The following is an 82,811-nucleotide window of genomic DNA, read 5'->3' as shown; positions in this document are numbered from 1 at the left end:
GTGGCCGCACGCTGCCCGTCCACCTCCACCCGCACATCGCGCACGCCCGCCGTCGATTCCATCACCCCACCCCTCCCTTCGAAGCGTTGAACCTGCTTCAAAGATACCGGTGGGTTTCGCGGCCTCTCCTGCGGCTCCAGGACGCACGAACGCGAGGTCGGAGGCTTCGGCAGAAGGCCGCAGCCGTGTAGCGCGTTCCCGGAGGCCTCTGAACGCGCGGAGCGCGACGTGCGCGGTGCATCCTGGACCCGAGCCCCCGCGACACGCCCGAAGCCGTCCATGGCAGAATGGGACGGTCGCGGGGCTTGCTGCAGTCCCCGACGGGGGTTCGGGCTGCCGCTTCAGGCTTGCGCCTCTCCCGCAGGCGCTCTCCTCAGGACACCGGTGTCTCCTTCTTCTCCGGCGGCCGCGTCCACGGGGTCCACTCCTCCCCGAGCACGTAGCGCTGCATCCAGCGGATCTCCTCCACGTCGCGCGTGCGCTGATGACGCGGCTCACGAAATCCGTGCGGCTCGCGCGGGAACTTGATGTAGCGCACCGGTGCCTTGCCCACGTCGCGGATGCCCACGAAGAACATCATGCTCTGCTGCTCGGTGTCGGTCGTGTCCTCCTCGCCGTGCAGCAGGATCGTGGGCGTGCTCACGTTGGCCACGTGCGTGAGCGCCGACTGACCGCGCCACCCGTCCGGATTCTCCCAGGGTGTGCCGCCGATGTGCCACAGGCGCACATCGTGATTGAAGCCGGGTCCGTACTCCGACGTCCAGTCGTAGACACCGGCCCCGATGGACGCGGCTTTGAAGCGGTCCGTCTGCGTGATGGTCCACCCGCCCAGGATCCCGCCGTAGCTCCAGCCGCGGAGCGCCAGATGCTCGGGATCGGCGATGCCGCGCTCGATCATGGCGTCGACGCCCGTCTGCAGGTCCTGGTAGTCGCCCTTTCCGATGCCGTCTCCCTGCTGCACGGTGTTGCCTTCGCGGAGCGCATCCGTGTAGCCGCTGGACCCCCGCACGTTCGGAGACAGCGACGCATAGCCCAGTCCGCCGTAGATGTGGTAACGCGCGGACCAGGCGTTGGGGAACACGCCGGCCGGGCCTCCGTGGATGTTCAGCATCAGCGGCACCCGCTCTCCGTCCGAACGCCCGGCGGGCAGGTGCAGCAATCCCTCGATCTCGGTGCCGTCGGTGGAGCGCCAGCGCACGACCTCCATGTCGGCGAGCTGCAGATTCGCGATCTGGGGATTCGCGTGCGTGATGCGTACGGGCTCGCTCCGTCCCTGCACGGTGCCGACCCATAGATCGGGCGGAGTGCGGTAGTCGCTGTAGCTGGCCAGCCAGCGGGTGCGGTCCTTCGACCAGGATCCGGCGCGCAGCGTCCCGGTCCGGTCGGTGAGCTTCGTGAGGGAGCCGCTGTCGACATCCAGGCGATACAGGTTCGTGGCCACACCCTGCTGGCCGCTGAACAGCAGCGCCCGACCGTCGGGCGTCCAGACGACGTTGCTCGGAGAGCCTTCGAATCCGCCCGACACCAGGCGATGCGTGCCGGCGTCCACGTCCATCACCCAGAGCTTCGTGTTGCGGTTCATCCACTCCCGGTCGTCGGCCGCGGTGAACAGCAGCCGGCGGGAATCGGGAGCCCACTCCAACCCCCCCTCGGGCGCCTGGTTGGTGGTGACCTGCCGCACGGTGCCGCTGGCCACGTCCAGGACGTGGATCTCGCTCAGGTGGTCGTCGTTCTCACGATTGGAGCGGCGGGCGGTGTAGGCCACGCGCCGCCCGTCGGGGGAGACGTCGAAACTTCCGATGAGGATGGAGTCCTGCGTGAGCGCCCGCTCCGACTTCGCCGCCACGTCGAACACCCAGAGGTTGCGCCAGTTGGAGCGTGTCTTGCCGTTGGCGCCTTCGTCCACCCAGATGGCGTCGGCCCCGTTCTCGACCTCCTTCTCGACGCTGTCGGGCACGGCGTCTTCCGCGGTGAAGAAGAGCTGTGTGCCGTCGTCGCTCCACTGGTATGTGCGCACGGACGTGTCGTGCTCCGTGAGCTGGACGGCCTCGCCCCCCGTCGTGCGCATGGAGAAGACCTGCTGCTTCTTGTCCACCGTGCGCTTGAACGAGAAGAAGCGACCGTCCGGCGAGAACTGGAAGTCGCTTCCGCCCTCCTCTCCCAGCCAACGGAAGGCCTCGCCCCCGGCCGCGGGAGCCATGTGGTAGGTCTTCTCGTACGTGTTCTCGCCCCAGTCCAGGCGCTGCTCCGAGAAGAACACCCGCTGCCCGTCGGGGGAGAGCAGGGCGTCGCCCACCTGGACCATGTCGAGCTCGTCGTCGACGGTCATGGGGCGAAGGGTCTGGGCGTCGAGGCGGCCCGTCGCGAGCGGAAGGAGGGCAGCGAGGGCGAGGAATCGGAGCACGTGGGCCTCCATTCGATCCGGGCGAGTCCAGGTCTGGCATGGCCGACGACCCCCTCGACGGGGGAACGCGGCAATTCTCGACGGTAGGGTCCGCGCAGGCTCGGGTCCGGTCAAGGGGCCGTCGCTGCGTCGGCGGCCGCCGCGGCCGGGCGTGGAATCCCCCGTCCGGAGGGTGTGGACACCCGAACCGCTCGCGCCCCCCGGCGAGGGGAGTCGGCCTCCCCCCGCCCCGACCGCCACGGTCGCGGGCGTGGACGTATCTATAACATGCACTTGTGCATATATATCGATATTGATATCATTGACTCCATGAACAAGAACGAGCTGGTCCGTTCCGCCGATCCGGCCGTCCTCCGACGGGCCGCCGAGATCATCCGGATGCTGGGGCATCCGGAGCGGCTGAAGATCGTGGAGGTGCTGGAGCGTGGGGAGACCACGGTGACCGAGATCCAGGAGGCCGTGGGCCTGCCGCAGGCCTCGGTCTCCCAGCATCTGGCCCGCCTGCGGGGCTGCGACGTGGTCGCGTCCCGCCGTGACGGCGTCCACGTCCACTACCGGATCATCGAGCCCAAGGTCTCCCACATCCTGAACTGCATCCGGACGTGCGACCTGTGAAGGCCGAGCCCACCGACCTCCCCCGGATCCCCAACCCATGAGCCTTCCGCTTCTCCTGTTGGTGACCGCGCTGGCCCCGCCCGCGGACACCGTCCCCCTGAGCCTCGAGGACGCGCTGGCGCGGGCCCGGACGGCCAATGCCGCGGTCCAGGCCGCGGAGGCCGGCAGCGCCGCGGCCGACGCGCGCGTCTGGCAGGCCACCCGGGCCTTCCTGCCCTCCACGCGGGTGGAGCTCCAGGGCCTGCGCACCACCGACCCGGTGGGCGTCTTCGGCCTGAAGCTCCGCCAGGAGCGCTTCGCCATGGAGGACCTGGCCCTGGACGCCCTGAACCGTCCCGAGGCCATCGGCGGGTTCTCCACCACCCTGGGGGTGGAGATGCCGCTCCTGGCCCCCGAGGGCTGGTTCGGCTTCTCCGCCGCCCGCTCCGCCGCCGTGGCCGAAGAGGCGGGGGCGCGCCGGATGGCGGGCGCCGTCCGCCTGCAGGTCAGCCAGGCCTACTGGAACGCCCAGTGGGCGGCCCGCTCCGTGGCGGCGCTGGACACCGCCCTCGCGGCCGCGCGCGCCCACACGGCCCAGGCCGAGGCGATGGAGCGGCAGGGACTCGTCACCGGGCTCGACGCCCGCATGGCCCGCATCGCGTCCCGCGAAGTGGAGATCCGCCTGGAGCAGGCACGCGTCGAACGCGACATCGCCAGGAGCCAGCTCGCCACCCTGCTCGGGATGGCGCCGGACGCGGATCTGACCCTCACGGACGCGCTCACCACCTCCGTCGGCGCCACCTGCGTGCAGGAGGACTGCGACCTGGCCGGCCGGGGCGACCTCGAGGCCCTCACCGCCGGACGCGACGCCGCGGCCGCCCAGGCCCGGAGCGCCTGGTGGGCCCAGCTGCCCCAGGTCATGGGCTTCGCCGCCGTGGTCCACCACGGACAGGACACGCCCTGGGGCACGGGCTCGGGGGACTGGACCGTGGGGCTGGGCATGCGCTGGGCGCTCTTCCCCGGCCTCTCCGGCATCGGTGCGGTCCGCGAGGCGGGCGCCCAACGGAGGGCCGTCGACGCGCAGCTCGAAGGCGCGCGCCTGCAGGCGGAGGCCGAGGTCCGGGCCGCGCGTCAGCGCGTGCAACTCGCCACCCGCGCGCTCGAGTTGGCCACCGCGGCCGAGGCGGAGGCCCGCACTGCGCTCGAGCAGGCGCGCCTGCGCTACCGCACCGGCATCTCGCCCGTCACGGAGCTTCTGGACGTGCAGGCCACCGCCACCCAGACCGCCCTCTCCCTCTGGACCGCGCGCCGGGATCTGCTCGTCGCGCGGGCCGCCCTGGACTTCGCCTACGGAGCACACGACCGATGAGACGCTTCGCCCTTCTTCCCGCCCTGGCCCTGGCCCTGACCGCGTGCGGGTCCGACGAGCCCGCGCCCGCCCGGGCGGCCACCGCCGACGTCGCCGGCACCCCGATCGAGCAGGAGACCCTGCCGTCCTGGATCGTCGCGACCGGGGAGGCCCGCCCGACCGCGCGCGCCGAGCTGGCGACCCGCGTGATGGCCCGGGTCACGGCGGTGGACGCCGAGCTGGGCGCCCGCGTGAGCGCGGGTCAGCCCCTCCTCCGCCTGGGCCTGGAGGACATCGCGGCCGCCCGCCAGCGGGCCGCCGCCGCGGTGCGGCTGGCGGAGGCCGCCGAAGCCGAGGCGCGCCGGCACGACGCGCGTATGGACACCTTGCTCGCCCAGGACGCCGTGGCGCGCGTCCAGCGCGATCAGGCCGCCCTGGGCCTGACCAAGGCCGAGGCCGATCTGGCCATGGCGCGCTCCGCCCAGGCCGAGGTCGAGGCGCAGGCGGCCTACGCGGAGATCCGCGCGCCGTTCGCGGGTGTGGTGGTGGCCCGTTCGGTCGATCCGGGCGACCTGGCCGCGCCCGGGATGCCGCTGCTGGTGGTCGAGCGGGCCGGGGCCCGCGAGGCCGTGCTGCACGTGCCGGTCGATGCCGCTGCCGGGCTGGCCGTGGGGGACACCATCCCCGTCGAGTCGGGCGCGCGCAGCGCCGAGGCGGTCATCACGGCGGTCTCGGGCGGCGCCGATCCCATGACGCGCACGGTGGAGATGAAGGCCGCGCTGCCGGCGGACTGGCCGACCGGTACCGCGCTGACCGCGCGCGTTCCCACGGGCACGCGCAGCGGGCTGGCCGTGCCCGAGAGCGCCATCGTGCGTCGCGGGCAGCTCACCGGCGTGCAGGTCGTCGAGGACGGGCGCGCCGTGCTCCGCTGGGTGCGCCTGGGCCGGACCTTCCCCGACGGGCGCCATGAGGTGCTGTCCGGCCTGGAGCCCGGAGAGAGGATCGTCCGATGAAGACCGGGCCGTCCGGAGGAATCGCACAGAAGTTCCTCCACTCGAAGCTGACCCCGCTCCTGATCGGTGCGTCCATGGCCGCCGGCCTGGGCGGCCTCCTCACCACCCCGCGGGAGGAGGAGCCGCAGATCCGGGTACCCATGATCGACGTGGCGGTGGGGCTCCCGGGCGCGAATCCGCGCGAGGTGGAGCGGCGCATCGTCGAGCCGCTCGAGCGGGCGCTGTGGGAGGTGCCCGGCGTGGAGTACCTGTACTCCGCCTCGCAGAGCGATGGCGCGTTGGTGACCGCCCGCTTCGAGGTCGGCACGGAGCCGGAGCTCGCGCTCACGCGGCTCTACGGCAAGCTGATGGCCAACGCGGCGTCGGCGCCGCCCGGTGCCACGCCCCCGCTGGTGACGCTGCACGGGATCAACGAGGTCCCGATCCTGACGATCACGCTCTCGTCTGCGGCCGACCACACCGGAGGCTACCTGCTCCGGCAACAGGCCGCGGAGCTGGCCGCCGAAATCAAGCGCATCCCGGACGTGGCGGAGAGCTGGGTCGTGGGCGGCGCGCCGCGGGAGGTGCGCGTGACGCTCGATCCCGCCGCGCTGGCCGCGCGCGGACTGTCGGCCGGGGTGGTCATCCACGCCCTGGGCACTTCCAACGTGGACCTGCCTGCGGGTACGCTGGTGTCGGACAACCGCACGGTACCCGTGCGGGTGGGCCACCTGCTGCGTCGTCCGGATCAGGTGAAGGACCTGGTGGTGGGCATGCAGCAAGGCCGGGCCGTGCGGCTCGGAGACGTGGCCACCATCGAGGACGGCCCGGCCCTGCCGGATCAGTACGTGGCGCACCTGGAAGGCGCGGACGCGGACTTCGAGCCCGCCGTGACCATCGCCATCGCCAAGCGGGAAGGGAAGAACGCGGCCGACATCGCCCACCGCGTGCTGGAGCGGGTGGCGGAGCTCGAGGGCGTGGTGCTCTCCGAGGACGTGCGGGTCACCGTCACGCGGGACTACGGCGAGACCGCCACGGAGAAGTCCCGCGAGCTGCTGCTCCACATCCTGATCGCCACGTTGGGAGTGGCCGTCCTGGTGTGGCTGGCGCTCGGCTGGCGGGAGGCCGTGGTGGTGCTGGTGGCCGTGCCCGTCACGCTGGCGCTCACCCTGCTCGTCTACCGGCTCTACGGCTACACGCTCAACCGCATCACGCTGTTCGCGCTCGTCTTCGCGATCGGGATCCTGGTGGACGATGCCATCGTGGTGGTGGAGAACATCGCTCGCCATCTGGGGATGGGCCGCCGCCACGCGGACGAGGCCGCCGTGATCGCCGTGGACGAGGTGGGCAATCCCACCATCCTGGCCACGCTCACCGTCATTGCGGCCATCCTGCCCATGGCGTTCGTGTCCGGTCTGATGGGGCCCTACATGCGGCCCATCCCGGTGGGCGCTTCGGTCGCCATGATCTTCTCGCTGGTGGTGGCGTTCGCCATCACGCCCTATCTGGCCGTCCGCCTGCTCAGGAACCACGCGCCTGCCCACCCGACGGGGGGAGCCGGGGAAGAGGAGGAACCGCGGCCCACCGGCCGGATCGCCGATGCGTACCGCTCCATGCTCGAGCGCTGGATCGCAGATCGCCGCAAGCGCTGGACGGCCTATGCGGTGATGGTGGCCCTGCTCCTGGTGTCGGTGCTGCTGGTCCCGCTCAAGCTGGTGAAGGTCAAGATGCTCCCCTTCGACAACAAGAGCGAATTCCAGCTCATCGTGGACATGCCGGAGGGCACGACGTTGGAGCGCACCAACGAGGTGGCGCAGGCGCTCGCGCTGGCGGTCGCGACCGACGAGGACGTGCACGACGTGCAGACCTACGCCGGCGTGGCCGCGCCGTTCAACTTCAATGGCCTCGTGCGCCACTACTTCCTGCGGCGTGGTCCCACGGTGGCCGACGTGCAGGTGAATCTGGCGGACCGGCACGAGCGTGACGCCCAGAGCCACGCCATCGCGCTCCGGCTGCGGCCGGTCGTGGACTCCGTGGCGCGCGCCTATGGCGCCTCGGTCAAGCTGGCCGAGATCCCGCCGGGCCCGCCCGTGCTGGCCACCCTGACGGCCGAGGTCTACGGGCCCGACTACGACGAGCAGATCCGGCGGGCGGCGCGCGTGAAGGAGATCTTCGAGCGCACCGACGGCGTGGTGGACGTGGACTGGACGGTCGAGGCGCCGCACGTGCAGGTGCGCGCCGCCATCGACCAGGCAGAAGCGCTGCGGGCTGGCATCACGCCCGAGGATCTGGCGCGTACGTTGGCCGCGGCCGGCGGTGGCGCGGTGGGCGGGTTGCTCCATGACGAACACGCCGCGGAGCCGGTGCCGCTCCGCATCCAGTTGGCGGACGCGGACCGGAGCGGCGTCGGTGACCTGGCCGCGCTGCCCATCGCCACACCGGGTGGGGCGCGGCGGTTGGGTTCCCTGGCCGCATTCGACAGCATGCCCGCACCCGTCACCCGGCACCGCAAGAACCTGCGGCCGGTCGTGTACGTCACGGCCGACGTGGCTGGCGCCATGGAGAGCCCCGCGTACGCCATGCTGGCCATGCGCCACGAGCTGGGCGACGAGGCGGAAGGCATCCCGGTCTACTACGCCGCCTCTCCCACGCTGACGGAGGAGTCCTTCCTGGTGTGGGACGGCGAGTGGAAGATCACAGTGGACGTGTTCCGCGATCTCGGGATCGCCTTCGCGGCCGTGCTGGTGCTGATCTACGTGCTGGTGGTGGCCTGGTTCCAGAGCTTCCTGGTGCCGTTGGTCATCATGGCGCCGATCCCGCTCACGCTGATCGGGATCCTGCCCGCGCATGCGCTCAGCGGCGCGTTCTTCACGGCCACGTCGATGATCGGGATGATCGCGCTGGCGGGCATCATCGTGCGCAACTCGATCCTGCTGGTGGACTTCGTGCGGCTGGAGCTCGAGCGCGGGCGACCCCTGGCCGAAGCGGTCGTGGCCTCCGGGCTCATCCGGGCCCGACCCATCGTGCTCACCGCGCTGGCGGTCGTGATCGGGGGGATCGTGATGGTCACCGATCCGATCTTCCAGGGTCTCGGCATCGCGCTCATCAGCGGTGCGCTCGTGGCGACCCTCCTCACCCTGGTCGCGATCCCCCTCCTCTACTACGAGATGATGCGATGAAGATGCTGCTGATCTTCGTGGACGCGGATCATGCCCCCGACGTGGCCGCGCTGCTGGAGACATCGGGGGTGATGGGCTGGAGCGAGATCCCGCAGGTGCTGGGGAAGGGGTCGACCGGACGGAAGATGGGGACGCGGGCCTTTCCCGGATCGTCCACCCTCTTCTTCGCCGCCGTGCCGGTGGAGGAGGCCGTGCGCCTCACGGCGGAGGTCCGGCGCCTTATGGAGCAGCGCGGTCCCGAGGAGGGGATCCGCGTCTACGCGTTGGACACCGTGGAGGTCCTATGAAGATGCACTATCTGATCCGCCGCATCGCGGGGATCTTCGTCCTCGGATCGCTGGCTCTGGGCTGGTGGGTGCACCCGGCCTGGTTCCTCTTCACCGCGTTCGTGGGTTTCAACCTGATCCAGTCCAGCTTCACGCATTTCTGCCCGATGGAATGGATGCTGGCCAAGGCCAAGGTGGCGGACCCCGTGTAGGGTGGCGGCTCGTGCGGGCGCCTCGTGCCCCGGGAGGGCAGGCCGTCCTCCCGGGCGGGACACTCCCGCACGACCCCCGCGCGGGGGTGTCAGGCGCCGAACGTGTCGCAGGTGTTCGGGTCGCCGCTCTGCAGGCCCCGACGCAGCCACTCGAGGCGCTGCTCGGAGGTACCGTGGGTGAACGACTCCGGCACGACCCGACCCTGCGTCTGACGCTGGATGCGGTCGTCGCCGATCGCGGCCGCGGCGCGTAGCCCCTCCTGCGCATCGCCCGGCTCCAGGCGGCCCTGTGCGGCCGCGGAGGCGCCCCAGACACCCGCGAGGCAATCGGCCTGCAACTCGAGCCGCACCGAAAGCTGGTTGGCCTGGTTCGGACGCGCCTGCTGCAAGCGGGAGACCTCGGTGGAGATGCCGAGCACGTTCTGGACGTGATGACCGATCTCGTGCGCGAGCACGTACGCTTGCGCGAAATCGCCGGGAGCGCCGAAGCGCTGGGCCAGCTCGTCGAAGAACGAGAGGTCGAGGTAGACCTTCTCATCGCGCGGACAGTAGAACGGACCCATCGCGGACTGCCCCAGGCCGCATGCGGACGGCGTGGCGTCACGAAACAGCACGAGGGTGGTCTCGCGGTAATCGGCGCCCATCCGTGGCAGCCGCGTGTTCCAGACCGCTTGCATGTCGTCCAGCAGGAAGGACACGTAGTCGACGGTCTCTTCTTCGGCGGCCGTCGTTTCCAACGGGCCTTCCGTGACCTGCGGGCGATTGTTGGTGGCGGAGACCACCGGTCCGAGCACCTGGAGCACTTCCGGTCCGAAGAAGACGCTGAGCACCAGGAGCAACAGGGTGCCCCCGATGCCCACCCCTGCCCGTCCGACCCGCTGCCCCCGCCGATCCTCCAGATTGCGGCTGCGGCCGCGCTTCTCCCACTGGACCACGGTCCCTCCGGCTGCGGATGTCCTCAGGCGTGCGGGGGTCGCTGCGCGTGGGTCGCCGCCCCGAGCCCGGCCGCCCGGCCGGTACTCCACGCCCACTGGAAGTTGTGTCCCCCGATAGGCCCGAATGCGTCGAGGAGTTCCCCGCACAGGAACAGCCCGGGGCACAGGCGGCTCTCGAGCGTGTGCGGATCCATCTCCGACAGCGCCACGCCACCGCCGGTCACCTCCGCCTTCTTGTAGCCTTCGTCGCCCGTCCAGGGCAGGAGCGTGTCGCACAGCGCTTCCACGAGCGCGGTCCGCTCCCCGCGGCGGAGCTGGGCCAGCGTGCGGTCCGCGGGGATGCCCGCCTGTGCGAGCAGCTGCTCCACCAGCCGGTCGGGGAGGTGGCGTCCCACCGCCCGCGCCACGGTGCCCGGCCCACTCTGGAGCTCGGCGGTCCAGGCGTCTCGGTCCAACCGGGTCCAGGCCACCCGGATCCGCGCGGAATCGGGCTCCGCCAACCCGAGTCGGGCCCGGGTGGCCAGGTGCGAGGCGTCCAGGACCGCGGGACCACTCCACCCACGATGCGTGAACAGGAAGCCTCCCGTCGTGGTGACGCGGGGGCGGGCGGCCGGAGCCCGCAGGGTGACCTCGAGCGAGATCCCCGCCAGATGCGCATGCGGAGGCGGATCCGCCGTGAGCGGCGTGAGCGCCGGATACGTCGGATGGACGGTATGCCCGAGCCGGTCCGCCAGCTTCAGGCCGAAGCCGTCGCTCCCGGTGGCGGGGACGGACAGGCCCCCGGTGGCCAGCACCACGGCGCAGGCGATGAGGGGTGGCGCGCCCTCCAGGTGGACCGTCCATCCGTTCCCGGTCGGGACCGCGTCGGTGACCGCCGCGCCGAACCACGGGCGGACTCCAGCGGCGCGGGCGGCGTCGAGGAGTGCGTCGCGAACGTCGCGGGCCTTGCCGCTCCGCGGGAAGAGCTTGGCGGACTCGGCTTCCAGGGACAGGGGAAGGCCCAGGTCGGACTCGAAGAAGGCGCGCTGCTCGGCGAGGGGCCAGGCGCCGAGCAGTCGGCGCAGCAGGCGCGCGGACGAATCGGTCACGAACGCGCCCGGCCGCTCCACCGCCGGCAGCACGTTGCAGCGACCTCCGCCGCTGATGAGGATCTTGCGCCCGCCATCCGACGTGCGCTCGAGCAACACCACCGACGCGCCGGCGCGCGCCGCGTGCAGCGCCGCCATGAGGCCGGCGGCGCCGGCGCCGATGACGGCGACGGGGAGCGGAACAGGGGACTCCGTCATGCCCGTGTCCGCCGGACCTGGACCTTCGGGACAGGCCGGCGGGGGCTGGGCTCAGGCCGCGGCCGCATCACATCAGCTCATCCTTCGGCTCGGAGCGCCTCGTTCGGCTGGATGGCCAGTACCCGTCGCATGGGAACGTAGCAGGAAGACGCCCCCACGACCGCCACCGCGCCCACCGCGAGCCCCAGCGCCAAGGCCACGGCGCCGACGGTGGCGTGGCGGCTCCCGCTGGCCAGGCCCAACTCGTAGAACACCCGTGCCGCCAACGGCAGCCCCAACAGGGCCCCGATCCCGATCTGCAGCAGCGAGCGACGGAGCACCGTGTAGACCAGGCGGGGGCGGGTCGCCCCCAACGCGGCGCGGACACCGATCTCGCGGGTCCGCTCGGAGACCGAGAAGGACATCATGGCGTAGATGCCGGAGATCACCAGCACCAGCAGCACGGCCACCAGCAGCGCCAGCCCGGCGGCGACTCCGAGGATCAGGTACCAGTCGCCCTGGTTGATCCGTCCCAGCGGTCTCGGAGCTCCGGCGATTGCGGTGGGCGCCACCTGCTCCACGATCTCCCGCACGCGAGGGACCAGGGTCTCGGGCGAGACCCGGGCATGGATGCCGATCTGGAAAGGATTCAAGTCCCCCGGCGCGGTTGGGAGATACAGCGCCTCTCCGCTCGCCGGGTTCACCATGTTGATGCCGAGGTGGCCGACCACGCCGACGATCTGATACCAGGGACCCTCTCCTTCATTCGCTCCGGTCAGGAAGCGGATGCGCTGACCGATCGGGTCGCGTCCCGCGAGCAGTCGCTCCACGAAGGGCGCGTTCACGATCACGGCCGTGGCCCCGTCCTCGACGTCCCCCAGAGCGAAGTCACGACCCATGAGGATGGGTGTCTCCAGGGCGGAGAAGAAGCCCGGGTCGATGCGCACGGCGCTGACGTACCACCCCGGCATGCTGCCGGGGCGGGTCACACCGTCGATCTCGACGGGCCGGGAACGGGCGTCCATGCGCGGCAATGCGTCGGCCACGGCCACGCTACGCACGCCGGGTTCGTTCTGCAGGCGCTCGACCAGCGCCCGCTGAACGGCCGCCATCTCCTCCCGGAAGCGCTGCCGCTCCACGGCCTCTCCGCCCCTCGGCGAGGCGTCCGGCATCCGCACGTCCACGGCCAGGTACTCATCGGCGGGAATGCCCGCGGCCTGTGCTGCCCGGGCGGCATCGGTCATCCGATCCACCGTCGACAGCGCGAGGGACACGACCACGACGGAGACCGCCACGTCGGCCACGACCAGCGCTCCGATCGCGCCGCCGAAGCGGATACCGGAACGGCCCGCGTTCGCCTTGCGGATCGTGTCGCTGACGTCGCGCCCCGTGATGCGCAGCGCCGGCAGCACGCCCGCGAGGGTCGCGCTGAGGACAGCCAGGACCAGGGCGCTGAGGAGCCCGCCGCCCGTGACGTCCAGGGACAACCAGTAGGGAAGGGACTCGACGCCCGCCCAACCCGCGAAATCCAACCGTCCGAGCGCGGTGTCGAGCAAGAAGACGCCCATACCGGCGGCGAGGACAGCGAGCACCAGCGTTTCAACGAAGAGCTGCGAAACGATGCGGGCCCGACCGGCCCCCAGCGCGCCCCGGATGGCAAGCTCCCGGAAGCGTGTGGCCGTACGCGCGAAGATCAGCATCGCGACGTTGCCGCACGCCACGAGCAGCAGGGTCAACGCCAGGGTCTGGAAGAACAGGTACTCGGGCAGGCTTCGCAGGCCTCCGCGGGGGAAGGAGAGGTAGGAGAACGCGAAGGGGACCACCTCCGGTTGTAGACGGACGCGTAGGGAGGAGTCCTCCTCGACGGGGGCGCGTCCGGCCGCACTGAGCTCCGTCTGCGCCTCCTCGACCGAGACGCCGTCGGTGAGACGGCCGAAGACGCGCAGGCCCTGGAGCCGCGCTGCCGAGGCCAGCGGGGCCTCGCGGAGCGGCAACCAGATCTGGTCGGCCCACGGAAACAGGAAGCCGGCCGGCATGACCCCGACCACCGTATGCGGCGCACCGCCGATGCGGATCGTCCTTCCCACGAGCGTGGGATCGGCACCGAAGCGTGCCGTCCACAGCCCATGCCCGAGGACCACGACGTCGGGAGCGTCCGCCGCCTGATCCGAGGGAAGCAGGGTGCGGCCCAGCAGGGCGGGCCGACCGAGGATGTCGAACGTGGACGCGGTGACGTGAGCCCCCCGGACCGGCGGGGCGCGGCCATCGTCGGCGTCGACGTTGAACGTGGAGCTCTGGAAGGCGCCCAGCCGAGCGAAGGACGAAAGCTCCCGCGACCAGTATTCGAAGTCGTCGAGCCGGGGTGTGGCGACGCTGCTGGTCAGGGGCTGCCACAGGCGCAGCGCCCAGACGCGGCGCCCCGGGTCTTCCGGCAGCGGTGCGTCGAACACGCCCGACAGGTGCATCGGCGCGAGCCCCACGGGGATCCCCACGGCCAGCGCGAAGACCGCGACGACGGTGAGCCAGGGATGCTTGCGCACCATGCGTAGCGCCACCTTCAGGTCGAGCGACGAGAAGCGGACACCGTCGAAGAGGCCCAGACCCCGCGCCGTTCGTGCGTCGTCGCGGTGCGTCTCGATGTGCCCGAACTCCAGATGGGCGCGCCGGGCCGCAGCGCGCGGATCCAGGCCCTCCCGGATCAGGGCCTCCGTGCGGAGCTCGATGTGATGGCGGAACTCCTCGAGCATCTCTGCTTCCATCTCCGAGCGGTGACGCAGTCCTCTCCACAGCGAGCGCACGCGCGCCACGAGGCGGCGGATCCCCGAGGAGCCAGGTCGTGGATCCATGCTCAGGTCTCCAGGGGCGTGGCGGTCAGCGCCAACGCGATGGCGTCGGCCAGGCGGTTCCAGCTCGCCTTCTCCTCCCCGAAGCGCTTCCGTCCTGCACCGGTCAGCCGGTAGAACTTGGCGCGCCGATTGTTCTCGGACGTTCCCCACTCGCTCTCGATCAGGCCCTGGTGTTCGAGCCGGTAGAGGGCGGGGTAGAGGGCTCCCTGCTTGATCTCCAGGGCGCCTCCGGAGATCTGCTCGATGCGGAGCAGGACCCCGTAGCCATGCACGTGCCCGAGGGAGATGGCCTTGAGGATCAACAGATCCAGGGTCCCGGGAAGGGGGTCGGCGCGGTCGGTCATCGGCTCTCCTAGATGAATTAGGAGAAGCTAGGCCGCTCTCCTGGACTGTCAAGGAGATCCGCCCGGGGCGCGACCGCGTACGCCGGGCGTCGCCGAGCCCCAGGGCGTCGGGTGATCCCCCGACGCTGTTCCAGTACCTTCCGCTCCGCGGCCCATGCCACGGTCCACGTTCCTCCGCCGCCCGCTGGAAGGAGACCTGCGTGTCGTTCAAGATCGCCACCTGGAACATCAACTCCATCAAGGTCCGCCTCGATCGCGTGCTCGACTGGCTGGAGCGGGAGCGCCCGGACGCGCTCTGCCTCCAGGAGACCAAGATCCCCGACGACGCCTTCCCCTTCGAGGCGATCGAGGCGGTGGGGTACCACGCGGTGGTGCACGGGCAGAAGGCCTACAACGGCGTGGCCATCCTGGCGCGGTCCGCGCCCGAGGCGGTGGAGCGGGGCCTCCCCGGCGACGGCCCCGAGGAGGAAGCGCGGCTCATCTCGGCCCTGGTGGACGGCGTGCGGGTGATCAGCGCGTACTTCCCGAACGGCCAGATGGTGGGCACCGAGCGGTACGCGGCCAAGCTGCGGTGGATGGACCGCCTCCTGGACCACCTGCGGGCCACCGCGAGCCTCGAGGCCCCACTGGCCCTGGTCGGTGACTTCAACGTGGCTCCGACCGACCTCGATGTCGCGTTTCCGGAACGCTGGGGAGCGAGCGTGCTCTGCCACGCGGACGCCCGCGCTGCACTCGCGCGCTTCGAAGGATGGGGGCTGGTGGACGTGGTGGCTGCCCGGCGTCCGCAAGACAACTGGTTCACGTGGTGGGACTACCAGCGCCTGGCGTTCCCCAAGAACGACGGGCTGCGGATCGACCACGTGTTCGCCACACCGCCGCTGGCCGGCCAGGTGCTGGAGACGCGCGTGGACCGGGAGGCGCGCAAGAAGCTCCACTTCGAGTCGAAACCGTCGGATCACACGCCGGTGGTGGTGACGTTCTCACGCTGACGGATCTTTCCGCGCGGGACCCGTAGTCCTCCTTCCGACAGACGAGCAGCTGCCACTCCGCCACCTTTTCCTGGCGTCGGTCGCGCATTCGGCCGGCCGACGGAACCCTGGAGGTGAGGAGGGCACCATGTCGTCCAGACCTGCCTTCTCGCGCTGGGGCCGCTTCGCCGTTCTCGTCGTCCTCGGGGGGATCGGGGCCTGCTCCGACTCCACCGGGCCGTTGGTCGAGAACGTGTCGGATTTCCGCATCGATCTGCCGGTGGCCACCCTGGCCGCGGGCACCTCGCTACCTGTGGCGGCCCAGGCGGTCTACACATCGGGGCGCATCGAAGCCCTGAACGCGAGTTGGTCCACGTCCGACGCCCTGTGTGCGGAGGTCGTGGAAGGAAAGCTGGTCGCGCGTCACTCCGGTACCGTCATCCTGACGGCCACCAGCGGTCGGCGCACGGCGACCCGCAAGGTCGTGATCACACCCTGGGGGCGTGAGATCGGCCCCGAAGGCGGTCAGCTCAGCTCGATGGACGAGCAGATCCGCCTGGTCGTACCCGCCGCGGCGCTGTCCGAACGGACGTTCGTCTCGGCCGAGTGGTCGTTCGCCTCCGAGTACGGCACCGACGGCATCGTGGCCGGCTCGGCGCATACGGTGCGCTTCGGTGACGTCGTGCTCGGCCACCCGGTCCGGGTGCGGCTACGCTATGAGCCGAACGCGCTGGGCCCGGATGCCCGTCCGGTCTTCCTCCGGCTCCACCGTTGGACCGGGGCAGGATGGGAGGCCGTGCCCGGGCTCGGCGACCCCATGGGGGCGTACGTCGAAGGCGATGTCGACGGGTCGGGCGTCTATGCCGTCCGGGAGATCGCGCCGTGGGTGGACCGGATCGATCCCGATGTCGCTCTGACGCAGCTTCGGGTCGGGGAGACCACCACCATCGGTGTTTCGGTCTACGACGTGACCGGAAGCGGGCTCGAGCGACCGATGACGTTCACCTCTTCGGACGAGAACGTTCTGGCGGTGGACGCCGACGGGGTCGTGACCGCCAGGGGCCCCGGCACCGCCACGGTGACCATCGACGTGGACGGCGTGCAGGCCCAGGTAGCACTCGAGGTTGTCCCCTCGGTCTGGGCCGTGAGCCTGACGCCGAACAGCCTGACGCTGCTTCCCGGACAGGTCGCCACGATCGCGGCGGCCGTGAAGGATGGCGCAGGCAAGCCCAACACGATGGACGTCACCTGGTTCACCGAGAACGCGGCTGTGGCCGTCGTCAGCGAGCGTGGCGTGGTCACTGCGGTTGCGCCCGGCTCGACCCGCATCGGCGTCGTGGCCGACGGCGTGCGGGGGTGGGCGCAGGTGGTCGTGACGCCGGCAGCGCCGGTGCCCGTCGCGTCCGTGACGGTCACGGCCTCCGCGACGACCGTCGTGAAGGGCACCCTGGTGCGGGTGAGCGCCCTGGCCTACGACGCGTCCGGAAAGGCGCTGCCCGACCGTACCATCACGTGGGCGACGTCGCACCACGACATCGGAGTCCCGATGGACACGGTCGGTTCGGCCGTGGACTTCAAGGCCGGGTTCGTGGGCACCTTCCGCGCGATCGCGACGAGCGGTGGGGTGAGTGGATCTGTGGAGATCACCGTCGTGGCGGCGCCACCTCCTGCGAACGATGGCGTGCTGTCCGTCACGCCCACGGCCTGGACGGCCCATCCGGGTGACGAGCTCACGCTGATCGCCGAGGTGCAGGATCACAGCGGGAATCCGGTCCCGGGTCGCACGTTCACCTTCGTGAGCAGCGACCCCACCGTCGCATCGGTGGATGGCTCCGGGGTCGTTCGCGCGCATTCCGCCGGCGAGGCGGACATCACGGTGACCAGCGGCGCCCTCAGCGCCGTGGTGAAGGTCGTCGTGGCCAAGCCGGGTGGCGGAGGGGGAGGCGAGCCCGAGGAGGGCTACGGAAACAACCTCTCCTGGCCCGTGATCTTCGCCGAGGGATACGGCGTCACCGGGTTGCCGGTCGCCCAGGATCCGGGCGTTCGACCCACGCTGATGGAAAGCATCCCCGTGCCCTCCAACGACGCGTTCTTCTGGTCCGGGAACACGCCGGACGTGGAGGTCGGTGGGGTCCAGTACTTCCAGCAGCAGAACGCCAACACCTGGCGGGCGCAGTGGTTCGACGGCAGCGCCCTGGGTCGGCAGTCCGCGGAGGTGGATTGGGGAGACAACCTGACCCACCACACGTGGAACACGCACTCGATCGTGCGGATCGAACACACGCTCAGCGCGTGGACGGCAGCCCCGGCGACAGGGTTCAACATGACCCTGCTCTCGGGGTCGGGACCGTCCGAGATGCACGGAACCGATGGCTCGACGGGTGGGTTCCTGCCGACCATCTACTCGGTCAGCCCGCGCTTGAAGATCGAGAAGCTGGACAACACCACCCTCGAACCGCGCTTCACGGCCTTCGAGGGGACGATCGCCGAGGGCCTGGGCAACGACGGCCCGGGGTACTACAGCGCGGAGGTCAACGTGGCCGGGAAGGTCATCTACGGCTACAACTTCTTCCTGCGTGACGTGCCCATCCCGGCCAACGAGCATCGCTACGGCTGGTGGCGCATCACCTTCAGCCTGGACGACTTCGCCCTCGTCGGCGGGGTGTCCGTCCCGCGCAACGTCTCGCTGGACGCCTGCGGCGAAGCCGCCGATCCGGAGCTGGAGTACGTTCCGGTGCTCGACCCGTCCGGTCGCTTCACCTGGCTCGACATCTGGGTCGACCAGGCCGGAGGTGGTGGCGGTGGTGGCGGTGGTGGCGGTGGAGGAGGGGGTGGTGGAGGAGGTGGTGGGGGTGGGAACTGCGGAGGAGGGGGCGGCGGGCACACGTGACGCCGCGTGACCCGGCGGGGAGGGCCTGGCCCTCCCCGCTTCTTCGTTCCTGCCCTCAGGACCCGTTCCTGCCCTCAGGACCCGTTCCTGCCCTCAGGACCCGTTCCTGCCCTCAGGACCCGTTCCTGCCTCAGGACGCGGGTGCCGGCTCCAGCACCACCGCGATCTGCGTGCCCTGCGGGTGGACCGCGATCCGGGAGATGCGGCTCCCCAATGCGGACAGGTCCGCGATCTGCGCCCACGACCCCTGCGGGTCGCCGGGATCCCGCGCGTACAGCCTGCTTCCCTGTCCCATCAGCAGGACGCCGTCCGGAGTCCAGGCGTGGTCCTCGCTGCCTTCGAGGGCGGGCACGATCGGATGCGTCTCTCCCGTGTCGACGTCGACGCCGCGGATCCATGCGACACTGTCGGGCACCGCGGTGTAGCTCACGGTCCGTTGTCCGGGCACCCTCTGCAGGGAGCGTCCGATGCGCTGGTCCACGACACGGGTGCTCCCGGTCGTCGGGTCTGCGAGCACCAGGGTGACGGGATCGCCCAGCACGAAGAGCGCGACGTGGCGCTCGTCCACCCAGGCGTGATAGCCGACCGGAGCGATGTCGGGGAAGACCACCTGCTCGTCCGCGACGGCCGTCCGCCACAAGCGCTGTGTGGAGTCGGGCTCCACGCGGACCACGACCACACCCCGGCCGTCCGGCGGCACCAGGGCCGAGTACTCGCTCTGATCCGGCGTGGACGCCACGGGTTGGCGTGCACCCGTCGTCAGGTCGAGGCGCAGCACGTCCGTGCGCCCGTTCGCCTCTCCCTGTGTGTAGAGCAGGAAGCGTCCGTCGGGCGTGAAGGCGGGTTGGTTGTCGTATCCGGGGCGGTCGGTCGCGTTGCGGGCATTGGAGAGCGTGAGGGCCGTACCGCTCCCGCTCAGATCCGCCAGCACGATGTCGGGAGCGGGGGGTGCGGTCGCGGTGCTCGCGGTGTCGGGCTGCGCCGGTCCGTCCGTCGCGGGCGGCGGTGCGTCGGGCGCGCACGCCCCGACGGCGCACAGCAGGAGCACACAGGCCCTGCGAGGCTGTCGAGCGGAGATCTGCACGGTGGCTCCGGGTCGGGGGAGGAACGCCGCCAAGCTGTCCGTCGGGCGCGCGTGGGACAAGGGTCAGCCGCCAGCTCGCCCGAGCGGCTCCGGGTTCCACTCCCGCTCCCGTACCCAGCGCTCCATCCACCGGATCTCCTCGACCATCTGTCTCCGGATGTGCAGCGGCTCGCGGAAGCCATGTGACTCGCGCGGAACGCGGAGGTAGCGCACGGGCGCGTTGCCCAGCACCCGTAACGACGAATAGAGCATCATGCTCTGGGGCTCCGACGTGGTGTGGTCGGCCAGACCATGGAAGAGCAGCAGCGGCGTGGTGATCCGGTCGGCCTGTGGCAACGTGGACTGGTCGTCCCAGGCGGCGGGGTCGCTCCAGGGGGTCCCGCCGATGTACCAGCGCGTGACGTCCCAGTGGTAGCCCATCCCGAACTCGGCCCGCCAATCGTACACGCCCGCTCCGAGCGCGGCGGCACGGAAACGGTCGGTGCGCGTCAACGCGTATGCGCCCAGGATGGCCCCGTAGCTCCATCCTCGTACGCCGATGCGCTCGGGGTCGACGACGCCTCGGCGCACCAGCATGTCCAACCCGGTCATCAGGTCGTCGTAGTCTCCCATGCCGATGCCGTCCCCGCGGTAGAACGTGTTGGCTTCGCGGATCGTGTCGCCGTATCCGGCGCTTCCGCGGACATTCGGCGCGAAGACCGCATAGCCCAGGCCGGCGTAGATGTGGGGCTGGGGCGTCCAGGTGTCGTCCCAGAATCCGGGCGGGCCCCCATGGATCTGCAGCACGAGCGGCAGCGGGCCGACCGATCCCCGGGGCGTGAACAGAAGCCCCTCGATCTCCAGCCCGTCCGCGCTGGGCCAGCGGACGATCTCCATGTCGGCGCGGGCCACCTCCCGCTCCAGCCAGGGATCGAGGTCCGTGATCCGGACGGGCTCGACGCGGGGGAGCGGCGACGCGAGGACGTCCGGTGCCGTGGCGTGATCGGCGAACGTGTAGGCCATCATGCGCTGATCGGCGGACAGGGCGGTGACGTCCAGATCTCCCGTCGCGTCGGTCAACGCGCGCACGCCCCCGGTCGCGGTGTCGAGCTCCCACAGGTTCGTGTTCGTACGCACGAGCGCCGTGAAGCGGATGCGCTGCCCGTCCGGATGCCACCAGTAGCGAGCGATCCGGCCGGGAAAGGCCTCCGAAAGCAGCCGCACCTGCCGGTCCGCCAGGTCGAGCGCGAAGAGCTTGTCCTCCTTGTGCGTCCACGAGATGGAGTCGTCGGCTGCCCAGGTGACCCCGCGCCCGTCCGGCGTCCACTGCACCCGGTCCTCGACGGCGGCGTTGTCCGTGAGCCGCTCCAGCCGCCCGTCCTGCACGTGGAGCAACCAGATCTCGTTCTGGTCGATGTCGTTGCGGTTGGACGATGCGCGCGCGACCAGCAGCACCCGATCCCCGGTGGGCGAGACCTCGTACTCGAAGACGTGCATGGCGAGACGTGTCAGCCGTCGCGTGGAGCCGTCGCGCGGGTCGAGCAACCAGAGGTTCTTCCAGACGCCGGCGAGATCCGAGTTCGGCCCCTCGTCCACGAACCAGGCGTCGTCTCCGGCCTCCACCGCGGGTGCGGTGCTGTCGGGCGCGAGGAAGACGATCCAGCGGCCGTCGCCCGACCATTCGTGGGATTCGATCGAGGTCGGATGGCGGGTCAGGACCCGTGCCTCGCCTCCGGCGAGAGGTAGCGCGTGCACCTGCGCGCGACCGTCGACCTCGCGCAGGAAGGAAAGGGATCCACCGGTGGGTGCGAAGAGGACGTCCGAGGGCTCAGGATCCCCGAGGAAACGCCGGGGAGTCCCGCCCGTGGCCGGCGCCGACCACCAGGAGGTGTGCCAGCGGTTGGTGTCCCAGTCGATCGTACGCTGCGACCAGACCACCCGGCGACCGTCCGGCGAGATCAGCGGCTCGCCCACCTGGGTGAGCCGCAACGCATCGGTGGGGGTCAGCGGGCGTGACTGCGCCCGGAGCGGCGCGGCGGACAACACCACCGCCGTCAGGGCGAGCGAGCAGATCTTCACGAGGCCTCCGGGTCTGCGGACGTCGCAGTATCCGGAGCGGATGGCCGGGACGCCAGCCTCGCGGTGCCCTCAGGCGTCGACGTGCTGACCGCGCAGCGCCTCCAGGAAGCGGTTGGCCCAGGCGTGCACGTCGTTGCGGCGCAGCACCTGCATCATGGCCTCATGGCGACGCCGCCGTTCCGCCTGGGGCATTTCGATCACCTGGTGCAGGGCGTCCGCGACGCCGTCGAGGTCGTACGGGTTCACGAGCACGGCTCCGTCGAGCTCGCAGGCGGCGCCGGCCAGCGTGGAGAGCACCAGCACACCCGGGTCTTCCGGGTCCTGGGCCGCTACGTACTCCTTCGCGACGAGGTTCATGCCGTCCCGGATGGGCGTCACCAGTCCCACCTTGGCGCTCCGCATGATGCCGAGCAGGCGGGCGCGCTCCACGCCCTGATTCAGGTAGTGGATGGGCACCCAGTCCATCTGCGCGTACGTCCCGTTGATGTTGCCGGCCAGTTGCTCGAGCGTCTCGCGGATCTCCGCGTAGGCGCGGACCCCCTGTCGCGTAGGTGGGGCGATCTGCATGAGGACCAACTGGCCCACGTGCTCCGGGTACCGCTCCAGGAGTCGTTCGAACGACTGGAAGCGCTCGGGTAGCCCCTTGCTGTAGTCGAGGCGGTCCACACCCAGGACGAGCGCGCGGCCACCGAAGGACGCCATCGTCTTCTCGGGTCGGGGTGTCACCGACTCGACGGCACGGGTCGCGCAGTCGTCCACGTCGATCCCGATAGGATAGACGTCGGCGCAGGGAGAGGCGCGGAGCCGCGAGGGCTCGCGGCGGTCCGCTTCCTCGATCGTGCCGAGGTCCGCCGCGTCCAGGCAGTTGCGGAACGAGTGCAGGTCCGGCTCCGTCTGGAACCCGATCACATCGTACGCGCAGAGCCCGCGCAGCATCTCGCGATGCGTCGGAAGCGCACGCAGGACGTCATAGTCCGGGAACGGCGTGTGCAGGAAGAAGCCGATGGGCTGGCGTGCACCCAGTCGTCGCAGCTCCGAGGCGAGCGGGATCAGATGGAAATCATGGACCCAGATGATGTCGTCGGGCTGCAGGCGAGGCAGGAGGGTGCGCGCGAAGCGGGCGTTGACCCGCAGGTAGATCTCGAACTCGCGCCGGTCGTACTTCAGGAAGCCAAGCAGGTAGTGGAACAGCGGCCAGAGCGCGTTGTTGCAGAACCCGTTGTAGTACCCGTCGATCTCCTCCTGGGAGAGATCGAGCGTGACGTAGCGGATGCCCTCGTGCACGAGGACCTCGGGGCTCTCGTCCGCAGCGCCCTCGTCTCCGCTCCACCCGAACCACAGCCCGCCCGTGCCGGCCAGCGCGGCGTGGACACCGACGGCGAGTCCGCCCGCCACCTCCCCGGTTCTCGGATCGGGGACGCGGTTGGAGACCACCACCACCCGGCTCATATCGCGTCCTCCCAGGGCCGACTCAACAACATGGCCGAATTGATGATGCCCACCATGCTGTAGGTCTGGGGGAAGTTGCCCCACAGCTCGTGGGTGATGGGGTCGATGTCCTCCGACAGCAGGCCCAATCGGTTGCGACGGGCCAACAGGTGCTCGAAGAGCTCGCGGGCCTCGTCCCGGCGGCCGGTCGCCACGAGGGCGCCGATGAACCAGAACGTGCAGACGGTGAAGGCGGTCTCCGGGGCGCCGAAGTCGTCGTCCGCCGAGTAGCGGAAGAGGTAGTCCCCGCGCCGAAGGTCCTTCTCGATGGCCTGGACGGTGCCGCGGAAACGGGGGTCGTCGGGGGAGAGGAAGCGCAGGTCGCTGAGCAGCAGGAGGCTCGCGTCGAGGCTGTCGCCGCCGAACGACTCCGCGAAGGCGCCGAGCCCGGGGTTCCAGGCTTCGCGCGCGATCTCGGCATGCAGCCGGTCCGCGTGGCTCCGCCAGCGCGCTGCGGGGTCGTCGAGCCCGAGGACGCGGGCGATCCGCGCCAGGCGGTCACACGCGGCCCAGCACATGACCGCGGAGAACGTGTGCACCCGCGCACGGCCCCGGTACTCCCAGGGTCCCGCGTCCGGTTGGTCGTAGCGCAGCAGGGCCTGCTCGCCCAACGGCTCCAGCGCGCGAAATGCATCGATCCCTCCCGAATGCACCAGGCGCTGATCGAAGAACGACTGCATCGACGCCAACACGACCGAGCCGTAGACGTCGTTCTGGACCTGCTCATGCGCCTGATTCCCCACACGCACGGGCCCCATCCCCCGGTACCCGGGGAGCGTGTCGACGTGGATCTCCTCGAGTCGCGCGGAGCCCGTGATGCCGTAGACCGGCTGTAGGTGGTTATCCCCCGATCGGGCTGCGAGGTCCATCAGGAAGCGGAGGTACGACTCCATGGTCTTCGTGGCGCCGAGACGGTTCATGGCCTGCACGACGAAGTAGGCATCCCGCAACCAGCAGTACCGGTAGTCCCACGTACGCACGGTGCCTGGCGCCTCCGGGATGGAGGTGGTCATGGCGGCCACGACGGCGCCCGTGTCCTCGAACGTGCAGAGCTTGAGGGTGATGGCGGCACGGATCACCGCATCCTGCCACTCCAGCGGGATGGTCAGGCCCCGCGTCCACCGTTGCCAGTATTCGGTGGTGAGTTCGAGGAAGCGTCGCCCGAGGTCTCCCGGGGCTTCCGTCACCGGCTCATCGGGACCGAGCACGAGCGTCACGGGCTGATCCAGCACGAAGGCCCGCTCTTCCAGCAGCGCGGAGGTGGACCCGTCCGTGGTGACGCGCAGCACCTGCTCGGGGAGCAGGAAGCGGATGTGGTTGCTGCCTTGCGTGGTGTCCGGTCGGACGGCGCCGTACCGTCCCACCGGGCGCAACCGCAGCCGGATGCGGGGACGGCCCGTGAGCGGACGGAGCTGTCGGATCAGCATTGCCGGTCGGAAGGTACGGCCGTAGAGCGGGAATCGGGGCGCGAAGTCCACGATCTCGACCTGTGCTCCCTGATCGTCGGTCAGGACCGTCTCGAGGATCGGTGTGTTCAGACGATACCGCTGGGTGCTCGACACGGCGCCGCTGAGCTCGACGTCGAAGAAGCCCGCGGCCGGGTCCTCCTCCTCCTGCAGCAGCGAGCAGAAGACGGGATCGCCGTCCAGACGCGGGAGGCAGGTCCAGACCATGCGCGCACGGTCGTCGATCAGGGACGCGATCTGACAATTGCCGATGGCGGCGAGCTGCAGGTTGGGCATCGGGGGACCGGGTTGTGGTTCAGCGGCGAGCGGCGAGCGCTTCGGAGAGGTGACGCAGCCACGCGTGCACGGCCGTCACGTCGGGCAGGTGGTGGTGGGCCACCCCGGGATCGCCGGAGCCCACGTGGATGGAGAGGCCGTCCCGTTCGTTCACGGCCGAGAACCCGGCCTGATCGGTCAGGTCATCCCCGAGGAAGACGGGAGTGCGTCCGGCGAAGCCCTCCGTGTCGAGCAGGGCGCGGATGCCATCGCCCTTGTCGGCGGGGCCTGCCCGAAGCTCCGCGACCATCTTGCCGGGCTGGACCGTCGCGGGTGGGCCCAACGCCGCTTGTGCAGCCTCGATCTCGGCGTGGGCCCGCGCTTCGGCGTCCGGCGCCTGGCGGTAGTGCAGGGCGAGGGCGGCGCCCTTGTCCTCGAGCAGCACGCCGTCCTCGTCGGTGGCGAAGCGCCGCAGGCGTTCCCGGATCTCCTCCCAGCCCGCCGGGAGGGGTGGGTCCTCCCGATGTCCATCCGCGTGTCGGCGTTCGAGCCCGTGCAACCCCACCGCGGGAAGGCGTAGCGGTCGGACGATGCGGTCCAGGTCGTCGATCCCCCGCCCGCTGACGAGCGCCAGCGCGCCGTCGAGTCGGCCGCGCAGGTCCCGCAGCAGGGGCAGCAGGCCGTCGCGGACGACGACCTCGTCCGGCCGGGGCGCCAGCTCCACCAGGGTGCCGTCCACGTCGAGGAAGAGGGCCCAGCGCTCCTGGGCGGGGGGGACGGCGGGTGGGCGGGACAGGGTCATGACGGGTGCGGGATCCTCCGGTCGAGGGGCGGACGCGGTCGGGCTCAGCCCGAGCCGGACACGTCCGGATAGGTCTCCTGGAGCGGGTACGCGCGGGTGCTCATCTCCTGTGCACACCACGCGGACAGGCGGGAGCGTACATCCGGCGGCACGTCTTTGTGCCGATCCGACGTGCCGCGCACGAACAGTTGGGCATCGACGGCGAGGATGTGCGGCGGGTGCATCTCGAACGTGTCCTGATGTTCCTGCATGTATGCAAAGCCGCTCTTGCGCACCACGGCGGCGCGCTCCTCGGCGTCGAGTGGCCGGAGGCCCAGGAAGGCCGCCACCCGGTCGACGATCGCACCGGGATCGGCCTTCATCTCCTCGAAGTGGACGAAGAGCACATTGGGGTGCTGCTGGGCCTGATCCCACCACCCGGCCACGTGGTCCGTCCAGGTGCCCCACCACATCCACTCGGGAGAGCGGAACCAGGCCTCGGAGACGTCCAGGGGCGGGGCCAGGGCACCCGCGTTGGTGGCGATGAAGTCGACACAGCTCGCGAAGCAGGAGACGGGATGGCGGGCGACGTAGATGTACTTCGCCTCCGGGCTCCAGGGGCACGCGGTCGCCGGCAGATGGGTCTTGATGATGCGGGACGGACGCTCATCCCCCACCCGGGGGGCCTCCCGGACACCCACGCTCTTGCGAGCCTCGATCCAGGGCGAGATCGCGTAGAGCGTGGTGCCCCGCTCCACCAGGTCGCCGTGGCCTCTCATCACGGTCTCGTAGACGACCTGCTGCATCCAGGTGGTCCCGCACTTCATCTGCGTGACCACGAAGACGTCCTCGGCGGAGGGCACGTAGCGCCGGGCGTCGGCGAAGCTCTCCGGATTGCACGTCCCGCGGGGGCCGGCCAGCCCGTCCTGCTGGAAGCTGGCCTTCTCGAAGGTGAAGCGGTTGAAGCGGCCGATCAGGCGCAGGATGGGCCGGAGCAGCCGGGCCTGGGTCCGCAGGCGGGCCTTGAACGCCGCCCGCTCACCCGGAGGCCGGCCATAGTACCCGAGCCCGACCGTCTGCTGGTCCTCCCAGGTCAGGACCACCGAGAGGTGGACCACCTGGACCACGAGGAAGACCACCAGCAGCACCACGACCAGCAGGATCCAGCCCATCGTCCTTGCGTTCCGGTTGGGGTCCACCGCGAAGCGGCCGCAATCTGGTGTGGCAGGAGGCGTGCCGGAAGCCGGGCCGGTGCTCTTGCCTACGAGAACGGGGGTGCGGCCGTGTGGCCGCACCCCCGGAACTCCCTCCCGCCTCGAGCGTCAGCTCGGCACGTTGACGTTCGGGTTCCCCTCGTACTCCTCGAGCGGCATGGGGTAGCAGGTCGCGGTGCCGTAGTCGCCCCACTGCTCATTGGGGTGCTGACCCTGGGGGAACATGTTGTCCCCTTCCCGCAGCCAGCGCCGCAGGTCACCGAGACGGTGCCCGCTCAGGAACAGGTCCCGACCACGCTGGTCGCGCAGCTCCATCATCAGCTCGTCGCCGGACAGGGTGACGGGCGCCTGGTTGCCCACGGCCCGCCTCTCGTTCACGAAGTCCAGCGTCTCCTGCGACGGCCCCAGCGCTTCGTAGTAGTTGTGACGAGCCTCCAGGCCGGACGCGAACGTGATGTCCGTGCCCTGCAGGAAGTCCGGCGGGGTGCCGCCGTTCGCGAAGGTCTCTCCGTTGTACTCGGAGAACATGAGCCCCTGCTTGGGCGTGTAGAGCTGCGTGAGCCGGTTGTGGCCCAGCCGCCAATCCGGCAGGTGCTGCACGCGCGGGTCGGTCAGGAAAGGCTCCAGATCCTGCTCGCCGAAGTTGTCGGGACCCCCCGCCAGGAAGTGCGGGTGCATCCCCAACGAGTGGTTGGCGCCCGTCACACGGGCCTCGAGGATGTTGTAGGTCCGGGGGTCGGTGTCGCTGTACTCCACCCACCTCCGGAACTCCTCGGGCACCTGCTGCGCGATGGCCAGGACCTCGGCATCGTTGCCCAGGTTCAGGTGCGCCCTGCTCAGCCCCACCCGCGCCAGGTTCGCGATCTCGTCGTCCCCGGCGGTCTGAGCGATGCTGAGCGCCTCGTCCAGCCGGTCCACGGCGAACTGATAGAGCTGCAGCGGCTCATAGATCTCCGAGCCGACGTTCACCGTGGCTTCGCACATCGCATCGGCCAGCAGGATGTAGGAATATCCCGCGTAGGCCAACGCCGTGGCCATGCGCTCATCCGCCGACGGCGTGGCCAGCAGGGTGCGGAAGCGGCCGGCCACACTGTCGGCCTGCGCCCGGGCCCGGCTCAGATCGGAGAACATCAGGTCGGCATCCCCTTCGTCGAAGCGCACCACGCGCTGACTCAGACGAGCCGTCTGCTCCCAATTGATGCCGGTGATCTGCTGGTCGGTGAACATGCTGCCCCGCCAGATGAACGGGTCGGAGTATGCGGCCTGGAAGTCGCCGATCACCCCGTTGAGCAACACGTTGACCAGCGTGGAATCCTGCAGCAGCTCCTCGTTGAGCTCGGCGGGGTTGTTCACCTCCAACAGCTCGTCCACGGAGCAGGCCGATCCCAGGAGCGCTGCACCCGCGATCGCGATCGCGGTCAGGCCCCTCCGGTGTGCCTTGGTTGTCATGGTCTTCATGGTCTCCTCGTCAGAACGAGACGCGCGCGCTGAGCGCGAACGTCCGCAGCATCGGGATCGACGCGTAGTCGGTGCGGTTGAACTCGGCGAGCGAGTTGAAGTTGACCTCGGGGTCGGGCGAGCCCAGTCCCTCCTGGTCGAACTCGTACTTGGTCCACATCCACAGATTCCGGGCGGACAGCGTGATCGCCGCCGTCCCGAGGCCGACCCGGCTCACGAGGTCGCCCGGCAGCTGGTAGCTGGCCGAGATCTCCCGCAGCTTGATGAAGTCCGCCTCCTGGATCCAGGTCTTGGTCTGGAGGCTCTTCGCGACCGCGACGTCCACCGGATCGGAGTTGGGGTCGTTGACCAGGAGCGTGTTCTGGTCGATGCGGCTCCGGACCGAACAGATGGCGCACCACTGGTAGTGGCCGCCCTTGTAGTCCAGGTTCGCGAACAGCCGCACGTTGTCGAACAGCGTGAACGTGTTCGTCAACGCGATCTCGCGCGTGGGCAGGGCCGGACCGACGTACTCCTTGTCGGATGCGACCGTCACGTCGCCGCTTCCGTCGAGCACCGGCTGCCCCGACGCGTCACGGACCACATCCGTGCTCCAGAAGCCACCCAGGGGATAGCCCTCGATGTGGCGCTGCACCGTGGCGAACGACCCGAACTCGATCTGATCGATCGGCGCGTCGCCGAAGGTGACCAGCTCGTTGCTGTTGCTGGAGTACGCCACCGTGGCGTCCCACTGCACGCTGCGCGTGTAGAGCGGCGTGGCCGTGAGAAGCACTTCGAACCCGCTGTTGGCGATCTCACCCACGTTGGTCAGGTGGACGCCGCTGAACCCGGACGACGGCGGATCGGGCACCTCGATGAGGGCGTCGCGCGTCTTCTGGTTGTAGTACGTGAAGTCCAGGCCCATCCGGCCGTCCAGGAACGAGGCCTCGAAGCCCATCTCCAGCTCGGAGCCGGTCTCGGCCTTCAGATCCGGATTGCCGTAGGAGGACGGCCGCAGGAGGTTCACGACCGCGTCACCGAGCGTGGTCACGCCGGCGTCGAACGTACGGTCTGCCGTGAACGGCGCAGGCGGGCTGCCCGCCTGACCCCAGGCTCCGCGCAGCTTGAGCTGATCGATCCAGTCGACCTCGAAGAAGTCCTCGTCGGAGATGACGTAGGACAGCTGGGCCTTGGGATAGACCACCAGCGAGAAGTCCTTCCCGAACGCGGAGTTGTCGTCCACGCGCACGGCGGCGGTGGCGAACAGCCGGTTCTTGAACCCGACCTGCTCCTGCACATAGAACCCGAGCGACGTCTGCTGCTCCAGGTCCTGCTGCGCGCGGGTGTTGGCCGCCGAACCCACCAGGTTGATCTGGCTCGCGACCAGGCCCTCACCGACCGTGGTGTAGGACTCGAACTTCCGCGCGTTGAGCTGCATCCCCGCGCTGAAGGCGGAGCTGTAGTTCTCGCTCAGGTCGGTGTTGACGGTCCCGGAGTAGTCGACGGTCCAGGTGTGCACGTCCGGCAGGAAGATGTCGATGGTGCCGGTCGCGGCCGTGGCGCCCCAGGGGGCCAACCCGGTGTTGTCGATCGGGAAGAACTCGGTGACCTCACGGTCGTTCCGGTCCATGCCCACCACGAGCCGGTTCGAGAACCAGGAGGTGGGCTCGTAGTTGATGGTGGCGCCCAGCGTGAAGCGCTCGCCGCGGGTCTGCAGATCGTAGTCGTTGGCCAATTCGGGCCCGAATCCGCGGAAGCCCTGCTCCCAAGGATCACTGGTGGCGCCGGCGCGGCCGCGATACGCGTTGCGCAACACCGAGTTGGACGAGTTGTTCGACAGCGGCTGCTTGATGTGCTGCCGAACGTAGCCGACGTTGACGTTGAAGTTCAGCTTCTCGGTCGGCGTGAAGCCGAAGTTGGCGCGGCCGCCGGTGCGCCGGGCGAAGTTGTTCAGGAAGACGCCCTGCTCGTCGCCCTTCTCGGCGGAGATGAAGTAGTTGAACAGCTCCCCACCGCCGCGCGCCGACAGGTTGAAGGCGTACTGGCCGGGGCCGTTGGGATCGCTCGACCCTTCGTTGCCCCGCACCGCGTTCGGATGCCGGGTCATGGGATCGTCCTGCAGGACCGTCCCGGGAGACACACCCTGGCAGCCCGGGAACCGGACCGCGTCGTTCACGTTGGACTGGGTGCACTGCCAGTAGGTGATGGGCCGCTCCAGCGTCCAGTCCGACGTGCCCAGATCCATGCTGGCGGTCCACTGGATGCCGGTGCCCGGGCGCCCCTTCTTGGTGATGATCTGGATCACGCCCGACGCGGCTTCGGCGCCGTACAACGTGGCCGCCGCGGGGCCCTTGATCACCTCGATGGAGGCGATGTCGTTCGGGTTCAGGAAGTCGAGCGCGTTGGTGCAGTGCACCACGGAGCCGCACTGCCCGTCCTGGTTGCCGCTCTCGATGCGCACGCCATCCACGTAGATGACGGGCTCGAAGCGACCGGCCAGCGAGCCGGATCCGCGCAGGCGGATCTGCGACCCGTCTCCGGCGCCACCCCCGTTGGACACCAGGCTCAGTCCCGGTGTGCGCGCCTGCAGGAGCTCCTGCACGCTGACGACCGGTACCGCCTCGGTGACCTCGGCGGCCTCGAACTTCTGGATGGAGTTGCCGATGGATCGGCGCTGGGTCTGGCCGGCCGTGCCGGTGACCACGATCTCGTCGAGCTCCAGCGCCTGCTGGCCCATGGAGAAGTCGACGGAGGCCGTCTGGCCCGCCGCGACCGTCACCTGCTGCTCGACGACGCCGTACCCGATGAGCTCGACCCGCACGACCTGCGAGCCGGTGGGGACGTTCAGGATGAGATACTGGCCGCTGCTGTTGGCCAGCCCGCCGCGGCCGGTACCGACCACGAGGACCTGGGCTCCGGGCAGCGGGCGCATGGTCACCGCGTCGGTGATCTGCCCTCGGATGTTGCCAGTGGCCTGTTGCGCGTCCAGCGACGCAGCACCCAGACCGACCGTGGCTGCCAGGGCCAGAGCCCCGAACAGCGTTCGGACGCCGGTGGCGTTCATGGCGTCTCCTCTTTGTTCCGCAAGGGACGTGGAGAGGCGGAGCCACGACGGACCGGATCTGAACGCAACTGCTGCACGGGACCGGTCCGAGGCGTTCTGGCCGGGAGCCCTTGGCGCTCAGGAGGTTTCCGCAAGGAGTGGCAACCGCCTGGGTCGTAGGCAATCTGACCCGGATCTACCGACAATACAAGGAAGGAGCGTGAATCGAACGGACGTCCGATCGGTTCACGCGGCCCTTTGGGCGGCCGTCCGATCGGTTCACACGCCCCTGTCGGCGGCCCTCGACTGTCCCCGCGGGGGTTCGCCCAGGCGTTCCCGGGGCGTCCCCAACACCCCCTCCGCCGCGTGTGCGAGACCCAGCAGCCGCACGTCGTCGCCGCCGGCGGCGATCCACTGGAGCCCCACCGGCAACCCCTGCGCATCCAGGCCCGCCGGCTGGGAGACGGCACACAGACCCAGCCAGCTGGCGGGCGTCGTGGCCCGGAGCGAGGCGCGGTTGACGGGCACGTACGCGTCGAGCGTCTGCACGCGGTCCACGGGGGGTGCGGTGAACGGGACCGACGGGACGGCCACCGCGTCCACCTCCGCCATCCACACCCGGGCGCGCTGGGCCGCAGCCACGCGCGCCGTCCGGATCCGCTCGATCGCCTCCGCCGTCACGTCACGGCCGGGCGCCACGCGCGCGCCCACGATCGGATGGAGCAGGGGCCACCAGTCCGCGAGCCGATCGTCCAGGAACGCTGCACACTCGGCGGCGACCAGCCCCGATTCGAGGTAGGCGCGGCTCGCGTCGTCGAACGGCGCGCCGTCGAGGTCGACCAGTCGGGCGCCCGCCGCCTCGAGCTCGCGAAGCGCACCCCGCACCACCGCCACCACCCCCGCCTCCGCCTCCTCCCAGACCGTGGAGGACGGCACACCGATCCGGAGCCCCCGCACCGAGGTGCCGGCGAGGGCCCGCTCGAGCGCGAGCGGGCCCTCGCACTCCGGATCGACGGCGCCGAACAGGTGGATCTGGTCCGCGACCGAGCGGGTGAGCGCGCCCACCGTGTCGAGCGTGGCCGAGAGGGGAACCACCCCGTCCGTGGACCAGCGGCCCTGGGTGAGCTTCTGGCCGACCACGCCCGTGAGCGCAGCCGGAATGCGGATGGAGCCCCCGGTATCGGTGCCCAGGGCGATCACGGCCGAGCCCTCCGCCAGGCTCACGCCCGCGCCCGAGGAGGATCCACCCGGCAGCCGGTGAACGTCGGCGTCCCACGGATTGGCCGGTGTGCCGGCCACCGGGTTCAGCCCCGCTCCCCCGAACGCCAGCTCCACCGTGTGCGTCTTGCCGATGACCACCGCCCCGTGCGCCCGCAGCGTGGAGATCAGGAAGCCCTCGCGCTCCCATTCGACCGGGAGCCGGCGGGCGGTCCCCGCGAAGGTGGGCAGGCCGTCCACCCCGTAGAGGTCCTTGGCGGACACCGGCATGCCGTCGAAGAACCCCGGCTGTCCGCGGGTCCGGCGGGCCTCCACCGCGCGAGCCTGGGCACGGGCGTGCTCGGGGTCGAACGTGCGGTAGGCGCCGAAGCGGGCGTCCCGGTCGAGGTGGCGCTCGATCGCCTCCTCCACCAGGGCGGTAGGGCGCACGGCACCGGTCTCCACGGCCCGGGCGATGTCGGCGAGGGGACGCTCCAGGAGGCTCACGGTGTCCCCGACTCCAGCACCATCGCGACCGCGGACGCCGGACAGGCCCCGGTGAGCTCGGCCGAACCCGCCAGCGCCGCAGGCAGGTCGGAGCGCGGCAGGGCACGGAAGCCGCGAGCGGCGAACCAGGCCTCGGCGGTGGTGGTCAGCAGATGGATGGCGCCGATCCCCTCCCCCCGCGCCCGGGCGATGACCTGCGCGCACAGCGCCCCTGCGACGCCCCGGCCGCGCCAGCGGGGCGCCACCACCACCGAGCGGAGCAGCCCCACGTCGTCGTGGCGTTCGAGTCCCGCGGCGCCGACGACGGCCCCCTGGTCGTCACGAGCCACCAGCAGCCTGGCCCAGGCGTCGTCCAGCCCGTCCAGGGGGAGCGCGGCTGCCTTCAGCAGCGCCTCCACCGCGGACCGATCGGTGGGAGATGCCGGCCCCACCATCGGTCGGGCCTGCTCCGGGGGGCGGGGCGCAGCGGTCATCGGGTCCTCGGGAACCGGGTGGATCGGGCAGTCCGGAGACGAGGGTACGCCGTGGCCGTGGGGCTCTGTCAAGGCGCAGGAGCAAGCCCGGCGCGGACTTGTGCGGGCCGGTGCCGATCCGACACAATTGCCAGGCCCCCCGCGCCCGTTCGCGCCCCGCCTTCCGACTCCGCCGAGACCATGAAGAGCTACTTCGACGACGCCGTCACCGTAGACGAGAGCACCGTCACCGTCCACGACGCCGCCGCGCTGGCGGGGCCAGCCATGGACGCCCTGGTCCGGGATGCGGTCTTCGGTGAGGAGGGGGAGCGGGCGGACGCGCGCTGGCTGCTCTGGGAGCTGGGCCAGGCCGTGGGCGTGCGGCCCGCCTCCATCCACGACCTCTACCTGGCCCGGGGCCGGGGCGAGGTGGGCGGCTTCACCGTGCCGGCCATCAACGTGCGCGGCGCCACCTACGAGACCGCCCGTTCCATCTTCCGCACGGCCAAGCGCATGGAGGCGGGCGCCTTCATCCTGGAGATCGCCCGCTCCGAGATCGCCTACACGGCGCAGAGACCTCAGGAGTACGTCAGCGTGCTGCTCGCTGCCGCGCTGCGCGAGGGGTTCCGGGGACCGGTCTTCATCCAGGGTGATCACTTCCAGGTCAACGCCAAGAAGTACGCGCAGGACGCCACCGCCGAGGTGGACGCCGTCAAGCAGCTGATCCACGAGGCCCTCGATGCCGGCTTCTACAACATCGACGTGGACACCTCCACGCTGGTGGACCTGGACCAGTCGACGTTGGACGACCAGCAACGCCTCAACTACGAGATCTGTGCGGAGCTGACCCGCACGATCCGCGAGCTCGAGCCCGACGGCGTGACCGTCTCGATCGGTGGGGAGATCGGCGAGGTCGGCAGCCAGAACAGCACGGTTCCGGAGCTGCGCGCCTTCATGGACGGCTACAACCGCGTGCTGGCCGACCAGCTTCCGGGGGCGGCGGGGCTGTCGAAGATCTCCGTGCAGTCGGGGACGACCCACGGGGGTGTGGTGCTCGCGGACGGCTCCATCGCGGACGTGAAGCTGGACCTGAACACCCTTGAGGAGCTCTCGCGCGTGGCGCGCGACGAGTACGGCCTGTCGGGCGCGGTGCAGCATGGGGCCTCCACGCTCCCGGACGACGCCTTCCACAACTTCCCGCGCACCGAGACCGCCGAGATCCACCTGGCGACGAACTTCCAGAACATGCTCTACGACCACCTCCCGGCGGACCTGCGGGAGCGCATCTACGGCTGGGTACGCGACAACCTGGCCTCGGAGCGGGGCGCCAAGGACTCCGACGAGCAGTTCCTCTACAAGAGCCGCAAGAAGGCGCTCGGCCCCTTCAAGGCGGACATCTGGGACCTGCCGGCGGACGTGCTGGACGCGTTGGGCAAGGCGTACGACGACAAGTTCACGTTCCTGTTCACCCAGCTGGCGATCGGCGGGACCCGGGCCGCGGTGCGGAGCACGGTCAAGCCGCTGCAGATCCATCGCCCGCGGCCGGGCACGCCAGGGCACGTGACGGTGAGCGCCGCTCCCGACGACGCCGACCTGAGCGACTGACCTGTCGCGGGGAGGCCCCCGCGCACCGTTCCGCCGAGCCGCTTGCGTGGGCTCGCCGGGCTGCCCAAGCTCGGCGGGCCCTTCCTCGTCTCCCGTACACCGGCGCCCATGGCCACCCCCGACTCCACAGCTCCGGCCCCCGGCGCGGCCCGGGCGCGCTTCCGGCGGACGCTGGTGCGCGTGCTCGCGGTCCAGGTGGTGACGCTGGCGCTGCTCTGGCTGCTCCAGACCGCCTACGGGAGCTGATCCATGCATCCTCTGAATTGGGTGATCGTGGTCGGCTACGTCGGCTACGTCATGTGGGACGGCATCCGCCGCGCCAAGGGCACACGCGAGATCGAAGGCTACTTCCTCGCGAACCGCAGCCTACCGTGGTGGGCCGTGGGTCTGTCGGTCATGGCCACGCAGCTGTCCGCAGTGACGATGATCGGCACCACGGGGCAGGGGGCCACCGACGGTCTGCGCTTCGTGCAGTTCTACTTCGGGCTGCCCCTGGCGATGGTCATCCTGGGGGTGACCCTCGTCCCGTTCCTGCACGGCTCCAAGGTCTTCACGGCGTACGAGTACCTGGAGCGCCGCTTCGACGCGAAGACGCGCTCGTTGACCAGCTTCCTCTTCCTGATCTCGCGCGGCCTCTCCTGCGGGACCATCATCGCGGCGCCGGCCGTGGTCTTCTCGGCGGTGTTCGGCTGGAGCCTGTCCTGGTCGGTGCTGGTGATCGGCGTACCCACCGTGATCTACACCGTGCTGGGCGGCGTGCAGGCCGTGACCTGGGCGGACGTCAAGCAGATGGTCCTGATCGTCGTGGCGCTGGTGTCCGTGATCGTCGTCCTGGTGCTCAACATGCCCGTGAGCCCCGACGACGCCCTGCGCATCGCCGGAGCCACGGGACGTCTGCAGACCTTCGACTTCACGTTCGACGTCAACGAGACGTACACGTTCTGGTCCGGTGTGCTCGGCGGCACGTTCCTCATGCTGTCGTACTTCGGCACCGATCAGAGCCAGGTGCAGCGCTACCTGACGGCCCGCTCCGTGGACGAAGCGCGCTCCTCGCTGCTGATGAGCGCGTACTGGAAGATCCCGCTGCAGGCCCTGGTGTTGTTGGTGGGCGTCGGCGTCTTCCTCTTCTATCTCTTCACGACGCCGCCCCTGCTGTTCAATCCGGCACACGAGGAGGCCGTGCGCGCGGAGGCCGGGGCGGAGTACGCCACGCTCGAGGCGCGCTTCGAGACCGCATTCACGGAGCGGGAGGCGGCGGCCCGGCAGGTGGCGGACGCGCGCTCCGCCGGGGACGGCACCACGGAGTCCTCCGCCATGCAGGCCTTCCTGGCCCATGAGGCCGAAGTGGGCGTGGTCCGTGCGGAGGCGCTCGCGCTGGCGGAGGAGGTCACCGGGGAGTCCTCCCGCGACGTCAACTACATCATCCCCGCGTTCGTGCTGCACGAGCTTCCGATCGGGCTCACCGGCCTCTTCATCGCCGGCGTGATGGCGGCGGCCATGTCCTCCGTGGCCGCCGAGCTCAACTCGTTGTCCACGGCGTCGGTCATCGACTTCTACCGCCGCTGGGTGAAACCCGAAGGCAGTGACGAGCATTTCCTCAACGTCTCCAAGATCGCGACGGCGTTCTGGGGTGCGTTCGCCTGCTTCGTGGCCACGTATGCGGCCACGTTGGGCTCGCTCATCGAGGTGGTGAACCGGTTCGGGTCCTTCTTCTACGGGTCCATCCTCGGCGTCTTCCTGCTCGCCATGATCCCGCGGGCGCGGGCCGTGGGGGCGTTCGTGGGCCTGCTGTCCGGAATGACCGCGGTGGGGTTGGTGAGCTTCCTGGCGCCGTCGGTCTCGTTCCTGTGGCACAACGTGATCGGGGCGCTCACCGTCGTGGCCGTCGGGTGGGTCCTGAGCCTGGGCGGGAGCGGCCGCCCCCTCACGCCCGCCTGACCGGACCGTCCGCCGAGGGGTCTACCATGCTGTTCGCGCTCGCAGCGGGCACCGCCCCCGCCTTCTTCGGCGAGATCGCCGTGCTCGTCGTGGCGGGCGCGCTCATCGCCTACGTCTTCCAGCGGTTCGGCCTGGTGCCCATCGTGGGCTTCCTGGTCACGGGGGTCGTGATCGGTCCCCACGGTCTCGGGCTGGTCCGCGATCCGGCCCTCGTCGATGCCGGCGCCGAGATCGGTGTGGTGCTCCTGCTCTTCACGGTCGGGATCGAGTTCAGCCTCGCCAAGCTGGCCCGCATCAAGACCCTGATCTTCGGCGGCGGCGGCCTGCAGGTGGCCCTGGCCACGCTGGTCACCGCCGGCGCCTGTCTCGCGTTCGGCGTGCCGGGCCGGGCCGCCGTCTACACGGGTCTGCTGGTCTCGCTGTCCTCGACGGTTCTCGTGCTCAAGCTCCTGGCCGACGCGGCCGAGACCGACACCGACCGCGGGCAGGTCTCGCTCGGTCTGCTGATCTTCCAGGACCTCGCCATCATCGCCATGGTGCTCGCTGTCCCGGCCCTGGGCGGGCAGACCGCCGGCGCGGGCGGTGTGCTCGGCGCCTTCGCCAAGGCCGGCGTCATGGTGGCGGTGGCGCTCCTGCTGGCGCGGCGCCTCATGCCCCCGGTCCTGGAGCGCGTGGCGCGCACGTGCTCACCCGAGCTGTTCCTCCTCACGGTCGTGGCCATCTGCTTCGGCACGGCCTGGCTGGCCAGCGCGTTGGGGGTGAGCCTGTCGCTCGGCGCCTTCCTCGCGGGCCTCATCGTGAGCGAGAGCGACTTCAGCGAGCACGCGATGACGGAGATCCTCCCGCTGCAGATGCTGTTCAACGCGACGTTCTTCGTGTCGGTGGGCATGTTGCTGGACCTCCGCTTCCTGCTGGCGAACGCGCCGCTGGTGCTGGCCATCGTGGCGGCGATCGTGGTGGTGAAGGTGGGAACCACTGCCGCGGCGGTGGCGGCGTTGCGCTTTCCCGCCGCGCTCGCCGCGAGCGTCGGGTTCCTGCTGGCCCAGGTCGGCGAGTTCTCGTTCGTCCTCGAGCGCACCGGCCGCGCGGCCGGGCTGTCACCCTTCGGCCTCGGGGAGGATGGCTCCCAGGGATTCATCACGGCGACGGTGTTGCTGATGCTGGGCACCCCCGTCCTGAATTCGGCCGGGCGGCGGCTGGCCGCCCGGTGGGGGGCCCGCGCCCGGGCCCGGGAAGGCGCGCGGCTCGCCGCGACGGAGGGCGGCGGCCACGGCCCCGACCTCACCCATCACGTGGTCGTGGCCGGGTACGGTCCGGCGGGCCACCGGCTGGTGCGCGTGCTGCAGGGGTCCGGGATCCCGTTCCTCATCGTGACGCTGGATCCCGTCGCGGCCAACGATGCGGAGGCGCATGGGCTGCCGGTGCTGCGCGGAGATCCCAGCCGGCGGCGGACGCTGGAGCTCGCCGGCGTGCCGCGCGCGAAGATGATGGTGGTCCCCGACGACGATCCGGGCGCCGCGCACCGGATCCTGGCGGTGGCCCGCGAGCTGGGACCGACCATGCGGGTCCTGGTGCGGACGCGCTTCACGGCCGAGGCGGACGGGCTGGCGCACGCGGGCGCGGACCGGGTGGTGGCGGAGGAGATGGAGAGCATCGTGCGCCTCTTCCACGACATCCTCGAGACGTACCAGGTGGCGCCGGGAGAGATGCGGGCGCACGAGGAGGCGGTCCGCAACGGCAACTATCACGTCCTCCGCGATCCCTCGGCGCAGGGGGACGGGATGGGGCCGTGCCGCCTCGACGCCGACTGCTTCGAGTTGCGGACCGTGCGGGTCCGCCCCGACACGCCCGTGGTGGGCCGGACGCTGCGCGAGCTGGAGGCGGTGCCCTTCGAGGTCCGCTCGGTGCGACGCGGGGGCCGGACGCTCGCGCTCGACGCGGAGCCGCGCATCGCCGCTGGCGACGAGCTGGAGATCCAGGGGAGCGCGGGTGCGCTCCTCGAGGCCGCGCAGTGGTTCCGCGGAGCCGCAGACGGGGCGGGCGCCGTCGCGACGCGCACAGAGGCACCCGCCCCGGGTCGTTCGGAGCGTTTCCAGCCTCGGGCGGACGCGCGCTGCACGCACCTGGACGCCATCGAGCCGGTCGAGCGCCGCAGCGCCGGGTGCGAGGCGTGTGAGCGGATCGGCGCACGCTGGGTCCACCTGCGCATGTGCCTGACCTGCGGTCACGTGGGCTGTTGCGACTCCTCGCAGCACAAGCACGCCACGGCACACCACGAAGCCACCGGCCACCCGCTCATGCGTTCCCTGGAGCCGGGAGAGACCTGGGGCTGGTGCTTCGTCGACGGCGAGCTCCTCTGACGGCGCTCGCCCCTCGGCCTCAGTCGGGGCGCCGCGCCCACTGCGCCAGCCGCGCCCGGAAGGTGTCGAGATCCGGGGCGTGGGTGGTGCCCGTCGGCAGCATGGTGGTCCCGCCCGCCGCTCCGCCTCCCACCACCAGCTCGGTGCCCTCCGGCAGGGCGCCGCGCAGGGCGAGCAGATAGGGCATCGACGTCGCGTCGGCGCGGACGAGGCTGACCGCGACGACGCGAGCGCCGACGCGAACAGCCGCGTCGGCGAGGTCGGGCGCCGGCAGATCGGGACCGAGATAGACGACCTGCCAACCCTCCTGCGCCGCGGTGGCGCCGACGATCATGGCGCCGATCTCGTGGCGCTCGCCGGTCGGGGTGGCCACGACGATGGTCGGCCCCCTCCCGTCCGACGGCTGCGCCGCGTCGATCATCCAGGAGAGGATGCGGCGCAGCGTGGCGCTGGCCAGGTGCTCGTGTGCGGGGCCGAGTGTGCCCGCCGCCCAGGCCTCCCCGATGCGGACGCTCAGCGGATGGAAGACCTGCTCCGCGACGCCCTGTAGACCCCGGGCCAGCGCGGCCCGGCGCAGCACGCGCTCCAACCGGGCACCGTCCAGGCCCTCCACCGCCGCGAAGGCCCGTTCGACCGTCTCCTGGGCCGTCCGCGGAGGCGTGGGCGCCTGGACCTGGGCCCCCGGGATCGGCGGCAGGACGTCACCGGCCACCAGCACCTCCAGGGCCTCGTCCGTCAGGCCGGCAATCTGGTGGATCGCCCGCCCCGCCTCGGTCGCGCGCCGGAGGAGCTCCAGGCGGCGCACCTGGGCGTCCGTGTACATCCTCTGTCCAGCTTCGGTCCGCTCCGGAACCACGGCGGCGTACCGTCGCTCCCAGGCCCGCAGCGCGGCCGGGGAGAGGCCGGCCCGGAGGGCGGCGACGCGGATGGGATGGCGGTTCATGGGCATCGGGGGCGGGGGGCAGGATGCCTCAATGTAGACCTGGACACCCCGTTGACAAGACTTGGACATAGATTGTACAATCCATGTACAACAGTTGTTCAACATCCGATGCTCTTCCGTCCATTCCTCCGGCACCACGGAGAACCATCCATGAAGAAGACGATCTCGTTGCTCACACTGGCGATCGCGTTCGCCGGGGCCGACGCCGTCGCCGTCGACGCCCAGTCCAGGGACATCGTCGAGACGGCGGTCGCGGCCGGCTCGTTCACGACGCTGGCGACCGCGCTGGAGGCCGCCGGTCTGGTGGAGACGCTGAAGGGGGAAGGGCCGTTCACGGTCTTCGCCCCGACGGACGAAGCGTTCGCCGCGCTTCCGGCGGGCACGCTCGAGGCGCTGCTCGCGGACAAGGAGAAGCTGACGGCCATCCTGACCTACCACGTGGTGCCCGGGAAGGTGACCGCGGCGGACGTGGTGAAGCTCGATGAGGCCACCACCGTCAACGGTCAGGAGGCGGACATCACCGTCTCCGGTGGCAAGGTCATGATCGACGAGGCGAACGTCGTCACGACCGACATCATGGCCAGCAACGGCGTGATCCACGTCATCGACAAGGTCATCCTCCCCTCCTCGTAGGCCGGGTGTGACGCTCGGGCCGAGGCGCGCGCGCCTCGCCCGCCGACGCGGTGGCCGGGTGCTCCGGCCACCGCGTTCGCGCATGGGCTTGACCCCGACCGCTCCGCTCCGCAGCGTGGCCGGCGTCCGACTCCCCCGGAGAGCCCATGTCGAAGATCCGCGCGCTCGTCGTCTTTCTGCTCGTCCTCCTCCCCCTCCTGCGGCCGTCCGCGCTGGACGCCCAGGCCTTCCCGGTGGACGCGTTCGACCGCTACGTGCGCGAAGCCGTGCGCGCCTGGGAGGTGCCGGGCCTGGCGGTCGCGGTCGTCCGGGGCGATTCGCTGCTCTTCGCGCGCGGCTATGGCACGCTGGTCGTAGGCGCGGAGGATCCCGTCGATGCCCACACACGCTTCGCGATCGGCTCGACCACCAAGGCGATGACGGCCGCCGCCATCGCGATGCTCGTCGAGGAGGGACGGGTCGACTGGCAGGACCCGGTGATCGACCACCTTCCCTGGTTCCGTCTGCGCGATCCGTGGGTGACGCGCGAGCTCCGGGTCATCGACCTCCTGACCCACAATGCGGGGCTCGGGAACACCGACTTCCTCTGGTACGAGCAGGACGTCGGGACGCGCGAGATCCTGGAGCGGATGCGCCTGGTCGAGCCGGCGTACTCGATGCGTGCGGGGTTCGTCTACCAGAACCTGATGTACGCCGCGGCCGGCGAGCTGGTCGAGGCGGCGAGCGGGCTGCCCTGGGCGACCTTCGTGCAGCGGCGCATCCTGGACCCGCTCCGCATGGACGATACCCGGACGACGCTCGCGGCGGTGGAGGGCGAAGCCAACGTCGCCCGCCCGCACTTCCGTATGGACGGCTCCGTGCAGCAGATCGACAACGCCAGCGTCGACCCCGTGGCCGCGGCGGGTTCCATCTGGTCCAGCGTGGAGGACATGTCGCGGTGGCTGCGCTTCCTGCTCGCCGACGGTCGCACGCCACACGGGCAGGCGCTGCTCCGCCCCGAAACCGTGGCGTGGCTCTTCACCCCGCATGCGCTGGTGGAGCCGGAGGACTTCTATCCGACCCAGCGCCTGACGAAGCCCCACTGGACGACCTACGGGCTCGGTTGGTTCCAGGCCGACTACGAGGGCCGCAAGGTCGACTTCCACACGGGGAGCATCGACGGCATGGTGGCCATCGCGGGTCTCCTGCGCGACGAGGGCGTAGGTGTGTACGTGCTCGCGAACCGCGATCACGCCGAGCTTCGACATGCGCTCATGTACCGCGTGTTCGATCTGTTCGATGCCGATCCGCCCCGCGACTGGAGTGCGGAGCTGCTGACGCTCTATGACGGGTTGGAGCGCGAAGGCGAGGCGGCCGCCGCCCGGGCGCGGGCCGAGCGCGCCGAGGGGACGGTGCCCAGCCTTCCCCTGTCCGCCTACGCGGGCACCTACGCCGACCCGTTGTACGGGCGGGTGGAGGTGCGGAGCGTGGGCGAAGGGCTCGCGGTGCGCTACGGAGGTCTCGAAGGTCCGCTCCAGCACTGGGAGCGGGACTCGTTCGAAGCGGTCTGGGCCACGCGGTGGCGTGGGACCACGCGCGTGACCTTCCGCGTGCGCGGCGACGAGGCGGTGGCGCTGGAGGTCGGTGGGTACTCCTTGCCGCGGGTGCCCTGACGCCCACCGCCCACCCCGCGAGCGGCCCGGCTGATTGATCCTCCGCGGGCGGAGGATTCCTCCGTCGGCCCGGCAGATCGTTCCGCACCGAGGGCCGACCCGCCTCGTGGGACGGGCCTTCCGCTGGACCGGACGTCCGTCCGGCCCGGGTCCGCTCCTTGCGCTCCGGTCTCCGGGATCGGCTGCCGATACTCCCGGAGGGGACGGCAGATCGGTCGTGAGCCGAGAAGGAGCGCGATGTGAAGGTCGAACAGGCGCAGTGGACGCCAACGCAGGGGTGGTCGGGCGACCTCGGCCCGGAGGGAGCCGACCTGGTCCTCGTGTTCGGAGCCCGTGAGCCGCTCGAGGCCGGGGCCGTGCTGGAGGAGCTGGCGGCGCGCCAACCGGGGACGCCCCTGGTGGGATGCTCCACCGCCGGCGAGATCCTCGATGTCGCCGTGACCGACGGCACCGTCATCGCTTCGGCGGTCCGGTTCGAGTCCTCGCACGTCCGCACGGCGTCCGCGCGGATCGGCGAGGCGCCCGACGCAGAGGCATTGGGCCGCCGCCTCGCGACCGCGTTACCCCCCGAAGGCATCCGGTCGGTGATGGTGCTGTCGGAAGGGATCTCGGTGAACGGCAGCGATCTGGCCCGGGGCCTCCGGGCCGTGCTTCCTCCCGGGACGCTGGTGACCGGCGGCCTCTCCGGCGACGCCGCGTACTTCCAGCGCACCGTGGTGGTGGACGGAACGAACGCCCGGGATGGAACGGTGGTCGTGGTGGGCTTCTACGGTGATCGCCTGCGCGTGGGCCACGGGTGCCTGAGCGGCTGGGATCCCTTCGGCCCGGAGCGCCTCGTCACGCGCGCGGAGGGCAACGTGCTCCACGAGCTCGACGGCCGCAGCGCGCTCGCGCTCTACAAGAAGTACCTGGGGGAGCACGCCAGGGAGCTGCCGTCGAGCGCGCTGATGTTCCCGCTGAGCATCCGCACGGAGGGTCGCGAGGGATCCCTCGTGCGCACGATCCTGGCGGTGGACGAAGAGCGGCAGACCATGACCTTCGCGGGAGACATCCCCGAGGGGTCGTGGGCCCGCCTGATGAAGGCCAACTTCGAGCGTCTCATCGACGGCGCGGAAGGAGCAGCCCGGTACGCCTTCGATACGCTCGACGGCACCCCCGCGGAGCTGGCGATCCTGATCTCCTGTGTGGGTCGCAAGCTGGTGCTCGACCAACGCATCGAGGAGGAGGTGGAGGTGGTGCGCGACGTCCTCGGGGCCCGGGCCGCGCTCACCGGCTTCTACTCGTACGGTGAGATCTCGCCGCTGTTGGAGCCCGGCGGGTGCGAGCTGCACAACCAGACCATGACCATCACCACGTTTGCCGAGGTCTGAGTGCATCCGCTCCTGCGCCGCCAGCTCAAGCGGGCCCTCGGGGATGTGCGCATCACCCCCGAGCTGTCCGACCTGCTGAACGCCGTTTCCAAGGCCTACGAACAGTCCGACGCGGACCGGGCCACGCTGGAGCGTGCGCTGGACCTGAGCTCCGCCGAGCTCAACGAGTCCAATTCGGAGCTGCGGGAGCTCGTGGCGCTGCTGGAGGCGACGCTCGACTCGACGGAGGACGGCGTTCTCGTCATCGACGGGGACGGTACGGTCGTGCGCTGGAACCGGCGCTTCGAGGCGTTGTGGCGCATGGGAGCCGACGAGATCGTGCGCGACGGGACCGAGCTCATCCGCGTGCTGGGACAGCGCCTGGTGCGCGCCCAGGAGTTGGAGATGGCGGTGCGGCAGGCGGTTCGCGACTCGAGCGAGCTGGTGACGGCCGTGCTCGAGCTGCGCGACGGGCGCTTCCTGCAGCTGACGAGCCGGGCCCAGAGCGGGCTACCCCACCAGGGCCTGGGACGGGTGTGGAGCTTCCACGACCTCACGGAGATCAAGCAGGCCGAGAAGACGATCCGGCATTTCGCCTATCATGATGCGCTGACCGGCCTGCCCAACCGGGCGCTCTTCGAGGACCGGCTCAGCGTGGCCCTCACGCGCGCCCGGCGGACGGGGACCGTCTTCGCCCTGTTGTTCATCGATCTGGATCGCTTCAAGAACGTGAACGACACCTTGGGGCACTCCGCCGGGGATCAGCTGTTGCGCGAGGTCGCGCTGCGTCTCCAGGAGCACGGCCGCAGCGGCGACGTGCTCGCGCGCTTCGGCGGAGACGAGTTCGTCTTCCTGCTCCAGAACATCCGCTCGGCGGACAACGCCCGCCGGGTCGCCGAGCGGCTGCTGGAGTCCATGCGCCCGCAGTTCGAGCTGGAAGGCCGTCGGCTGCATGTGACCGCAAGCATCGGCGTGGCGATGTATCCCACCGATGGACAGGATCGGGAGACGCTGCTGCGCAAGGCGGACGCGGCGCTCTACAGCGCCAAGGATCGGGGCCGGAACACGCTCGACCTCTACCGCAGCGAGATCGACGCGGACAGCTACGAGCGTCTGATCCTCGAGAACGAGCTGCGCTCCGACCTGCGCGAAGGTCGGGTGGATATCGCGTTGCAGCCGATCGTGTGCGCGCAGGATGGACGGGTGGTGGGAGGCGAGGCACTGGCGCGTTGGACGCGGCGGGGTCAGCCGGTCCCGCCGGGCCGCTTCATCCCGATCGCCGAGGAGTCGGAGCTGATCGACGAGCTCGGCGAGTACGTGCTGGCCAAGGCCCTGACCGAGGCGCGGCGCTGGTCGGACGCCGGACACGAGGGCCTGCGGGTCTCCGTGAACGTGTCGCCCCGCCAGCTCCAACGTGTGGGTCTGGACCGGCGGGTGCTGGAGATCCTGGACGAAGCGGGCGTCACCCCGGAGCGCCTCCAGCTGGAGGTGACCGAGTCGCAGTTGATGCAGACGGGCTCCCAGGGGCTGCGGACGGTGAACTCCCTGGCGATGATGGGGATCCGCGTGGCGCTGGACGACTTCGGGACGGGCTACTCCTCCCTGCGCCACCTGCGCGAGCTTCCGATCAAGACGCTGAAGATCGACCGCTCCTTCATCCGCAACGTCCAGACCGATCCCAAGGACCGGGAGCTGGTGGCGACCGTCGTCGCGCTGGCCCATTCCATGGACCTCAACGTCGTGGCCGAAGGGGCCGAGGACATGGAGCAGGTGCGGATCCTGAGCGAGGTGGGATGCGACGCCATCCAGGGCTTCGCGCTCGGTCGTCCCGAGACGCCCGACCAGTTCATGGAGCGCCTCGCCCGCCCTCCCGCCGACCTGCACCCCGTGGCGGCGGCCCGCAGCGCCTGACGCGTCACGCCTGCGGCGCGCGCGCAGATCGCGCGTTGCCGACCCTGGACGTTGAGGGGGCCCTTCCGGCATCTTGGCCCCGATGACCGACGCCGGCACCGTCCCTCCGCCCGCCGAGCGCGGGCACGGCTTCGGTACCGGCCCCGTGTTCCTCGCGAGCCTCAGCACGATCCTCGGGGCCATCCTGTTCCTGCGGTTCGGCTATGCCGTCGGGAACCTCGGCCTGCTGGGCGCGCTCGGCGTGATCCTGCTGGGACATGCCGTCACGGTCCCGACCGCGCTCGCCCTGGCCGAGATCGCCACGAACCGTCGGGTGGAGGGCGGCGGGGAGTACTTCATCGTCTCCCGCTCGTTCGGGCCTTCCATCGGCGGGGCCATCGGCATCTCGCTCTATCTGTCGCAGGCGGTGTCGGTCGGCTTCTACCTCATCGCGTTCGCCGAGTCCTTCCGCCCCCTGATCCCGTGGTTGGCCTCCCTGGGCTTCGGCTTCGATCCCCGCCTGGTGTCTGTCCCGGCCACGATCGGGCTGTCCGTCCTGGTGGTGCTACGGGGTGCGGACCTGGGCGTGAAGGCCCTCTACGTGGTGGCGGCCGTCCTCGGCGTGTCGCTCCTGCTCTTCTTCCTCGGTCCCGCCGAGGGGGCGACCCTGGGGGACCCGGGCGGGTTGCTCGCGCATGTCGACGATCCGGACCCGTTCATCCTGGTGTTCGCCATCTGCTTTCCGGCCTTCACCGGAATGACGGCGGGCGTCGGGCTGTCCGGAGACCTGGCCAACCCCCGACGGTCCATTCCGCTCGGGATCCTGGGCGCCACGGGCGCCGGGATGGCCATCTACGTGGCGGTCGTCTGGAAGATGGCGAGCAGCGCCGCACCCGACGTGCTGGTCGGGGACCTGGCCATGCAGCACATCGCGCTGTGGGGGCCCATCATCCCCGTCGGGCTCGCCTGCGCCACCCTGTCGTCCGCGGTAGGCTCCATCCTGGTGGCGCCGCGCACGCTGCAGGCGATCGCCCAGGACGACCTGCTGCCCGTCCGGCGCCTCAACGCCCTGCTGGCCCGCGGGGTCGGCCGCGAGAACGAGCCCCGCAGCGCGACGGTCGTCACGGCCGTGGTCGCGCTGGGCGTGGCGCTGCTGGGCTCGGTGGACCTGGTGGCACGCGTCATCTCCATGTTCTTCATGGTGACATACGGCGCCCTGTGCGCGATTTCCTTCCTGGAGCACTTCGCGGCCCGTCCGTCGTACCGCCCGAGCTTCCGCTCCAAGTGGTACCTCAGCCTGGCCGGTGCGCTCGTCAGCGTGTTGTTGATGTTCCAGATGGACCCGCTCTACGCGGTGGTCGCCATCGTGCTCATGGCCGCGCTGTACGGCCTCATCAGCCGGGCCGCCCCCGGCCGCGACGACCTGGGGTCCATCTTCGGCGGCGTGATGGCGCAGGCCAGCCGCTATCTCCACATCCGCATGCAGAGCGGCGCGGCTGCGGAGGACTGGCGGCCCAGCGTCATCACCATCACGCCGCGAACGTTCGACCGTAGCTCACCGCTGCGGCTGCTGACCTGGCTCTGCTACCGGTTCGGTTTCGGGACCTATCTGCACTACATCCCGGGCCGGTTGGATCGTCGTACGTTCGAGGAGGCCGCCCAGGTGAAGGGCCGCCTGCTCGAGCTCGCCGGCGAGCGCTATGGCGAGATCTTCGTCGACACCATCATCAGTCCCTCGATGGCCTCGGCGCTGGCGCAGAGTCTCCAGATCCCCGGGGTGTCCGGTATCGAGAACAACACCATCCTGTTCGAGTTCTCCATCCACGATCCCACGAGCGTGCTGGAGGAGCTGCAGGGTGGGCTGACGCTCGCCGCGGTGCCCCACATGAACCGGCTGGTGCTGCGCCACGGGGAGAACTTCTTCGGCAATCGGCGCACGATCCACGTGTGGCTGACCTGGCACGACTACCGCAACGCCAATCTGATGGTGTTGCTGGCGTACATCCTCCTGGGCCACCCAGAATGGCAGAAGGGGGAGATCCGCGTGTACGCGGCCTTCCCGGAGCACCAGGCGCCCGAGCGCACGACGGAGCTGACCCGGATGATCCAGGAGGGGCGGCTGCAGATCAGCCCCAAGAACGTCCAGGTCATCGCGACGGACGATCGCGTGGACTTCAGCCGGCTCGTGCGGAACCACTCGGCGGATGCCGACCTGGTGATCCTGGGCTTCACCGAGTCGCGTCGCCGGGAGAAGGGGAGCGAGCTCTTCCGACGACACGAGGACCTGCGCGACATCCTGTGGGTGTCGGCGGCGCGGCCGATCGAGATCGAGTAGCTGGTGTCGGGAAGGGAGAAGGACCGTGGAGAACCCGCGTAGACCCGAAGGAGGGGCCGCCTGGAGGCAGCGGACCTACCAGGTGATCTTCGAACACGACACCCGGGCGGGTCGCGCGTTCGACGTGCTCCTGATCGTGGCCATCCTGGTTTCCGTGGCCGTCGTGATGCTGGACACCGTGCAGTGGGTGGCCAGCGACTGGCACCGGGTGTTCCGGATCGCCGAGTGGATCTTCACGATCCTCTTCACCATCGAGTACGTCCTGCGGCTCCTGTCGGTGCACCGCGCATCGACCTACGCGCTGTCGTTCCTCGGGATCGTGGACCTGCTGTCGATCCTGCCCACCTACCTGTCCCTCGTGCTGCCGGGTGGACAGTACCTGATCGTCATCCGGATCCTGCGCGTCGTCCGCGTCTTCCGGGTGCTCAAGCTGGTGCAGTACGTGGGCGAGGCGGGGACCCTGGGCCGGGCGCTGCGGGCCAGCCGCTACAAGATCACCGTCTTCCTGATCGTGGTGCTGTCGATGGTGGTGATCGTGGGGGCCGTGATGTATCTGCTCGAAGGCCCCGCCCACGGCTTCACGAGCATCCCGACGTCCGTATACTGGGCCATCGTCACGCTGACCACGGTCGGGTACGGGGACATCTCACCCCAGACACCCGCGGGCCAGATCCTGGCGGCGGCCCTGATGATCATGGGGTACGCCATCCTGGCGGTTCCCACGGGCATCGTCTCCGTGGAGCTGGCCTATGCCTCGCGTGCCACGGAGCGGCCGCCGTGTCCCGTCTGCGGCACTCCGGCGGACTCCGACGCCCACTTCTGCAAGCGGTGCGGGAACCGGCTGACCGAAGGCGACCGCGCGGGCGCCTGAGCGCCCGCGCGGTCCGGATGCAGGGGCCGCCGGACCACGGCCCCTCTCCGTGTCAGTTGCCGATCGTGCTTCCTTGGAAGCGATCGCGCAGTTGTGTGCGCTGCGCGTCGTTGAGAAGCGGGGAGAACGCCAGTCGCTCCACCCGCGCCGCCAGCTCGAGGGCCTTGCCCGGCTGGTTCCGGTCCGAGGCGATCCAGGCGGCGTCGGCGAAGACGTTGGCCGCCGTCAACACGTCCCCTTCGTTCAGGGCCCGCTCGCCGATGCGCTCGAACTCACGCAGCGCCCCGTCCTCGTCCCCGCCGTAGTAGGTCAGCTTCGCAGCCTGCAGGAGATTCTTGACGGCTGCCGGATCTCCTTCAGGTCGAAGCGCGGCGGCCTGTCGCAGGAGCTCCGCCGCGCTCTTCCACTCCTTCATATGCCCGAGCATCGACTCCGCTTCGGCCTCGATGCGGGCCGCGTGCGCGAGCGACGTGTCCTGTCCCTGCAACGATCCAGTCGGAAGCGCGACCGCGAGCGCGAGCACGCCGATTCCACGAGTCCACAGCTTGGTTCCCATCCTCCACCTCCTCCTCATCCCAGTGCGTCGTGGCGCCAGGCGCCGTTCCGTTTCGACCGAATCCGGATGGTGGGCGACGCTGCCCACGTGACGTCCCTACGGCTGCGGGTCCGGCGGGTTTCGCCCGCGCAGGTCGAAGGGATGTTCTCGTTCGATGGAGCGCCGGTGCTGCGGGTTGCCGGTCCCGATTCCGGACACCGTGTCGAAGTGGGCTGGAACCCGCCGGTGGGCGGTGCAGGGACTCGCCCGCCGGCGCCGTCCGGGTCGGGACTCCCCGCCGCGTGGGGGTCCCGCTCCGCGGCTGGGAGCCATCCCCGAGGCCCTCCGGCTTCGACCCTTGTGGACCCGGCCCCCGGCCGCGACTCTTTCCGGCCGCCGGCTCCGGCGCCCGCCCTGCGGGTGGCCGGACCGGCGTTTCGTATGTCCGCATGCCGGGAGAGGCCGGATGAAGCTGCACACGAAGATCGTGATCGGGCTGGTGGCTGGAGCGGTGGCGGGTGGTGCAGCCAACGCCTTCGCGCCCGGGGCGGAGTGGGTGCGCTGGATCGCAGACAATGTCGCGAATCCGGTGGGTCAGGTGTTCCTGCGCATGCTGCTCATGACGGTCATCCCGCTGGTGTTCGCGTCCATCGCGCTGGGCGTGGCCGGCATCGGAGACGTGGGGAAGGTGGGGCGGCTCGGAGGGAAGACGCTGCTGTACTTCCTCACCTCCACGGCCATCGCCGTGGTGATCGGGCTCACGCTGGTCAACGTGCTGCAGCCGGGCGGAGGGATCGACGAGGCCACCCGCGACCAGCTCTTCGCGAGCTACCGGAGCCAGGCGGAGGGGATGCAGGCCGGCGGGCCCACGGGGTTCGGGATCCAGACCTTCGTGAACATGGTGCCGCGCAATCCCATCCAGGCCGCCGCCAACATGGAGATGCTCGGCGTGATCTTCTTCTCCCTGATGTTCGGCATCGCCCTGATGCTGATCCCCAAGGAGAAGGCCGAGCCGATGATCAAGGTCATCGACGCGCTCGGCGAGGTCGTCATCCGCATCATCGACATCGCCATGAAGCTCGCGCCCTACGGTGTCTTCGGGCTGATCTTCGTCGTGACCTCGCGCTTCGGGTGGCAGTTGCTCCAGCAGCTCAGCATGTACGTCGTGGTGGTCGTGGGCGGCCTCTTCCTGCACGCCGCCGTCTCCATCTCCCTGCTCGTGCGTTTCCTCGGCGGCATGAGTCCGCTCGTCTTCTGGAAGAAGGCCCGCGCCTCGGTCATCACCGCCTTCTCCACCAGCTCCAGCAACGCCACGCTGCCCACCAACATCGCCACGGCCGAGCAGGAGATGGGCGTGCCGCCCACGGTGGCGGGCTTCGTGCTGCCGCTCGGCGCCACCATGAACATGAACGGGACGTCCCTCTACGAGGGCGTGACCGTGCTCTTCCTGGCGCAGGTGTTCGGCGTGGACCTGACCCTGGGGCAGCAGATCGTCGTGGTTCTGCTGTCGGTCATCACGGCGGTGGGTGCGGCCGGCGTCCCGGGTGGCTCGCTGCCCCTGATCATGATGGTGCTGGCCACCGTCGGCGTCCCGGCCGAAGGCATCGCCATCATCCTCGGCGTCGACCGCATCCTGGACATGTGCCGGACCACGGTGAACGTTGCGGGCGACCTCTCCGCAGCGGTCTTCGTGGCCCGCTCGGAGGCGAAAGGGGCCGCGCGCCTCGAGACCGTACCGAAGATCGCCGCATAACGGGAGGACGGCATGGCCACGCAGCTGGAGCGCTCACTCGGGACCCGGGACCTCACGCTGCTCGTCGTGGGCAACGTGATCGGGTCCGGGATCTTCCTGGTCCCGAGCGTGGTGCTGGCCCAGTCGGGGTCCGTCTCCGCCGCGATGGGCGTGTGGCTGGTCGGCGGGGTGCTGTCGCTGTTCGGCGCGCTGACCTACGGCGAGCTGGGGGCCATGGACCGGGGCTCCGGTGGGCTCTACGCCTACATCCGGGACGCGTTCGGCCCGTTCCCGGCGTTCATCTATGGATGGACGCTGTTCTTCGTGATCGGCTCCGGCACCATCGCCACGCTCGCCGTGGCCGCATCCAACTACATGGCCCAGTTCGCGCCGCTCGGCCCGCTGCAACGGCGGGTGATCGGCATCGTGCTCCTGGGCATCATGGCCGTCATCAACGTGCGGGGGACGCGGGAAAGCACCGACGTCCAGAACGTGGCCACCTTCATCAAGGCGGGCGCCATCATCCTCATGAGCGTCGCGTTGATCGCGCTCGGGGACCTGGGCGGCGCGTTCGCGCCGCTCGCAGGCGCCGGAGCGGGATCGGGCTCGACCGTGGCGGCCTTGGGCGTGGCCATGATCTCCGTCCTGTGGGCGTATGAAGGGTGGCAGTACGTCACGTTCTCCGCCGGAGAGGCGGTGGACCCCCAGCGGTCGTTCCCGCGGGCGATCGCGCTCGGCACGGGCTTCCTGATCGTCCTCTACCTCGTGGCCAACGTGGCCTACCTGGCGGCCCTGGGGCCGGAGCGGGTCGCCGCGTCGGACCGCGTGGCGGGCGAGGCCGTGGCGGCGCTGATGGGCAACGGCGCGGGTCAGCTCATCGCGTTGGTCATCATCGTCTCGATGTACAGCGCGGCCCACACCACGGTGATCACCGTTCCGCGCGTGTACTTCACCATGGCGCGCGACGGGGTGTTCTTCCGCAAGCTCGCGGAGGTGCATCCGCGCTACGGGACCCCCGCCTTCGCCATCGTGGCCAGCACGGCCTGGGCGATGGTCCTGGCCGCGACCGGCACCTTCGAACAGCTGCTCACCTACGTGGTGTTCGTCGGCTGGATCTTCTACGGGCTGGGCGCGGCGAGCATCTTCGTCTTCCGCCGCACGCGCCGGGACGAGCCGCGGCCGTTCCGCGTCCCCGGGTATCCGGTCACACCGGCCCTGTTCGTCCTGTCGGCCGCCGCGCTGGTGCTGAACACCCTCCTGGAGCAGCCCCGGCAGGCCGTCATCGGCATCGGCGTCGTCCTGATCGGTGCTCCGGCCTATCTGATCTGGCGCCGGCGGGGCTGAGCTCCCCGCTCGGGGTCAGCACCGCGGCGGGCCGGTCTCCTGCGGGGTGCCCACCCGGGCGCCCGTGGTGGGGCACCCCGGCCGGAGGCCCCCTCAGAACCGCCGCTCGGTCTCCTGGTCCTGCCACACCACCCCGTACAGGTCCGAGCGGCGGTCCTTCCAGGGCTGGACCGTCCCGGTATGGCGGTGCCGGCGCAGCGCCTCCAGGTCCACGTCGTGGATCACGAGCGTCTCGATGTTGGGCGTGCATTCGCCCGCGATGCCATCCCGCGCGAAGGAGAAGTCCAGCGGCGTGTAGATGCCACTCTGGGCGTAGTGCACGTCCGCGTTGGGCACGAACGGCAGGTTGCCCGTGCAGCCCGACAACACCACGTACACGTCGTTCTCGACCGCGCGCGCCTGGGCGCAGTAGCGGACCCGCAGGTAGCCCGCTCGATCGTCCGTGTTGAAGGGCACGAAGATCACCTGCGCGCCCTGACTGGCCACGATACGGGCCGCCTCGGGGAACTCGACGTCGTAGCAGATGAGGATGGCGACCCGACCCCGGTCCGTGTCGAAGACGTGGAAGCCACGTCCCGGCTCGACGCCCCACCAGCGGCGCTCGGAGGGGGTGATGTGGGTCTTGTACTGCTTCTCGATGGTGCCGTTGCGGCGGAAGAGGTAGGCGACGTTGTAGAGACGCTCGTCCTCCACGGTGAACTGGGAGCCGGCCACCACGTTCATGTTGTACTTGATGGCCATCCGCGAGAAGAACTCGAGATACTCCGGGGTCCGTAGAGCCAGCCGCCGGGCCGCGTCGGCCGGGCGGCCCTCCGCGCCCAGGGACAGCAGCTGGGTGGTGAACAGCTCCGGGAACAGCAGGAAATCGCACTGGTTCTCCGAGGCCGTGTCCAGGAAGTACTCCGCCTGCATGCAGAACTCGTCCCAGTGGTCGATGTGGCGCATCTGGTACTGCACGGTGCCGATGCGCACCAGGGAGACGCGTTGCAGACGCGTCTGGCTTTCGGGCACATGGTCGAGGTTGGTCCACTCCAGATGCGTGGCATAGCCACGGGAGTCCGTGTCCGACGGGAAGTAGTCCGGGATCAGCGCCTTGATCACGAACCCGTTGGCGACCTGCGTCGTCAGCACCGGATCATAGAGACCACGACGGGTGACCTGGTCCGCGTACTCCCGGGCGCTCATCCGATCCGCGACGGCCCCGTAGCCGGGGATCCGTCCGCCGATGATGATGCGAGCCAGGTTGAGCCGCCGGGCCAGCTCCTTGCGCGCGTCGTAGAGCCGGCGGGCCAGGCGCATGCCGCGGAAGTCCGGATCCACCATGATCTCGATGCCGTAGAGCGTGTCGCCTTCCGGGTCGTGGTTGCGGATCAGCCCGCCGTCGGAGATCCGCCGCCAGTCGTGCCACTCCTCGTACATGTCGAAGTCGACGATCAGCGACGATGCGGAGGCTACCAGCCGGCCCTGATACTCGATGCAGAGCTGGCCTTCCGGGAAGGTGCGGAGCTGGCTGGCGATCGATTCCCGACCCCAGTTCTGCATGCCGGGAAAGCAGCGCTTCTGCATCGCGATGAGCGCGTCGAAGTCGTCGAGGGTCAGCGGCCGTACCTGGATCTTGCGCTCGAAGTCCTCGAGACGGAGGCCGCCCGTGGGCGGCTCGGCGCGGGCGGGCGGGTCCTCCCCGGGCGTGGTGGGAGCGTCGGGGCCGGAGGCTCGGATGGTCATGCGGTCTCACAGGCTCGGGGAAACTGAACGAATCTAGCGGCGGAGCCGCGGCTGGTCCGGTCGGCGGGTCTGGATTAGTCTGGGACGTCCCCTCCCGACCCCTCACCGCGGCCTTCCATGCTCATCGATTGCCACGTCCATCTGAACAACTACGCCGAGGGCAGCGGGCGCCCGACGCACGAGAACGTCGTCCACCTCTTCAAGACGATGGAGGAGCACGGCGTCGACCACGCCGTCGTCCTGACGTCCTACAAGACCAACGTGGACCGGCCCAGCGTGGAAGAGGTGCTGGAGGCGCTGGCCGCCGACCCGCGCTCCACGGTGGTGGAGGGGCTGCAGTGGCGCAGCGACCAGCGAACCGACCTCTTCCACATGGAGGAGAGGATCCGGGCCGGGACGGTGAAGGGCATCAAGCTCTACCCGGGCTACGACAAGTACGCCATCAACGACCCGTCGCTCGAATCCGTGTTCCGTCTGGCCGGCAAGTACGACGTGCCGGTCATGATCCACTGTGGCGACACGTACGCGCGGGACGCCAAGGTGCGCCAGGCCCACCCGCTGCTCGTGGACGACGTCGCCGTCGACTACCCCGACGTCAAGTTCGTGATCTGCCACCTGGGCAATCCCTGGTTCCAGGACACGGCCGAGGTGCTCTACAAGAACGACAACGTCTACGCCGATATCTCGGGCCTCACCCTGGGCGACTTCACCTACGAGTTCGAGCGCTACCTGGTGCAGCGGGTGAAGGACATGATCCTGTACATGGGCGATCCCGGGAAACAGCTCATGTACGGAAGCGATTGGCCTCTCGTGGGGATGGGGCCCTACGTGAAGTTCCTCGATACCCTGGAGCTCTCCGACGAGGCGCTCGAGTGCGTGCGCTGGCGGACGGCCGCGCGCCTGTTCCGCATCCCGGTCCCGGACTGATCCGCCGGGATCCCCGGCGCGCCGGCGGGTACTCGACTGCACCATGAGACAGACCCGCCCCGGGCCCGGCGGCCCCGTGTTGCTGTACGACGGCGACTGCGGCTTCTGCGATCGGACCGTGCGCTTCACGCTGGCGCGCGACCGCAGGGGGCGGGTCCGCTTCGCGCCGCTGGCGGGGCAGTTCGCGGCCGAGGTCCGCGCCCGTCATCCCGGGCTGGCGGAGGTCGACTCGCTGGTCCTGGTCGAGCCGGCCTCCGGCGATGGAGCCGAGCGGATCTGGGTCAAGAGCGACGGCGCGCTCCGCCTCGCAGGGCACCTCGGAGGGCCCTGGCGCCTGGCCTCCGTGCTGCGGGCGGTACCGACGGCCCTGCGGGACGGCGTCTACGACCTCGTGGCGCGGAACCGCCACCGCTGGTTCGCGCCCCCGGACGCCTGCGCGCGTCCCGACCCCGCGCACGCGGGACGCTTCCTGGACTGAGCCCTCCGAGGACGGCGCCCGCGCGCGCCGTCCTCGGCTTCCTGCCCTCCCGCGCCCGGGCCTAGGGAAAAACCTCCTCCAGCGTGCAGGCGGGCGCCACCTGCTGCAGCCAGCCCATCCCCGGTCGGAGGCCGCTCGGCCCCAGGCGCTCCCACCAGCCGCCGCCGCCGGTCCCCAGCCAATCGAGCGCGGGGTCCCCGATCGGCGCGCCGGGCGGCGCCTCCGCCGGCCGCGGCAGGGCCCATGGTTCGGCCGGCCGGTCCAGCACGCGCTCGATGTCCCGCGCCAGCAGGCGTCGGTGGGCTGCGTCGGCGTCGATCGCGTTGCCCTCCCCCTCCGCCAGCGTCTCCGTGGCGCGCTCCATCCGGTGCTGCATGCGCTCCAGCTGCGCCGAGGCCTCGGCCCGCACCTGCGGCATGGGCGCCCCCTCGGCCAGCGCCATCAGCCGCTCCGCGAGCACGCGCTGGACGGTGCGTTGGATCTCCGCCTCGTAGGGAGACGCGGCGCCACCTCCGTCCGTCGCGCCGACCAGCGCGGCGATCACCTCACCCAGCGAGGGGAGCGAGGGGTCGACCACGCTCTGCTCCACCAGCCGCGCGGCGCGCTCGGGATCGAGCATCTGCGCGATCGTGTGGTCCGCAGCCACCGCCGCGGGCGAGAGCGCGTCGAAGGCCGAGCCCGTCCAGCGTGGGAACAGCTCGCGGGTGCGCCCATAGCCCGGCGGCCGCGGCGGGATGCGCTCGAGCACCGGGCGCGGCAGCGCCAGCTCCCCGGGCCGGATCGTCCGCAGCAACGCCGCCAGCGCGGCGCGTTGCTGGCGTCCGTCCACCCACGCCACCGGATCGCGCCCGTCGCCGCGCATCGCGTAGCCGTAGTGCAGCCCCCCCAGCATGGACGCCGCGGCCTCCACCTGATAGCGGTGGTGCAGATACAGCGGGACCAACACTTCCTCCAGCTGGGCCAGCGGACGCCCGCCGGGAAGCGCGCGCTCGCCGAAGCGATCCAGCGCGAAGCGGCGCACGTCCATCATGCGCTCCAGCTCGGCTGCGCCGTCGGTGCCGTTGGACCACTGGTCCACACGCCCGTGCGCTTCGGTGTCCTGGTTGGTCATGTAGAGGACATCCTGGGCCATCGCTTCGTCCAGGATGCTCCGCAACCGGGCTTGTTCGTCCGTTCCGGGCCCGAACTCCGCGTAGCCATACGTGATGGCCACCTTGTCCCACTCGCCGATGTCGGTGTCGTAGACCTGGGAGGGGTCGAGCCGGCCGTTGGCGAGCGTGATCAGCGGGTGCGGGTAATCCATCACGGAGATGCGCCCGGCCTCCGAGTCGTAGTAGTTGTGCCCGAGCCCCAGGGTGTGGCCGATCTCGTGCGCGGAGAGCTGCCGGATGCGGGCCAGGGCCCATTCGGCCAGCTCGGGCGGGGTCTCGTCGCCGTTCGTGTACGGGGCGAGCAGACCCTCCGCGATCATGTAGTCCTGGCGGATGCGCAGCGAGCCCAGGGTCACCACGCCCTTGAGGATCTCACCGGTGCGGGGATCGGTGACCGACCCACCCGTGCTCCAGCCACGCGTGGAGCGATGCACCCAGTTGACCACGTTGTAGCGGATGTCGTGCGTGCTCACGCCCTCCGGCAGCAGCTCCATGCGGAAGCCGTCGATGAACCCTGCGGCCTCGAACGCCTGGTTCCACCAGCGGCCACCCTCCAGCAACGCCGACCGGATGGGCTCGGGCGTTCCGGGATCCAAGTAGTAGACGATGGGCTCGACGGGCGCGCTCGCAGCCGCGCCCGGTGTGCGCTTCTCCAGGCGGTGGCGACGGATGAAGCGCTGGGTCATGGGCTCACCCAGGGGCGCCGAGTAGTCCTCCCACGAAACCGAGCCGAACCCGGAGCGCGGATCGTAGATCCGCGGGGTGTAGCTGCCGAGCTCCGGCAGACGCACCAGGGAATGATGAACCCGGATCGTGGCCGCCTCGGCGGACGCCGCCACGTCGCCCACGCCCTGGAAGCCATCCGCGTCGCCGCCCCCCCCGAAGCCTCCCCCGCCCCCGCCGCCGGGCTGCTGGACGTAGGTGAGGCTCACCTCCATCTCGGTGTTCTCGGGGAAATTCAGGGTCATCGGCCGGAAGACCGCGCTGCGTGAGGCATCCAGGCGGTAGGTGCCCGGACGCAACCGCTGCGAGGTGTTGTTGACGTCGCGGACCAGGAAGTCGGTGGCGTCCACCAGCACGCGGTCGCCGGTCGCGGCCGCGACCGTGAATCCCCACAGCGTGGACGGCGCGAACGCGTCCGTCACGGCGCGGACCTCGGCGGCGTCCGAGCTGGAGGCGCGGAAGTCCAGGTTGGGCTGCACCATCAGCACCTTGGGGCCCACGCGCTGGAAGCGCACCACCCGAGAGCCGGCGAGCTGGCCCCGGTCCAGTCCGATGTCGTTGGAGCCGAGGCCCGCGGCCAGACCCGTCATGTGGAGCACGTCGGTATCCCAACGACCGATCTCCAGCCAGAGGCGACCGCTGGACTCCTCCCAGTACAACGGGAAGTAGCCGTCCAGCTTCTGCATGCCGGCGGTGCGTTGTTCGATCGACGGCGGGGCGCCGCTCTCCCCCGTCCGCTGCTGGGCCCGGAGGAGCCCGGGAAGCAGGGCGGGAAGCAGCGCGACGAAGAGCGTCACGAGAAGCGGGAGCGGACGGTGGGCGCGGCAGTCCACGGGCGGGTCTCCGGCAGCGAGGCGAACGCGGCGCGCCGACCGGCGCGCCCACCCCAGGGTAGGGCGTGGGCGGGGGACTGGCGAGGGTGGTGGGCCTGCGGATTCGAGCCGAACAGGGCGTGCTACGCGGGTGGCTCCGCCGGGTCCGCTCCGTGGATCTCGCGGTACAGCCACGCCCGCGCCATGCGCAGGTCGCGGTGCACCGTGGCCGGCGAGATGTCGAGCGCCCGAGCGATGTCCTCGTACCCGAGGCCGCCGAAGTAGTGGAGCTCGACGGCTTTGGCCTTGCGCTCATCCAGGGCGGCCAGCCGCTCCAGCGCCGCGTCCAGTTCCAGGAAGGTCTCGGGCCGCTCCGCTGCCGCGAGGTCCTCGTGCAGGGTGACGCCCACCTGCCCGCCGCCGCGCTTCTGACGGGCGCGTGTCCGGGCATGGTCCACGAGGATCCGTCGCATCGCGCGGGCCGCGACCGCGAAGAAGTGCGTCCGTCCCTCCCAGGCCACATCCGCTCCGGCGACGCGCACGTAGAGCTCGCTCACGAGGGCCGTCGCCTGCAGCGTGTGTCCGGCGCGCTCCTGCTGGAGGTAGCGCTGGGCCAGTGCGTGCAGGTCCGCGTATACGAGGGGCATCAGGTCCTCGAGCACGGCGTCGTCCCCGCTCCGGCCCCACGCGAGCACGAGGCGCGTGATGTCGGGCGAGGGGTGGGGGACGCCGTCGCGGTCGCTCATGCGCCGAATATGCGGAGGGGCCGCGCGGCTCGCGAGGCGTGGGTCGGACGGGCGACGCACGGAACCTCTGCGCGGGAGGGATGGTCCTCAGGAGGGCGTGGACGCCCGTCCGAGCGGGTGCGGCGCGCACCTCATCCTGGAGCCCAAGGAGGGCGCGGTGGCAGAGCGGATCGTCCTGATCCGGAATCCCGGTGCGGGGACGGCCGAGAGCTGGAGCGAGCTGGAGGAGCGGGTGATGCAGCATCCGCAGATGGAGGTGCGGGCCACGGAGGGGCCCGGCGACGCCACCCGTCTGGCCGTGGAGGCGCGCGCCGAGGGGGCGGACCTGGTCGTGGCCGTGGGTGGGGACGGCACCATCTCGGAGATCGTGCAGGGTCTGGCGCCCGACTTCTCCCGCACGGCGCTGGGCATCCTGCCCTTCGGCACCGGCAACGACACCATCCGCTCCCTCGGCATCCCCGAGGATCCGCTCGAGGCGCTCGACATCGTCCTGGCGGGCATCGATCGGCCCGTGGACCTGGTGCGCGTGGAGCTGGACGACCGCGTCCGATGGATGCTCAACACCTGCACCGGCGGCTTCAGCGCCGAGGTGACGAGCTGCATCACGGACGAGATCAAGGACCGCTGGGGCCGGTTCGCGTACCTGCGCTGTTCCCTGGACGCCCTGGGCGACCTGCCGGAGCACACCCTCGATCTGCGCGTGGACGGCGAGGCCGTGCCCTCGACCGAGATCGTGCAGCTGGTCCTGGCCAACGGCCGCTTCGCGGGGCATGGCGTGGCCGTGGCGCCCGAGGCGCACATGGACGACGGCCTGCTGGACGTGGTGGTGGTGCGGGCCGCACCGCTTCCCCGGTTGCTGGCGCTCGTTCCCGCCGTCCTGCGGGGGGAGCAGCCCGAGTCGGAGCTGATCCTGGCGGGGCGGGGGGCTTCGGTGGAGCTGGAGCTCGATCCGCCCATGGCCGTGTCCGTGGACGGGGAGGTCACCGACGTCGGAGCCCTGCGACTGGACGTGCTGGCTGGAGCCGGGCGGGTGCGGGCGCCGGCGGAGGCGGGGCCGGCCGGCTGAGCCCCGACGGACCGTCCGCGGCTCCTCCCGGGTACCGCCCTCGCTGGAGCAGTCCGAGTCCACCCATCACTGGAGGAGCGAGTCGATGCGCCGAGTCGTCGCGACCCTGCTCCTCGCGGGAACGCTCGGCATGGGATCGGCGACGGGAGTCGCCGCGCAGCAGGCCGGAAGCGGGCTCCTCGCCGTGGGCGAGATGGCACCCGACTTCGAGCTGCCGGGTGCGACCCGGTACGGCGTGCTCGAGAATCCCGTGCGATTGAGCGACTACCGCGGGGAGACCGTCGTCCTGGCGTTCTTCTTCCGAGTTCGAACGCGTGGCTGAACGGTTCAAATGAGAGCGTACCGTGATCAGTACGCAAGCCTGTTCAAGGGGGGCCGCAACGTGGTCCTCGTGGGGATCTCCAACGACCCGGTCGAGGAGCTGGCCTCCTGGCTGAAGGACGAGGATTTCCCCTTCCTGTTCGCGAGCGATGCAGCCAACGACGGTGCCACCTACACGGCCTTCGGCGGCGGTCTCCGCGACAACAACATGGTCGACAGCCGAACGGTGATCGTGGTGGGTCCGGATGGACGGATCGCGGGCGTGATCCCGCAGTTCCAGCAGGTGGATCCCCAGGCCTATGAAGAGCTGCAGGCCATGATCGACGCGGTGACCCCGGAGCCCGAGGAGCCGCAGCAGTAGGCGACGAGCTCCGTGGCGGATGCGCTCCCGGGCGCTCCGCGAGACACAGCGGCCCGGTGGAGCAGGCGCTCCGCCGGGCCGTGGTGCATCAGCCCTCCTCCAGCACCCGTGCCACCGCGCCTTCCAGGTCCTGGTCCGCACCCGACCCCGTGTAGACCACATTCCCGGTCGCGTCCAGCATCACCACCACCGACGTGGTGGGCGCTTGGAAGGCCCGCACCGCGGCGCCCCGGGCGTCCCACAGGAAGGGATAACCCGGATCGTGCTCCTCCACATGGCGCTTGACCCGCCGCAGCGATTGGGACACCGCCACGGCCACGGCCACCACCGCGACCCGCTCCCCGTGCGCGGCCTGGATGCGGTCGATCTGGGGCTGGAGCGCCTCGCACTGCTCACACCAGGTGGCCCAGAACTCGATCAGCGCCGGCTTCCCCGCCACGAGCCGCTGGAGGTCCACCGCGTTGCCGTCCAGGTCTTCGAGCGTCACCGCGGGTGCGGGGGTGCCGAGCGGCAGGCCCACGCCCTGCGCGACCGCGGCCAGCGGCGAGGCCACCAGGAGGGACAGACCCACCAGGGTGGCGCGGAGGCCAGGGAGACGCGTCATAGGTTGTACCCCGCCTTCACGAAGTAGTACTGGGCCATGATCAGCATCAGCACGGCGGCGATGCGCTTGATCCAGACCATCCATGTTCCTGAACGCGGGAGGAGCGCCAGGGTTCCCGAGAAGATCCCGACCACCACCAGGACGGCGGTCATCCCGAGCGAGAACACGAAGAGATACACGAAGCCCATCAGGCCGGCTCCGGTGGCGGCCACCCAGGTGAGGACCACGGCGAACGCGGGGGCCCCGCAGGGCGCCGCCACCACCCCGGACGTGGCGCCCAGGAGGAAGACCGCGGGGAAGGAGCCGCCCTCCCGGCTGCCGGCCCACTGCATCAGGCGGCGGGGCACCGGGACCGGCAGCACGTCCAGCATGGCCAGCGCGAAGAGCAGCAGCAGGTTGCCGATGACCAGCAGCGCCCAGGGGCTGGCGCTCACCGTCCCGAACAAGGTGCCGGTCACGCCGGCCAGGGCGCCCAGGACCGCGTAGAGGAGCGCGAGGCCCAGCGCGTAGGTGAGGGTCAGTGCCACCGTGCGGCCGCGGGTCTGTCCCTCCCGGGCGGTGCCGGCGATCACCGAGGCGGTGATCGGGACCATCGGGTAGACGCAGGGCGTCAGGCTGGTGAGGAGACCCGCGCCGAACATCGTGGCCAGCGCCACGAGCGGGCGCGCAGCCAGGGCCTCGGAGAGGCCGCCGGACGGTTCGATCTGGAGGACGAGGTCGACGACCAGCGGCATGGCGGCTCGGGGTGGGCGGAGACCAGCAGGCCCCGAGTATGCGGCCTGACGGCCCGCGGGGGAAGCAAGCGCGGGTCCGTCCGGCTGCCGCTCAGCCTCCCACGCCCGCGGGGAGCGCGTCCAGGTCCGACGCTTCCTCGGAGGCCGACCGGCCGCCCCGTGCCGCGCGCCGCCGCGGCTTGCCGTTCGCCATCCAGGCGGGCGCGCTCGTCTCCATCCACATCTCCACCCACAGGTACAGGGTGGGGAGCACGAACAGGGTGAGGAACGTGGCGGTCATGAGCCCGCCGATGACCACGGTGGCGAGCGGGCGCTGCAGCTCGGCGCCCGGCGACGTGGACAGCGCCATCGGCACGAACCCCAGGCTGGCCGCCAGCGCCGTCATCAGCACGGGTCGAAGGCGTGTGGCCGCTCCGTCCAGCACCGCTTCGCGGATGGTCTCCCCGCGCGCGCGGAGCTGGTTGATGTAGCTCACCATCACCACGCCGTTCAGCACCGCGATGCCGAACACGGCGATGAACCCGATCAGCGCGGACGTGCTCAGATTGAGGCCCGCGAGCCACAGCGCCGCGATGCCGCCCACGACCGCGAACGGTACGTTGAGCATGATCAGCAGCGCCTGGTGGATGGTGCCGAAGTTGGAGAACAGCAGCAGGTAGATGGCCAGGATGGCGATGGGGAGCAGCAGCGCCAGCCGCCGCACGGCCGTCTGCTGGTGCTGGTACTGGCCACCCCACTCGTAGCGGTAGCCTGAAGGCAACGGCACGCGCGCAGCCAGCAACGTCGATGCCTCCTCCACGAAGGAGCCCACGTCGCGACCACGGATGTTGGCGCCGACGACCACCATGCGCTGCCCCCCTTCGTGCGCGAACGCCTCGGGGCTCTCCTGGACGGTCAGGTCGGCCACGCTGCCCAGCGTGACCAGCCCGGAGGGGCCGTTCGCGACGGGCAGGGACGCCATCAGGGCGGGATCCACGGTGTTCCCACCGGGAATGCGCACCACGACCCCGATGCGTCGGGGCCCGTCCACGATGTGCGTCGCCACGGAGGAGCCGAGCGCCATCTCCACCTGGTGCCCGATGTCGTCCGCGCCCAGCCCGTAGCGCGACAGCGCCGTGCGGTCCAGCTCCACGCGCAGCTCCTTCACGCGCGACGCCGCCGTCACCTTCACGTCCGCGGCTCCGTCGACCCGCGCGAGCTCCGACTCCACCCGGGCGGCGAGGGCGGCCAACCGATCGGGGTCGTCGCCGAAGATCTTCACGCCGACGTCCGTGGTGATGCCGGTCTCGGCTTCATCCAGGCGCATCTGGATGGGCTGCGTGAAGGCGTACTCCAGGCCGGGGATGTCGAGCAGCGCCGAATCCATCGCCGCCAGCAAGGCATCCTTCCCGCCGCGCCGCCACTCGCTGCGGTCCTTGAGCATGACGTACGTGTCCGACTCGTAGGTGCCCATGGCTTCGGTGGCGAGGTCGGGTCGGCCCAGCTTGGAGACCGCCACCTCCACCTCCGGCAGGCCGGTCAGGGCGCGCTCCAGCGCGCCGGAGAAGCGGGTGCCCTGGTCGAGCGCGGTCGACGGCAGGCGCAGCCCCTGCACCAGCACGCTGCCCTCGTCCAGGCGGGGCATGAATTCGGTGCCGAGGCGGCTGGCGCCGAACAAGGCGAGCACGAAGAGGCCGGTGGCCGTGCCCATCACGAGGCGGGGCCGGGGCAGCGCCGTCTCCAGCGAGGCACGGTAACGGTTGCGGAGACGATCGAATCCGGGCGTGTGTACCTCGCGGGCATGGGTGAGGAACCAGCCGGCCGCGGCGGGAATGAAGGTCATCGCCAGCAGGAGCGAGCCCAGCAGGGCGGCCACGACGGTGAAGGCCATGGGCCGGAACATCCGACCTTCCGTGCCCTGCAGCGCGAAGATGGGGATGTAGACCGCGACGATGATCGCGATCCCGTAGAGGACGGGCCGCCCCACCTCCAGGACCGCGTGGCGGATGCGCGTGCCGGCGTCCTCGTGCGGTTCCTCCGTGCCTTTGCGCATGACGTTCTCGACCACGACGACGGAGGCGTCGACCAACAGACCGAAGTCGAGCGCGCCCAGGCTCATGAGGTTGGCCGAGAACCCGAAGATGCGCATGGCCACGAACGCCCAGAGCATGGACAGCGGGATGACCAGCGCCACGAGCACCGACGCGGCGATGTTCCGCAGGAATCCCCAGAGCAGGACGATGACCAGGGTCCCACCCAGCAGCAGGTTCTTCTCGATGGTGTGCGTGGTCTGCTCCACCAGCGAGCCCTGGTTGTAGAACGGGACCAGATGCACGCCTTCCGGCAGGGTCGGCACGATCTGATCGATGCGCTCCTGTACGTGCTCCAGCACGCGGAGCGCGTTGGAGCCCTTGCGCATGATGACCATGCCGGCCACCACCTCGCCCTCGCCGTCCATGGTGACGGCTCCCTGGCGGGGAAGGGCTCCACGCGTAACGGTGCCGATATCATGCACGTGGATGGGTACGCCGGCGCGCGTGGCGATGGCCACGTCGGCGAGGTCCTCCGGCCCCCCGAGCCGCCCGATGCCGCGCACGATGAAGCGCTCGCCGCGCGCCTCGGTGTAGGTGCCCCCGAAGTTGCGGTTGTTCTCGGCGAGGGCGGTCTCGACGTCGGCGAGCGTGAGGCCGGCCTGGATCAGGCGGCCCGGCTCCACGATGACATGGTACTGCTCGGTGAGCCCGCCCCAGGAGTTCACCTCGGCCACGCCTTCGACGGTGCGCAGCTGGGGCGCAATCGAATAGTCCTGCAGGGTCTTCAGGTCGAGCGCGCCCACGGCGGGGTTCGTGGACCGCAGCACGTACTGGTAGACCTCGCCCATGGCGGTGGCCACCGGGCCCATGGTGACGCTCACGTTGGCCGGCAGGTCTCCGCCGAGATCGTTGAGGCGCTCGGCCACCACCTGGCGGGCGAAGTAGGGGTCGACCCCGTCCGCGAAGACCACCTGTGTGATCGACACGCCGAACTTGGTCGTGGAGCGCACGGACTCGGTGTTCGGCAGTCCCAGCAGGGACCGTTCGATCGGATACGTGACGAGCTGCTCGACGTCCTGCGGGGCGCTGCCCGGCGCGTCGGCGATCACCGACACGGAGTTGGCGGTGAGGTCGGGGAAGGCCTCGAACGGCAGCGTGGTGAAGGCGTAGAGCCCCACGGCCACCAGGGTGAGCACGCCACCGAGGATGTAGAACGGCTGGCGCAGCGAGAAGTCGATGATCCGGGTGAACATCACGCGCCTCCCTCGCCACCCGCCGCCGCCACCTCCAGCGCCGCCTTCAGGAAATAGGCGCCTTCCGTGACGATCTCGGCGCCGGCCGGGACGCCGCGCACCGCCACCCGTCCCTCGCGCACCGGCACTGCGGTCACCGCCACGGCGCGGTAGACGCCGGGTCCCTCCGCCACGAACACCACGTCCTCGTCGTCCATGCGCACGGCGGCGGACTGGTCCAGCTCGATGGCCTCGAAGGCCTCCGACGCCAGCACGTCCACCGTGGCGAAGCTGCCGGGGCGCACGCCCGCCGGGATCGAATCGAGCTCGAAGCGCATCTCCACCGAGCGGTTGCTCGGATCGACGAAGTCGCCCTGGCGCACCAGACGCGCCGTGACGACCGTGCCGGGCAGCGAGCGGAACCGCACCTCGACCTCGTCACCCACGGCGAGCGCGCTGGACGTGTTCTCCGGTACGAAGGCCGTGACCCAGAGCACGTCGGTGGAGCCCATCTCCAGCAGCGGAGTGCCCGGGAGCACGGCTTCACCGGGGCGCACGTCCACCGAGAACACCACGCCCGCGCGGGGTGCCAGCGCCTGCACGTTCCCCGCCGTCGACGGGGCCAGGTGCTCCACCATCTCGGTGGCCCGCGCCAGCTCCGCCTGAGCGCCGAGGAAGTCCGCCCGGCGGCGCTCCACTTCCTCCAGCGCCACCGCGCCGGCCGCGAGCAGCTGCTCGGAGCGGGCGAGCGCGTTCGAGTGGAAGTCCAGCTCCGCCTGCGCGGCCGCGCGGTCCCGCTCGGCCGAAGCCAGCTCGTGGGAGTGGATCTCCACCAGCGGCTGACCGGTGCGCACCCGGTCCCCCGGCAGCACGCGGACGGCGGTCACGCGCCCCTCCACGATGGAGCCTACGGCCACCTGGGCGGTGTCGGGGCTCTGCACGGAGCCGGGGACGCGCACCGGCTGGCGCACCGTGCGCGCCTCGAGCAGGGCGGTGACGATCCCCGCGGCGCGCATCTGCGCGTCGCTCAGCCGGACGGTTCCGTCCGGGACCGGTTCGGTGAGCGGGGCGGGGGGGTCGCCGGCGCCGCAGGCCAGGGCGAACAGGGGAAGCAGCGCGCCGGAGAGCGCACGCGGGATCCGGATCGTCGTCATCGTGAGGTCTCGCGGAAGGGATCGGTGCACAGGAGCGTCGCGTCCGGCGCCCGGCCCTCGAGCCGGGCCAGGTCGACGCGTGCGGCCCACCACTCGGACTGCCACGCGTGGTAGTCGTCGAGGGCCTGGAGGCGGGCCCGACGGCTGTCCAGGAGTTCCAGCAGCGTGCCCTCTCCTACGGAGAAGCGGGCTTCGGCGGCCGTCACGGCCTGGTCGGCCTGGTCGAACCAGGCGGCATCGAAGGCGCGCCCGGCATCCTCGAGGAGCGTCAGCCGCTGACGGGTCGCCGCGAGTGCCGCGGACTGCATGGATTCCGCGGCCCGGAGCTCCGCGAGGGCCGCGTCCTCGTCGGCCCGGGCCGCCGCCAGGCGGCGCGTGCCTCGATCGAAGAACGGCAGCGCGGTGCTCAGGCCCAGGTAGAGCCCCGACTCGCCCCCGGTCCGGCGCACGCCGACCTGGGGCTCCAGGTCCGGCAGCTGGAGCCCGCGCGCCAGTTGCACGCCGCCGCGCGCGGCCTCCACCCGGGCGCGGGCGAGGCGGACGGCAGGAGGCTCGGCGACGCCTTCGCCCGCCGCACCGGGCGGAGCGAGACACCGGCCGACCTCCACGGCCACGGGGGTCCCGGGGTCGAGGCCGAGCAACCGGGCCAGCTCCTCCGCCCGCGCAACGAGCTGTGCCTGGCGCCGGGCCAGGGCGGTGCGGGCCATGCCCCGGGCCAGGTCGGCGCGGGCGGCGTCCCCTCGCGAGGTGCGTCCCGCGTCCGCCTGGCGCGCGAGGGCGTCCGCGATCCGGTCCATCGTGGCCCGCTCCTCCCGGGCGCTCGTCGCCAGCGCCCGGTCGGTCAGGTAGCCACCGATGGAGGCCAGGATGCCTGCGCGCACGTCCAGGTCCGCCTGGTCCGCCAGCGCTGCGCCGGCGGAGCCCTCCGCTCGGGCGGTCCGGATCCGGCCGGCCCGTTCCGGCCCGAACGGGACCGCGGTGGTGAGCACGGCCTGGCCCTCGATGCCCTGCCAGCCCGTCGTACCGGTGAACGCCCGCTGCTGGCCGACGTTCTCTCCGGAGACGGAGACGTGGGGATTGGCCCAGGCCCGGGCCTGGGCGGCGCGGTCTTCGGCGGCCTCCGCCCGGTACCGGGCCGCCGAGAGGACCGGCGACGCCTCCAGCGCCCGCGCGAGCGCCGCGGGGGCGTCCAGGCGCACGGTGTCGGCGGAGGCAGCGAGCTGGAACAACAGGACCAGGCCTACGACCATCGCGAACCACTCCTCCCGATGTCGGGGATCTCCCGGGCGACGCGGCTCGGCGACCGGGACCGTCCCGAACCTGCGTCCACGCGCGGTCCGGGGCCATCCGGCAGATGCCGTACAGGCCGTGGAGGGAGATCCCCGGCGCCCGTCCGGCAGATGTCGGACGTGGAGGCGGCGTCCCCGGCGCTAGGTTAGGAGGCACCGATCGAGTCTTCCGGTCCCCGGCCCGCGCCTGCCCGGCGCGTGCCACAGGCCCGCTCCGCGGGGAAGGACGCCGATGGACAAGCAGACCCTCATCCAGCACCTGAACGAAGACCTGGCCGGCGAGCTGGGCGCCATCATCCAGTATCTGACCTACGCCGCCAAGGTGACCGGGCCGTACCGTCCCCAGCTCGCCCAGTTCTTCCTGGCCGAGGTGACGGACGAGCAGCTGCACGCCCAGTACCTGGCCAACAAGATCGTCGCCCTGGGCGGGGAGCCCACGACGCAGCCGCGGGCGGTGCCGGCCGCGCGGACCAACCGCGAGATGCTGGAGGCCGTGTTGGCCGCGGAGCGCCGGGCCGTCGCGGACTATTCGGAGCGCGCCCGCCAGGCGGATGCCTTCGGCGACAAGGGCCTGGCCGTGCAGCTCGAGGACATGGTCCGCGACGAGAGCGGCCACTCGGAGGAGACCGAGCGGATCCTGCGCGACTGGGTCGACGTCCGCTGAGAGTAGACGACGTGGACGGCTACGAGATCGAGAGCGTGGGCACGCCGCGGATCCAGGGCGCACTGGCCCTGGTCTTCCTGGTGATCATGGTCGGCGGCATCGTCGACCTGATCATGGACCAGCCGGATACGCTGCTCAGCGCCCACGTGCTCTTCGAGGTCGCCATGGTCGCGGTGAGCCTCGGTGCCGCCACCTGGTTGGCCCGAGGCTGGTTCGCCTCCTCGCGCTCGGTGGCGGTGCTCGAGGCCGCGGTCGAGCGGCACCGGGCCGAACGGGATGCGTGGCGGACCAAGGCCAGCCGTGCGCTCCACGGACTCGGGGAGGCCATCGGCGAGGAGTTCGACCGCTGGGGCCTCACCCCGGCCGAGCGCGAGACGGCGCTCATGCTCCTCAAGGGGCACAGCCACAAGCGGATCGCCAGGGAGACCGACCGCAGCGAGCGCACGGTGCGACAGCACGCGGTGGCGGTCTACCGCAAGTCCGGGCTGTCCGGGCGGGCGGAGCTGGCAGGTTGGTTCCTCGAGGACCTGGGCGTCCCCGAGGCGGAGGCGGCCGAGCGGCAGGGCTGACCGGCAGACGGGTGCTCCCTCGCCGAGCTCGGGGGACCGAGGCTCGGCGAGGGGGCGCGTCCGGATCCGTCAGCGGCGTCCCCCCGGGATCCGTCGCTTCACGTCCAGCGGCACCCGCGTGCCGTGGTCCGTCACGCCGCTCAACCGGCTGAAGTAGTCCCAGGCGGCGGCCGAGACCGCTTCGATCACCGCGCCCCCGTTGCCCCCGTAGTTGGACATCACGGAGAGGGCGTAGGGTCGGTCCGGCAGGTCCACGAGCGCCCAGACCGTGGCCACGCCGGTGATGCCGCCCGGCTTGAAGGCCACCGGCACGTCGGAGGGGACGGGCGTGCGTACGGGGCCCTCCTTCGGGATCTCCAGGATCTCCCGGACCCGCGCGCACGCCTGCGCACCCATGGGCAGGTCGCAGCGGTGGATGCGCTCCATCACCCGCACCGCGTCGCGGGGAGTCGACAGGTTCTCGTTGCCGCGCGCGGACTCCTCGGGTCGGATCATCTTGCGCTGCAGCTTCGTGTCCGGCGCGCCGAGTTGCGCGGCCAGGGCATTGGTGGCGTCCATGCCCAACGCGTCGATCAATACGTTGGTGGCCGTGTTGTCGGAGTAGACGATCATGTAGATCGCATGGTCCTCCAGCGAGAGCGCCGAGCCTCCGTCCGTCAGCAGGTGCAGCACGCCGCTGCCGCCGGTGCGGACCGCGTCGGTCATCTCGACGCGGCGTCGCAGCAGGTCGGGCTCCTCCTCCGCCCGCCGGAACAGCTCCAGCAACAGCATCACCTTGATCGCGGACGCCTGCGGGAAGACCCAATCGCCACGCACGGCGAACCGGTCGCCACTGGTCAGGTCGAGCACCTCGAGGCCGGCGACGCCCTCGTAGCCGTCCGCGATCTGCGCCAGGCGCTCCTGGAAGCTCGTGCGGAGCAGCTCGCGGTGGGGTTCCTGGGCCACCGCGTGGGTGCTCCCGCCTGCCCACAGGCTCGCGGCCAGCACCCATGCCGCGGGCCGCGCCCTCATCGACCGCCGCCCTGCTCCGACACGTCGGCCGGGCGATCGCCCTTCACGTAGCGATCGAAGAAGCCCACCCAGCGGGCCCAGCGATCCAGCTCGTTCTCGATGGCGCGCGGCGTGTGCGACTCGAAGGGATAGATGTAGAGCTCCGCGGTCTTGCCCAGCCCCTGCAGCGCCTGCATGAAGCGCTCGGACTGGATGGGGAAGGTGCCGGTGTTGTTGTCGTCCCCGCCGTGGTACATGAGCAGCGGCGTGTCGATCTGGTCCGCCTTGAAGAACGGCGACATCTCCAGGTAGACGTCCTGTGCCTCCCAGATGTCGCGGGGCTCGGCCTGGAAGCCCATGGGCGTGAGCGAGCGGTTGTAGGCGCCGTCTCCTGCGATCCCCGCCTTGAAGAAGGGCGTGTGCGCCAGGAAGTTCGCGGTGGCGAAGGCGCCGTAGCTGTGGCCTCCGTGTCCGATGCGCTCGACGTCCACGTACCCGCTCTTCTCCACGGCGCGCACCGCGGCGTACATGTCGTCCACCATGTCGGCGATGTAGAAGTCGTTGTAGTTCTCGCCGACGATCGGGATGTCGGGATAGACCAGCGCGTAGCCCTGCGTCAGCCAGATGTCGGACCAGCGCAACCAGGAGAGCGGGGTGAATGCGTTCAGGTTGCGGCTCTCGATGGTCGCGGCCCGGTACGCCTTCTCCGTGCGGTACTCGCGCGGATAGGTCCAGAAGATGGCGGGCACACGGGTGCCCTCCACGTAGTCCACCGGGAGCGAGATCCGCCCGCGCATCGTGAGCCCGTCGCGGCGCTCGAACTCGAAGTCGACCCGCTTGGCAGCCGTGATGGCCGGGAAGGGATCCACGTTCTTCGACAGGTTGTCCCAGCGACCCCCCAGCACCCAGAGCCAGCTGTCGGGGAACTGGTTGGCGCCTTCGCGCCGGACGATCAGGCGGCTTCCGTCCGGATCCAGGGTGACCAGCGGCTGCTCGTACAGCTCCTTGGATCCCTCGAACACCCGGTTGACCATGCCGTCGGAGAGCGCCACGTGGTCGACGAACGGCGTGGGCCGCAGGTCGTCCGCGTACCCGGGACCGCGCACCAGCAGGGCCCGGCCGTTGGACGTGATGCGGGCGTACGCGATGCCGTTGGAGGTGGTGGCGGTCCACGGCTCACCCGGGTTCTCCATGGGCGTCTGCGGGTCCCACCAGTCGATGACCATGTGGCGGACCGGTCCGCCCTCGGCCGTGAGCGGCCAGTGCATCAGCCCGCGCTTCCCGTCCCGCGTCACCTGGGCGAACATGTGCGCGCCCCCCTGCGAGAACAGCACGTCCCCCACGGACGCGTCACTGGTGCCCAGGAGCGTGGCCTGGGCCGTGTCGAACGGGGGGAGCAGTTGATGGATCCCTTCCGGACGGGCGTCATCCCCGGCCGCGCTGTCGGAGGCCTCCGCGCGCATGAGGAACACCAGCGCAGCCCCTTCCGGCCGCCAGGCCCACCCGCGCCGGCGGGCGGGCGGCCCCTGACGCGCCGTGCGACCCGAGCCCTCGCGCAGCTGCTGCTCGTCCAGCGTGGCCACCACGGTGCCCTCGCGGTCGAGCACCTCGGTGACGCGGGGGAAGCCGCGCCAGGACGTGAGGAACGAGAAGGGCCGCACGATGCGGGTCGCCAGCAGGTAGCGCCCATCGGGGCTGAGGACGATCCGTTCGTACATGCCGGGCCGACCGATGGGACGCACACGGCCGTTGGTGCTCAACTCGGCGATCTGCGTGGTCGTGTGGTATTCGAAGAGGTCCGCGTCGTGGGGCGTGCGCAGCAGGTTCGGATAGGTGGGGTTGGGGGTCGCCTCCTCGCGCGTGGTGCGGACCACCGGGCCGGTGGGCCGGTGCGGCGCGGCGGGCGGCGCGCCGCGTCCCGCCGGAGCGATCAGCGTCAGGAGCGTCCCCTCCGGCGTCCACTGCAGCATGTCGGACGCGCGCGGTGTGGTGGTCGGTGCGCTGGTGCCCAGCGTCGCCACGACGCGGGCGTCCGCGACGCGTCGGGTCTGCCCGGTGGCGCTCTCGGCCACCCACACCTCGGTGCGGTCGCGGCCGTGCTGGAGGTAGGCGACCCGGTCGCCGGCGGGCGACCACATGAAATCGCTCAGGAAGGCGCCCTGTGGGACCTCGACGTTGCGGTAGGCGAGGCGGGCGAGCGAGAAGATGCGCAGCCCGTCGACCCCGTACGTGTCGTGGTTCCAGATCCGGTCCACCGCGGGGCGGAGCTCCAGCTCCGCCAGGCGCAGCGTCGGCTCGCCCATGCGCTCGAGCGTGCTGAGCTCCGTCTCGTGCAGGACCAGGAAGTGGTTTCCGTCGGGGCTCAGGTGGTCGAGCTGCACGAAGTTCTTGTCCGTGGCGAACAGCCGCTGGATCTCGTCGTTCGGCAGGACGTAGCCCGCGCCCTCCTGCGCGACGGCGGAGCCGGTGCCGGCGAGGGTGAGGGCCAGGAGCAGGATCGGGGTCCGGAGATGCGTCACGGTGCCTCCCACAACGGGGGGACGTAGGTTCAGGGCGCCATCTGGAAACCCGTACAAGAGGAGAGCGAGCCCTCGTGCGCAACGCCCTGGGGACGAAGGACCGGATCGCTCGGGTGCCGAACGCCCGGCTCCTGCCGCTGCTCGTGGCGGCGCTGGTCACCGGGTGCGGGGGCAGAGACGCCTCCTCCGGGAACGACGCGGCGCCGGCGCAGGCCGCCGATCCGCTGCTCGATCCGCGCCGCCTCACCGAGACGGCGCCGGACCGCTTCCGCGTGCGCTTCGAGACGTCCGCAGGCCCGTTCGTGATCGAGGCCCATCGGGAGTGGGCGCCCCTCGGCGCCGATCGCTTCTACAACCTGGTACGCGCCGGCTACTACGACGACACGCGCGTCTACCGCGTGGTGGACGGCTTCGTGGCGGAGTTCGGGGTGCACGGCAACGGTACCGTCACCCGCATCTGGCACCGCTTCCCCATCCTCGACGATCCGGTGGTGGAGTCGAACACGCGCGGCCGCATGAGCTTCGCCGCCAGCGGTCCCAACTCCCGGACCGTGCAGGTCTTCGTGAACCTGCGTGACAACGCCTCGCTGGATGCGCGCGGCTTCGCGCCGTTCGCCGAGGTGGTGGAGGGCCTCGACGTGGTGTCCCGCTTCCATGCGGGCTACGGCGATGGCCCGCCCCGCGGGAGCGGGCCCTATCAGGCCCAGGCGGTCATCCAGGGCAATGCCTACCTGGACGCCGAGTTCCCCGATCTGACCCGGATCGAGTCGGCACGCCTCGTCGACGGCTGAGGCGGCGCTCGCGCCCCGACCCGTTCCAACCCCGCCCGGAGCCGAGCCGTCCAATCGGGTCCGAACCGGACACGACGGGAGGAGACGATGCGGGCGAGGACGACGCGACGAGCGGTGGGGGTGGGGAGCGCGATGGCGCTGGCGGCGCTGACCTTCGGAGCCGTGCCGGCCGAGGCACAGCAGCGGTGCGAGATCCGGGAGGAGCGGGATCTCGACCTCGGCGCCGCGGATCTGGACCGGATCCGCATCGAGGCCCATTCGGGGCGCCTGGTCGTGCAGGGACGGGAAGGCGAGACCGGCATTCGCGTCCATGCGGTGCTCTGCGCCTCCGACCGGGAGCGGATGGAGGCGCTGGACGTCACGCTCGAGCGCTCCGGAGCGGAAGGGCGGCTGCGTACGATCCACCCCGACTGGAACGGCGGTGGCTGGGGGCGGGACCGGTACGCCCGCATCGACCTCCAGGTGGACGTCCCCGCCGGGATGGCGGCGGAGGTGGAGGACGGCAGCGGCGAGGCCGAGATCCGGGGCGTGGGTGAGCTGGTGGTGCGGGACGGATCCGGCGCCCTCCGGATCGAGGACGTGAGCGGTCGGCTGCGCGTGGACGACGGCTCCGGGGAGCTCCACATCCGGGGCGTGGAGGGGGACGTGGAGGTGGAGGACGGCTCGGGCGGGGTCGAGATCCGGGCCGTGTCGGGCAGCGTGCGCCTGCGCGACGGATCCGGCGCGGCCGACATCGCCGGCGTGGGCCGCGACGTGGTGGTGGAGGACAAGGGATCGGGCCGGGTCCAGGTGGACGATGTCCGCGGAGATCTGCGGGTCGACGGAACCCGCCGGGAGAGGATCCACTACTCCAATGTGGGTGGTGCAGTCGATCTGCCGCCCGCGCGCCGACGCGGACGTCGGGGGGGCTGAGCCCCTCCGCCCGCGGGTCCCTCCTCGGCCGGGTCTGCCCCGGCCTCTGTCGCGTGCGTGCAGCGGGTCGTCGGCCGCCGTCCGCCATTTGCTAGAACGCGCCCGGCCGCCCCAGATTCAGGGTGCTCGAAGAGCGCCGTGCCCTCCCCAGGCCCGGTGGCTCGCGCCGCGCAGGAACGCCGAGGAGCGTCGGGACGCCGACGCCCCCGCCAACCGAGGGACCCCATGCCGAATCTCACGCACCCCGTCCTCATCCCGATCGTCGCGGGGGCGGCGCTGGCCGCCGCCGTCGCCGTCTCCGATCGGGGGCCGGACACCGTCATCCCCCCGGCCGATTGGCTGGCCGCAGCGCTGGCCGCGGGCGGTGACGCCGCCGTCCATCAGCCGCCCGAGGACGCCTATGAGGGCGTCGTCGAGCAGTACTGCATGCGCTGCCACAACGACCAGCGCCTGACGGGCAATCTCTCGCTGGAGAGCTTCACGTTCGACGGGGCGGCCGATCAGGGCGAGATCGCCGAGAAGATGATCAAGAAGCTGCGGGCGGGGATGATGCCGCCCGCGGGAGCCCGTCGCCCCGAGGCCGATTCGCTGCAGCTGCTCATGGTCGCGCTCGAAGACCGCATGGACGAGCTGGCGCGTGAGAACCCGAATCCCGGCAGCCGGACGTTCCAGCGCCTGAACCGCGCGGAATACCAGGCGTCCGTGCGCGAGTTGCTGGGGATCGGCGTGGACGTGAGCGCGTTCCTGCCGCTCGACACCAAGAGCGCGAACTTCGACAACATCGCCGACGTGCAGATGCCCTCCACCACGCTGATGGAGGGCTACCTGCGGGCCGCGTCCCAGATCAGCCGCGAGGCGCTGGGGGACGTGAACGCCGATCCGGGCTCGAAGCCGTATACGGTGCCGCGCACCCAGTCGCAGAAGGATCGCGTGCCCGGGGCGCCGTTCGGCACACGCGGCGGCCTGGCGGTGGACCACAACTTCCCCGCCGACGGACGCTACGTGTTCCAGGTCACGCTGCACTCCGCGCCGGAAGGGGAGCTGTTCGGTCGCACGCAGCCCAACGAGCAGGTCGAGGTCTCGGTGGACGGGGAGCGGGTGGCGGTGCTCGACATCGATCGCTGGATGTCGGACTCCGATCCCAACGGCATGACGCTGTCCACGGACTCCATCCAGGTCCGCGCCGGCACGCACCGCGTGGCGGCCGTCTTCATCAAGCGGTGGGAGGGTCCGGAGGACGACCTGATCACCCCGGTCGACCACACGCTGGCCGACACCCAGATCGGTCTGGACTACGGGGTGACCACGCTCCCCCACCTGCAGCGCTTCGCGGTGGTGGGTCCCTTCCGCGTGACCGGCGTGTCGGAGACCGAGACGCGGCGGCGCATCTTCACGTGCCGGCCGCTGGCGCCGGCCGAGGCACGCCCCTGTGCCCAGAGCATCGTGGAGCGGTTGGCCACCAAGGCGTATCGCCGCCCGCTGATGGAGTCGGACATCGAAGGCCTGATGGGCTTCTACGACCAGGGCTTCGAGGAGGACGGTTTCGAGGGCGGCGTGCGCTTCGCGCTGGAGGCCATCCTGGCCAGCCCCCACTTCGTCTTCCGCGTCGAGGAGGCTCCGTCCAACATCCGCCCCGGCAGCGTCTACCGCATCAGCGACTACGATCTGGCGTCCCGGCTCTCCTACTTCATCTGGGGCACGCCGCCCGACGCCGAGCTGATCGAGCTGGCGCGCAAGAACGAGCTGTCCAAGGGCGGTCAGCTGGAGAAGCAGGTCCAGCGCCTGTTGGCCGATCCCCGCTCGGAGGGGCTGGCCACGCGCTTCGCCGCGCAGTGGTTGCGCCTGTCCGACGTGGACAAGGTCCACCCCGACGCGCTCAGCTATCCGTACTACGACGCCACCCTCGCGGAGGCGATGAAGCGCGAGACCGAGCTGTTCTTCGACTACCTCGTGCGGCAGGACCGGAGCGCGCTGGAGATGCTCAGCGCCGACTACACGTTCGTGAACGAGCGTCTGGCGCGGCACTACGGCATCCCGAACGTGGTCGGCTCGGATTTCCAGATGGCGCGCTACGCCGACGAGAGCCGCCGTGGACTCCTGGGGCACGGGAGCATCCTGACGCTGACGTCGCACGCCGACCGCACGTCGCCGGTGCTGCGCGGGAAGTGGGTCATGGAGGTGTTGCTCGGCTCGCCGCCGCCGGCGCCCCCGCCGAACGTCCCTGCCCTGGAGCAGACCGAAGGCGCGGAGGAAGGCCGGATCCTGACGGTCCGGGAGCGCATGGAGCAGCACCGTGCGAATCCGTCCTGCAACTCGTGCCACCGGGTGATCGACCCCATCGGTCTGGCCCTGGAGAACTTCGATCCGACCGGCGCCTTCCGCGTGAAGGACGGCGGCAACCTGATCGATCCCGTGGGTGAGCTCTACGACGGGAGCGCCATCGCGGGTCCGGCGGATCTGCGCGAGGCGATCCTGGCCCGGCCCGAGGTGTTCCTGCGGACGTTCACGGAGAACCTGATGGCCTACGCCATCGGTCGCCGGCTCGAGTACTACGACATGCCGGCCATCCGTGCGATCACGCGGGACGCCGCGAAGAACGACTACCGGATCTCCGCCTTCATCGAGGGCGTGGTCGAGAGCGATGCGTTCCTCACCTCGCGGGTCGAGGTGACGGCCGACGAGATGCAACACCAGGGAACGGAGAGGAACTGATGAAGAGGCTCCTCAGGAACAACACGCTGGCCGCCCTGTCGGTCGTCTTCCTCTCGGCGGCGCTCCTGCCGCCGCCGGAGGCGCCCGTGGCCGATGCGGCCGAGCGCGGCGACGTGGAGGCGGTGCGCGCGCTGCTGCGCGAGGGCGCGGACGTCAATGCGGCCCAGGGAGACGGGATGACCGCCCTGCACTGGGCTTCGCTCGAGAACCGGGCCGAGCTCGTGCAGCTTCTGCTGTATGCCGGAGCGCAGGTCGAGCCGACCACGCGCCTCGGAGGGTACACCCCGCTCCACCTCGCGGCGCAGAAAGGCTTCGTCGACGTGGTCTCCACGCTTCTCGCCGGCGGCGCCGATCCCAACGCCCTGACCGCCACGGGTGTGGCTCCGCTGCACTTCGCAGCGGAGTCCGGCGACGTGAGCACCGTGCAGGCGCTCGTGCAGCGCGGGGCCGACGTGGATGTCGTGGATGCACACCAGGCCCGCACGCCCCTGATGTTCGCGGCGGCCTACGGACGTGGGGCGGTCATGCGCACCCTCCTCGACGCCGGTGCGGACGTGAAGGCCGCGACCACGGTCGTCGACTACCGCGAGGTGGCCAAGAAGGACCAGGAGGACCGGCGGCGCCGGCAGCGCATGGTGGCCGCGGCCCGGGGTGAGCCCGAGCAGCGGGGCCAGGGCGGACAGGGCGGTCAGAACGCGCAAGGCGGCCAGGGCGGTCAGAACGCCCAGGCGGGCCAAGGCGGCCAGAACGCCCAGGGCGGTCAGGGCGGTCAGACGGCCGGAGCGCCCGCACAGCCCGACCCGGACGACCGACCGGATCCACGGGCGCGCCCGGACTCGGTGTCCAGCCAGCTCTTCGTGACGCCCCTGTCGTACACGGACCTGGTCGGCGCGCAGGGCGGCTTCACGGCGCTGCACTACGCCGCCCGCGACGGTCACATGGACGAGGCGCGCATGCTGCTCGACGCCGGCGCGGACGTGAACGCGGTCACCGGTGGCGACCAGTCGAGCGCGTTGCTCGTGGCGACCATCAACGGGAACTACGACCTGGCGCACATGCTGCTCGAACGCGGCGCCGATCCCAACCTCGTGAGCGAGGATGGCGTGGGTCCCCTGTTCGCCGTCGTGAACGGCCGCTGGGCGTTGCGCACCTGGTATCCGCAGCCCACGGCGTGGCAGCAGCAGGAGACCGACTACCTCGACATGATGAGGGCGCTGCTGGACGCGGGCGCGGACGTGAACCAGCGCGTGAACACGCACATCTGGTACACGGCCTACAACGCCGGACGCATGGGCGTCGACTTCGGTGGCGCCACCACGTTCTGGCGTGCCGCCTACTCCCTGGATGTCGCCGCGATGCGCCTGCTGCACGAATACGGCGCGGATCCCAACATCGCGACCACCAAGCCCGCGGAGCGGCGCTTCCCCGGCCGGGACGACGACGAGGAGGAGAAGGAGGATCCCTCCGGCCTGCCGCCGGTCGAGGTGGGGGGCCCCGCGGTGCATCCGCTGCACGCGGCGACCGGGGTCGGCTACGGCACATCCCGCGTGGGGCAGCAGCACCAGCACGTGCCCGAGGGGTGGTTGCCGGCCGCGAAGTACCTGGTCGACGAGCTCGGGGTCGACGTCAACGTGCGGGATCACGAGGGCTACTCGGCGCTGCACAATGCCGCAGCGCGAGGCGACGACGAGCTGATCAAGTATCTCGTCTCGAAGGGGGCCGACCCGCTGGTCGTGAGCCGACGCGGCCAGACCACCGTGGACATGGCCAACGGCCCGCAGCAGCGCGTCCAGCCTTTCCCCTCCACCATGGAGCTGCTCGAGGGGCTCGGGGCGAAGAACAACCACAACTGCCAGTCCTGCTGAGACCGGGCCGTTCCCTCCGCGGAGGGAACGGTCGGTTCTTCTCCGGCATTTGCTGGAGCGGTGCGGCACCCCCCACATTGGGGGTGCCGCACCTGACGTAAGGAGACCTGGCGATGCAGATCTCCCGCGCAACACGACACCCGCTGTGTCGTCGGCCGCGGACCCTCCTCCTCCTCTCCACCTTCGCGCTTGCGGGGTGCTCCGCCGAGGCCGGCTCCGGCACCGGCGCACCCGCCGGCCCGGTCGCGCACGCGTCCGGCGGCATGGTCGTATCCGGCTCCGCACCGGCGACCGCCGCCGGGGTCGAGGTGCTGCGCGCGGGGGGCAACGCGGTCGATGCCGCCGTCGCGGCCGCGTTTGCGCTCGCTGTGGCGGAGCCCACCCAGTCGGGGCTGGGCGGGCGGACACAGGCGCTCTGGAGGACCCCGCAGGGAACCGTCGCGGGCATCGACGCCACCACCGAGGTGCCGTCCGGATTCCGGCCCGAGGCCGCGGTGGGGGGGGACTACGGGTGGGGGGCGGTTGCCATCCCCGGAACCGTGGCGGGCCTGGCGGGCCTGCATGAGGGCCGCGGGCGCCTGCCCTGGGCGCAGGTGGTGGCGCCGGCCATCCGGCTCGCCGAGGAGGGATTCGAGCTCAGCCCGGGAGAGGCGGAGCGCCTGCGGAGTGCAGCGCGCGAGCTGGCGACCGACGAGGGTGCGCGCCGCCACTTCCTGCGCCCGGACGGCACCCCCTACGGACCCGGCGAGCGTCTGGTCCAGCCGACGCTGGCCGCGACCCTGCGCGTCCTCGCCACCGAGGGTGCGGACGCCTTCTATCGCGGGTCGCTGAGCAGGACGCTCACGGCCGAGATGGAGGCACGGGACGGCTGGGTGCGCGCCAACGACCTCGACGCCTATCGCGCCGTTCCGGCCGTCGTGGGCTCCGGGACCTTCCGGGGGCTGGAGCTGTGGGGCAGCTACCTGCCCGCGTCCGGCGTGACCACCATCGAGGCGCTCCAGATCCTCGACCGCCTGCCGCTCGAGGAGGCGTCGTCCGCCGAGCGCACCGCGATGATCGCGCACGCGTTGACCCAGGCCTTCGAGGACCGGGAGCGGGTGCAGGGGCCCGCCGACTCGGCCGCCTCCGAGCTCACCTCCCCCGGGCGGGCGGAGGCCCGTGCGCAGGAGCTGCGCGCCCTGCTGGCGGACCGGAGCGCCGGGACGCCGAGCGGGCCCGACGCCGAACATCCCAACACCACCCACCTGTCGGTCGTGGACGCCGAGGGGTGGGCCGTCTCGATGACCCAGTCGCTGGGCCCGACCGGCGGCGCCCGCGTTGCGAGCCCGGGCCTGGGCTTCCTGTACGCCTCGACGCTGGGGTACCTGGTCGACATCCAGCCCGGCGACCGCCCCTGGTCCTCCCAATCCCCGTTGATCGCGCTGCGCGACGGCGAGCTCGCGTATGTCATCGGCGGAGCGGGCTCGCGCCGCATCATCTCCGCGCTCGTGTCCACGTTCGTGCGACTGGGGGTGGAGCGGATGGATCTGGAGGCCGCCCTGGCCGCACCGCGTCTCCATCCCAGCGAAGGGACGCTCACGCTGGAGACCGGTACCGGAGTGGACGGATCCGACTGGGGTGGACCGGACTTCGCCCGCTTCGGCTTCGAGATCGACACCGAGCCGTTCGGGGTCTACTTCGCGCGCCTGAACGCGATCGCCGTGGGCGCGGATGGACAGCGGGTCGGCGTGGGTGATCCGCGCTGGCCGTGGTCGGTGGCGGGAGGAACCGAGCGGCCCTGAACCGGGGTTGCGGGTGGACCGATTCCCCGGATCCGCAGGACCCGTCGGCGCGCCGGTGTGGCCGTCCCGCAACGGTCCGCCGGGCGCGCCGTGTCCGGGTCCCGTCTTCCCGCGTTTCCCGTTGCTGGGGCAGGGGCGGGCATCCTATCATGCCGCAGCCCCCCGGCCGGGCGATCCCGTCCGCGTCGTACCCTCACCCCGGAGGCCCTCATGCGTCCACGTGTCCGTTCGAGAGTCGCCCCGCTCGCGCTGCTCGGTGCAGCATTCCTCGCGGCCTGTGCGGATGTCACCAGCCCGCCGGTCGAGCTTCGTTCCGACGGAACGCCGGCGCTGGAAGCTGCGTCCAGCGTGCTGCAGGAGGGCGACCGCTACCTCATGCTGTTCGACGGTCCGGTGCCCTACAACTTCCGCAAGCGGGTGGCGGACGTGGGAGGCACCCTGGTGTTCCAGCACCGCGTGGGCATCGCCGTGGTGAGCGGCATCGACGCCCCCGTCGCGGCTCGGCTCGGCCGAGCCAACGACATCGTCGCGGTCCAGCCGGATCTGAGCTTCGAGCTGGAGCCCGTCGGTGGGCTGCGGACCGAAGCGGCGGGCGTGGTCGCCAGCGCCACGGATCCGACGCAGGCCTTCTTCTACGCGCGCCAGTGGAACATGCGGGCCGTGGAGGCGGACAAGGCGTGGGCCGCCGGGCGCTTGGGCTCCGTCACCCGTACCGTCGCGATCCTCGACACCGGGATCGACTACCTGTATCCGGACCTGCGCGGTCTGGTGGACCTGCGCCGCTCCGTGTCGTTCATCCCGTCGGACGACCAGCTCGTCGCCCAGATGTTCCCCGACCGGCACCCCATCACGGACCTGAACTTCCACGGCACGCACGTGGCGTCGACCGCGGTCAGCAACGGGGACGTGATCGCCGGCGTCACCAGCCGACTTCGCCTGATGGGCGTCAAGGTCTGCGACGTCACGGGCTCGTGTCCGTTCTCCAGCGTCATCCAGGGGATCCTGCACGCCGTGGACAACCGCGCCGACGTCATCAACATGAGCCTCGGTGGCGCCTTCGACGCGACGCAGTTCCCCGACTTCGCCGATTTCATCGACCGCGTCTTCGAGGCCGTGGGTGCTGCCGGGACGGTCGTGGTCGTCTCCTCCGGCAACGCCGGGCTCGACATGGATACGTTCCCCGGCATCTACTTCACGTACTGTGACGCGCCGGGTGTGATCTGCGTGGCCGCCACCGGCCCCACGTCCGGAGGGACGGCGGGTCCCTGGCCCGATCCGGATGCCCCCGCGCTCTACTCCAACATCGGCTCGAACGTCACGGTGGCCGCGCCCGGCGGGAACACCGGCGCTCCGGTCTGGGCGGCCTGCTCGACCACATCGCTGGTCGTGCCCGTCTGCCAGACGGGCACGTTCGTGCTGGGTGTGAACGGCACCTCGATGGCCGCGCCACACGTCTCCGGTCTGGCCGGCATCCTGGTGGAGAAGTACGGCAACAACCCCGCGGCCGTGCGCGCCGCGCTGCTGAGCGGGGGAGACGCCGTCGTGCCGCCCGGCTTCGGGGCGGTACGGATCAACGTCGCCGGCTCGTTGGGCCTGAACTGACGACGGTGGGCCGCGTCCGTCACTGGGGTCTGCTGCTCACGCTCGCAGGGACCCTCGTGGCGGACGCGGCCGCTCAGGCCGTGCCCGACTCCATCCGCGGCGCGTACCCCGCGCTCCCGCCAGGCGCGGCGTCCGTGCCCTTCGAGGTCGTGCGGGCGCTCTCCACCCCGATGTCCTCCATCGACGAGCCCGTGCAGCAGGTCCTCGGCACAGAGACGCAGTGGCGGGCCTGGTGGACGCGCTTCTACTCGTTCCTGGCACCGATCCCCGAGCCTCCCGCGTTCGAGGAGGGCCGCGTGGCCGCGGTGATCGCCCTGGGGCGGATGCCGAGCGCCGGATACCACGTGGGGGTCGAGGGCGTCTTCGATGCGGACGGCGAGCGGTGGATCGCCGTGCGCATGGAGGTGCCCGGACCGACGTGCATCGTCAGCCAGGTGCAGACCGCGCCGGCCACCGCGGTGTGGATGCCGCCCTCGCGGGGACCTGTCCGCTTCCTCGAACGGCGGGTGGAGCGGAGCTGCTGACGGGGTTGTCGGCGAGGACCGTCGCTCGCCGAACCCGGAGGTGCCGGTCGGTCCGGGAGGCTGCCGCGATGGCCCGGGCCGTCTCGGCGTGTTTCCCCGACGCGGCCCCGGCGCTACGATCCCGGCCCGGCGGCG

The 82,811-nt window shown here is 70.8% G+C and carries 61 protein-coding genes; 34 read left to right on the top strand and 27 right to left on the bottom strand.

Annotated features, from left to right (window positions below; all coding sequences use genetic code 11):
• Positions 1-373 precede the first annotated feature (373 nt).
• Positions 374-2,404 carry a S9 family peptidase gene (locus R3E98_01635; protein MEZ4422085.1) on the bottom strand — a complete coding sequence of 677 codons (2,031 nt, stop codon included), beginning with the start codon at positions 2,402-2,404 and terminating at the stop codon, positions 374-376.
• Between the two features lie 309 nt (positions 2,405-2,713).
• Between R3E98_01635 and R3E98_01630 the strand changes: the two genes are divergently transcribed.
• Genes R3E98_01630 through R3E98_01605 form a run of 6 tightly spaced genes read left to right on the top strand, consistent with a single transcriptional unit; the run spans position 2,714 to position 8,995 of the window.
• On the top strand, positions 2,714-3,019 hold the full coding sequence (locus R3E98_01630; GenBank protein MEZ4422084.1) for a metalloregulator ArsR/SmtB family transcription factor: 306 nt from the start codon (positions 2,714-2,716) through the stop codon (positions 3,017-3,019).
• 37 nt (positions 3,020-3,056) lie between these two features.
• Positions 3,057-4,367 carry a TolC family protein gene (locus R3E98_01625; protein ID MEZ4422083.1) on the top strand — a complete coding sequence of 437 codons (1,311 nt, stop codon included), beginning with the start codon at positions 3,057-3,059 and terminating at the stop codon, positions 4,365-4,367.
• Positions 4,364-5,359 (top strand): efflux RND transporter periplasmic adaptor subunit, encoded by a 996-nt coding sequence (locus tag R3E98_01620; GenBank protein ID MEZ4422082.1) that lies wholly within the window; start codon positions 4,364-4,366, stop codon positions 5,357-5,359. Before R3E98_01625 ends, R3E98_01620 begins: the two co-directional genes overlap by 4 nt.
• Positions 5,356-8,517: an efflux RND transporter permease subunit gene (locus tag R3E98_01615; protein MEZ4422081.1), complete on the top strand. Its 3,162-nt coding sequence runs from the start codon at positions 5,356-5,358 to the stop codon at positions 8,515-8,517. Before R3E98_01620 ends, R3E98_01615 begins: the two co-directional genes overlap by 4 nt.
• Complete coding sequence (locus R3E98_01610) at positions 8,514-8,804, top strand: hypothetical protein (GenBank protein ID MEZ4422080.1); 291 nt, start codon at positions 8,514-8,516, stop codon at positions 8,802-8,804. The genes R3E98_01615 and R3E98_01610 overlap by 4 nt, the downstream gene beginning before the upstream one ends.
• Entirely contained in the window at positions 8,801-8,995 is a 195-nt protein-coding gene (locus R3E98_01605) for a DUF2892 domain-containing protein (GenBank protein ID MEZ4422079.1), read from the top strand. The genes R3E98_01610 and R3E98_01605 overlap by 4 nt, the downstream gene beginning before the upstream one ends.
• A gap of 89 nt (positions 8,996-9,084) precedes the next feature.
• Here R3E98_01605 and R3E98_01600 read toward each other — a convergent pair whose 3' ends face one another.
• The 4 genes from R3E98_01600 to R3E98_01585 form a co-directional block, all read right to left on the bottom strand.
• Positions 9,085-9,930, bottom strand: a complete 846-nt coding sequence (locus R3E98_01600) for a neutral zinc metallopeptidase (GenBank protein MEZ4422078.1) — start codon at positions 9,928-9,930, stop codon at positions 9,085-9,087.
• A 23-nt stretch (positions 9,931-9,953) separates the two neighbouring features.
• A complete protein-coding gene (locus R3E98_01595) occupies positions 9,954-11,216 on the bottom strand; it encodes an aminoacetone oxidase family FAD-binding enzyme (GenBank protein ID MEZ4422077.1) in 1,263 nt (420 codons plus the stop codon).
• A gap of 77 nt (positions 11,217-11,293) precedes the next feature.
• Entirely contained in the window at positions 11,294-14,041 is a 2,748-nt protein-coding gene (locus R3E98_01590; GenBank protein MEZ4422076.1) for an ABC transporter permease, read from the bottom strand.
• A 2-nt stretch (positions 14,042-14,043) separates the two neighbouring features.
• Entirely contained in the window at positions 14,044-14,385 is a 342-nt protein-coding gene (locus R3E98_01585; protein MEZ4422075.1) for a PadR family transcriptional regulator, read from the bottom strand.
• A 200-nt stretch (positions 14,386-14,585) separates the two neighbouring features.
• Between R3E98_01585 and xth the strand changes: the two genes are divergently transcribed.
• Both xth and R3E98_01575 read left to right on the top strand, forming a co-directional pair.
• Positions 14,586-15,374 (top strand): exodeoxyribonuclease III, encoded by a 789-nt coding sequence (gene xth / locus R3E98_01580; GenBank protein MEZ4422074.1) that lies wholly within the window; start codon positions 14,586-14,588, stop codon positions 15,372-15,374.
• A 127-nt stretch (positions 15,375-15,501) separates the two neighbouring features.
• Positions 15,502-18,243, top strand: coding sequence for an Ig-like domain-containing protein (locus tag R3E98_01575; GenBank protein ID MEZ4422073.1), 2,742 nt, complete (start codon positions 15,502-15,504; stop codon positions 18,241-18,243).
• Positions 18,244-18,373: 130 nt separating this feature from the next.
• Here R3E98_01575 and R3E98_01570 read toward each other — a convergent pair whose 3' ends face one another.
• The 10 genes from R3E98_01570 to arsN2 form a co-directional block, all read right to left on the bottom strand.
• Positions 18,374-19,327, bottom strand: coding sequence for a hypothetical protein (locus R3E98_01570; GenBank protein ID MEZ4422072.1), 954 nt, complete (start codon positions 19,325-19,327; stop codon positions 18,374-18,376).
• A gap of 63 nt (positions 19,328-19,390) precedes the next feature.
• Positions 19,391-21,385 carry a S9 family peptidase gene (locus R3E98_01565; GenBank protein MEZ4422071.1) on the bottom strand — a complete coding sequence of 665 codons (1,995 nt, stop codon included), beginning with the start codon at positions 21,383-21,385 and terminating at the stop codon, positions 19,391-19,393.
• 69 nt (positions 21,386-21,454) lie between these two features.
• Complete coding sequence (locus R3E98_01560; GenBank protein MEZ4422070.1) at positions 21,455-22,834, bottom strand: trehalose-6-phosphate synthase; 1,380 nt, start codon at positions 22,832-22,834, stop codon at positions 21,455-21,457.
• The gene (locus tag R3E98_01555; GenBank protein MEZ4422069.1) at positions 22,831-24,615 is read right to left on the bottom strand and encodes a glycoside hydrolase family 15 protein; all 1,785 of its coding nucleotides are present in this window, start codon (positions 24,613-24,615) and stop codon (positions 22,831-22,833) included. The genes R3E98_01560 and R3E98_01555 overlap by 4 nt, the downstream gene beginning before the upstream one ends.
• A gap of 19 nt (positions 24,616-24,634) precedes the next feature.
• Complete coding sequence (gene otsB / locus R3E98_01550; protein MEZ4422068.1) at positions 24,635-25,396, bottom strand: trehalose-phosphatase; 762 nt, start codon at positions 25,394-25,396, stop codon at positions 24,635-24,637.
• Positions 25,397-25,440: 44 nt separating this feature from the next.
• Positions 25,441-26,547 carry a sulfotransferase domain-containing protein gene (locus R3E98_01545; GenBank protein MEZ4422067.1) on the bottom strand — a complete coding sequence of 369 codons (1,107 nt, stop codon included), beginning with the start codon at positions 26,545-26,547 and terminating at the stop codon, positions 25,441-25,443.
• Positions 26,548-26,697: 150 nt separating this feature from the next.
• A complete protein-coding gene (locus tag R3E98_01540; protein ID MEZ4422066.1) occupies positions 26,698-28,047 on the bottom strand; it encodes a hypothetical protein in 1,350 nt (449 codons plus the stop codon).
• A 10-nt stretch (positions 28,048-28,057) separates the two neighbouring features.
• On the bottom strand, positions 28,058-31,090 hold the full coding sequence (locus tag R3E98_01535; protein MEZ4422065.1) for a SusC/RagA family TonB-linked outer membrane protein: 3,033 nt from the start codon (positions 31,088-31,090) through the stop codon (positions 28,058-28,060).
• Positions 31,091-31,348: 258 nt separating this feature from the next.
• A complete protein-coding gene (locus R3E98_01530; protein MEZ4422064.1) occupies positions 31,349-32,773 on the bottom strand; it encodes an amidase in 1,425 nt (474 codons plus the stop codon).
• Positions 32,770-33,246 (bottom strand): arsenic resistance N-acetyltransferase ArsN2, encoded by a 477-nt coding sequence (arsN2, locus tag R3E98_01525; GenBank protein ID MEZ4422063.1) that lies wholly within the window; start codon positions 33,244-33,246, stop codon positions 32,770-32,772. The genes R3E98_01530 and arsN2 overlap by 4 nt, the downstream gene beginning before the upstream one ends.
• Before the next feature lie 180 nt (positions 33,247-33,426).
• On the opposite strand from arsN2, the gene R3E98_01520 reads away from it, so the two are divergent.
• Genes R3E98_01520 through R3E98_01505 form a run of 4 tightly spaced genes read left to right on the top strand, consistent with a single transcriptional unit; the run spans position 33,427 to position 39,128 of the window.
• Entirely contained in the window at positions 33,427-34,830 is a 1,404-nt protein-coding gene (locus R3E98_01520) for a class II fructose-bisphosphate aldolase (GenBank protein MEZ4422062.1), read from the top strand.
• A 42-nt stretch (positions 34,831-34,872) separates the two neighbouring features.
• Complete coding sequence (locus R3E98_01515) at positions 34,873-35,076, top strand: hypothetical protein (protein ID MEZ4422061.1); 204 nt, start codon at positions 34,873-34,875, stop codon at positions 35,074-35,076.
• Between the two features lie 3 nt (positions 35,077-35,079).
• Entirely contained in the window at positions 35,080-36,768 is a 1,689-nt protein-coding gene (locus tag R3E98_01510) for a sodium:solute symporter (protein ID MEZ4422060.1), read from the top strand.
• A 26-nt stretch (positions 36,769-36,794) separates the two neighbouring features.
• On the top strand, positions 36,795-39,128 hold the full coding sequence (locus R3E98_01505; protein MEZ4422059.1) for a cation:proton antiporter: 2,334 nt from the start codon (positions 36,795-36,797) through the stop codon (positions 39,126-39,128).
• A gap of 19 nt (positions 39,129-39,147) precedes the next feature.
• Here R3E98_01505 and R3E98_01500 read toward each other — a convergent pair whose 3' ends face one another.
• Positions 39,148-40,071 (bottom strand): MerR family transcriptional regulator, encoded by a 924-nt coding sequence (locus tag R3E98_01500; protein MEZ4422058.1) that lies wholly within the window; start codon positions 40,069-40,071, stop codon positions 39,148-39,150.
• Positions 40,072-40,221: 150 nt separating this feature from the next.
• On the opposite strand from R3E98_01500, the gene R3E98_01495 reads away from it, so the two are divergent.
• From R3E98_01495 to R3E98_01470, 6 genes are all read left to right on the top strand, one after another.
• Entirely contained in the window at positions 40,222-40,704 is a 483-nt protein-coding gene (locus tag R3E98_01495) for a fasciclin domain-containing protein (protein MEZ4422057.1), read from the top strand.
• A gap of 146 nt (positions 40,705-40,850) precedes the next feature.
• Positions 40,851-42,356 carry a serine hydrolase gene (locus R3E98_01490; GenBank protein MEZ4422056.1) on the top strand — a complete coding sequence of 502 codons (1,506 nt, stop codon included), beginning with the start codon at positions 40,851-40,853 and terminating at the stop codon, positions 42,354-42,356.
• A 239-nt stretch (positions 42,357-42,595) separates the two neighbouring features.
• Complete coding sequence (locus R3E98_01485; protein MEZ4422055.1) at positions 42,596-43,726, top strand: FIST C-terminal domain-containing protein; 1,131 nt, start codon at positions 42,596-42,598, stop codon at positions 43,724-43,726.
• Positions 43,727-45,616: an EAL domain-containing protein gene (locus R3E98_01480; protein MEZ4422054.1), complete on the top strand. Its 1,890-nt coding sequence runs from the start codon at positions 43,727-43,729 to the stop codon at positions 45,614-45,616.
• 82 nt (positions 45,617-45,698) lie between these two features.
• The gene (locus tag R3E98_01475; GenBank protein ID MEZ4422053.1) at positions 45,699-47,930 is read left to right on the top strand and encodes an amino acid permease; all 2,232 of its coding nucleotides are present in this window, start codon (positions 45,699-45,701) and stop codon (positions 47,928-47,930) included.
• Between the two features lie 82 nt (positions 47,931-48,012).
• The gene (locus R3E98_01470) at positions 48,013-48,801 is read left to right on the top strand and encodes an ion transporter (protein MEZ4422052.1); all 789 of its coding nucleotides are present in this window, start codon (positions 48,013-48,015) and stop codon (positions 48,799-48,801) included.
• 52 nt (positions 48,802-48,853) lie between these two features.
• On the opposite strand, the gene R3E98_01465 is transcribed toward R3E98_01470, so the two are convergent.
• Positions 48,854-49,357 (bottom strand): hypothetical protein, encoded by a 504-nt coding sequence (locus tag R3E98_01465; protein ID MEZ4422051.1) that lies wholly within the window; start codon positions 49,355-49,357, stop codon positions 48,854-48,856.
• A gap of 445 nt (positions 49,358-49,802) precedes the next feature.
• Between R3E98_01465 and R3E98_01460 the strand changes: the two genes are divergently transcribed.
• Together R3E98_01460 and R3E98_01455 are read left to right on the top strand one after the other, a co-directional pair.
• Positions 49,803-51,089 carry a dicarboxylate/amino acid:cation symporter gene (locus tag R3E98_01460; protein MEZ4422050.1) on the top strand — a complete coding sequence of 429 codons (1,287 nt, stop codon included), beginning with the start codon at positions 49,803-49,805 and terminating at the stop codon, positions 51,087-51,089.
• Between the two features lie 12 nt (positions 51,090-51,101).
• Complete coding sequence (locus tag R3E98_01455) at positions 51,102-52,412, top strand: amino acid permease (GenBank protein ID MEZ4422049.1); 1,311 nt, start codon at positions 51,102-51,104, stop codon at positions 52,410-52,412.
• A 93-nt stretch (positions 52,413-52,505) separates the two neighbouring features.
• Here the strand turns inward: R3E98_01455 and R3E98_01450 are convergent, their stop codons facing one another.
• The gene (locus tag R3E98_01450; GenBank protein MEZ4422048.1) at positions 52,506-54,137 is read right to left on the bottom strand and encodes a GNAT family N-acetyltransferase; all 1,632 of its coding nucleotides are present in this window, start codon (positions 54,135-54,137) and stop codon (positions 52,506-52,508) included.
• A gap of 117 nt (positions 54,138-54,254) precedes the next feature.
• Here R3E98_01450 and R3E98_01445 point away from each other — a divergent pair, with 117 nt between their 5' ends.
• Positions 54,255-55,064: an amidohydrolase family protein gene (locus R3E98_01445; GenBank protein MEZ4422047.1), complete on the top strand. Its 810-nt coding sequence runs from the start codon at positions 54,255-54,257 to the stop codon at positions 55,062-55,064.
• 43 nt (positions 55,065-55,107) lie between these two features.
• Entirely contained in the window at positions 55,108-55,542 is a 435-nt protein-coding gene (locus R3E98_01440; GenBank protein ID MEZ4422046.1) for a DCC1-like thiol-disulfide oxidoreductase family protein, read from the top strand.
• A 61-nt stretch (positions 55,543-55,603) separates the two neighbouring features.
• On the opposite strand, the gene R3E98_01435 is transcribed toward R3E98_01440, so the two are convergent.
• Both R3E98_01435 and R3E98_01430 read right to left on the bottom strand, forming a co-directional pair.
• Positions 55,604-58,249, bottom strand: coding sequence for a zinc-dependent metalloprotease (locus tag R3E98_01435; GenBank protein MEZ4422045.1), 2,646 nt, complete (start codon positions 58,247-58,249; stop codon positions 55,604-55,606).
• A 122-nt stretch (positions 58,250-58,371) separates the two neighbouring features.
• Positions 58,372-58,974, bottom strand: coding sequence for a sigma-70 family RNA polymerase sigma factor (locus R3E98_01430; protein ID MEZ4422044.1), 603 nt, complete (start codon positions 58,972-58,974; stop codon positions 58,372-58,374).
• Between the two features lie 97 nt (positions 58,975-59,071).
• Here R3E98_01430 and R3E98_01425 point away from each other — a divergent pair, with 97 nt between their 5' ends.
• The 3 genes from R3E98_01425 (at position 59,072) to R3E98_01415 (ending at position 60,722) form a co-directional block, all read left to right on the top strand.
• Positions 59,072-60,040, top strand: a complete 969-nt coding sequence (locus R3E98_01425) for a diacylglycerol kinase family lipid kinase (GenBank protein MEZ4422043.1) — start codon at positions 59,072-59,074, stop codon at positions 60,038-60,040.
• 85 nt (positions 60,041-60,125) lie between these two features.
• Positions 60,126-60,362: a hypothetical protein gene (locus tag R3E98_01420; protein MEZ4422042.1), complete on the top strand. Its 237-nt coding sequence runs from the start codon at positions 60,126-60,128 to the stop codon at positions 60,360-60,362.
• Positions 60,363-60,371: 9 nt separating this feature from the next.
• Positions 60,372-60,722 (top strand): redoxin domain-containing protein, encoded by a 351-nt coding sequence (locus R3E98_01415; GenBank protein MEZ4422041.1) that lies wholly within the window; start codon positions 60,372-60,374, stop codon positions 60,720-60,722.
• 88 nt (positions 60,723-60,810) lie between these two features.
• Here R3E98_01415 and R3E98_01410 read toward each other — a convergent pair whose 3' ends face one another.
• From R3E98_01410 to R3E98_01390, 5 genes are all read right to left on the bottom strand, one after another.
• On the bottom strand, positions 60,811-61,326 hold the full coding sequence (locus R3E98_01410) for a TlpA disulfide reductase family protein (protein MEZ4422040.1): 516 nt from the start codon (positions 61,324-61,326) through the stop codon (positions 60,811-60,813).
• Positions 61,323-62,060, bottom strand: a complete 738-nt coding sequence (locus R3E98_01405) for a cytochrome c biogenesis protein CcdA (GenBank protein MEZ4422039.1) — start codon at positions 62,058-62,060, stop codon at positions 61,323-61,325. Before R3E98_01405 ends, R3E98_01410 begins: the two co-directional genes overlap by 4 nt.
• A 91-nt stretch (positions 62,061-62,151) precedes the next feature.
• Complete coding sequence (locus R3E98_01400) at positions 62,152-65,325, bottom strand: CusA/CzcA family heavy metal efflux RND transporter (GenBank protein MEZ4422038.1); 3,174 nt, start codon at positions 65,323-65,325, stop codon at positions 62,152-62,154.
• The gene (locus tag R3E98_01395) at positions 65,325-66,458 is read right to left on the bottom strand and encodes an efflux RND transporter periplasmic adaptor subunit (protein MEZ4422037.1); all 1,134 of its coding nucleotides are present in this window, start codon (positions 66,456-66,458) and stop codon (positions 65,325-65,327) included. Before R3E98_01395 ends, R3E98_01400 begins: the two co-directional genes overlap by 1 nt.
• On the bottom strand, positions 66,455-67,708 hold the full coding sequence (locus R3E98_01390; GenBank protein MEZ4422036.1) for a TolC family protein: 1,254 nt from the start codon (positions 67,706-67,708) through the stop codon (positions 66,455-66,457). Before R3E98_01390 ends, R3E98_01395 begins: the two co-directional genes overlap by 4 nt.
• A gap of 271 nt (positions 67,709-67,979) precedes the next feature.
• On the opposite strand from R3E98_01390, the gene R3E98_01385 reads away from it, so the two are divergent.
• Positions 67,980-68,411, top strand: coding sequence for a ferritin-like domain-containing protein (locus tag R3E98_01385; GenBank protein ID MEZ4422035.1), 432 nt, complete (start codon positions 67,980-67,982; stop codon positions 68,409-68,411).
• 11 nt (positions 68,412-68,422) lie between these two features.
• On the top strand, positions 68,423-68,980 hold the full coding sequence (locus R3E98_01380) for a helix-turn-helix transcriptional regulator (protein ID MEZ4422034.1): 558 nt from the start codon (positions 68,423-68,425) through the stop codon (positions 68,978-68,980).
• A 69-nt stretch (positions 68,981-69,049) separates the two neighbouring features.
• Here R3E98_01380 and R3E98_01375 read toward each other — a convergent pair whose 3' ends face one another.
• The gene (locus R3E98_01375; protein MEZ4422033.1) at positions 69,050-69,991 is read right to left on the bottom strand and encodes a serine hydrolase; all 942 of its coding nucleotides are present in this window, start codon (positions 69,989-69,991) and stop codon (positions 69,050-69,052) included.
• Complete coding sequence (locus tag R3E98_01370; GenBank protein ID MEZ4422032.1) at positions 69,988-72,489, bottom strand: prolyl oligopeptidase family serine peptidase; 2,502 nt, start codon at positions 72,487-72,489, stop codon at positions 69,988-69,990. Before R3E98_01370 ends, R3E98_01375 begins: the two co-directional genes overlap by 4 nt.
• Before the next feature lie 74 nt (positions 72,490-72,563).
• Between R3E98_01370 and R3E98_01365 the strand changes: the two genes are divergently transcribed.
• The 7 genes from R3E98_01365 (at position 72,564) to R3E98_01335 (ending at position 82,676) form a co-directional block, all read left to right on the top strand.
• Positions 72,564-73,280: a peptidylprolyl isomerase gene (locus R3E98_01365; protein ID MEZ4422031.1), complete on the top strand. Its 717-nt coding sequence runs from the start codon at positions 72,564-72,566 to the stop codon at positions 73,278-73,280.
• A gap of 87 nt (positions 73,281-73,367) precedes the next feature.
• Entirely contained in the window at positions 73,368-74,192 is an 825-nt protein-coding gene (locus R3E98_01360; GenBank protein MEZ4422030.1) for a hypothetical protein, read from the top strand.
• A gap of 225 nt (positions 74,193-74,417) precedes the next feature.
• A complete protein-coding gene (locus tag R3E98_01355; protein MEZ4422029.1) occupies positions 74,418-76,904 on the top strand; it encodes a DUF1592 domain-containing protein in 2,487 nt (828 codons plus the stop codon).
• Positions 76,904-78,769, top strand: a complete 1,866-nt coding sequence (locus tag R3E98_01350; protein ID MEZ4422028.1) for an ankyrin repeat domain-containing protein — start codon at positions 76,904-76,906, stop codon at positions 78,767-78,769. Before R3E98_01355 ends, R3E98_01350 begins: the two co-directional genes overlap by 1 nt.
• A 113-nt stretch (positions 78,770-78,882) precedes the next feature.
• Positions 78,883-80,550, top strand: coding sequence for a gamma-glutamyltransferase (locus R3E98_01345; protein MEZ4422027.1), 1,668 nt, complete (start codon positions 78,883-78,885; stop codon positions 80,548-80,550).
• Positions 80,551-80,760: 210 nt separating this feature from the next.
• Positions 80,761-82,152 (top strand): S8 family serine peptidase, encoded by a 1,392-nt coding sequence (locus tag R3E98_01340; protein ID MEZ4422026.1) that lies wholly within the window; start codon positions 80,761-80,763, stop codon positions 82,150-82,152.
• Positions 82,153-82,157: 5 nt separating this feature from the next.
• Complete coding sequence (locus tag R3E98_01335; protein ID MEZ4422025.1) at positions 82,158-82,676, top strand: protease complex subunit PrcB family protein; 519 nt, start codon at positions 82,158-82,160, stop codon at positions 82,674-82,676.
• Positions 82,677-82,811 lie beyond the last annotated feature (135 nt).

Source organism: Gemmatimonadota bacterium (assembly GCA_041390125.1).
GTDB lineage: Bacteria > Gemmatimonadota > Gemmatimonadetes > Longimicrobiales > Gaopeijiaceae > JAGQIF01.
This window is presented reverse-complemented; position numbering and strand designations above follow the sequence as displayed.

Coding starts and splice junctions, on each gene's coding strand:
- R3E98_01630 (MEZ4422084.1), top strand. CDS start 2,714: ATGAACAAGAACGAGCTGGTCCGTTCCGCCGATCCGGCCGTCCTCCGA.
- R3E98_01625 (MEZ4422083.1), top strand. CDS start 3,057: ATGAGCCTTCCGCTTCTCCTGTTGGTGACCGCGCTGGCCCCGCCCGCG.
- R3E98_01620 (MEZ4422082.1), top strand. CDS start 4,364: ATGAGACGCTTCGCCCTTCTTCCCGCCCTGGCCCTGGCCCTGACCGCG.
- R3E98_01615 (MEZ4422081.1), top strand. CDS start 5,356: ATGAAGACCGGGCCGTCCGGAGGAATCGCACAGAAGTTCCTCCACTCG.
- R3E98_01610 (MEZ4422080.1), top strand. CDS start 8,514: ATGAAGATGCTGCTGATCTTCGTGGACGCGGATCATGCCCCCGACGTG.
- R3E98_01605 (MEZ4422079.1), top strand. CDS start 8,801: ATGAAGATGCACTATCTGATCCGCCGCATCGCGGGGATCTTCGTCCTC.
- R3E98_01595 (MEZ4422077.1), bottom strand. CDS start 11,216: ATGACGGAGTCCCCTGTTCCGCTCCCCGTCGCCGTCATCGGCGCCGGC.
- R3E98_01590 (MEZ4422076.1), bottom strand. CDS start 14,041: ATGGATCCACGACCTGGCTCCTCGGGGATCCGCCGCCTCGTGGCGCGC.
- R3E98_01585 (MEZ4422075.1), bottom strand. CDS start 14,385: ATGACCGACCGCGCCGACCCCCTTCCCGGGACCCTGGATCTGTTGATC.
- R3E98_01575 (MEZ4422073.1), top strand. CDS start 15,502: ATGTCGTCCAGACCTGCCTTCTCGCGCTGGGGCCGCTTCGCCGTTCTC.
- R3E98_01560 (MEZ4422070.1), bottom strand. CDS start 22,834: ATGAGCCGGGTGGTGGTGGTCTCCAACCGCGTCCCCGATCCGAGAACC.
- R3E98_01555 (MEZ4422069.1), bottom strand. CDS start 24,615: ATGCCCAACCTGCAGCTCGCCGCCATCGGCAATTGTCAGATCGCGTCC.
- otsB (MEZ4422068.1), bottom strand. CDS start 25,396: ATGACCCTGTCCCGCCCACCCGCCGTCCCCCCCGCCCAGGAGCGCTGG.
- R3E98_01545 (MEZ4422067.1), bottom strand. CDS start 26,547: ATGGGCTGGATCCTGCTGGTCGTGGTGCTGCTGGTGGTCTTCCTCGTG.
- R3E98_01540 (MEZ4422066.1), bottom strand. CDS start 28,047: ATGAAGACCATGACAACCAAGGCACACCGGAGGGGCCTGACCGCGATC.
- R3E98_01535 (MEZ4422065.1), bottom strand. CDS start 31,090: ATGAACGCCACCGGCGTCCGAACGCTGTTCGGGGCTCTGGCCCTGGCA.
- arsN2 (MEZ4422063.1), bottom strand. CDS start 33,246: ATGACCGCTGCGCCCCGCCCCCCGGAGCAGGCCCGACCGATGGTGGGG.
- R3E98_01520 (MEZ4422062.1), top strand. CDS start 33,427: ATGAAGAGCTACTTCGACGACGCCGTCACCGTAGACGAGAGCACCGTC.
- R3E98_01510 (MEZ4422060.1), top strand. CDS start 35,080: ATGCATCCTCTGAATTGGGTGATCGTGGTCGGCTACGTCGGCTACGTC.
- R3E98_01505 (MEZ4422059.1), top strand. CDS start 36,795: ATGCTGTTCGCGCTCGCAGCGGGCACCGCCCCCGCCTTCTTCGGCGAG.
- R3E98_01500 (MEZ4422058.1), bottom strand. CDS start 40,071: ATGAACCGCCATCCCATCCGCGTCGCCGCCCTCCGGGCCGGCCTCTCC.
- R3E98_01495 (MEZ4422057.1), top strand. CDS start 40,222: ATGAAGAAGACGATCTCGTTGCTCACACTGGCGATCGCGTTCGCCGGG.
- R3E98_01490 (MEZ4422056.1), top strand. CDS start 40,851: ATGTCGAAGATCCGCGCGCTCGTCGTCTTTCTGCTCGTCCTCCTCCCC.
- R3E98_01475 (MEZ4422053.1), top strand. CDS start 45,699: ATGACCGACGCCGGCACCGTCCCTCCGCCCGCCGAGCGCGGGCACGGC.
- R3E98_01465 (MEZ4422051.1), bottom strand. CDS start 49,357: ATGGGAACCAAGCTGTGGACTCGTGGAATCGGCGTGCTCGCGCTCGCG.
- R3E98_01460 (MEZ4422050.1), top strand. CDS start 49,803: ATGAAGCTGCACACGAAGATCGTGATCGGGCTGGTGGCTGGAGCGGTG.
- R3E98_01455 (MEZ4422049.1), top strand. CDS start 51,102: ATGGCCACGCAGCTGGAGCGCTCACTCGGGACCCGGGACCTCACGCTG.
- R3E98_01450 (MEZ4422048.1), bottom strand. CDS start 54,137: ATGACCATCCGAGCCTCCGGCCCCGACGCTCCCACCACGCCCGGGGAG.
- R3E98_01445 (MEZ4422047.1), top strand. CDS start 54,255: ATGCTCATCGATTGCCACGTCCATCTGAACAACTACGCCGAGGGCAGC.
- R3E98_01440 (MEZ4422046.1), top strand. CDS start 55,108: ATGAGACAGACCCGCCCCGGGCCCGGCGGCCCCGTGTTGCTGTACGAC.
- R3E98_01430 (MEZ4422044.1), bottom strand. CDS start 58,974: ATGAGCGACCGCGACGGCGTCCCCCACCCCTCGCCCGACATCACGCGC.
- R3E98_01420 (MEZ4422042.1), top strand. CDS start 60,126: ATGCGCCGAGTCGTCGCGACCCTGCTCCTCGCGGGAACGCTCGGCATG.
- R3E98_01415 (MEZ4422041.1), top strand. CDS start 60,372: ATGAGAGCGTACCGTGATCAGTACGCAAGCCTGTTCAAGGGGGGCCGC.
- R3E98_01410 (MEZ4422040.1), bottom strand. CDS start 61,326: ATGACGCGTCTCCCTGGCCTCCGCGCCACCCTGGTGGGTCTGTCCCTC.
- R3E98_01405 (MEZ4422039.1), bottom strand. CDS start 62,060: ATGCCGCTGGTCGTCGACCTCGTCCTCCAGATCGAACCGTCCGGCGGC.
- R3E98_01400 (MEZ4422038.1), bottom strand. CDS start 65,325: ATGTTCACCCGGATCATCGACTTCTCGCTGCGCCAGCCGTTCTACATC.
- R3E98_01395 (MEZ4422037.1), bottom strand. CDS start 66,458: ATGACGACGATCCGGATCCCGCGTGCGCTCTCCGGCGCGCTGCTTCCC.
- R3E98_01390 (MEZ4422036.1), bottom strand. CDS start 67,708: ATGGTCGTAGGCCTGGTCCTGTTGTTCCAGCTCGCTGCCTCCGCCGAC.
- R3E98_01385 (MEZ4422035.1), top strand. CDS start 67,980: ATGGACAAGCAGACCCTCATCCAGCACCTGAACGAAGACCTGGCCGGC.
- R3E98_01375 (MEZ4422033.1), bottom strand. CDS start 69,991: ATGAGGGCGCGGCCCGCGGCATGGGTGCTGGCCGCGAGCCTGTGGGCA.
- R3E98_01360 (MEZ4422030.1), top strand. CDS start 73,368: ATGCGGGCGAGGACGACGCGACGAGCGGTGGGGGTGGGGAGCGCGATG.
- R3E98_01355 (MEZ4422029.1), top strand. CDS start 74,418: ATGCCGAATCTCACGCACCCCGTCCTCATCCCGATCGTCGCGGGGGCG.
- R3E98_01350 (MEZ4422028.1), top strand. CDS start 76,904: ATGAAGAGGCTCCTCAGGAACAACACGCTGGCCGCCCTGTCGGTCGTC.
- R3E98_01345 (MEZ4422027.1), top strand. CDS start 78,883: ATGCAGATCTCCCGCGCAACACGACACCCGCTGTGTCGTCGGCCGCGG.
- R3E98_01340 (MEZ4422026.1), top strand. CDS start 80,761: ATGCGTCCACGTGTCCGTTCGAGAGTCGCCCCGCTCGCGCTGCTCGGT.